Origin of the sequence: Borrelia sp. RT5S (genome assembly GCF_021165755.1) — a bacterium.
Lineage (GTDB): Bacteria > Spirochaetota > Spirochaetia > Borreliales > Borreliaceae > Borrelia.
Window position 1 is genome coordinate 692057 of the sequence record NZ_CP088936.1, and the last position, 115343, is coordinate 807399.

The window sequence follows — 115343 nt, forward strand, 5'->3', positions numbered from 1 at the left end:
CGAATATTGGACTTAAATATATACCTTCTAATTTATTGGTAGCAGGTATATTTTTAATATGCCTTTTCCTCTCTACTTCAACTGGTAGTTTTATGGGTACTGTTGTAGCTATTACTCCAATCGGGCTTGAGATAGCAAATAAAAGCGGAATTCCTTTGCCAATGGTTGCAGGGGCTGTGCTTGGAGGAGGTGCTTTTGGAGACAGTATGTCTTTAATATCAGATACAACCATTATCGCCAGCCGTACTCAAGGAGTTAAGATCAGGGATGTTTTTAATAGTGGAGCTTGGTTTGCAATACCTGCTGCTGCAATGGCGACCGTAGCGTTTGCTATTGTAGGTTCGTCTGTTTCAAATGTCAATTTTGTAGTTGATCTTGCGGATATTAATTATTTGAAAGTTCTTCCTTACCTTTTTGTTATAGCTTTTGCGTTCCTAGGAGTAAATGTGTTTTTGGTTTTATTTCTTGGGATATTGATCGCTGGTGGTATTGGTATTTTGTGCGGCGATTTAACTTTGCTTTCAATGTCTAAAAATATTAATAGAGGTTTATTGGATTTAAGTGACATGATTATTCTTGTTATTTTTACAGGAGGAGTGTCTTACATGACTATTAAACATGGAGGATTTGAGTGGGTTTTAAGCAAGGTGAGATTTTTGGCTAAGTGTAGGAGAAGTGCTGAATTTACGATTACTTTTTTGATAATTATGGTGACAGGTTTTCTTGCAAATAGCGGGCTTGCGATTTTAGTTAATGGAACTGTAACCAGGGGAATATCTGAGGATAATTCGATATGTCCTAAGCGATGTGCGGCCTTGCTTTCTGTTTCTTCTTGTGCTTTAATAGGCACTCTACCATACGGCATGCACATGATAAGTGTAATAAATCTTGCAAAGGGGGCCATATCTCCAGTTGATATCATCTCATTTTTGTTCTATCAAGCTTTTCTAGGTATCATCATCATTTCTTCTATAATTGGTGTTAGTTTAAAAAAGCATATTTTGCGTTTTGCTAGAATCTAGGAAACAACCTTTAGAAAGGTTGTTTCCCTTTAGATAATTTTCAGGAAGCTAATTCTACATATATTTTTAGTTGTTCTTCTTTTACTTCTCTAGGTACTGTTTTAAATACTTCCAGTTTTGAAAAATCTTTTGGAAGAAATTTTTCTTCTAAGTATAATTTCATTTCAGGATTTTGCTCTGCCTCATCTTTTAAACGACTCAGCACATTTTTGTTTGGGGAATTATATCTTGTCTCTTGAAAGTTTGCGTAAGATGCTTCATTCTCATAAAGAAAGTTTATGAATTTGTAAGCAAGTTCTTTGTGAGGGGCGTCTGATGGAATAGCCATTACGTCAATCCAGAGATTTGTGTCTTCAGGAGCATAAAAATCTAGATTTGCGTCTTTCATCATCGCGTCTTGAGCCTCTCCGCTCCATGTTAACTGAATAGACGCCTCTCCATTAAGTATTAGTGATTTTGCAGCAATATCTGAGAAATAGCCTACCAGCAAAGGGTTTTGTTTTTTTAATACTTCCCCGGCTTCTTTTATTCTTGATATGTCGTGCTCATTAAATAAATAACCAAGTTGTTTAAGTGCAACTCCAATATTTTCTTTTGGAGAATCCAGCATTGCAATTTCTTTGCTATATTTTTCGTTAAATAGGATATCAAACCCATTCATGTCTTTTGCGTCAATCTTTGTTTTATTGTAAAGTATTCCCATTACCCCCCAAAACATAGGTATAGAGTAAGCATTTCCAGGGTCATACTCTAGGTCCTTAAGTTCTTCTAAAATATTTTCTCTTACAGTTGGCAATTTTTCGTGGTCTATTTTTTCAATTCTATTTTCACTTGCCAATTCCCCGATTAAATACTCTGAGGGCACTATTATGTCATAATAACCCTTTGTGCTGTTGAACTTTGCCATCATTTCTTCATTATTATTAAAGATTTCATAGTTTATCTTTACATTATTTTCTCTTTCAAATTGAGCCAACAAGTCTTCATCAATGTATTCTGCCCAATTAAGAATATTAAGAGTGTCTTTTTTCTCTCCAGGGTTACAAGATAGAATTATTAAGATTAATATTACTAATATTTTTTTCAAAATTAAACTCCTTTTATCTAAATTTCTGTGTCTGTTGTTAATTTTTTAATTCCTACAAATTTGTTAATAATAAATAAAAGACTAAGTATTACAAAAAATAAGATGGAAGAAATTGCATTTATAATAGGTTTTATTCCTCTCTTTGTTAAAGAATTTATAAGTATTGATAAGTTATTAAAGCCTTGTCCTGTTGTAAAAAAGGATATTAAAAAATCATCAACGGATAATGTAAATGCAATAAGTCCGCCTGTGGCTACGCCTCCAATTATTTCTGGGAATATTATGTTTTTAAATATTTGACTCTCTGAAGCTCCAAGGTCGCGAGCTGCATCAATGATATTTTCTGGAAGTGAATATAGCTTGGGCAAAATTGTTATTACTACATAAGGTGTTGAAAACATTATGTGTGACATTAACATGGTAGAGAATCCTAGCTGTATTTTTATAGCTGAGTAAAATGTCATCAAGCTAATACCTGTTACAATATCAGGATTAATTATCGGTATTTTATTGATCGATAGCAGAATTGTTTTTATTCTTCTATTTTTGGTTTTATAAATGCCATAGGCACCCAGGACACCAATTGCAACAGAAACTAAAGATGATATTATTGCTACGGATAGAGTATTGTATATTACGGTCTTTATTTGCTGTGATTCAAAAACTTCCTTGTACCATTTTAAGCTAAACCCTTGCCAAAAAAAGCCATGATCCCCCGCGTTGAAGGAGTAAACTACTAAAATTATTATGGGAGCGTAAATAAATCCAAATGTAAAGAATAAAAAAGTGTTTTTTAGTACGTTAAGCATATTGATTCCTTATTCCACACTATTTTTTTGCATTAATCTAAGTATTGTGAGGTTAAACATTAATATCACTAACATGACAATAAAAGAAATAGCAGCTCCAGTATGCCAATCTTCTACGAATAAGAATTGTTTTTCAATTAAGTTTCCAATTAAAATTTGTTTAGAGCCACCTAACAAGTCTGAGATGATAAATACCGTAATGGAGGGAATAAATACCATTATTATTCCTGTCGCAAGATAAGATAATGTCAATGGTACCTTTACGTACAGCAAAATTTGCCACATTCTTGCTCCAAGATCCCTTGCACCTTCAATATATTCAGGCTTAATCTTTAAAAGACCTGTGTACACAGGTAGCACCATAAATGGCAGAAAATTGTATACCATGCCGATTGTTACAGCTTGCTCATTGTAGATTAAATCCATGTTGGGAAGTCCTATTGCTTCAAGCAGGTTATTAATAATTCCATTTCTTCCTAATATCCGTATCCAAGCGTAAGTTCTAAGCAGGGTATTAACCCACATGGGAAGTATTATCATTATTATGAGTACGTTTTGAATACTTTTTTTCGATATTGATATGAACCATGCCGTAGGATATCCAATAAGAATACAGAAAATGGTTGCAATGAACGCGAGTTTAGTACTTCTTGAAAAAATCCTTAAGTAACTTGGTTCTAGTAGTCTGTTAAAATTTGCAAATGTAACTTCATTATTTTCATTAAGGAATCCAAGCGTTATGATTATGAGAAGCGGGATTATAACAAAGATTGACAAAAATAGAACATATAGGACCAATGTTATTCTGTTCATCATTATTGTTTTTTACCCATTACATGAATGTCGTTAGGCTCTAGGAATATATCAACTTCTTCCCCGACTCTCGTAAGTTTTGTACTCTGGATTAACCAGTTGGATTTTGCAATCTCTAGTGTCATTTCGTAGTGAACACCCTGAAATATCGCCGAGGTTATAACTCCACTTAAGTGTCCCTTACCCTTGGGAAGTATCTTTACATCTTCTGGTCGTATTACAAGGTCAACTGGTTCCTTATTTTCAAACCCCTTGTCAAGGCATTCAAAATTTTTGCCAAACATACTAACAATAAACTCGTCCTCGTATGTTCCGTCGAAAATATTACTTTCTCCAATAAAATCAGCCACAAATTTTGTATTAGGTTCGTTGTAAATTTCCTCAGGTGTCCCAATTTGAAGAATTACTCCCTCATTCATTACAACTATTCTATCACTCATTGTTAAGGCTTCTTCTTGATCATGAGTAACATAAATAAAAGTGATTCCAAGCTTCCTTTGTATATTTTTAAGCTCTCTTTGCATCTCTTGTCTCATCTTTAAATCAAGTGCAGAGAGTGGTTCATCTAATAGCAAAAGTTTAGGCTCCATAACTATTGCCCTTGCGATTGCAACTCTTTGTTTTTGTCCTCCCGATAATTCATTAATGTTTCTATAAGCGTATTTTTGCATTCCAATCAAAGAAAGAGATGAACTTACTTTTTCCTTGATCAAATTTTTGTTTATTTTCTTCATTCTAAGACCGAATGCAATATTGTCAAAAACATTCATATGTGGAAACAGCGCATAATTTTGAAATACAGTGTTCAGCTCTCTCTTATTAGGGCTAATTTTTGAAATCTCTTTCGACAAAAAGTAGATCTCACCATCCCTTTGACTTAAAAAGCCTCCCAGTATCTTAATAAGAGTGGTCTTCCCACAGCCCGATGGACCAAGTAGTGTAATAAATTCATTTTTTTTAACTTTTAAATTAACTTTATCTAGAGTTTTACTACCGCTATCAGTGTAGCAATGACTTAAGTCCTTAATCTCTAGGATAAGACTATTCAACTAATGGGACCCTCCTTTTTTACGCATGCATCAGTAAATTGCACAGTAGTGAATTATACTTTATATTAATTCTTATGTAAATAATTTTAATTTAATGTTGTTTTGGTATGTTAAGGTCGAGTATTATTTTTCCAAACTTGCCTTCTCTATATTCTTTTATTAGTGTTTTTGATGTTCTCTGCATGTCTATTTTGCATTTTTTATTCATAAACCCCCTTACCTTTGCAAATTCCTCCAAAATTTTAAGTGAATCCGTTGAGGCTATTTTATATCTATTTAACAAATTGTTTTTGTTATTATTGTGCATTTCTTTAAGCAAGTAGAGCGCAAGTTCCGTACTGTCTATTATTTCTTCTCTTATCATGTCTAGTATTGCAAGTTTTTTTGCAATTTTCTGGTCTTCTAAATTGTGCCATAATAAACCGGGAGTATCAAAAATATTAATTTCTTCATTTACTTTAACGATTTGTATATTTTTTGTATGCCCCGGTTTATTTGCAACACTTGCGCTTTTTTTCCCTACCAGTAGGTTCATTATTGATGATTTTCCAACATTTGGAATTCCAATTACTAAGACTTTTATTTTCTCTGTGTAAGTTTTGATTTTTTTCACACTTGCTGTTTTTTTAATTTTGTCTATTATCTGTTTCTTCATTCCTTTTTTGTAAATATTGCTAATTATTACGTGATCACCAAGAGAATCAAAATATGACCTCCATTTTAAAATTTCTCTTTCAATTGTAAGATCTGACTTGTTTAAAAGTATTATTTTTTCCTTTCCTGCATTTTTAATGATTTGTTCGGTTAGTGGATTTTTACTACTAAGTGGCGCCCGCGCGTCAAGGATTTCCAATACGATATTTGTTCTATTAAGATTTTCGTTGATTAATTCCAAGGCCCTTTTCATGTGGCCAGGAAACCAGTTTATTTTGCTTGACATGTTTAGATTATAGTTTAATATAAACATGTCAAGCAAAATTTTTGTATTTTTGTGTTCTTAAATCTATAATGGATTATACTTTTTGAAAAATTGTATAGGTCGCATTGATCATATTTAAATTCTGCAAGAAGTTAGGTTATAGGAGGTTTTAGTATTAATAAGGAGATTAAAAGAGGTTTAATTGTTTCTTGTCAGGCGCTTGAGGATGAGCCATTGCATGGTAGTTTTATTATGTCCAGGATGGCATTAGCAGCAAAGCTGGGGGGAGCAGTTGGAATTAGAGCCAATGGGATTTCAGATATTAGCAGAATAAAATCAGAGGTTAATTTACCGATAATAGGCATTATTAAAAGGGTCTATAACAATTCTCCCGTTTTTATTACACCTACTATTAGGGAGATTGATGAACTATGCGGGGAAGGTGTTGATGTTATTGCTCTTGATGCTACTCTAAGAGAACGTCCGGGTGGAATCTTGCTGTCTGAATTTTTTAATGGAATTAGGAATAAATATCCAGATCAACTTCTAATGGCAGATATTGGTTCTTTGGAAGAAGCTGTTACTGCTGATAAGCTTGGGTTTGATTTTATTGGTACAACTTTGCATGGATATACAAAGGACACTGAGGGGTACAACATTGCAGATGATGATTTTTCCTTTTTAAAGAAGTTGCTCAAGTGTAATTTTAAATCAAAATTAGTAGTTGAGGGCAAGATTGATACACCTCTTAAAGCCAAGAGATGCTTTGAACTGGGAGTTTCTTTTGTTGTTGTAGGGGGGGCTATTACGAGGCCTATGGAAATTACAAAAAGTTTTGTTAAAAAGATAAATGAGGTTGGGGAAATTTAAAAGTATTTATAATGTTTGTTGTGTCTTTTTAAGACAGATAGGAGTTTTTATGGGAAAATTCTTTGAGAATGCTCAAAAATTTGGACGTTCTTTTATGTTGCCTATTGCTATTCTCCCTGCATCGGGATTGTTTTTAGGAATTGGGGGGGCTTTATCCAACCCGGCGACGGTTAGCGCCTATTCTTTTCTAGATATATTTTTCTTGCAGTCAGCCTTTAAAATAATGAGCACGGCGGGTGCTATTATTTTTGTGAATTTAGCTCCGATATTTGCGATTGGAGTTGCTGTTGGGCTTGCAAAATCAGACAAGGGAACTGCAGGGCTTGCAGCTTTTATTGGATATCTTGTTATGAATGCTACTATTGGTATTTTAGTTGATATGTCAGGAAAAGCTGAAGTTCTCTCAAGTGGAGCTGTTGGGCTAATACTTGGGATTAAGACTTTAGAGACGGGTGTTTTTGGGGGTGTGGTTGTTGGGATATTGACTTATTATCTTCACAATAGGTTAAATAAAGTTGAGCTTCCAAGAGTTCTTGGATTTTTTTCAGGTTCTAGGTTTATACCGATAGTTGTTTCTTTTGCAAGCATTCTGCTTGCTGTGTTTATGTTTATTTTTTGGCCGTTTATGCAGTCTGGAATTAGCAAAGTGGGTGGTTTAGTAGATGCAACAGGTTATGTTGGAACTCTAATTTATGGTGTGTTTTTAAGAATGCTTGGACCCTTTGGATTGCATCATATATTTTATTTGCCCTTCTGGACAACTGGTCTTGGTGGGTCTGAGATTGTGGATGGTAAGTTAGTTGAGGGAACTCAGAACATTTTTTTCGCTGAACTTGCTGCTCAGGGTACTGATAGATTTTTTGTTGGAACGAGCCGTTTTATGAGTGGAAGATTTATTACCATGATGTTTGGATTGCCCGGCGCTGCTTTTGCTCTTTACCGACTTGCAAAACCTAGTCAGAAAACAAAAGTTTTTGGTCTTTTGCTATCAGCAGCTTTGACTTCCTTTTTGACAGGAATTACGGAGCCTCTTGAATTTTCTTTCTTGTTTGTAGCACCTTTTCTTTATGTTATGCATGCTGTATTTGATGGTTTTGCATTTATGCTTTCACATATTTTACAAATTACAATAGGGCAGACTTTTTCTGGTGGATTTATTGATTTTATTCTTTTTGGGGTTTTGCAAGGTAATTCCAGAACAAATTGGGTATTAGTACCAATGGTAGGTGTTTTTTGGTTTTTCTTGTATTATCTGAGTTTTTATTTCTTTACATCTAGATTTGACTATAAGACTCCAGGAAGGGAGGATATCCTAGATACTAGTGATTCATCTCTTTCTTTTAGAGAGTCAAAAGAGGGTTCTGTTGCATCTGAGGTGATTGCAGGTCTTGGAGGTGTTGAGAACATTGTTGAGCTTGATTGTTGTGCTACAAGACTTAGAGTTACTGTAAAGGATTCTATTAAGGTTTTGCAAACTACTCTGGATAATACCGGGGCTAAGAAAGTGATTATTAAGAACAATGGAATTCAGGTGGTTTACGGACCTGGGGTCAGCGTACTGAAGAATGAGATAGAAGAAATACTTGGTAATTAAAGTTTGAAAGTGAAAGCAAGTGTTGTATTACTTGCTTTCTATGTTTTTGATAAAGGCAATTGCGTACTTTGTGAAATAAGACGTGTTTTGGGCGCTCCTGTAGCTGTGATTTCCGACTGGAACGTGAGAGTGACGGCCTTCAATAAGGGTAATCGGTATTTCTTTTATACGTCCCCCATATTCGCTTATAAACTGATTTATCTTACTAGTATCTACTGTTGGGTCCTTGGGAGGATAAATTATTATCATAGGGGTCTTTATCTTATCAAATCCATACGAGTTGATTAACTTAACAAGGCCCATCATTGCGATTATTGAATCTACTTGTTGCAATTCTGAATGGAAGGTTTTAACCACTTCGTGCTCTATCTTCTTACTTTCCTTTGTTTCAAATTTATTGTACCCACCTGTTACAAGATATGCAAGTTGGCGGCCCCAGGGATAGTAAATCAAGCTTGTTCTCTTATCTTTAGGATAGACATTAGGAGATATTAGGACAGCAGAGTGTATTTCGTTTGGATAGTTTTCCAGTGCCCAAATAGCGGCAGTTCCACCATTTGAGGTCCCAATAATTATTAATTTTTTTCCTATTAATTTTCCAATTTGAATAGCCTCGTCAATGTCCCTTAACCAATCTTGAGTTTGAATACCTTTAAACGCATCTTTTTCGTCGATGCCGTGACCTTTGAATCTTGTAAAAAAAATATTTGCATTTAAAGCTTTTGCTATGTTATTTGGAACAGGATAGATCCCATTTTTGGATGACGCAAATCCATGAAAATAAACAACAGAGTATTCTGCTTGTTCCTTGTTTCTGTTCCATATGATTTCCTTTTTTGTGTTTTCTTCTAAATTGAATTTAGACTCTCCAATCAATAAGTATTGGTCCAGTTCTTCAAGTTTATTAGGAACTTTAACCTTTATAAATTCGTTCCTAAACTTCACCCTTGGACTGACTAGTACTAGGAGAAGTAGGAATACAAAAATGAAGATAGCATTTTTTATGGTCATAAATTGTTTTCCTTGTAGTTGGAGTCGCAAAGAATGTCTACATTTTCCTTGCTCAATTTTTGGGAGCAGTTGTTGCATGCTCCCGAATAAATAATTTCAATAGATTTAGTTCTCCATTCCTCTCCAAGTTTGTCTTTCAAAATATCTTTAATCTCATTGAGTTGTATCGGATAGACTTGGTTGCATCTATTACATTTAAAGTGAGCTATTGTAGAAGACAAACTTAGGTAAAATCTCGTTTCCTTTTGGTCAGTTGTTTTTATATCTTTTAAAATGTTGCGTTCTTTTAAAATGTTTAGTGTGTTGTACACTGTTGCTTTCGATAAGCTTGGTATTTCTGTTATTAATTTATTATAAATTTCTTTTGCTGTGAAGTATTCCCTTGGGTTTGATGCTATATATAAAATTATCCTATTTCTTGAATGAGAAGCTTTCATTCCCAATTCTGTTGTTAACGCCTTTAACAGGACAGGGTCATTAGTAATTCCTACCTTTTCTAAAGTGGAATGCACTTCCATTATGTCATTATTCATATAATAAACCTTTTATTATTTAAGATTAAGTACTTTAACGTCCTTATGGAATAATTTTATAACGATTTATTGATATTTTACTATTGTCGGTTATTTATTTTCATATTTTTATGGTTGGGTAGAAGAGCAGATTTTTTATTTTTGAATTTATCTTTATTTTGTTATCAAAATTATTATTCATTGGGAGTAATAATAAATTCAGACTCAAAGAATAATTACTCAAATCTTCGGTCTTTACTATATTGTAAGAACCTCCTATGTTTAAAATAAACCATCTCTTATTGCACCGTTTTTCGATTTTGTAATTAATTGTGTATATTATGTATTTTTCGATGTGTAGAAAACTAATAAAAAAATTGCTGCTCTGGTCATTTCCCTTAGAGATTAAAAATTCCGTGCCGTTAATGTACCCCTTAGCGTCTCTTTTTGTTTCAATAATTTTTTCGTAAGTGTCATAGTCATTGTATCTTGCAGTAATCTTTAAGCTTGTTTCTCTGTTAACTTCGAAGATGGGTATCTCTAAACTTGAATATTCAAGTAAATAATTTGTGTCGACTGTTTTTAGAGTTTTACTATCTAATGCTATATCAGAGGGCCATACTATTTTCATAGATATAAAGAAGCCTGCAAGATTTTCATCCAGGAAGAAATCAATTATTGACTTTTCTTTTGTATTGAAATCCAAGTATTGCCTAACACCTAAAATTTTATCATTTGAAAATGAGAATGAGCTTTCAATAGTTGGTTCTATAATGATTTCTTTTTTTGATAAAATTCTAAGATAAGTTCTGCAAGAGTTTAGAAATTCAACTTTTCTCTCCTTGTGTTGTATTTTGCTAAGTTTTCCTTCTTCAAACTTCACGTTATATTTCAAATGGGATAGCGTAAAATTGCCTTCCATGTTGTATTCAAGGTTTTTGCTCGTAACAGACTCTGGGTTGTTTGGGTGTTGTTCAAAATTTTTACTAGTTAAAAATTCTTTTAGAGAATTTTCATTTATTTGATATTCTTTTAGTCTTTTGTTTTGGAATTGTAGAATTATTGCTTGTTCCCTTAGTGAATTGAACTCTGGGATTTCTAAAAAGTCGGCAACTATTTTGGTTCCTTCTAGATTTTGTATCTTAATGCTATAAAGGTTCGTTTCCAGCCCCGTTAGGGAGAGTAGGAAATTTTTCAATTCTTGATTATTGTACACTTCTTTAATTTCATGAAAGTAAAGAAGTGTATTTATATTCTTCTTGTGTATTCCAGGGTCTTGAATTTCGGATAAGAATTGACAATTATTTTTGTAAAAAACTAAATATTTTTTTTTATTTTTTGTGTATCTTACTCCTTCTATGTAGTTAAAATGAAGCTTTCTATATAGTTCAAGCACTTTTTTTCTTAGTTTTTCCATCTTGTACATATAAAATACAGGAGGACTATCTTTGAATAAATCTTTATATCCACTACCGAATGGATTTTTTAAGGACCAATATAGGTCTACATGGATCTCGTCGTGTAGCATGTATTCATGGGGACTGCCGCTGTAGGTGCTTGGTATGTAAATATCTTCATTATTTTTAAGTCTTTTAAAAAACCATTCATTTAATTCTGGATTTAATTTCAGAATTTCAAAAAAGTATGTCGGGAATGTCCAATGTATCTTATATCTTAGTTTTTTATTTTCAATTAAATACCTTGTGTTTGATAAAATGGAACATAATTTGTTTTCAGCAAATGCGGTTATCGAGATAATAACGATGTAGGTACTTGAACCTCTAAATTTTCTAAACAACATAAAAATCTTAATAATAAGTATATATGAGATTAGTAGAAATGGTATTTGTTTACAGTAAATTATTGGTTAGTTTCCGTGATTTGAGTCTTGATTAATAAATAAAAAATTTTATATCCTTATAGTGATATGTATAAGGTTTATGCTAACATTTACGATGTTAGGTTTAAATTTAATTTTGATACTTAAAAGGGGTAAGATTTATGGCAAAGGAAATGCATTTTAATGAAGATGCTAGGAAAAGTTTACTCAGCGGCATTGAAAAATTATCAAATGCTGTAAAGGTGACTCTTGGGCCTAAGGGAAGAAATGTTTTAATTGATAAGAAATTTGGGTCTCCTACGGTTACTAAGGACGGGGTTAGTGTTGCACGTGAGATTGAACTTGAGAACGCATTTGAGAATATGGGGGCCCAGCTTTTAAAAGAGGTTGCTATTAAGACAAACGATGTAGCTGGAGATGGTACTACTACGGCTACTGTGCTTGCTTACGCAATTGCTAGGGAGGGGCTTAAGAATGTTTCTTCTGGCATTAATCCTATTGGAATAAAGAAGGGCATAGATCATGCTGTGTCTTTGGCTGCTGATAAGATTCGTAAGGCTGCAAAGAAAATTACTACTAAGGAAGAAATTACGCAGGTGGCGTCTATTTCTGCGAATAATGATAATTCTATAGGTGAGAAAATTGCTGAAGCGATGGATAGAGTCGGAAAGGATGGAGTTATTACTGTTGAGGAATCAAAGACTTTTGATACTACAATTTCTTATGTTGAGGGTATGCAATTTGATAGAGGATATCTCTCTCCTTACTTTTCCACAAATAAAGAGAATATGAGCGTGAGCTTTGATGATGCTCTTATTTTGATATGCGAAAAGAAGATTAGTACTATTAAGGAACTTTTACCCGTTCTTGAAAAAGTTTTAAATACAAATAAGCCTTTGTTAATTATTGCTGAGGACATTGAGGGGGATGCTCTTGCTGCTCTTGTTTTAAATAGTGTGCGTGGGGCATTGAAGGTTTGTGCAATTAAATCTCCTGGATTTGGAGATAGACGAAAGGCTATGCTTGAAGATATTGCGATACTTACTGGGGGGGTTCTTGTTAGTGAAGAGTTGGGGCTTAGTCTTGAGAGTGTCGAGCTTGAACAACTTGGGCAAGCTAAGTCTGTGAAGGTAGACAAGGATAATACTACTATTATTAATACTGGAAATAAAGAGCAAATAAGGGAGCGTGCGGAGCTTATTAAGAAGCAGATAGAGGAGACCAGCTCTGAGTATGACAGAGAGAAGCTTCAGGAGCGTCTTGCAAAACTTGTTGGCGGTGTTGCTGTTATTAATGTGGGGGCTGTTACTGAGGTAGAGCTTAAGGAGAAAAAACATAGGGTTGAGGACGCTTTGTCTGCTACTCGTGCTGCTGTTGAGGAGGGTGTTGTTCCTGGAGGTGGTGCAACTCTTATTGAGGTCGCTATGTATCTTGACACTGTTGACACAAGTAAGCTTAGCTATGAGGAGAAGCAGGGGTTTGAGATTGTAAAGAGAAGTCTCGAGGAGCCTATGAGACAGATAATTTCTAATGCTGGGTTTGAGGGTTCTATTTATATTCACCAGATTAAGACTGAGAAGAAGGGACTTGGGTTTGATGCAGCTGGATTTAAATGGGTAAATATGATTGATAGTGGGATAATTGATCCTGCTAAGGTTACAAGAAGTGCTCTTCAGAATGCAGCCTCAATTGCGGGACTACTCTTAACAACCGAATGCGCTATTGCTGAAGTTAAGGAAGAAAAGAGTGGTGCTGGTGGTGGGTACCCTATGGATCCTGGAATGGGGATGATGTAGATTGGGCTTAATTTTGTGTTTTTCAATATCATTATTGTGTTAAGGGGCCCTGGATTTGAGTGAAAATGAGTTTGTGTTTTGTATCGGGTATGATGGCGCTAGGGCAATAATAGATAAGGAGCTTTTAAGGCAACATAAAGACAAGGGTGTTAAGGAGCTTTTTGAGCTTGGGCTTTACAGGAGTGCTTTTAGTAAGGCTCTTTGTAAAAATGACACTTTCCTTATTGAGTATTTAATTGAGGGATACAATAAGATTAGTAAGTCTGGTTATAGTAAAGAAGAGGAGCTTAAGCTCCTCTTTGGGGTAGCATATCCAGATGATATTTCGAGGATAAGAGTTGTGTACGTTTAGAGGGTAGGAGATTTTATGTTTATATTACAAGAATTTAGCCATAGCAGTAGTTTTTTTAGGAGTTTATTGGTCTTTGTTCCTGTAGTTGCTATATTTTGGTTTTTAGTAATATCTCCTCAGCGTAGAGAAGAGAAGAAGAAGAAAGAAATGATACAAAACCTTAAAAAGGGCGATAAAGTTTTGACTGTGGGTGGGATTTTTGGCGTTGTTAAGAAGATCGGTGATGCTGAAGTTGTTCTCGAACTGAATTCGGCTTCTGACGTGAGGTTTTTGAAGACTTCAATTGAAAAGGTTATTTCTGAAAAGGTTGAAGATAAAAAATAAGAACGGTAGAGTTGGCAGGTATTACGTGCTCAATTAAGATATAAGGGTGTATTAGGATGAGTAAGCTCTCTAAATTTGTGCTAATAGTAGTTGTAACGTTTTTTTCTTATCTTTTAGTGTCTCCTACCTTAAAGTGGTATTTTTTTACCGGAGAGGAAGATAAGAGGATTAGTTCGTATTCAAAGGAAGCTTTAAAGGATTATTCCAAGAGGGAGGCTTTTGGTGCTCTTGTTAGGCTTAAAGAGTTGTACCAGAAGGACCCAGATGCACAGATTCCGGATGATTTAAAGTATTTAATACCGGTGGCAAGGAAAAATTACAAGGTTTATGGTAGAGTTTTTCCTGGCTCTTTGAGTGTTAAGACTTTGCGAGATGGATTTTTAACAGATTCTGATATTGAAGAACTTAACCTTGAAATTTACAAACATTATGAAAATATAAAGAGAGATAAGAGCAGAATAATACAGCTTGGTCTCGATTTGTCTGGAGGAATGAGCGTTACTATTTCTCTTGATTATTCAGATCTTGAGAAAAAGTTGGGACGAAGTTTGACCTCTTTGGAAAGGGAGGAATCCATTGAGCGTACGATGCAAATATTGAAAGAGAGGGTGGATACCTTTGGGCTTACAGAACCTAAGATTATAAGAGAGGCGGGTGGTAGTAAAATTTTCCTAGATATTCCAGGGGAAAGGGATGAGAATCGCGTTGATTCTCTTTTAAGTGGTAAAGGTAATTTGACCTTTTATGTTGTTGACGATGAGGGCACCTCTATGCTTAATGCTAAAATCTTGGAGGCCGGACCTATTTTTTCTATTTCTGAGATTAAAGATAATATGAGCCTTGGTGAAAATAAGAAAATTTTTCCTTGGTATGTTAAAGATTCTTATGGCGTTGATGATGAATCTAGTGTTCGCTATTATGTTGTGGACTCTAGTGTTGGTAGTTCTTTTGATGGTGTACACATTAGGGATGCTGGGGTTTCAAGTGATCACAGAACCGGTAAGGACATGGTTACATTTAGCTTAGATAGTGAGGGAAGTGAAAAATTTTTTGGATTTACTCAAAAGAACATTGGGAAAGCTTTGGCTGTGGTTATGGAAGGCAAGATTAAGTCGGTGGCGGGCATTAGTTATGCTATTGCTGGTGGTAATGTTTCAATTCAGGGAGATTCTTTTGATAAGAAAGAAGCCAGTGAGCTTGCACTTGTTTTTAAAACAGCGGCTTTTCCAGTTAAAATAAAAATAGATGATCTTAGGGTTATTGGGCCTACTATTGGGGAGAGGACAGTTGAGCTTGGAATAAAGGCATCTCTTCTTGCTCTCGTTTTAATTTTTCTTTTCATGTTGATTTATTACAGGTTCAGTGGCTTTGTGGCAGGATTTTCGCTGGTTGTTTATAATTTGTTTTTAATCTTGGCGATTCTGTCGGCTTTTAATTTTACTTTAACTCTTACAAGTATTGCAGGTCTTGTATTAACTATGGGTATGGCTGTTGATATTAACATAATTATTTATGAGCGAATTAAAGAAGAAATAAGGAATGGTCGTAAGTTTGAAAGAGCTTTCGAAGATGGATTTAAGAAAGCTTTTTGGACAATAATGGATTCAAATGTTACAACTTTCATTGCTGTTCTATTTTTGACTCTTCTTGGGACAGGAGTGATTCAGGGATTTGCATGGTCTTTGTCTGTTGGTATTGTAGCGTCTCTTTTCAGCAGTTTAGTATTTTCAAGGTTCATTTTGGAAGTTATAGTTTCTTGTAATAAAAGTAAGTTTGTAAGTATTTCTTGGAGTTCTCATTATGCAAAAAATGTTTAATTTTTTGAAATACGGCAATAGAGTAATGGTGATTAGCCTTTTTGTGATTTTTTTGGGGCTTGTTTGTACTTTTGTGTATCATAATGGGTATAACTGGGGGATAGATTTTTCTTCTGGAGTTAGTATCAATTTTGCCATAGAGAAATCGGGAATTAAAGATGACGAAGTCAAGAGGATATTGTCTTCAACTTATAAAACATTTGAGGTCAATGAGATTATATTAGGTGATGAATTTAGGAGTCATTTTTTTGTTGTGGTGAAGTCAGATGTTACTGATTATGCTTTTAAGAAAGACATACAAAGCGCTTTGATTGAAAAATTAGAGGCAGAATATCAGGCTAATGTTGAAATTCTTGATTCTTATTTTATTGATTCAAGTTTTTCCTCTACTTTAAGGACAAAGGCAACGTTATTGGTTTGTTTGACGTTTGCACTTGTTTTAGTTTATGTGGCACTAAGATTTAGGTTAAGCTATGCTATTGCATCAATATTTGCAACGATACATGATATACTCTTTGTGATTTCCTTTTTAGGAGTGTTTAGGATAGAGATAAACAGTTCAATAATTGTTTCAATATTGACTATTATTGGATATTCTTTAAATGACACTATAATCATCTTTGACAGAATTAGGGAGAATTCTAGGAGTCTTACTGGTACTTCATTTTTAAGTGTTTTAAACATAAGTATTGGGCAAACTTTATCAAGGACTATTTTGACTTCTGTTACTACATTCGTTGCTGTATTGTCTATTTATATATTTACCGAGGGTGCCATAAAGGATTTTTCTTTAATATTTATGGTGGGTGTGGTTGTTGGTACTTATTCTTCGATTTTTATAGCGTCTCCTGTTCTTTTAAGTCTTTATAAAAAGATTAAATAACGTTTTTGTTATAATATGATGATATGAAGTTTTTTGATTTTGGCTCTTTGGGGTTCTATCGATTTTTCGATTTTCAAAAACATCTCAATTTTAGTATTTTCAGGTACAGTTTAATAAACTATTACTCTTATAAGGAACAGTCAGGTCTTATTAATGATGCTAACTTACTTAAAGATAAGATTGTATTTTTGGATAAGATCTATAAAGATATTATTAGGGTTATTAATAATGCTTCAAAGTTAGATTTTAATAAGGAAATTTTTTATGATGCTTTAAGCATTGTTAAGAGTTTGATAAAAAAATATTACCCAGAATCAGAGCTTTTGGAACTAGAGGGAGAGGCGCTTTTAAGTGATGAAGATATTTTTAATAAATTTTTAGATAAGCTCAGATATTTGAATTTTAGGGTAGATATTAGACAAAAAATTGAAGAATTTGACAAGATAAGCAAGACCCCATGTTCTTGCATCAAGATAGCTACTTTTTTTATTCAGCAAGAATTTTTAGAAAGGCTTTCAAGTACGCTTGATTTCTTTTCTAATGAGGCTAATAATAACAATTTAAATTTAATTAACAAAGAAATTGGTGATTACTATGAAAAGGTGGAGCAGATCAAGGTAAGCGAGAATATTAAGGAAACACACAAAAAATTCATTATAGAGCATACTAAAGAAAAAATATCGAAAATTATGAAGGAACATAGTCTTGATATATCTAAGTTGCTTGTTAAGGTTTCTCTACTAGATAGTACTATTCAGTGTTTTGAAGCTTATTATTTAAATTTATTGGAAACACTTCACATACTCTTGTCAATAAATAATATTATTGAAATTGGTTTAGATGAGTTGCCAGATGCCATTTTTAATGAGTGGAATGAGTTTATTTATTTGCATAGGAAGGAATTTCAAAAACTTGTTTTAATCTCAGATTATGTTTTTCAAAAAAGGATAATATCTACAATAAATGCGGGAGGATGGAAATTTACATTTTTTACTCTTGCGCCTCGACAAGGCGATATTGTTCAGTGCTCAATAGATATTAATAAAAATTTTACTAACCTTGAGGAGGGCATTAGAGAATATGAACTTAAAATAAGCAAATTGGAGAATTTTAAGCTTGAATGTGAAAAAAATTTGAAAAAATTTGAGCATTTATTCGGATAGCCTTTTTAAGGCTATATTTCTTTAAGCTTTATATGGTAGTTAACTTTTTACCTTTAAGTGAGTTAAGTATTTATGTTGATCTTGCCGGTTGCTATGAGTCTTCGCACTTTGTTAAGGTATTGCGTGAGCTGGATTGTTATTTGGAAAACTTGGGGCACCCAAAAATTAAGACGTTTTACTTTAAATATAAGGCTGCTACAACCAAGGTTTATACCTATTTGGAGTCTTTTTTGATTTCTTTATTCGAGAGTCTTAATTTTATTGAATTGGATGAATTTACATTTGAAGTTGGGCCTGAAGATATTACGCCTTCTCTTTTAAGAATTTTAAATGATTTTTCTGTTAGTAGAATTAGTCTTGATGTTAAAAGTTTTTCTTCAAAATTTTTAGGGATCATGGGAGTTGCCAATATGTCCTTTAAGAAGGTGGCTATGGCAATTGATAGTGTTCGTAAATTTAACTTTGATTTGAATGTTGATTTAAACATCAATATTCCTTATCAAGAAAAAAAACATCTCAAGCTTGATTTAATCAGATTAGTGGGATTTGCGCCCGAGCATATATGCCTTTCAGAAATTTCGTTTTATGAGAGTAGTCTTATTGCAACTATTTTTAACAAGACTAGTTGTGATAACAATAGAGATAAAGCTGAAGATTTCTGGTTTTATTCTCTTGATTTTTTAGAAACTAATGGTTACATAAATTATGAAATTTCAAATTTTGCTTTAAAGGGGTGTGAGAGTAAGCATAATTTAAGGTATTGGGAACTTAAGCCATATTTAGGTCTTGGGGTGAGTTCTGTGAGTTTACTCATTGGTATTTATGAGAATGAACTTAAGGCCATAATAAGGAAGGATGATGATTTTTTAAGAAGAGAAGACTCTTCTGCAACTTTTGAGGTATTAAGTGATTTAGATTTTTTCATTTGTCATTTCATGACAAATTTTGGTACTAAAAGGGGGCTTAATATCTCTCTTTTAGAGAGTAGGTTTAGATATGAAAATGAAGATTTTGTTCAGTTTGTTGACTATCTTTTAAAGTTAAATAAAGCAGTTGTTTTTAGTAATAATACCCTTTATTTAGATGGCGAGGAAAGGTTTAAGCTGGGTTTTTATCTTAGGTTGATTAGAGAATATTTAATTGATAATTCTTTTAAGGTGAAGCTCAAACTTCTTTAATTTGTCCATTTTGATAGTATACAACTTTGGTATTTTTATGATTAAAAATACCGATTTCAAGTACCCCTGGGAATAGTTTGAAATATTTTTCAACACCTTCGGGATTTTCAATATTCATTTCCACATCGAGGATGTAGTTATTGTTATCAGTTATTATTGGTCCTGCTTTAAGCTTACAAGTTCTCAGTACAGGATTGAAGTTCATTTTTTCCAGTCTTGCCACAATAAATTCAGTAGAATCTGGAGCCACTTCAATTGGTACGGAAGTTTTTTTACCTAAAGATGTTACAATTTTCGTTTCATCTGCAATAATTAATAACTCTTCAGAATTATAAGCTACCACCTTCTCCATTAAATGAGCCGCCCCACCACCTTTTATTAAAGCTTTTTTCTCCAATAATACCTCATCAGCTCCATCAATCGTGATATCTATATTTTCTCTAAATTTAGTAAACTTAGATACATACGAAAGGCCTTCTCTTGCAAGTAAATATTTAGTGTTGCTGCTTGTCGGATAAAGTGTTAAATCTTTTAAAGACCCAGATTTTATTTTTTCGCTCAAATATTTAATTGCGTAAAAAACAGTTGTTCCTGTTCCAATACCCAGATGCATACCACTTACTATATAATTCTCAACAGCATATTTTGCAAGCAATTCTTTTTGCTCTTCGATTTCCATTACAAATTATCCTTAACAATACGATGTTGATTATAGCACTTATTCTAGTAGCATTGTCTAGTATTTCATGCAGCATGTGTAATGGTTAGTACATCTTACTATTAACATTAGTTTCATTTTGTGCTACTTTGTATTTTAAGGCTTTGTTAAAAATAAAAACGTTTCTTAGGAGATTTTATGTATAAATTGGTTTTGGTTCGGCATGGTGAGAGTGAATGGAACAAAGAGAATCTTTTCACAGGCTGGACGGATGTTAAGCTTTCTGAAAAGGGTATTGCTGAGGCTTTGGACGGTGGTAAAGTCCTTAAACAAGAAGGCTACTTTTTCGATATTGCTTTTAGTTCGGTATTAGTAAGAGCAAATGATACTTTAAATATTATTTTGAGTGAATTAGGGCAATCTTATATTGATGTGGAGAAATCTTGGAGACTTAATGAGAGGCACTATGGAGCTTTACAGGGATTAAATAAAGCTGAAACGGCTGCTAAATATGGAGAAGATAAGGTGCTGGTTTGGAGGCGTAGCTATGATGTTCCTCCCATGCCTTTGGAGCATGCTGATAAGCGGCATCCAATTCATGACTTAAGATACAAGGGGATTCCTAGAAATGAACTTCCTTCAACAGAGTGTCTAAAGGATACTGTTGCAAGGGTTATCCCTTATTGGACAGACAAGATTGCTAGGGCTGTTCTTGAGGGGAGAAGGGTTATTATTGCTGCTCATGGCAATTCTTTAAGGGCTCTTGTGAAATACCTTGACAATATGGGTGAGAATGAGATTTTAAAGCTTAATATTCCCACTGGTATTCCTTTGGTTTATGAACTTGATAAGGATTTAAAACCCATTAAGCATTATTACTTGGGTGATGAAGCCAAGATCAGAGCTGCTATGGAATCTGTGGCCAATCAGGGTAAGGCAAAGTAGAGAACCTATTTTGGAAATACCGACGCAAGGGGGAGGCTACCTGCCTCTTGTGTTTCGATGTAAAATTAAATTTGAGTGAACTGTTTTACAATTTCTTCGAACTTCGTGAGACCGATTATTTTAATGAATCCTGCCAGCTTTGGTCCTTTGTCTTTGTCAATTAGTACGTTGTAGATTTGTTTGAATAACAAAGGGGGCTCAATGTTGTTGCTTCGTGCAATATTGTAAATTTCGTCCTGAATGTCTTTTTCAGCTATGTTCTCGAAATCATTTTTCAAAAATTCTAGCAACTGTTTTATGGCTTTTTTGCAATCTTGCTTTAGAGGTTCGATATTGTCAAAATTAGACCTTAGTGAAAATTTAAAATCCTCAGGAGCGTAGGTTTTTATCCAGTTAAACGCACAGTCAATTTTATTAATAAGTTTTTCTTTCTGGGACTCCTTTACATCGTTTAGATATTTTAAAATTTTGTCCTTACTACCTTCAAAAATCTGACAAAGAACACTTAAATGTCTGAAGCCAATTTGATATGGGATTTCCTTGTCTGGTAGTTTGGGCTGAGACAGTTCGTAAATTCTTTTAAAAGCTTCTCGCTTGCTCTCCTTAATAGTCTCAATTCCGTAATATACTCTTTCAAATTTATCGTAATCTTCATATATTTTTATTACATCAAGGTCAAATGATATTGAAAACTCTATGTTAGGTTTTGTTGATGCAAATAAAAATCTTGTTATCTCAGGAGTATATATTTCCAGTACATCTTTTAAGGACACAACATCACCAGAAGATGAAGATATTTTCCCCCCCCGACCTTTGATTGATATGAAATCATATTGAAATGTTATAGGAGCAGATCCTCCAAAGATTTTTACAATCTCTATTGAAGTATCAAAACTGCCTCCACTACTATGATGATCCTTCCCAGCAGGTTCAAAGTCAACATTTTCGTATTTCCACCGCATCGGCCAGTCAATCCTCCATGGAAGCTTTACAGCCCATGTTTTCCTTAAATCAAGAGATTCCTTATTGCCGCATTCGCAGTAATATTTAATAGAGTAGCAGTAATCATAACTTACTACGTTCGTAGTATCTCTGTTACACTTAGTGCAAAAGACACTAACAGGATACCAATTGGCTTCGAGATTTGTTGTTCTATGTTCATTTAAAGCCTTTGCTATTTGATCTTTATGATCTAGTGCAAACTTAATCTGATCCGAATAACTGCTTGACATATACCTTAAAGACTGGTCTATAAATTCTGGATTAATGCCTACTAAGGGCAAGTAACGCGCAAATTCAACTTCGTTCGCTTTTGCATAGCTTGATTCATTAGTTTTTGTATCAGGAACCCTCGTTATGGCCTGTCTTAGATAAGATGCAAGTAATTCTTGATTCGGCATATTCTTAGGTACTTTTCTAAATACGTCATAATTATCCCAAGAATAGATAAATCTCACATTTCGGCCCGCATCTTTCAATGCTCTTGCCACAAGATCAACAGAAATCACTTCCCTAAAGTTTCCAATATGTACAGTTCCTGAAGGAGTAATACCGGACGCAACTGTATATTTATCTTTTTCTCCTTTCTCTTCTATGATTCTTTTCGCATAAAAATCCGCCCAGTGAGCCGTTTTCATAATATTACTCCCATTAAAACACTAATTCTATCATTCTGTTTTTTTTGTTTCAAGGTTTTAAAAATAGTATCTTTTCAGTTTATTATTCTTTGAATTAGTTTGGTTTCCTTATTCCAGTTTTTCTTTAGTTTAACTTGCAAGAAGAGATTACATCTTCTTTCAAATATTTCTGATATTTTTGCTCTGGCCTCTTCACCGATTGTTTTTATCCCCCTACCTTGCTTACCAACTATTATTCCCTTTTGACTTTCGCCTGCTACAACAATATTTGCTCTGATGAAAAGATTTCGCCTTCTTTCTTCTAAAGTATCAATGTCTACATATAAAGAGTACGGTAACTCTTCTTTAAGATTTTTAATTGTCACTCCTCTAATTATCTCACTAATTCTTAAATTCATTTCTTGATCTGTGTAATATTCTTCTGGATAGTAAAGAGGGCCTTCTTTGAAATTTTCATAAATCTTACTTTTTAGCTCTTCAATATTAATTTTTTTCTCCGCGGATATTTTGATAATATTTTCTCTTTTAATACCTTCTTTTTCCAGAAATAGCATTATTTCTTCTATTTTTGTTTTCTTAATGTCAATTTTATTTATTACCACTAAAAAATTGACTTTGGAATTGATAATTATTTTCAATATCTCATTTTCTTCATCAGCAGGATTGTCTTGAATGTCAATTACGTAAAGGATTAATTCCGCCTCTGTAATTGAAGAATGTACATTATTCATCAAAGCTATATTAAATTTTTTTTTGCTTAAGTGAAACCCTGGAGTGTCTATGAAGACAATTTGACCTCTCTTGTCTGTAAATATTCCTTTTATTTTATTTCTAGTAGTTTGTGGTTTAGGTGAGATAATCGATATTTGGTGTTCACATATTGAATTTAAAAGAGTAGATTTTCCTGTCGAGGGTCTACCTATTATTGCTACAAATCCTGATTTCATTTTAATCTTCCTACTTATAAATACAATAATATATTTTTTATTACAATTAATGTATACTTATTCTTAAGTCACTTTGTTTTAAGACTTCATTTTAAAGGATTATCGTTTGAAGAAGGGCAGTTTTGAGGTTTTTTGTGAACAATGCGGAGAAAAGGTTGGGCTTAATAAATCTGAATGCCCTAGTTGTCGGTCTAAGTTGGGGGATATTGAGTGTCCGAATTGTGGATATGTTGGGGTTGTTTCTGAGTTTGGAGAGGGCTGCCCGAGGTGTGATTATAGTCCTTTTGAAGAACTTAAAGAGACTCCCTTTAAAAGGAAGCAGAGGGTAAGAACTAGGCGTTCTTGGAATAACGTTGTACTTTTTAAGCCAATATTTAATTTTGGGCTTACGGTTAATGTTATGCTTTATTTGTTCTCGAGTTTTTTAATAGTTTTGTTTTTTATGTATGTTTTCTTTTGTTAAGGGATAACTTAATATGGGAATTACAATTTTTTATTTGTTTTCTATTTTTTTGTCCTTTAAGCTGGGAGATAGTGTTGCGTCTGTGGAGGATAATGTACGCCAAAACTCTATTTTTTATTACGATGTTGAGGAGGTTGAATTTTCTTACGCTAAAACGCAAACTTTGAAATTTGAGGGTAAGACCCATATAAGATATGCCTACTTTAATTTTGATGCAGACAAACTTTATTCGTATACTTTCGTTTTTGATAAAAAATTAATTTCTCAATATGCTATTTTCCTTAGTATTAAAGAAAAATTTGGAGATGCCAGTGTTGTGACTCCTTTTAATTATTTTTGGGATGTTGGTGATTTTGTTATTGCCTTAAATGGTAATATCTTGAGGATGACTCTTAAAACTTATGTGAGTGGAGACAATAAACCCTGAGAGCTTTTTGCATATTTTTTGTCTTAATTTTTTGTATATCCTGTGTAGAGCATGTTTACGATAAAGAAATCGTCATTGGCGATATTAAGTTTTGTGTTAAGCTTGCTTTTGATGATTCTAGTAGAGCTAAGGGGTATATGGGGACTAGGTTTGTAGATAAAAACAATGGTATCCTTTTTATGTTTAATGAAGAGAAGAATTTATCTTTTTGGATGAGAAACACCCCTGTGCCACTTGAGATTGCTTATATTAATACTGGAGGCATTATTAAAGAAATTCACAGTCTGGTTCCGTTTTCAGAGAAGAGTGTGAGATCTACGTACAAGGTCAAATATGCTCTTGAGGTACCAGAGGGTTCTTTCTCTAGATTCAATATCAAAATAGGAGACAGGGTTAAATTCAATTTTGATATTAATTCTGTAAGGGTAGAATAGCTACTTGGCCTCTATTTTTTGAAGCTCTTCCTCAACAGTGTCGCTCTTTGTGCTGTCTTTTTTTGTCTCTTCTTGTGAGTCATTAACAGGGTCGCTAGATTCATCTTTGATGTTGCTAGTGTTTGAATTGTCAGATTTTATTACCTTTTTAAAAATAGATACTGTTGCCGCGACTTCTTCAAACACATCAAGTAAAAAAAATTCTTTGGCGTTTTCGTCGGCTTTCACAATGTATACCAGAGAGTTATTTCCTCTCTCAGAGTCGTTAATAATTTCCCATGATCCAAAAATTCGGTTATTATGGCTATCACTCATCAAAGATTCCGATATTTCATTAATTCTGTTTGAATTCACATCAAATGTTTCAACAATTCCAAATATTTCTCTTATTTTTGAATTCTGATACGAATTCAATTTTGACCTAATGATTATCTCTACTGTTGTATTACCCAGAGGCTTTAATATAACAAAATCACCTTCCTTATCTATTCTGTACTCGATCTTGTTATTATCAAGCATTTTTTTTATTCTCTTATCATACATTATGTTCTTATCCTTGCAACTCATAAGTATTAAAATAACAAAAATTATGGTATATTTTAGGACATCGATGCTTGAGATGCTTGTTTTGAACATTCTAATGATTTTCATGTGATTATTATAGTTTAATTGTAAGGATTATTGAAGTAGATCTTATGTATTTTAAAAGTAGTGACTATTCTTATACGGTTGTTCGATCTAGGAGTAATTATGTGCAAAGGTCTACTTTTGGCATCTCTTTTGTGATTTTAAATAGAGGTACAAAAATCTTTAGGGAGGATTTATTTGAATTCCTCTCTAATTTTGATTTCATAAGAGAGATTATTTCTATTGAAAGGCAGAGTAACAGAGTTTCCCTCCAGTTTATTTCAGATACTTACGACAAATTGAAGTTTATCTTGCTTTCTGATGATTTAAATGCAGGAGAAAAGGTTAACTTAGCAATGAAGGAGTCCATTTGTAGTTTTGTTTTTGTTTTACAAAGTGACATGTATTTGTTAAACCCTTTTTGGATTCCTAATATATTCAACGAGATAGTTAAAAAGAATGTACTTCTTGTTGGCGGGGAATTTTTCGATAAGGAAGAAGAGGTTGTTCCCTCAGTTTTTCTTCCCACTATTGATGAACATCGAAAATTAAAGGTGATTTTAGTAAATTCTGAGAAAGATTATGAGAAGACTTTAATTACTATGGACTACTGCGGTCTTTACTCTAGGGAAAAGTTTATCCAGCTTGGAGGATTTGATAGTAGAATTAAGAATGAATATTTTCAAAGACTAGATTTTGGACTTAGAACTGTTTATTTCGGAGAAAGTATTTTTATTTACAGAAAGCTTAGGATACAGTATACTGCTCTTAATTTTCCAGAAGATTTAACAAAGAATAGAAGTTTTTTAATTTTTTTGCTTAAAAATCACGTACCAATTTTTATTGGAAATGGGATTAAGTTTTCGTTTTTAAGATTTTTTGCGGTTTGTTTAAGATATGGCATTAATCCTTTGAAGTTTAGCAGGGAATTTAAAGAGATAAGGAATGAAACCATTAAAAACAGCCTAAGGTTTAAAGGTGACTTAAAGAGTGCAATTGAACTTTGGGAAAATAATATTATTTGCTAACTTGATTTTTGTCTGTGTGCTTGTAGAGGCGCAAGAATTTGTTTACACCAACATACTGGATGCACTTGATGAGAGAGTCTTCAGGTTCAGTTTTAATGCCGAAAGTGATATTTTGACTGTTAAGCATGAGAAGGGATATCTTAAATTTAAAGTAGGATTTGAATATTGCCTTTCGTCCACTGGTTACTATATTTATGTTGATCCCGTACTTTTAAGGAAAGGAGAGATTTTAATAACTAAAAGGGCTTTAAGGCAGATTGAAAATTATTTTAAGGCCCTGAAAAGTTATGGTAAGCCAAGAATAACATCGATAGTGATTGACCCTGGTCATGGCGGACATGACAAAGGGGCTGTTGTCACACATAAGATAGATGGAAATGATGTTACTCTTTCAGAGAAGGACTTTGCATTAATTTATTCTATGCATCTGTATAAGATTTTAAGCAATTATTTTCTAGACAGGAATATTTTGTTAACTCGTGTTGATGACGTTTTTATACCACTAAAGGATAGGGCTGAATTTGCAAATGCAATTAAACCAGATTTTCCAAATAACGTAATCTTTTTGTCAATGCATGCAAATAATGCTCCAAATCCTGTGGCTAGGGGGATTGAGTTTTGGTATCTTCCTGAGAATTCAAAAAGAGAAGTTGTGAAAAATTTTAAAGGATATGATATTAAAGATAATAGGCACTTGAGAGAACTTAATGATATACTGGATGTCAAGTACAAATATGAGTCAAAAAAATTAGCTGAGATTTTGTATGAAACCTTTGTTGATGCTGTGGATGAAACTAAGGTGCGATCAATTAGGGAAGAGCAGTGGTTTGTTATAAAAAATAGTAGTATGCCTGCTGTGTTAATTGAGATTGGATTTTTGTCTAATATTTCTGACGCGGGTTTAATTTTGGATTACAATTACATGAGTAAGGTGAATATGCTGGTACTTAAGTCTTTAGTTAAGTTTATTAAATTTTATGAGAAGTAGCATATTGGGTATGTTTTCAAAATATAGGTCCTTTTGTTTAAGACATCTTGTTCCTAGGGGGAAGGAATATCCGATTTGTTTGCTGTGTGTGCTTTTGTTTTTAAGTTTTTTTTATTCTTCATGTGTGATTTTTTTAAATTATGATAATATCTTTTCTAGGAAGGTTTTTTATTTTTATTCCGAGCGTGAGTTGGTTTATGACTTAAGATATTTAAAGGTAAGGCAGACTCTTAAAGAGAATTTGGATTTATTGGTTAAAGATTTTCTGTTAGGCAATAGTAAAGGTTTTTCTTTGCTATTAGACACAAGGAATGCTAAGTTTTTATACTCTTTCATGAGTAATGGTATATATTTTGTAAATATATCGAAAGAGTTTTATGGTTCTTTGGGTAACGGTGGTCATTATGGCTCTGGTGGGCTTGGGGTGATTTTATTTATTAAATCTTTAGAAGAAACAATTAATTTTAACTACCCTGGTTGTGTGAGGGAGCTTGTCGTTTTTGTTGAAGGGTCTGTTTTAGGTGATGAGAGCGATGGTTTTTCAGGCAATGGGCATTTTGTTAAGAGATAAATTAAAAAAGATGAATTTAAGTACTTTTTAGGGAAGGAGTTGTGTGTATATGACAAAATTAAAAGTTGTTTTTGTTTTATTGTTTTTTGTGTTGATTGGTCCTGTTTTTGGTCAGGAAGCTGCTGGTGAGGCGGGTGGCCGCCAGAAGAGCGAGCTTGGTGTTTTGGTTCTTGATTTTACAGAACTTGAAAAAGATCCAAGCTCAACTAAGCTAGATCTTGCAGGCTATGTTGATTATGTTTATTCTGGGGCTTCAGGCATTGTTAAGCCGGAGGATATGGTTGTAGACCTTGGAATAAGTAATTGGAGCGTGCTTTTGACCCCTTCAGCAAGAATGCAGGCTTATGTAAGGAATTCTCTTGTAGCGCCAGCTGTTGTTAAGAGTGATTCTAGGAGATATTCAGGTGACACAGTGTTGGGGGTAAGGGTATTATTTCCTAGCCATTCTCAGTCTTCTGCCATGGTTTTACCTCCATTTAAGATTCCCTTTTATTCTGGGGAAGATGGAAACCAATTTTTGGGTAAGGGTGTTATTGACAATGTCAAGACTATGAAAGAAGTTAAGGTAACTGTATATAGCTTGGGTTATGAAGTAGATCTTGAGGTTTTATTTGAAGATATGAATGGTATGGAATATGCCTATCCTTTGGGGACCTTGAAATTTAAGGGTTGGGCTGATTTGGTGTGGTCAAATCCTACTTATCTTCCAAGTATGAACTCTAGAGTAGTTAAAGATGATATTCCCAATTATCCTATTGCCTCAAGTAAAATGAGGTTTAAGGCCTTTAGAGTATCAAAATCACATAGCTCAAAGAATCAGAATTTTATTTTTTATGTTAAAGATGTAAGAGTTCTTTATGATAAGTTGAACGTTTCTCTAGACTCTGATATTGATAATGAATCTGTATTTAAGGTTTATGAGGATCAGGGGACGGACTCTCTTCGAAAGTTAAAAGCACAGGAAACTTTTAAAAGAGTTTTAAGAATCAGGGAGAATATCTCAATGCCAGAGGGTTCTTTTCAAGATTTTTTAGAGAAAGACAATAAAAAGGACGAGTCAGGCGCTCGAGCAAAGTAGATTTTATTAGGGGCTAATCCTAAAGATTAGTCCCTAATCTTTAGGATAGGGAAAATAGGTCGATGCTGGATGCAGAAAACGAAGAGCTTTTGGGGATTTTTTTTGAAGAAGCTCAAAATCTCGTAGATACCCTTGAAGAGAATATTATGTCATTAGAGGATGATCCTAATAATGCAGGGACTATTGACGAGATATTTAGGGCAGCTCATACCCTTAAGGGTAGTTCGGCTTCGGTTGACATGATGGAACTCTCGGAGTTCACTCATGTTGTTGAGGATGTATTTGATGCTATTAGAGGTAATGGATTAAGAATTTGTCGTGAGCTTGTTGATTTGCTTTTAAATTCACTTGATGTTGTAAAGAGTATGTTGGACGCACGTCTTAATGGGAGCGTTTATTTAGAGGATGTAAGTGAGCTTAAAGGGAAATTAGTGGGGTTTTTGGGTAAAAGTGACCAGAGGGAATCTATGGTTTCTTTAGGAGGAGCTAGTGATGATAGATTTTTGCTTTCATCTTTTGACCTTCACAACATACGTGAAAGCTTGGGGCTTGGCCAGAAAGTTTTAAGGGTTAGTATTAATTTTAATAAAGATAATCCTATGGCGACGATTTCTGGAATACAGATGTTTCAAGCTTTAAAAGATTTGTCTCCAATTCTTCATACTGTTCCTAGTTATGAGCAAATTATTGCTGATGAATATTTACCTAGAGTAGATTATTACTTAATATGTTCAGATATTGATAATGTAGAGAAAAAAATAAATATATCCGATGTCGTTTCGAATTATGCAATTGAGGAACTTGATATTGAGGGTGAACTGGGGGAATCAGAGGCAAGAGAGAGAGGCGTTATTAAGTCTAACCTCGTATATGGGGATGAAGTTCAGCTTTCTAGTGTTGAGCTTTTAAGCTTAAGGGATCGTATTGGGGATGCTAAATTATTTGAAGTGAAGTTAAATTTTAACAGGGATAATCCCATGGCAACAATTTCTGGGATGCAGATGATGCGAGCGTTAGAAAGCTTGGGAGAGGTTTATAAGTCTATTCCTGATAATGTTGCTTTATTAGCAGATAAGTTTTTTGATGTCGTTGTATATTATTTAATATCGGATACTTCAACAGATAGCATTGCTAGAAAGATAAATTTAGAGGATGTTGTTGTTAGTTTTGAGATTAAAGAGGTCAACCTAGAGAATGTTAAGGACTTGAGTTTAGATGCCGAGACTGATGAAGCATCTGCTAAGCATTTTAAGAAGGGGGCTCCTTTAAATGTCAATTTAATTAGAATTGATAGTAAAAGAATAGATTCTATATTAAATCTTGTAAGTGAAGCTGTTATAAATAAATCAGCTTATAATCAAATAAATTCCGATATGGCATCTTTGCTTTATAGTTTTAATTATTTTTATGATTATCAAGAGAGTTTCCAGAGGAACTTTTTGGTAGATTTGAAAGTTGTCTTTAAAGATATGGGGTTGGAATTGGAAAATGCTGTTGAAACTCAAATAAAAAATTTAATGAATCATAAAATAGAGAGAACTTTACATGATATGGGAGAACTACGAGATTCTTTCTTAAAAATTCTTCAAGATTCAAAATTTGCCTCTGGTAGACTTTCAAGAATAATTACTGATTTGCATGAGAGTGTTTTAAGAACAAGAATGTTGCCGGTTTCTGGTATTTTTTTGAGATTTACAAGAGTTGTAAGGGATTTGTCAAGGAAATTGGGCAAGGTTGTAGAACTTGATACGGAAGGGGGCGATACGGAAATCGATAAGTCTGTTATAGATGATCTTGTAGAACCTTTGATGCATTGTGTTAGGAATTCCATGGATCATGGACTTGAAACTTCTGAAGAAAGACTTAGAAAGGGTAAGGATAGAGTTGGTCATATACTTTTGCGTGCTAGAAATGAGGGCAATATAATATCAATAGATATTGCAGATGATGGCAGGGGGATAGATCCGAATATTATTAGACAAAAATCGATTGAAAAGGGAATAATTAAAAAAGATGACAAGTTTCTTCCCGATAGTGATGTCCTTAACTTGATTTTTTCTCCTGGATTTTCAACAGCAAGTCAGATTACAGATGTTTCTGGGAGAGGGGTGGGTCTTGATGTTGTAAAAAAGAGTATTGAGAAGTTAAATGGGACCATTTTAATAGATTCAAAGATTGATGTTGGTACTACTTTTAAAATCAAGTTACCTTTAACATTGGTAATTGTTCAGGGGCTTCTTGTGAAATCGGGAAGTGAACTTTATGTTGTTCCTTTAAATAGCGTTCTTGAAACGCATAGGATTAGCGAAGAAAACGTTAAGCTGATTGAAAATGAGCATGAGGTGTATAACTTAAGGGAAGAAATTGTATCTGTGCTTAGACTTGATAGGCTTTTTAACATAGAGAGATATGAAAACTTATCTGAGAAATTTTTAATAGTTATTAATGTTGATGATAAGAAAGCAGGAATAGTTGTAGATCTTATTCTTGGAGAAGAAGATTTTGTTGTAAAGCCTATTAAGGATAAGTATGCTTCAAGTCCTGGGATTGTTGGAGCTACTACACTTGGGGATGGTAAGGTTGTTTTAATTATTGATGTGTTTAAGCTTTTTGAGTTAAGGGATATGAAGGAATAGGCTTATGATGGACATAAAAGAGATTCATTTAGGAGACGATGAGTTAAGTGGGCATAGGGTTAGAGAATCTAGCTTTGTGAATTTGGACTTCAAAGTAGTGTCTTTCAATATTGGTGATGATAATTATTTAATAGATATCATGAAAGTTAAAGAAATTAGAAAATCTAGCAATTTTACATATGTTCCAAATGCTAGGAGGTATGTGGTTGGTCTTGACAATTTAAGAGGAGAGATAATATCTATCATTGATTTAAGGATAATGTTTAATTTAAAGACCAGCGAAAAGGACCTTGAGGATATCATGGTCCTCAGAAATGAAGATTTATTAATTGGTATTATTGTTGACAGGGTTAATAATGTTTTCTCGATTGATTCTTCTCTAATACAAGATCCTCATCCTGTTTTATCTCAAGATGCGCTTATAAAGTACATAAAGGGAGTAGTTGAACATGAGGGCAAGTTGTATATACTCCTTGATATAGATAAAGTTTTCAATTATGATGAGGAAGATGAAGGCTTATTGGCAGGTGAGACAAGTGCTGCTTTGCCTATAGAAGAAAATCTAATTGAACTTACTGAGCCCTCTAATGATTTTATAGATGATTTAGAGGTTATGAGGGATAATCTTTTTCAATATTCTTTCAATACATCTTTGGTAAATAGCGAGTTTTTAAGAGAAGTTGGAATAAAATTAGGTATGACCAGTGTTAGTGATGAATCTTATGGTCGATTTTTGGGTGAGTTTTATTCAAAGTCGACAGGATGCTTGTGGGATGGTAGTTATTTAAGGGAATTTCAGGACGAGATTGTTGCCAGGCATATGAGTGGTATTGGCGGTGTTGGTTCTGTTTTAAATATTTTTGAAGTTGGGTGTGGAGATGGGAAGGAGACAATATCTTTTGTGAATGCTTTGTGTGAATCTTATAAAAAACTTTTTAGAGTAACGGCTATTGATAATGATTTGACCAGGGTGATTGGTACTTCTAATTTAGTTTTCTCAGAAGCTGAAATTGGTTTGAGCGAGATTTACAGAAAGAATTCCTTTGAACAGAGCCCAGGACTTTATAAGTTTAAGGCAGAGATTATGGATAATATTTTGTTTGAATATTCGGATGCCATTTTATCGGAGTTTCCTGAGGATTTGGGAATTATTTTCTTAAGGGATGTTTTGTGTTTCTTAAATGATGAGGAGCAAGCTTTGATTTTAGGTACAATTGCAAAGAAGACTGTTAGCGGAGCTCTTTTGATTTTGGGAGATAATGAGAAGCTTAAAGATAGTGATATTTTTGTAAAGGAAAGATCTGTGGAACATTTTAACTTGTATAAAAAGGTCTAAAGGAGAAACGAATGAGAATAGATTACATAGAACCATTTTTGGATGCTGCTTCTTCGGTTTTAAGGGATATGTTGCTTGTTGAAGATATTAAAATGGGAAACCCGGGGCTTAAGTCGACAAATCAGAAAATAAAAGGAGTTTCTGTAATTGTGGGGCTTGCAGGTTCTGTTGAGGGTAGTATTGTTATTGATATGGACATTGATACAGCTCTTTTTATTGCTTCTAAGTTGAATTTTGAAGATTATGTTGATTTTGAGGACGAGGAGACTAAGGAGATGGTTGCTGCTACTCTTACTGAGGTTGGCAATATTATTGCGGGTAATTTTGTTACCACTTTACATGCCAAGGGATTTATATTTGATATAACTCCACCGGCTTTTATTTATGGAGAGAATATGAAGATAAGTAATAAGGGTTCAGAGGCCTTGATTGTGCCATTTACCTTGCCAGATGGTAAGATTATAGAAGTTAATATTGCAATAAGGGAGAGGGTTTGATATGATTATGGAGTTAGATTTACTTATTATTAGAAGAGAGGGTTTGATATGATCCAAAAGACTACTATTGCGATGGATTCTTCAGTTAAACCAAAGGGTATTAACTATGAGACGGGGGTTCCTTTTAATGTTTTGATTGTCGATGATTCGGTTTTTACTGTGAAGCAACTTACTCAAATTTTTACTTCTGAGGGATTTAATGTTATTGATACTGCTGCTGATGGTGAGGAGGCTGTGATTAAGTATAAGAATCATTATCCTAATATTGATATTGTTACTCTTGATATTACTATGCCTAAGATGGATGGGATAACTTGTCTTTCTAACATTATGGAATTTGATAAGAATGCTAGAGTTATAATGATTTCTGCATTGGGAAAGGAGCAGCTGGTTAAGGATTGTTTGATTAAGGGCGCTAAGACATTTATTGTGAAGCCTCTTGACAGGACTAAGGTGCTTCAGAGAGTTATGTCTGTGTTTGTTAAATGATCTGTTTAGCTTTGGGGGTGAAAGTTTTAGTTTCTGTAAAAGATCATTTCGTTCTTTATTTCGCTCATGGCTTTAGTGAAGTATGTCATGTTTAGATTAAAAATTTCTGGTACGTTCTTCTTGTTATTTCCTATGTACAGTTCTAACTTGTAAAATCCTTTTTTAGTGTAAAGCAGTGCTGTGCTTTTAAAAACTGTATCTATGGGTTTAACTTTAAATATTTTGTGTTTGTAGAAACTTCTGTCAATGATTTCACTTTTAAGTAAATATTTATTGATCTCCCTGTAGGTTGGAGTTACTGCAGTATAGTCAACTTTGTTTTTTATGATGCTTTTTGCAAAAATTTCTGTTAGTTCATACACCTGCATTTCATTCTGGCTTTTAGGGTATCTAGTGTAGTATTCTTCTTCCAGTATTAGATTGAAAGTGTAGTATTCTTTCATTTCCTCAGATGCCCGCATTTCAATTGAGGTTGTTATTAGTCGTGCATTAATTATTGATGTATTGACAAACAATAAGAGAAGTATCCTTCTTATCATGTTTGTTCCCTATTAATATTTATTATTTTTTTAACTTTCTCGATTTCTAAGGGTATTCTGGTCCTTCTTTTTGTATTGAGTTTTTCTTTTAACAGAATGTTGTTAAATTTTTTTGCCATTTCGTATATTTTTTCTTCACTAAATAAAAACGGGATTTGAATTTTCCTATATTCAATTGGATCTTGTAGTACTTTTTGCATCAGTATGATTGGATTTAGGAAGCTTACCTTAAAAAATTTGTAAAAGTTCATTAAAAAAACGGTAAAAGAAATGAAGAGAGAGAATAAAAACATCCCGAGAATGGAATCATTTTTTCTTTGTAAATATTTATCTATATAAAATTTCGTTTGATCTATTTCAATAACTTTGTATTCACTGGGGCTATAGTAAAGAAATGTGTCACTAGACTTAGCATATATTGTACTTCCCATATCTTTAATCATTAGTATAAAAGGATATTTTTCTTTTATGTAATTTTTTTCAGTTGTTATTGAGATGTTCTTTATGATATTAAATTCTTGTTTTTCTGGAATTGTATTTGCAAGGCTTAGACTTGAAAATATTATAAAAAATATGAATGGGACCAGAAGGCTTATCGAGAATGTTCTAGCAAAGGCAATGAGTATTAGATTTTTCTCCTGCTCATTGTAATAAATTTCAATCATTAAATCATTGAATCTAAGAAGTCTTAGGAATCTTAGTTTAAAAAGAGAAAGTATGATTGGACTTAAGATAGCCTCATGAGGATCAATTATATTTTTAATTTGGTTAGAACTGTAAAATATAAGAGGAATTAAGCAATGTAATATATCAAAGAATAAATTATTTCTTACATAGACTTGTAGTTGTTGTGCAAAGTAAGCTTTTGAAATTTTACATAAAAAAATTAAGATAAAAATTAAATCAAACAAGAACCCAATAGATATAAGACCAAATCGGACCTTATAAGGGAGGAAAAGTATTATTGACAATTCCTCTATTAAGAATGCAAGCAGTGAGACGATTAAAGTAGCTTTTAAAACATTTGAAAATATCTTCACCATTTATTTTTCCTAGCTATTTCCAGAAGCTCTTTAATAACTCTTGGATCATAATCTTTTGAGCTTGATTGTTTTATTGAAAACCAGCTTTCATCATATCCTAAAAAGCCTTTCGTTTTATTATTTTTAATATTCGGAATTCTTGCTCTATTTGAAAAAATAGATATCAAAGTTGCAACGGGTGACATGTTATTTAAGTTTTCATACTTAAATAGACTTTGGGTTACTAGGTCAACTGTATTTTGATCTAAAAAATCTATTTCTGCGCTGACTAGTTCTACTATATCCTTGATGTTTTGTGAATTCAAATTTATCTCTTTTTCAAAGCAGATTTTAATTATCAGAGCTCTCAATAGCAGCAAAATTTTTATGTAGTTCTTTATAATTTTTGAAGAAGTAAAAAGATTATTTTCTTTCTTAATCAGATACACTGTGTAAGAATTTTTATCTTCAAAAAGTTTATTTATGTAAAATGTAATAAGACCGCTACTTATTGCATTAAAGTTGTACAAAAATTCTTTTCTAAGACAAGAACTGGTTTTAATGCAGTGGAATATTGATTCTAGATTATTTTTGTTAAATTCTTTCCTAAATAGTTCTCTTATAATGTTGAAATCAATAGAATCAATGCTTGACAAAACTAATGGAGTAACTATCGTATCTGTTTTTTCCTTAACGTATTGAATGAGCGAGTTAATATCAGATTTAAAATCTTCATCTATGAATGTTGAAATAGTTCTATTATTTTCCTTCAAATATTTAATTATCTCGATTTCTTTTTCAAAAACTGACAAGCTCTTTATTTGTTCATGATTGAATAGATAATGATACAAGTGGGGAAAGTATGCTTTTGTATTCATTTTATTATGTCCAGAAGTTCAGAAGGCCTGTTTATAATGTATTTTGCTCCATTTTCTTTCAATTCTTCTATTGATCTAAACCCCCATGAAACTCCAATTGGCAAAAAACCAGCATTTCTAGCAGTTATCATGTCAATATCACTGTCTCCTATGTATGCAATCTCTTCAGGTTTAACATTGAGCTCTATTATCATATCAAGAGCGTTTGCAGGGTCTGGTTTTGCTTCAAATCTTGAGGAGTAGCCTCTGACTTCAAAAAAATCTATGTCTTTAAACATATTCTTTGTTACTGCCAAAAGTTCTTCGTGGTTTTTGTTGCTTAAAATTCCAACAGGAATCTTAAGCTTATTAAGTTCAGCCAGAAGACCTTGTATTCCATCGTATGCCCTTGTTTGAGAAGTAAGGTTTTGATTATATTCTTTTACAAATTCTTCATAAAGGTTGTACTTAATACTTTTATCATTAAAGTTCATACTGAGATATTCTAAGGTTTTTTCTACAAATTTATCAAATCCTCTTCCAACAAAGCTATTAAATTTGTCTGTTCCAATTTCTTTGTATCCTAAATTTTTTAATGCAGAATTCATTGAAGATGCAATGTCTGTGATGCTGTTTATTAAAGTCCCGTCCATGTCAAAAATGCAAGCTTTTATTTTCATGATTTAATTCCTTCAGAAGTAGAGATGTGTCGTGCACTCATTTTACCATTATTTTCTGTCTTTCACTAAAGTTTATTTCATGATTTGAAATATTTGAAGTTGTCTTTAATTTTTTCTCAAGGACCTTGCCAACATTCCCATTTAAGTTTTATTATATTTTGTAAGAGTTATGAATAAACGGCATTTTCCTTTTGTATATCTTCAGGTCGGGTTTTAATTCGTGCAGGATGTACTGGTTCTGGATAGAGTAACAAAGCAGTATGGGAATTTTGTAGCCAATGATGAAGTCTCTATCAGCTTTAGAAGGGGAGAGATACATGCAATTCTTGGTGAAAATGGTGCTGGTAAAACCACTTTAATGAAAACTATTTACGGGGTGCATAAGCCTACGAGCGGGCGCCTTTTTTTAAGGGGTAAGGAATTACACCTTAAAGATTCAAGCGAATCCATTCGTAATGGTATTGGGATGGTTTTTCAACACTTCATGTTAATTCCAAATTTCACGGCTGTACAAAACATTATATTGGGCTATGAAGATTCGGGGTTTGGGTTTATTAATTATGGGGAAGCGCTAAAAAAAATACTCAATATTTCTAGGAAGTATGGACTAGAAATAGATACTGATAGGCAGGTTCAAGACTTGGGCGTTGGAATGGGACAGAAGATAGAGATAATTAAAGTTCTATATCGGAATGCAGATATCATTATTTTTGACGAGCCTACCGCAGTACTTGCCCCGAGTGAAATTGATGAATTTATGAAGATTTTAAAAATGTTGGCTTCAGAGGGGCATACTGTAATACTTATTACACATAAGATAAAGGAAATAAAGACTGTAGCACAAAAGTGTACAATTATGAGGCTTGGGAAGGTTGTGGGGACTTTTGATGTTTCCGAAGTTGATGAGAGAATTCTTACCAAGTTAATGATAGGCAAGGAAACAGCTCTTGATGCATCTAGGAGACAATTTGTTGACAATACGAATGTTCTTGAAGTTAAGGACTTAAATGTTAAGGATGAGAGGGGCGTACTTAAAGTTAAAAATGTTAGTTTTAATGTCAGAAGTAGTGAAATTTTGGGGATAGCTGGAATTGAAGGGAGTGGACAGGAGGAATTAGTTGAAGCTATTCTTGGTATAAGAGCAGCAGTCAGTGGAGAGATATTTAAGAAGACTGGAGATGAGTTTGAATCTATAAAGGGGTTTAGTGTAAAACAAATAATAGATAGAAAGATAGGCAACATCCCATCTGATAGGCAAAAGCACGGTCTTATTCTAGATTTCAGTGTTTTACAGAATATTGGGATTAAGAGCTTTGATGATGTTAGGTACCTAGATATTAGGGAAAAAAATAAGATTAACAAATTAAGTTTTAAGACATTAGATAACATTAAAAAGCAGTTTGTTGGGTTTAATTTAAGCTTTCTTAAAAAGGTAAGTAGACAACTTACAAATTCATTTGATATTAGACCAAGAGACATTTTGTGTAAGGTTAAGAATTTATCTGGAGGTAATCAGCAAAAGGTAATTGTTGCCCGTGAGCTCAATTTGGAACCTGAGGTTCTCCTAGCAGTGCAGCCCACAAGAGGACTCGATATCGGTGCTGTTGAAAATATTTATAAGAAAATACTTGAACAAAGAGATTTGGGGACAGCCATTCTTCTTGTATCTCTTGAGCTTGAAGAGCTTATGAGTGTTTGTGATAGAATAGCCGTGATGTACGACGGACAAATTGTAGGTATTCTGGAGGATAATTTTGATGTTAATATTATTGGTAAAATGATGACGGGTGGTGTGGGTTAGATGAATGCTGGTAGTTGTAGGTATAAAGAGATAACACTGAAGTTTTTAAATACACCAGTGTTTGTTAACTTTTTTGCATTGTGTTTGGGATTTTTAGTTGTTGGCTTGGTGGTATCTCTGCTTGGTTATTCGCCCTTTAGGATGTATTACATAATAATAGAAATTATGTTTTCTTCTCCTAAGCATTTAGGTTACATTTTAAGTTATGCAACTCCATTGATTTTTACAGGGCTTTCAGTGGGTATTGCTTTAAAAGCAGGTCTTTTTAACATTGGAGTTGAAGGCCAGTTTATACTTGGATCAATTACAGCTTTAATGGTTGGGATTTTTTTAGAATTGCCCCCCTTTTTGCATGTGATTTGTGTTTTTTTTGTGACTTTTATTGTGTCAGGAAGTCTTGGGATTTTAATTGGATACTTAAAGGTTAAATTTAATATAAATGAAGTAATTGCGGGGATCATGTTTAATTGGATTTTGTTCCATATAAATAACATAATTCTGGACATATCTCTCATTAAGAAGGAAAATAGTGACTTGTCTAGGCCAATCAGAGAAAGTGCTTTTATTGATTTTTTTGGTTCTTGGAAATTATCGCCTGAGGGGCTTGCCTATAGGGCTGAAAACCCATTTATTAATGATTTTCTAAAGGCTCCCCTTAACTTTGGAATAATCATTGGAATTTTTTTTGCCGTTTTAATATGGGTTTTGTTAAGCAGGACAATACTCGGATTTAAGATTAGCTCTATAGGACACAACATAGAGGCTTCTTATCGTATGGGGATTGACATTAAAAAAGTTTTGTTATTTGCTATGTTCCTTTCGGGAGCCCTTGCGGGGCTTGCAGGAGCCGTACAAGTTATGGGAGTTAATAAGGCAATATTTAAGCTTTCCTATATGGAAGGAACTGGCCTTAACGGTATAGCTGTGGCCTTAATCGCAAATAATTCACCAATCGGAATAATATTTTCAAGTATTTTATTCTCGATTCTGCTCTACGGGAGTGGTAGGGTTCAGAGTTTGATGGGGCTATCCTCTTCGATCGTATCTTTGATGATAGGCATAGTGGTACTTGTAATTTCTGCTAGTCATTTTTTAAATAAGATGATTTTAGGGGGTATAAAGGGTGTTAGGCGAAATAGTATTTCTAATTAGTGAGACTTTAGTGAATTCTCAAACTTTAATTCTAGCGGGTTTAGGAGGGCTTATAAGTGAGAAGAGCGGAATAATAAACATTGGTCTTGAGGGAACAATGGCTCTTGGCGCGTTTGTTGGCGCTGCATTTGCGTATTTTTATGGCTACCCATTATTTGCAATTTTTGTTGGAGGTTTTTCAGGAGTTATTCTTTCAAGTCTTCATGCGATTTTTACTATTTTCCTTAAATCAGACCAGATAATAACTGGAATGGCTATTAATTTTTTGGGACCAGCCATTGCTATGTTGTTTGGTATTTTCATTTTTGGCTCTTCCTCAACCCCCCCAATAGATGTTAAGTTGCCTGTGCTTTTTGATGGTGTTTTGGATAAAAAATCTCTTATATTTCAAATTTTTGGAAAAAGATATTCACTCTATATGGCAATAATATGTGTTATTATTGCTCATATCGTATTTAGACATACTAAAATTGGGCTTAGAATTAAAGCTAGTGGTGAAGACCCGGAGGTTTTAGAATCTCTTGGGGTCAATGTTGTTATGATTAGGTTTTTTTGTGTGCTTTTGAGTGGTCTTTTTGCAGGAGTGGCGGGGGCAATTATTTCTACTGTAATCACTTCAAGCTATATGCAAGGAATTATCGGGGGGCAGGGTTTTATCGCTATTGTTATGTTAATTTTTGGGAAATGGCAACCTTTTGGAATCTTAATAGGCAGCTTTTTATTCTCTTTTGTAAGAACTTTAGTTGTTGTAATGTCTCAAGTCCCTTTTTTTTCCTCAATGGTATCTCCTAAATTATTGATCATATTGCCTTACGTTGTTGTAATCCTAAGTCTTATGTTTTTTTCAAAAAAGAGCTATGGCCCTAAGGCTCTAGGTTTACCTTATAAACAAGATTAATTTCGTTCCTTATGTTGATAAAATTCTTTTTTAAACGCTATTGAAATTATTTAATGTTTATTTGGGAATTATATTTTTTGATCTAGAGTTGTAAATGGTGTCTGTTGATCTTGAGTTTGTTAACGTTATTAAATAACTGGTTGTTTTACGAGGTAGTTTTATGTTGAAGATTAAATACAAGTTTGTGGGGTTTTTGTTCGTATTTTTGGTTGTGATTATACTGTTTTTTTCTTGGGTTTTTAAGTCTGTTTTGGGTAGTTATGTGGAAAGCTATTATAAGCAGCTTACAAGGGGGCAAGTGAGGAGAGCTTCTTTTGCTATTCAATCTTTGTTGGACACGTTTTACATCATTATGGACGGCACAGGGTCCACTATAGCTCTTGACACCCTTTATGAATATTCTTTTTTAAAAAATGGTGGTCGACGTGCCTTTTCGGGAGCTGAAATAAGCAAAATGAGAGAGAATTCTAAGGTTATACTTGATACGGTTAAGACAAGCAAGAGGTATCGCGAACGAGTATACAGGACGTTGGCAGATTTGAAAATAGATACCGTTTACGAGGAATTTGCGTTTCTTGACTTTGAAGGCAAGGTAATTGTCACTACAAGACATGAGAACAATATGGATTTTGGGCAATCTGAGTCAGGGACAAGATATTTTAAAAGGACCTTGGAGGGTTATAAGAGAGATAAGCTAAATTTTGTTGGTTGGCATATGGGACTTACCGAGGGGATAGCAGGAGAGGTGGCGGTGAGGTCTCGTCAAAAGGAAAAGAGAGCCTTTGCAATAGCGGTGCCTGTGTACTCAGCAGAAGATAAAGTGGTTCTTGGTTATTTGGTTGGCTATCTGGTCAATGATGTTGTGAGCAATATCCTAGATAGGTCTAGGTTTGGATTTTACAATAGGGGGAATTTGCTTTACCTTGATCCAAGTAATCATGCTGCTAATCCTTTGGTAGAGTACAATGAGGGTGCAAAGATGGGCTCAAAGTTTATCGGCCTTTTAAAGAGTGCTTTGTCTAAACCCCCAAGGCCGGCTGTTGTAGCAACTGAGGCTCCAGTTTATCAGATTGAGAGAGCTTACTTTCCAGAGATGGGATTGGACAATTATTATGCTATGCTACCGATTAGCAGTAAGCTCGGAGAGGATAGTGGGCTTTTGCTTGCAAGAATTCCTTACGAAGATATTTATGGTGTTATTGAAAGTTTGGCTTTGAAGTTTGTTATAGCTTCTATCTTGGGGGTTGTTGCAATAGTAGTTATCCTAGCGATGAGGATAGATGTAATTATTAGTCATAGGCTAGATTTGATTAGAAGTTTAGTAGGTGAGATAGTTCAGGGGAACCTAGATAAGGAGCATAGTCTTGATGATAAATGTTCTGATGAGTTGCATTCTTTGGGTATGCAAATTATTAGAATGCGAGATAATATCGCAAGTGCTATTAGGAGTGTTCTTCGAAACATCAGTTACGTTAATAAGGCGAGTGTTGAGGTTGCTAATTCAAGTCAGAACTTGAGTTCTGGTGCATTACAGCAAGCTTCGACTCTCGAGGAGATGTCAGCAAACATTGAGCAGATATCAGCTGGGGTTAGAATGAGTGCCAATAATTCTCGGCAGACAGAACAAATTGCACTAAAGACTAATGAAAATTCACAGATAGGAGGCAAAGCAGTTGAGGAGTCTGTTATGGCTATGCAGGCTATCGTTGAAAAGGTTAGCGTTATTGAAGAAATAGCTAGAAAGACTAATTTGCTTGCTTTAAATGCGGCCATTGAAGCCGCAAGAGCTGGGGATGAGGGTAAAGGATTTGCTGTTGTGGCGAGTGAGATTAGAAAGCTTGCCGATCTTAGTAAGATTTCTGCACTTGAGATTGGAGAGCTGGTTGAAGAAAATTCTAGAGTTGCAACGGAGGCGGGTTTAATATTTAAGGATATGTTACCCGAAATAGAGGAAACTACTAATCTTGTTAAGAAAATTTCTGATGAGAGCTCCAATCAGGATGAGCAGATTACTCAGTTTAAAATGGCACTTGATCAGGTTGGAGAGGTTGTCCAGGCTTCAGCAGCAAGTAGCGAGGAACTTTCAAGTATGGCTGAGAAGATGCTTGAGAAGTCCAAAGAGCTCAAGAGCGCAGTGTCTTTTTTCAAAATCAAGGATGTGGGAGATGTTACTGATTCTGACGGCTATTTTAGTCCTGATGAGGATGGAACCGGTTCTGTACCTGGTGGTATTAGTTCTTTGAATAAGGATAATGGTCTATCTTTAGGCGATAGAGAGGATGATGTTTATGGTAATTCAAATGTAGGTGTTGATTCTATTAATAAAAGGGTAGATCCTAATAAGGCTATTGATATCGTTGGTAAGAAATTGAATTTTGATGAAGATTTTTCAGATTTTTAGAATTATTTTTGTAGTAGGTGGTAATGTATGAAACTGAGAGCTAGGATATTGCTTCTTGTTAGTGTTCTTATATCGATTTTTATTTCTGTGTTGTTTTTCATATTTGGGATGCTGATTAATAATAATTTGACAGATCAACAATTAGATCTGATGAAGAATTTGATTAGAAATGTTAGAAACTCCTTGACAATTTATGTTTCTTCAATGGAGGAGAGGGTAAAGATTAATTCAATGTATTTAAACTCTGCTTCTAAGTTTGAATCAATTGCTACTGTTAAGTCTAGAAGAATGGAATTTATTATGGAGCAGACTGAAATGCTTGTTAAGACGGGTAGTAACATGTTGATAGCCGATAAAAACGGGGACATAGTGTTTACTACTGCTGTTAAGGACAATAGTGATTATGGCATATCGATTGCTGATAGGGATTACTTCCTTAAGTTAAGAGAGTCCAGTTCTGTTTATAATTCTTCTGTTCTCTTAGCGGAGCCTGGTTCTATTGAAGAGGGTTTAGTTAAGGGTATCTCCAAGATAAGGAATAAGGCAGGTCAGATCCCTTATTTGTTAATAGGGATTCCTTTAAGGGATTATGAGACTAGTGATATTCTTGGTTACTTTATGCTCTTTTACTCAACAGATTATGTTTATAATTCGTTTAAGGGTATTAGTTTTGGGGCATTGGGAACCGGAAGGGCTATGGTATACGACAGGTCGGGTGTGTTTCTTATGCATCACACTTGGTTACCAGGCGATAATTTGTCTTCCATTAATCCTTATTACAGCAATGTGGTTAAGAACACATCTGAAGATTTGATTCAAAAAGGTAAAGAGCTTGTTGTTATGCATTATTTTGATCCTACAAACAACGGAAAGCCATTTGTAGGTCTTGCTCAAAAGTTAAGAGGACGGCTGTCTAATTTGCCCTTTATAATATTTTTACGGGTTACTGCAGATGATTTTTATTACATGAGTAGGTTGACTACTTTTATTTTAGGTATAGGTTTTGTTGTTACTTTATTTGCACTTGGCTTGGTGACTGTTTACCTTGTATCTAGGCTTGGTTCTTCTTTGAATGGGATTTTGAACTATTCCGAAAGGTTGGCTTCTGGAGATTTTACTGTTACAGATAATCCTTTAAAGTGGGAGACCTTGGAGTTATACAGGCTATATGAGAATTTAGAGCTTTTAAGGACTAATTTTTCATCCATAGCGAGGGGGGTCATTGAGAACCTTGATTACCTTTATGAGAATGCAATTCAGATAGCAAATGCGAGTCAGAATTTAAGTTCTGGGGCGGTAGAGCAGGCTTCTACTTTGGAAGAGATGACAGCAAATATTGAGCAGATATCCCAGGGTGTTTCTGAGAATACTGAGAGCGCATCTACTACAGAGAGCATTGCTGTTAATACGAATGAGAGGACTAAGGGAGGGCATAAATCTGTTGTAAAGGCTATTAAAGCAATGGAAGTTATTACAGACAAGATAGGTATTATTGATGAGATAACAAGGCAAACCAATTTGCTTGCTTTAAATGCTTCTATTGAGGCCGCTAGAGTAGGAGATAAGGGTAAAGGGTTTGAGGTTGTCGCTGCAGAGGTTAGAAAGCTTGCCGATCAGAGCAAGGATTCTGCTAGAGAAATCATTGATATAGCACATAAGAGTTTAACTATTGCAAGCAGGGCAGGTAATAACTTTGAGCAAATTGTACCTGGTATGGAGGAGACAGCTAGACTTGTTAAGAATATTACTAGGGAGAGTTCTAACCAGAGTAATCAGATAGGACAATTTAAAAATGCGATCGAACAAGTTAGCCAGTTAGTGCAAACAACAGCTTCAAGCAGCGAAGAGTTGTCAGCGATGTCTGAAAAGATGCTAGAGAGTGTTAAAGACTTAAAGGAATCAGTTGACTACTTTAAGGTTGATAAGTAAGAGGTGGTTTTGCTCTAGGGGATATGCGATTTGCTAGGCCAATACTTTAAGGATTTTAGCACCCCCTAGGCATTCATCGTTTTGGTAGAATATGCAGAATTGCCCCGGAGAGATCCCGTAGTCTTCTTTTTGTAGAGAGACTTGTATGATATTGCGTTCTAGCATTTCTATCATGCATTGTGTTTTTTTCTCACCGTGTCTTATTTTGACGCTCAGGCTCCCACGGCTTGGTGGTTCATTTATCCAGTTCATCTTGTGAACTAAAAATTTTTGTCTTCCTTGTTTCAGGTAATTTTTGCTGTTAGAGATATAAATGACGTTGTTTTCAATATCTTTTTCTACCACAAACCATGGGCCATTGCTAAGTTTAATCCCTTTTCTTTGTCCAATTGTAAAAAACCAATAACCATTATGAGTCCCAACTATTTTTCCTGTCTCTTTTTCAACTATGTTGCCCTTAAGTTCTCCTAAATGATATCTGACAAATTCATCGTATTTTATTTTTCCTAAAAAACAAATCCCCTGGCTATCCTTTCTGTTTTTATTAGGTAAATCTATTTCCTGTGCTATCTCTCTCACTTCGACTTTCAGTAGATTTCCTAGAGGAAAATGTAATTTTGACAGCTGTTTCCCGGAGAGGTTGGACAAAAAGTAACTTTGATCCTTGACTCTATCCTTAGCCTGTTTAAGTATGTAATGACTATTTCTATTCTCAATTTTAGCATAATGACCTGTTACAATTAGATCATAGCTCTCATTGATTTTATCAAAGAATGCCCCAAATTTTATCCTCGTGTTACAAAATATATCTGGACTTGGGGTGTTTCCAATTTTTAATTCTTCAATAGCATAAGCCACCACTCTTTTGTAATATTCATCCTGTAGATTGATAGTTGCGTATGGTACGTTAAATTTTTTGCAGACGGCTTCTACGCATTCAATGTCTTCACGCCAAGGACACTCTCCAATATAGGAAAGTTCATCCTCAAGCCAAATTTTCAGATAATAGCATTTTATATGCTTGCACCCTCTCTTTATCATTTCATAAAGAGCCACGGAGCTGTCTACTCCTCCAGACAAAAGTACCGCTATTCTCATAATCTGTTTCTTACTGAATTATAGCATACTCAATTTTGATGTTTTTTATAATCTATAGTATAATTTGTGCAAATTCTTCGTTAGGGGGAAGTGATGCGGGTGGGTATAAGTGATATTAGAGTTTTTTTACCTCTAAATTATTTGGATTTTTCTGTTCTTTTAGAGAATTCTTCATATAGATCCGATGAGCATTTTTTTAAAAAGTTCAATAAAGCAATAGATTCAACTCTCCAGAGAGGATTTAGATTTACAAGCCCCAATGAAGATAGCGTTACCATGGCTAGTTCTGCTGTTAAGCTTCTTTTTGACAACAATGATCTTGATTTAGAAAAGGTAAGGGTGTTTTTAGGTGGAACGGAAACAGGAGTGGATTATTCAAAATCAATTTCTTCCTACGTCTACGGAGCTCTTGGGATAGCTGGTATTTATTTGAGAAATAATTTTTTGAGTTATCAAGTACAGCACGCGTGTGCGGGCGCTGCGCTCTCTGTGCACAGTGCTGCAAGTATTATAAGCCATCTAGACGAGTCTGAATATGGGGTGGTATTTTCTAGTGATATTGCGCATTACAGTCCCCTAACTACAGCCGAGATTACTCAGGGAGCAGGAGCTGTGGCTGTTCTTATTGAGCAGAATCCTAAAATATTGTCTATTAATTTGTCTGAATTTGGAGTTTATACTGATGATGTTGATGATTTTTTTAGGCCGTTTGGAAGCCTTGAAGCTAGGGTAAGGGGACGCTATTCCATCGAGTGCTACAACAGAGCAAACGAGGAAGCCTTGGTAAATTTTGCGCATAAGAAAAGTATGAGCGTTAAAGACTTATTTTTTAAATACAGGTTTGTTTTGCATGTACCTTTTGCAAAAATGCCCATAGACTCAATGCATTACATTTTGAAGAAATATTACAGTGAAGATGAGTCTGTTTGCAATTCTTATTTAGAGTCAATAGATTTTTATGATTCTATTGAGGCTTCTAGGGAAGTGGGGAATTTGTATACAGGTTCAATATTTTTATCTTTGATGACTTATTTAAAGAGAGTATTTTCAAAGAAGGATATTAGTGGAGAAAAGATACTTCTTTGCTCTTATGGATCTGGCAATATTATGGTTATTTACGAACTTTTGGTTGAAAAGGGTGCATATTCTGTTGTCAAGACTTGGAATATCGATAGCGTTTTGTCTGAAAGGCACAATGCAAATTTTGATGAATATAGGAATTTTTTTGAGAATAAGATAGTCCCAGGCGAATCTGATGGATTTTATTTAAAAGAAATTAGGGAAGACGGATATCGAATTTATGGGTATCGAGCCTAATATATTGGAGAATAAGAGAAGGCACATTGAGATTTGTTTAAATAAATCGGATGTTAGTAAGAGTGATAGCCTTTTGGGTTTCGTTAATTTAAAGCATGATGCACTCAGTGAGCTTAATTTTGATGAGATAGATACGAGTGAAATTATATTTGGATACAAGGTCGCGATGCCCGTTTTTGTGTCATCAATGACAGGAGGCATTGGGGATGGGAGTAGGCTAAATAGATCGCTTGTTAAGGTTGCAAATGGTTTAAGGATTCCAATGGGTTTGGGTTCTTTTAAGCTCTTGTTTAAATATCCTGAATATATTGATGAATTTTCTTTAAGAAAATATGCTGATAGTATTCCTTTATTTTCCAATATTGGTGCTATTCAGCTGGGCGAGTTGGGAGTTTTAAAAATAATTGAAATGAATAAGAGACTTGAGGTTGATGCTGTGATTGTCCACCTAAATGCGGGACAAGAATTAATGAATTCTAGGGGGGAGAGAAGTTTTAAAGGAATAAGGGATTTTGTTGCAAGGCTGTGTTCTTCGTCAAGTTTACCGGTAATTGTTAAAGAGACGGGTTTTGGAATGTCACCCGAGACAGTTGTTAACTTGTTGGATCTTGGGGTATCTTATGTCGATCTTGCAGGTAGCGGCGGAACTAATTGGGTTTTGGTTGAAGGAATTAAGGAGGGAAATTTAGAAGTTGCTTCCTGTTTCTCTGAATGGGGCATATCTTCAGTTTTAACGTTGATAAGTATTAGCGATGTTCATAAGGATAAAGTTTTTGCCTCAGGTGGGTATGAGACTGGAATGGATATTGCTAAGGGGATTGCTCTTGGTGCTAAATTAATAGGCGTCGCAGCACCCATTCTTAGGGCTTTTTGTAATGGAGGTGAGGATAGCTTATATAAGCTTTTAAGAGACTATGAGTATGTTTTAAAGATGTCTATGCTTTTAAGTAACAGCAAAGACGTATCAGAGCTTAGGATAAATAAATATTATTTAAGTTATCCGTTGTTATTGAATTTAAAACAATTTAAAGATTCTTATGAGACTTAGTGAAAATTTTAGAAGTAAGAGTACTGCAGAAAAAAGAGAAGAAATAAAAAGCCTTTTAAAGGATGTAGGTAATTTTTTTTATGATTCTGCTGATGAAAATTTTCTTTTTAGTATGGTCGAAAATTATATCGGCTATTTGTCCTTGCCCATCGGTATTGTTAAGGATTTAAAGATAAATGGTAGATATTATGCTATACCTATTGCCACAGAAGAACCTTCGGTTATAGCCGCGCTAAATGGGGCAGCTAAAGTGTTAAGAAATGCTAATTTGGAGTATTCTGTGGGTGAGATATTAGGTATCGCTCAAATTTATATCAAGACAGATAAAGAGTTAAGCAATACAATGCTTGCCCTTTTTGATAAAGTTGAGATTTGGACTAGTCCTCTTTTATGTAGCATGAAGGAGAGAGGTGGAGGATTTAGAAGGCTTTCAACTAAGTTTATTGAGGAAATTGGAATTCAAAAGTTAAATATCTATATTGACGTTTGTGATAGTATGGGTTCAAATTTGCTTAACTCGGTGGCCGAGAAAGTTGCGTATCATCTTACTTTGGAGTTTGGCTATGAGTGCGTTTTAAAAGTTTTAAGCAATGATTTAAATGAGTTTATCGCGAAGGCTAGTTTTAAGTTAAATATTACTGAGTTGATTAAAGATAGGGAAAAATCTTTAATGTTGGCTCAAAATATTGCTCTTATTTCAAAGATAGGCTTTTTTGAAGAAGAGCGTGCTGTTACTAACAATAAGGGTATCATGAATGGCATTACGGGTTTGTGTGTTGCAACACTTAATGATACAAGAGCCCTTGAGGCGTGCATACATAAGTTTGCATCAAAGAATGGCAAGTATCTACCCCTTAGTAGGTTTTATACTTCAGATGACAATTTAGTTGGCGAGATTGAGCTTCCTTTGCAAGTTGGGGTTAAGGGAGGGGCTGTAAGTACTCATGAAGCAGGAATACTAAGCTTTAAGATTATGGGAATAGATTGTAAAAAAGAATTTATGGGTGTTCTCTCTTGTGTAGGGCTTGCAAGTAATTTCTCTGCCTTAAAGGCACTTGCTCTTGATGGAATTCAGAAGGGACATATGAGATTACATGTTAATAAAATTTTATATATGCTTGAAAGGGATTATAATATTTCTAAAGATGAGCGAGAGGAAATATTATTGAAGATGAGACGTAGTGAAGTCTATTCTCTTGGGTTTGGTCTTAAGATTTTAAAGGAACTAAGGGCAATATGAAGGTTGGTTGCAAGGTCAATGCTAGCTTAGCATTGATTAAATATTGGGGGAAGAGAGACAGCTCTTTAAATATTCCGGCTACCTCTAGCATTGCAGTAAGTGTTGATGAATTTTATTCAACAAGCGAGCTTGAGGTTTCAAATAAGGATGAGATAACTTTAAATTCAAAGGTTGTTGTCTTGCGGGAAAGAGAGAAAAAATTTTTCAATTATGCAAGAAAAATTTTAAATGAACCGAATATTGGTTTTAAAGTTAGTAGTGAAAATAATTTTCCAACGGCTGCGGGGCTTGCAAGTTCAAGTTCTGGTTTTGCGTCTATTGCTGCTTGTATTTTAAAATATTTTAACCAGTATTCTCATCAAAAGGCGTCAGAACTCGCAAGAATAGGATCAGCTTCAGGAGCAAGAGCTATTTATGGTGGATTTACACTTTTAAGGGAGGGCGCTAGGAGTGCATTCCATATAAGGAGCGCAAATCATTTCAATGATTTGCGCATAATATTTGCTGTAGTTGATAGGGGTGAAAAGGAGATTTCTTCAAGAGATGCCATGAAACTTTGCATGCAAAACAAATTTTATTGGGAAGCTTGGGTTAAGGCTAGTCGAGCAATATTTAAGGAAGCTTTATATTTCTTTTTAAGAGGCGATTTTTATAGTCTAGGGTTCAATATTGTGAAAAGTTATCAAGATATGTTTGCTTTAATGTTTTCATCTTCTATCATCTATTTTCAAAGTAGTACCATAGAGCTAATAAAATATGTTACTGCTCTCAGGAATAGTGGCATTCCTGTTTTTGAGACAATGGATGCTGGTCCTCAGGTCAAGATGTTTTGCTTGAAGAAAGACTTAGATCTAATTTTAGATGGACTTAATAGGAATTTTAGGAATGTTAATTTTATTGTTTCAAGGGTCGGTCGTGGTTTGGAATGGATTTAATTAGTTTTTCTGTACCTGGTAATTTACTATTAATGGGCGAGTATTCTATTTTGGAAGAGGGTGGACTTGGGCTCTCAGTTGCAATTAGTGAAAGAGCTTATTTTACTTTCAAAAGGAGTGATAAGTGGCGTTTCTTTAGCAAAAGAACCAAAATTGAGAGTTTTTCTTTGATAGAAAATGAAGATGATTTCGTGTTTCAAATGTTTAGATATTTGAAGCGAGAATGTTATTTTAGCTTAGAAGATTTTCCTTGCGATGTTTATATCGATACGGGTGCTTTTTTTTTAAATAACGGTGTGAAGAAGGGATTTGGATCTAGTGCAGTTGTTGCTGTTGGGGTTGTTTGTGGTATTTTTTTGCTTTCCGAAGCCACTTATCATTTCAAGAGAGATGAGATTTTTAAGTGTTGTCTAGATGCTTATAGGCATGCTCAAGGGGGTATGGGTAGTGGATATGATATTGCAACTAGTATCTTTGGTGGTGTTGTTCAATTTACGGGAGGAAATATTCCCACATATGAATTTTTAGAGAAAATAGACTTTAGTGATTTTTATTTAATGCAGGGTAGCCGAGAAGTGAAAACCACCAGTTCAATTATTAAATACAATGAACATCGATCCTCTTTGATTGATTTTATAGAGAATATGAATATTTTGATGAGGAAAATTGTTCTGAGATCTAGTAATTCTTATTCTTGTTTTTTGTCTGGTCTAAGGGAGGCAAAGAATGTGGGATTAGAAATCGGGGAAAAGATAGGAATTTTGGCCGATTTACCCTTAAATCTTACTTATCTTGAAAATGAGTGTGCTTTAATTAAGGCTTTGGGAGCCGGGAATGAAACTTTTTTAGTTTATAAACCAAATTTCGAAGTTTTTAAGCAGTACGATCTTAGCTTGATAAATCTAGATTTAGATGGTGTAAGACTTTAAAAGTGGATGTTTGTAATAAAAAAACCTTCTAAGATATTATTCCTAGGAGAGCATAGTGCTATTTATGGGTTTCCAGTTATTGGTGCAACAATCCCTCTTTATATGCATTTAGTATACGCCTTTTCTATTTCTTGGAAGTATTTGGGAGTTACTTCCTTAAAAATAGATCAGGTGGTGCATTTTATTAGAAATAGATTTAGTAAAGTTAGACCCATTGAATTTTTAATATTTTCAGAGATTCCAGTTGGAATAGGTCTTGGGTCTTCTGCTAGTCTTAGTTTGTGCTTTGCAGAGTATATTGTGACGCATAACGAGTATGAGAAGTTCGATAAGGTTTCGCTGGCACGTGAAATTGAAAATATTTTTCACGGCAGATCTTCTGGCATGGATATTTTACTAATCGATTTGAATGGAATTTTTTATTTAGAAAATAAGGGCGATGTTTTGCTTGCTCAAAAAATGGAGTCTTGTAATTTTTATTTCTTAATAGGAGCAGTAAGAAGGGAGATTGAAACGAGTAAAATAATATCTAATTTAAATCATAGAATATCCCTTAATAACAAATTATTTGAGATTATTGAAGAATTAGGATCCATTACTAAGAGTTCTTATTCTGCTTTTTGTAAGCGAGATTTTTCTTCACTGGTAGATAATATAGATCTTGCAAATAGTTGTTTAAATTCTTTAAATTTATCCTCGGGTACTCTTGATTACATAATCAAAAAAGGGAAAGAATTTAAAGCCCTTGCTGGTAAATTAAGTGGGGCTGGTCGAGGTGGAGCTTTTATTTTGGCTTTCAAAGACGAACATGATGCCATGATAGCCCTGGAAAGGCTGGACGAGGACTTAAAGAAAAACAACATTAACCTGCTTTTAAAGCTCAGGGTTTTCAAGGTCTAGACCTCTTCTTAAAGACAGACCAGACACAGACGTCCCTGCACTCACTGTCAGGCATAACTTACAAACAAGATCCGGTCTTGGCTGAATTCTTAGGTAAAATCCGAGACACTCATCCCAAAAAATCCTCTTTTATAACGAAACAAGGCACATAGACTCCTTGGGATTTCTACAGCATCCATCCACAGAAAGCACGGTAACATAAGCACGAAGGCACAAGCTAAACGGATAAAGCAAAACACAAGAACCCAATCCAAAAACTGGGTCCAGAGGGAGTCGAACCCCCGACATCCTGCTTGTAAGGCAGGCGCTCTGACCAACTGAGCTATGAACCCTTTTATACTAGTAGACATTATATAGGATAAGATTTATTCCTGTCAATTTGTTTGAAATTTTTCTCCAAAGATGATTATGAATATATTTCGGTTATTCTGTGTTCTTACAATGTGACCACCCATTCTACTTGTATCTTTATTTAAAAGAGCTTCTTTGTGGTGTGGGCTTTCAAGCCAAGCGTCCATTATATCTTTAACACCCATACCCGTTGCTAGGATTTCTTTTATTCTACAAAAATATTTGTCGTATTTTTTAACTCTTTGCATTGGAGTTGTACCAAAAAGAGTGTGAGTTAGTACATTATGTTTACTAAGGGAGGTTGCATATTCTTTTGCAACCATTTCAAGAGTATTGTCTATTTTTAATTTTTTCAGATTAAGACCATCTCTTAATTGATAAATTGAGGAGTATAAAAATTTTAGGGTTTGATCTGCGCTTAAGGGTATAAATTGAGCTGTAAGAATTAAAATGATAGAAATAATTTTCCTTTGCATAATTATCCTACCTATAATAAAATGATACTATCATACCATATATCTAATTGATCTTAATAGGGGGACAGTATGTTAAATCATTTAGATTATTTAAAAAAAGACCACTCAGATAAGATAAATCTAAAGCTTCAAGAGTTGTTGTCAGGATTTCATGTTTTCTATTCTAATTTAAGAGGCATTCATTGGAATATAAAGAGTGTTAATTTTTTTGTGATTCATAAAAGAACACAAAAACTTTATGAATATATTTCAGAGGTTATTGATGTTTTAGCTGAGAGATCTAGAGCGTTGGGTTATGAATCTGAGTTTAGATATTCTGAATTTTCGAAAAATTCTTTTGTTAAAGAGCTTAGTATGGAGTCAACTTCAAGTTTTTCTCTCTCAGTAAGTGGGATTGTTCGTGACCTTGGTATCATTCTTAAAAATATCTTTGAGACAAGAGGTATTGTAGAAGATGCATCTGATTATGGAACGGCTAATGTTTTAGATGATATTATGGTCTCGCTTGAGAAATATTTATGGATGTATAGATCTTTGATGGGTCATTGCGAATGTTCATGCTGTAAAGAGAAATGCTGTAAAGAGAAGTGTTGTGAAGGTAAAACCTGTGAAGAGAAGTGCTGTGAAGGTAAAGCCTGTGAAGAGTAGTATTAACCTTGCGATAGGCGTTAATCTTGTGGTATGATGCGGAGGTAAGTTTAAAAAAATTATTTTATGTGTGTTGATTAATAATACGATTGTATTTGATTTATATAAAGCTATAGTAAGTCTATAGCTTTAATCTTGTGTTTGAGGACGTTATGGAAATTAGGAATATTGGGATTATGGCACATATTGATGCTGGGAAAACTACTACCACGGAAAGGATAATATATTACACTGGAAAAACTCATAAAATAGGAAATGTTGATTCTGGAAATACCATTACTGACTGGATGGCACAAGAGCAAGATAGGGGTATTACGATTAGCTCTGCTGCTATTACTTGTTATTGGCGGGAGCATCAGATAAATATTATTGATACTCCTGGGCATGTTGATTTTACGGCTGAGGTAGAGAGATCTCTTCGTGTTCTTGATGGAGGGATTGTTATCTTTAGTGCTGTTGATGGGGTGCAGGCACAAACGGAAACAGTGTGGAAGCAAGCGTCAAAATATGGCATTCCAAGACTTGCTTATATTAATAAAATGGATAGAGTAGGTGCTGATTTTTTAAAAGTCGTTGAGGATATAAAAAATAAGTTTAATATTGTCCCGATAGTTTTGCAGATTCCAGTTGGGAGTGAAAATAATTTTGAAGGAATAGTAGATATCATTCGAAATAGGGAATTGCGTTTTGAGTTTGAAGAAGGCAAGCCTTTTGTAGTCGAGAGCAAGGTACGCGAAGAGCTTACAGAAGATGTTAGAATTTTTAAAGAAAGGTTAATAGATTCTCTTGGTAATTTTAGTGAGAGGATTACTGAACTTTTTCTTGAAAATTGTGAGATTGACGAATCTGTTATAGTAGAAGAGATTAGAAGGAATACTATTAGTGGTGCCGTTATTCCTGTTTTCATGGGAACTAGTCTTAGAAATATTGGAATAGAGCCTTTAATGGATGCTGTTGTGGACTATCTTCCAAGTCCTTTTGAGAAAAGTTTTAATGCATATTCTATAAAGGAAGAGAAAGATATACTAATTGATCCTAGCCATGAGGAAAGGTTATCGGCACTTGTCTTTAAAGTTCAGTATTTTAGTGCAATTGCTTCACATCTTTATTTTATTAGGGTGTATTCAGGAGAAATTAATTCTTCGAAAAATGTTATTAACGTTGTTAAGAATAAGGTTGAAAGGTTTACAAGAATTTTTAGGGTTTTTTCAAATAAAAACGAGCAGATTAATGAGGTTAGGGCAGGAGATATTGGAGCAGTTATTGGACTTAAACATTCTGTAACGGGAGATACCCTTGTAGAGAAAGGGAATGAAATTTTGCTTGAGCCTCTAATATTTCCAGAGCCAGTTGTATTGATATCTATTGAACCAGAAAGGACATCTGATGATTCTAGGCTTAAAGAAGTTCTTGAAATAATAGCTAGGGAGGATCCCACTTTTAGCTACAGTGAGAGTAAGGAAACAGGGCAATTACTTATTTCTGGCATGGGTGAGCTACATCTCGATATCATTATTACAAGAATTAGGGATGAATTTAAACTCAATGTTTATACGGGAAAACCCCAGGTAAGTTATAGGGAAAGTTTGAGTTTAAGCGTTGATGATGTGTTTGAATTTAGTAATATTTTTGCAGGTAAGGAGCTGAATTTAAAAATTGGCATGATTATTGCTCCTCTAGATAGGGGCGTGGGCAATAAGATTGATTTTGAATGTGATGTTGAGCCTTTGCCTAGAGCTGCAATAATTAAAGGGATTACATCCTCCTTCTTAAGTGGCGTTATTGGGTATCCCATTATAGATACGGGGGTTAAGATTACTTCATTAACTTATGATAAAGGTAAGATTAGTGAATTTGCTATTGAATCAATATCAGGGCTTGCATTTCATGAACTTTTTAAAAAAGCTAGTCCTGTTAAGCTAGAGCCGATAATGACTCTGGAAATTAGAATTCCCGTTGAATATACAGGAGAGGTGGTTTCTACGTTAAATTATGTTGGTGGGATTATTCAGTCCATTAATAGTGTTGAGGATTGTGAGGTAATAAAGGCCGAGGCAGCTTTTGAAAAACTTTTTGGGTATACTTCTACTCTCAGAAGCTCTACTAAGGGAAGGGGAACCTTTACTATGGAATTTTCTTACTTTAGGGAGAAGTGGGATTGATTATTGTTGAAAATGTTGTATCTATTAGTGTAAACATTTTATTTTTTATTAAAAATAATCAATTAAGGAGCGTTTTAGTATGTCAAGTAAATCATATTTTGATGGGGGCGTTTACGAGTCAATTTGTGTATATGTGGGTGCAGCCGTTATGACTTGTTTTACCTTTGGATTTTGTTTTCCTTGGGCTTATTGCATGGTGTGCAAGTTTCATGTTGATCATACTGTTGTTGAAGGTCGTCGTTTAAAGTTTGAAGGAGATGGTGCGAATCTTTTGGGGCATTGGATTACTTGGTGGGTTTTTTGCGTTATTACTCTTGGAATTTATGCTTTGTGGATAGGGGTTAAGGTTGAAAAATGGAAAGTTGAGCATACACGTTTTGCAGATTAATTTTGAATGGCAAAAATGTAGGTTTAATTTTCCGGTTTTAGTTTTAGGTTTTATTGTTTAAGGTGTGTTCTGCGTGCCGAAATCGATGTGCGAGGTGCATGCTTGTTCTGTGTATCTGCTCTCTATTTCTTGGAGCGCTAAGACTTTGTGTTTGAGTTTGTTGGCTTTGGCGTTAATGTGTTTTGCCGTCGTGTTAATGGTTGATTAGAATATAATTTTGTTCTTTAAAAAAGAGATTTTTTGTCTTTTAGGTTCTACTAGAATATTGGGGTGGTTTTTTGATATCATGTCTTATTATTAATATTTTTTTATTTTAAAAATAAGGGAGGTTATGTTATGCAAGGTGAGAACATGGTTTCAATCAGAGGTGGGAATAGGAAAAAAATACTCCTTAGCTTGAAGAATATGCAATATTCAAGAACAGATTTAGCCCGTAGATTATCATTAACTAATGCTGCTGTTACAATTCTTACTAATCAGATGATTAAGGAAAATATTTTAGTTGAAGTTGGGTCAAAGGAAACGGATATTAAGAAACATGGTCGGAAAGAGATACTTCTTGATATCAATAAAGATTTTGCATATTCAATGGGAGTAATTATCTCGAGTAATTATTTTCAAATAGGAATTGCGAATCTTAAATGTGAGGTTTTAATAAGTGAGATTTATTCTTTTGAACCTCCAGTTAGTGCTTATGAAATTTTGGAAAAAATTAAGGATCACATGATCGAGATTATATGGAAGCATAATTTTTCAAGGGATAAGTTTATAGGATTAGGATTTAGTATTACTGGAATAATTAAGGATAAGGAATCTGGGATTGTTAATGATAGCCATGGAGCATGGGTTGAGAGAGATGTTCCTGTTAAGGCTATACTGGAGGAATATTTTTCACTTACTGTATATCTTGAGAGCTATGTTAAAAATCTTTCTCTTGCTGAATTTATGGGTAAGAATGTGGATAATATCATGTTTTTTGATTACACAGATACTGCCGAGCTTTCCATTTGGTCTGAGGGTAATGTTTATTCTGGATTTAACAATAAATCTGGCATGGTTAGTCACATGGTTATTGATTATGGAGGTGAGAAAAATTGTCCTACTTGTGGAAATAAGGGGTGTGTTAATATGCTAATATCCAATTTTGCTCTCCAGCGTTTAATATCGAAGGAGTTTATGAATGGGGAGATTCCTGAGCTTTATGACAAGTATGAAGGTAGACTTAAGAAGGTTACCATATATGATATTTTTTCTCTTCATGAAAAATATGGATTTGTGAGAAAAATAATGGAGGATACAATAAAGTGCTTAGCAATAGTTATAATTAATATACAAAGAATTCTTGACTTTAATTATTTGGTGCTTTATGGGCAAAGTTTTAAGCTTAAGAGTTTTTTTGATTTATTAAAAGAGGAGATAAAGAAGTTAAATAAAGAGAGTATTGTGCTAAAGCTTAGTTCTCTTGACACGGAAGTGTCCGTTATAGGACCCGCATCTAGTGTTATTTTTAATAAGTTTTATTTAACGGGAGGAGATATTGATTAATGTTTTCTTTTTTTGTATTGTATACTCTGTAATATTTTACGAGTGAGGATAGTTTTTGGTGTTTGGTGAGCTAGAGGCGGGTTTTAGGAATTTTGTAGCGTGTATCTCTGGAAAGTCTGTAATAAGTGAGAAGAATATTGAAGAGGCAGTGTGCATCATTAAGGATGCTTTAGTCGATGCTGATGTTAATTTGAGAGTTGTGAGGCGTTTTGTTAATGCTGTTGTGGAGGAGGCTAGGGGGGTTAAGGTTTTAAGGGGGGTCGATCCTGGATCTTATTTTATTAAGATTGTCAACGACAAGCTCGTAAGTTTTTTAGGTGATAGGCACGCTGGGCTTGTTTTAAACCCTGTTAACAAGCAGTCTTATATTTTGATGGTTGGGCTTCAGGGGTCTGGAAAGACTACGACTTGTGTAAAACTTGCTATGCGCCTTAAAAGAGAGGGTAGGAAGGTCCTTCTTGTTGCTGGGGATACTTTTAGGGCTGCCGCAATTAGTCAGTTAAGGATCTTGGGTAATCAAATTGGTGTTTCTGTTTTTGCACTTGAGGGTGAAGCAGACCCTGTTGGGGTTGTTAGAGAAGCTGTTAAGTATGCTAAAGCGGAACTTTTCGACACTGTTGTAGTAGATACTAGAGGGCGTCTTGAGGTTGAGGAGTTATTGTTAAGAGAGATAAAAGAAATTAAAGAGATTCTACTTCCTGTGGAAACGATGTTGGTGGCAGATGCTATGACGGGTCAGGTTGCTGCAAATATTGCCAAGGAATTTAATGATAGGGTTGGGATTACGGGTGTAATTTTTACGAAGTTTGACTCTGATGCTAGGGGTGGGGCAGTTATGTCGATTAAAACTATCTGTGGGATCCCTATTAAATTTGTGGGTGTTGGAGAAAAGCCGGAAGATATTGATATTTTTTATCCAGATAGAGTTGCTTCGCGAATTCTTGGCATGGGAGATGTTGTTAGTCTTGTTGAGAAAGCTCAAACTGTTATAGACAAGGAAGAAGCTTTAAAACTTGAAGAAAAGATTAGAAAGGATGGGTTTAATTTTGAAGACTATTTAAATCAATTTAAATACATGCGAGATATGGGTGGTATTTCCAGTTTGATGGGAATGCTTCCGAGCGTTTCTTCCGAAATGTTGAGCTCTAGGGTTAATGAAAGGGAGCTTAAAAGAGATGAGGCGATTATTTATTCTATGACCAGGAAAGAGAGGTTGAATCCTGTTTTTTTAAATAATCCTTCGAGAAAGAGGAGAATCGCCTTGGGGAGCGGAACAACAATTTTTGAGGTAAACAAGCTTATTAAAAAATTTAGTCAGACAATGTTGGCGATGAAAAAAATGAAAAATAAAAGCTTTCAAAATAAGATAGCATCTCTTTTGGGAGGAAAAGGAGGAATGATAAATTGAGTGTTAGGATAAGATTGAAAAGGATGGGAGCAAAAAAAAGGCCTTATTATCGAATTGTGGTGATGGATTCTGCGTCGCCCAGGGATGGACGATCTATTGAAGAGCTTGGGTACTATCATCCTGTTGAGAAGCAAGACCAGGTTAAAATAAACGAGGATAGATTTGAAGATTGGGTAAGTAAGGGGGCTATTCCAAGTGATACAGTGAAGAGGCTTTTGAATAAAAATAGATTTAAGGCGGAGAGTTAGGAGGGCTTAATGAAAGAGTACGGTAATGAAATAGAACTTATCGAATTTGTGGTGAAATCTCTTGTGGATAAACGGGATGAGGTTAAGTTGAATGTGGTTGAGGGGGAGAAGTCAACTATTTTGGAGTTGAGAGTTTCTACAAGTGATGTTGGAAAAATAATAGGAAGGAGGGGCCGCATTGCAAGAGCTATTAGGACATTGCTTAGTGCTTGCGCTGCAAAGACGAATAGGAGAGTTCAGTTAGAAATTTTGGACTAATTTATGTTTGTAAAAGGCGTAGTGATGTCGTCTTATGGGGTTAATGGGTATGCTAAGGTTAGGAGCGTGTCCAATAATTTTGAGGGATTTTTAGGATTAAAGGGAAATAAGCTGGTTTTGAGGAAGGAATTTTGTTCTTCAGTAGAGGTTAAGGTTGAAGACGTATCCTTGGTTAATGGTGTGTTGTTATTAAAGTTTGAGGAATTTAATTCTCCTGAGAGTATTAGGGATTTGGTTGGTTTTGAATTGTGGGTAAGTGGTGAGCTTGCGACTCAGTTGGAAGAGGGTGAGTATTATTTTAGAGATTTGATTGGTTATTCCATTGTTGACAATGGGGAGAGGTTGGGAGTTGTTGTTTCTTTTTTAGAGTGCGGGAATTGTGTTCTTCTTGAAGTTAAAGTTGGGGATAGATTATTTTTTATCCCCTTTTTAGAGGTTTATCTTGGTGAAATTGATACGGAGTTGCGGACTATTGAGCTTAAAATGTTAGAGCTTTTAAGATGAGGATTACTATCCTTTCTTTGTTTCCATCTATAATTGCTCCATTTTTTGAGAATTCAATAATGAAAAAGGTTGTGGATAGGGGTATTGTAAGCTACGAGCTTGTTTCTATTCGTGATTTTTCTAACGATAAACATAGAAGATGTGATGATGTCTCTTATGGCGGTGGGGCGGGGATGATTTTAAAGGCTCAGCCTGTATCAGATGCGCTTGATTATGTGAATTCAAAAGAAAAAACTACAATATTCTTGACTCCTTCTGGAGTAAGGTATGACCAGAAATTAGCTTATGACTTGTCAAGAGAAAGGGAACTTGTTATAATCTGTGGAAGGTACGAGGGTCTTGATCAGCGTGTGGTTGATTTGTATGTTGATCTTGAGATTTCAGTTGGAGATTATGTGCTTTCTTCAGGCGAAGTCGCTGCTCTTGTTTTAATAGATAGTATATATAGATTATTGGATGGCGTGATAAAACCAGAGTCCTTACTTGAGGAATCTTTTAGCGGTAGGTGTGGTTTGCTTGAGTATCCTCATTACACTAGGCCTTGTGAATTTAGGGGGCTTAGGGTGCCTGATGTGCTCCTTTCGGGACATCATGGGGAAGTGAGGAAGTGGAGGTTTGAAAAAGCTGTTGAGAGAACGAGGAAGAATCGGTATGATTTGTACCTTAAGTATTTAGAAATTAAGGGAGAAGATGATGGGCTTAATAGAGCAGATTGAAGCTAGGGGAAAGAGAACAGAAGTTTTTGACTTTAGGGTAGGGGATACTGTGCGTGTTAGTTATAGGGTTATTGAAGGAAGCAGTGAGAGAGCACAAAATTTTGAGGGGCTTGTAATTTCTATTCAAAATAAAGGCATTGGGCAAACTTTTTTAGTTAGAAAGATTTCTGCGGGAATTGGGGTTGAGAAGGTGTTTCCAATGCATTCTCCTGTTTTGGATAAGGTTCAAGTTTTAAAGCGGGGAGAGGTAAGGAGAGCTAAGCTTTATTATATGAGGGGTAGAATTGGTAAGGCTGCTATGAAGGTTAAGGAACGTATTCGTGTTAAGAGTACGAATAATACGAGCACCTTTCAAAATTAGTAAATTAGATACGGTTAGTTTTGAGGATGGGGTATGTTGAAGGCTTTAGAGGATTGGGGCGTTTAAGTAATGAAGATGGGTGTTTATTTTACTGTTATGGTTTAGGAGATAATGATTGAGATCTGAACAAGGCAAGGGAAATGGAGTTGATGCTCAGAAGACTAGTGGAGTTCCTTACTGGAAGAGGAGGAAGGCGGGGTCTGATTTTAAGAAACAAAGAGATGGTTCTTTTGCTTCCGGTTGTAAGTCTGCCAGTCCTCATCGTCTTAACAGGGTGGGAGGACATAAGGTTAGTAAACCAAAGGAATGCGGGAAAGAGTTGGGTCCAAGGATAGTTGATAGAAGGATTTGTCCTGTGTGTGGAAAGCAAATTAAAGACATTGCTTCTTGCATGTCTTTGAAGCTTGATAATGAAGATAAGCCTATACATTTTGATTGTGCTGTTAATAAGGCAAGGCTGGATAATAATCTTTTAAAGGATGAAGATTTGGTGTACAGGGGAATTGGTAAATTTTTTGTTGTAAACAGGCTTACTAGGGGTAATAATTTATCTTTTAAAATAATTAGAGAAATTGATTTTGAGAACTCGGAAGGACGTCCTGTTTGGAGAAAGAAAATTCTTGAGGGCATAAATAGGGGATTTAGATTTTATTGATTATGAGGATAGCAGTTTTTCCTGGTTCATTTGACCCTATTACTTGGGGACATATTGATTTAGTCAAGCGGGCATCTTCTATTTTTGATAAGGTTATTGTTCTTGTTGCTAAAAATAGTAGTAAGAGTTATTTTCTGAGCGATGTTGAGAGATATGAGATTGCCTGTGAGGTTATAAGGTCTTTATCTCTTGCAAGGGTGTCTGTGGATAGACACGATGGATTAGTTGTTGATTATGCTTTAAGGCATAACGTTGGCTTTATTGTGAGAGGTATGAGAGCTTTTCATGATTTTGAGTGTGAATTTGAGAGGTATGTTGTCAATAGTGAACTTAGTTCTGCAGTGGATACAGTTTTTTTACCAAGTAGTGCAAAGTATTTATTTGTAAGGTCGGATTTTGTTAAAGAATTAATGAAGAATAAGAATTTTGATCTTAGGGGTTTTGTTCCCGAATTAGTACAGAATAAGTTAAAATCTAAGTTTATTGACAAATTGTCTTGATAATATATATATTATTAGGATGACTTTGTTGTTTGTAAGGAGACAAGGAAATGGCTGTTCCTAAGTTTAAGCCTTCGAAGTCCAGGAGTAGGACGAGGCGTAGTATAAATATGAGAAAAAAAGTGCCACAGCTGCAAGAATGTTCAAACTGTGGTAGCCTTGGGGTGAGGCATAGGCTTTGCTCGAAGTGTGGTTATTACAGAAATAAGCAGTACTTAGAGTTGGGCTTGTAGTCAGGGCGAGGGTTATACATTTATGGAACAAAGTGAAATTTTTAAAAAGATCAGATCTATTATATCTGAACAGCTTGATAAGAGGGAAGACGAGGTTACCATGGAGTCCAGGTTTGTTGAAGATCTTGGTGCAGATAGTCTTGATATTTATGAACTTTTGTATTTATTGGAAGAAGCATTTGATGATAAGATTCCAGAAAATGAAGCTAGTGAATTTGAGACGGTAGGCGATGTCGTTACCTTTATTGAGAAGAGGAAAGATTGATATAAAGGGGTTCTGTTAAGATGAATTTTGAGGAGGGGCGGAAGGAGCAGTTAGATAAATTTCTGATGAGTTTACATATTGGTTTTGGTGATTTCGGTCTGTTGAATACGGCTCTGAGTCATTCGTCGTATGCTAATGAATTAGACCAGAAGTCCATCAATAACGAGAGGTTGGAGTTTTTAGGAGATTCTGTTCTCAATCTTATTATTACAGATTATTTGTATAGATTGTATCCTGACAAGAGTGAAGGGGAGCTCAGTAAGGCTAGGTCTTATATTGTTAGTGAGGATTCTCTTTCCAGTATTGCAAGAGAGCTTGATCTTGGAAGTTATCTTTTGCTTGGTAGGGGAGAGGAGAGTAATGATGGGCGCAATAAGAAGGGCATTCTTGCTGATGCTATTGAAGCTTTTGTTGGCGCTCTTTATCTTGATGGTGGATTTTTAAAAGCTTCGGTTTTTGTGATAGAGCTTTTTGATGTTCATATAAGGCTGATGTTTAATCGCGGGGATTTTAAAGACTACAAGAGTCTTCTTCAGGAATATGTTCAAAAGAAATATAAAATTTCACCAAGTTATAAATTAGCCAAGGAGATAGGCCCGGACCATAATAAGGTTTTTTGCGTGGAACTCTATGTCGATGACAAGTTTATATCAAATGGTAGAGGAAAATCAAAAAAGGAAGCTGAGATGAGAGCCGCGGAGATGGCACTTAAGAATGTTGATAGTATTGATCTTTAATTTTTTTTACGTGTTCTATTAGAATTTCTTTTTTATTTAATTTAGGATTTTTTAATACCTTGTTTAGTAGATTGGCTAGGATTTTTCCGATTTTTTTATCTTCCATTATGTTAAGTTTTTTAATGTCCCAGCCATTTATTGCCAATTCTTTAAAAGATAGCGGGTTATTTATTAATTTTTTGCTTTTCATTTTGTTTAATATGAGTTTAAGTTTATGATCTTTCCCTCTAATAGCTTTGTATATATCAAATATTTCTTTGTAGCTCTCTTTGGTGATCTTGCTTAACAGTGTTCTAATATCTGCTAGTGTTTTGATTTGGAGGGCGTGAAGTTTATTAAAACTGTATTTGTAGAATAGGATTAACTTTATATCCTTGTTTGAAAATTTAAGCAATCTTAAAGTTTCCTTTAAAGGAAAGATATCTTTTTTGATTGTAAGTACAACAATTGCTTTTAGATAAAATTTTTTTTTATCCAAAAGAGCAATTTTGTTTTTTAACTTTTTATTTATTTCCATATTGAAGAAGTAGGTAAAAAAATTTACCTTTTGCAGGTAATTAATTCCCTTTATTGGGTTTTTTCCTTCTAAAAGTTTAATAAATTCGTTATTTATTCTTTCCTTTGATAAGGATAAAATATTTTCCTTTTTGTATTTCATAGATATTGATGTTTGTTTATCTATTGTAAAATCAAGAACAGATGCAAATCTTGATGCTCTTAATATCCTAAGAGCATCTTCTTCAAACCTTTTGTTGGCATTGCCTATGCATTTGATTATTTTTTTGTTAAGATCCCCTCGTCCATTGTAATGATCTATTATTCTATGATTTAGTATGTTCATTGCAATTGAGTTTATTGTAAAATCTCTTCTTTTTAAGTCTTCTTTTAGGTTTTTTGTGAATTCTATTTCTCTGGGAAATCTTTTATTTTCATATTCTTTGTCTATTCTATAGGTGGTAACTTCAAAAATTTTTTTATTAAAAATAATGCTTATTGTTCCATGCTTGATACCGGTTTGTATATTATTTGGAAATAGTTTCATTATCTCTTCTGGGGTTGCATTAGTTGTAAAGTCAAAATCACAAGGTGTCTTTTTAAGAAGTAAATCTCTTAAGGCTCCTCCTACTAGGAAAAATTCATAGTTGTTGTCGTGAAAGATTTTACCAATTCTTATTATGTCTCTGCTATTAGGGCCTAAATGCATACCAAAGTGTACCATACTGAAATACTGCTTTTAGAAAACCAGACATAATTTTAATTTATCCTGAAATTTACAAGAAGTATTTATTAGATTTTGATTTAATTTTTATACATGAGGTTTTATGAGCAAGATTGAGATTAGCATACATGATTCTATTGAAAAGCTTTCAAAAGAAACAAAGATGAGGTTGATAAAAGAGATTAAGAAAAATCTAAGCTTAAATTCTTCTGGATTGTCTGTGGATGAAGCTGATCGTTTGGATTCAGAATCTGAGTCGCAAATTGAAAATTTTCTATCAGATCATTTAGTTAAGGAGTCTCTTTTAGTAAGGGCATGGGTATATATTTTAACTTTTTTCCAAAGGGATATTTCTAGGGGAGATATCTACAAAAATTATTTTCTGAAAAACTTAGAAAATAATATTAATAAAAATTACAAAAAACCTGTAATAGACTTTAAAAAAGGGGTTCTGCACATAGGGTTTGTAGAAATGTTTTTTGAGTTCTATTACTATTCTGTGAAACTTAAAAAGTTTTTTAAGATTTTAGATGATAAAAATGTTGTTGAGCAGGCGATGTTTGAAGTTATTAATAGTAAAATTCCTGATTTTAAGCACAAAATTGAAGACTTTTTAAGTGAAGAGGAATACGAGGGATATCTAAAAAAAGGTAATAGTCTGAATGATTTAGAGGAGGATCTTAAAACGAAAATTAGTGTTTATCTTAACTCAATACCCTTGCAAACGTACAAAACAGTAGAAGATATATTTGAGTTTTTTTATGTGCTAAATAGTGTTGCGTTTTTCCCTTACAAATCTTTTTTCTCTTTCTTCAATATAGAATTTTTGGATGATGCAACTCTAGATATTGTCAAATTTAGTGGGTTAGGTAGTGCTAGTTTTGAGAGTGTTGATAAGTATTTTAATTGTTTTTTTGACCTTTTGCATACGGTAGGATTTATTGAGGTAAATGAGGAAATTTTGAAGATTATTGTTAGGAGTTATTTTCTAGTAATAGGCTCCAATGAAGCTGAAATTTTTAATGAGGAAGGGTTTTTGGAGGAGGGATTTTCGAAGCTTGACATAATATATAAAAATGTTTTAAACATTATGTTAAAGATTATTAGTTTGGTAAAGACATTGCCCTATTTGGAGATTTTTAGACTTTATTATAAAAATCCAGTTTTACAACCTAGGCGATGTGGTACGTCTTTAGATCTGAGAGGTTTTTATGAAAATATTTTGTTCTTAAATGTTAGTGGGCAGATTGTTAGAAATCATGATACGGATGTAAAACTGCTTGCTAATAAAGAAATTAAGAATTTAATTAAGAACTACAGCGTAATTACGGATCTAAATAGTATTATTTTCACAGGCCTTGAAATTGGGTATTCTAATCTTAAGAAGCTTTACTTTCTTAACGAGTTTTTTAGGACTGTTTATGATGTAAGAATGATGGAAGTGTTAAAAGCTGTAAACAATGTGGTGCTTGTAACTAATATTGAGATAAGAAATACTTATGTTGCTCTTGAAAAAAGTGTTAATGCTTTAAGGAAGGAGGTTTATGACTTTTGTTTCAAGATTAATGACAAAAATGAGGAATACGAAAGATGTATTCAAGAGAGTAATGACTATCCTTGTAGGGATAAGATTTTGGAATGGTGTTTGAATGAGAATTGTTTTATTGAAAAGTTGGTGCTCAATTTTGCAGATTGTTTTGCTGATCTTAGGAGAAAATATTTTGTTCTCTTGGAGAATAATAATGCTTTTATACAAAGTGCTTTAAATGTTTCCTATAAGTTATCTACAGGAGATAATGAAAAAATTAGCTTAGCTTGTGTTATCAGTAATGTGATATCGCTCATAGATCAGACTCTTTTTGTGCTTAAGAATTTATAGGTTATTATGAAGTCTTTTAGGGTAAATAAATTCAGATTATTGTCAGTTTTTATTAAGGGGTTGGTAATAATATTATTTCTCAACTCCTTGCTCAGTTTATTTATGTTTTTAGCGGGTGCCTATAATACTTTTATGTATTCTTTTCAGCAATTTTCTCTTGATTTTGCGATTGTATTAAGCTCTTTTTCTTTTGGGCTAGAGGCCACTAGGTTAATGTTTTTTTATTTGCTTATGAAGAGAAAGATTAAGTATTACATAATTTTGGTTTCCAGTTTTCTGGTTTGTTTTATCGCTTTTTTTATAAAAGGTTTTCTTTCTGTTGGCTTTTAGGTTGTTGATTTTTAAAGTTTGTGCTTGACTAATATCCTTCATTTATTATAGACTAGCGGTTAGTGCTGTGCCGACTTAGCTCAGCTGGCCAGAGCAGCGGTCTTGTAAACCGCAGGTCGTCGGTTCGAATCCGACAGTCGGCTTTGGGGCGGTACCGAAGCGGTTAACCGGGGCAGACTGTAAATCTGTTGGCATTGCCTACGTGGGTTCGAATCCCACCCTCCCCAGTAGAGGGTCTTGTTGGTTTGGGGTTTGCTTGTGTTGTTATCTTTAGGGTTTTGGTGGTCGTTTTAACGTAGCGGGCCGGTTGGTGTTGTTTCGGGGATGTTTTCGGAATTTTAGGCGGGGGGGGGCTTGCAGAGTGTTACTCTCTTTTGGAGAGATTCTATTTTTATGAAGAAGATTTTTATTCCCTCTTTTGTTTTTGCCGCAGTACTCTTATTCGTATTATTGTTTTTCTTGTATTTTTTAAATTCTTCTCCTTTTGAATCTGGGTTGTTATGTGAGTTTGAAGTCCAGAAAGGGTGGGGGGTTAAGAAGATAGCTAGAGAGCTTAAAAAGCAAGGCTTTATTAGATCTGAGGAACTTTTGATAGCTATTTCCTATATTTTTGGTAGTGATAAAAATTTTAGAGAAGGTAAATATTCAATCGATGGGAGTTTTTCAACTTTTGATGTTTACAAAGAGCTCTTGAGAGGAAGCCCTGTTCTTGACATTAGCGTTACTATACCGGAAGGTTATACAACAAGAAGGATAGCTTTAAGACTTAGTAAATTTGGTATTATTGATGATGTTCAGGGTTTTATTGATTTGGTAAATAATTCTAAGTTTATTAGTGGCCTTGGGCTTGATTATCATTCTCTTGAAGGGTTTTTATTTCCAGATACTTACAACTTCTATGCAGATATGGATATGAAAGAAATAATTCGGATATTTGTTGGTAATTTTTTTAGCAGGCTTATTTCTATGGGGATAGATTATAAATCTTATTCTAGTGAAGATCTTTATAACAAAGTAACCGTTGCTTCTATTGTGGAGAGAGAGTATAGGATTAAGAGCGAAGCGGCAGCAATGGCATCTGTTTTCTATAACAGGATAAAATCTAATATGGCGTTGCAGTCTTGTGCTACGATAGAGTATATTGTTACTGAAGAATTGAAGAAACCTCATCCTAGGAGGATCTATTTCTCAGACTTAGAGATTAAGTCCCCTTATAATACTTATATCAATAAGGGTTATCCTCCAACTCCGATTTCTAATGCTGGTTCTGTTGCTTTGCGGGCAGCCTTTTTGCCGGATAGTACAAATTATTTATTTTTTGTTTTAAAAAATCCCAAGACAGGGGCCCATAAATTTTCCTCAGATTATAGTGATCATCTTTTATCTGCAAATAGTTATATTTACAATTTTATTACTAAGGGTTGAAGAATATGGAACATGCTAAAGTTATAGATTTAATTAGGAGCAGAGTAGATATTGTTGATTTTATAGGTGAGCGTGTTAGGTTGGTTAAATCAGGTTCATCTTACAAGGGGCTTTGTCCCTTTCATGCTGAGAAGACAGCTTCTTTTTTTGTGAATCCTTCTCAAGGGTTTTTTTATTGTTTCGGATGTAAAAAAGGCGGGGATGTCATAAAATTTTTGATGGATATTGAAAAATTCAGTTATGATAGCGCTGTCAAGTTTTTATGTAGTAGAATGGGGGTCCTGTATGAAGACGTTAAGAGACCTACTGGATTTAAGGGTGGAGTTGGAAACAGAGAAATAGTTTCGCGAATATACAGCTTGAATGCTAAATTGGTTAGATTTTTTTTGTCTTCTTTTTGTAATAATAAGGAAGCTTTGGATTACATTCTTAAAGAGAGAAATATATCAGATGAAGTTGTTAATGAGTTCAGTATTGGGTATTTGCGATGTGATGTGGCGGGGGGCTTTAGTTTTTATAATTTTTTAATTTCAAAAGGATATTCTGCTGAAGCATTAAGTAAGAGTGGCTTATTTTCAAGAAAGAGACAAAATTTTTCAATTTTATCTGGTAGGTTGATTTTCCCAATAAAGGATTTTAAGGGAAATGTAGTGGGATTTGGGGGTCGAAGTTTGGGTGTGGGAAGTGGCCCCAAATATATTAATTTGAGCGAGACAGATCTTTTTAAGAAGAGGGAGTTGCTTTATGGGTTTTATGAAGGGTTTTCTGTCATTAAGGAAAATAAGTCAGTAATATTGACTGAAGGATATATGGATGTTCTTTCTTTTTTTACAGCTGGCGTAAGGATTGCGGTGTCTACACTTGGCACATCCTTTTCAAGGGAGCATCTTGCTTTGATTAGAAGACATGCGGATAAAATAACAATATGTTTTGATGGCGATGATGCTGGGCTTCTAGCTACTTTTAAGGCATATCAAATTTGTTTGCCTTTTGATATTGATGTAAATGTGATTAAGATGGAGTGTGGATTTGACCCTGCAGATGTTTTAAAGAGTAGAGGGGTATCCTGTCTTGGGGATTTGGTTGGTAGTGAGTGTGATGCGTTTGAATATCTTTTGGAAAGATATTCTGCTAAATATGACTTAAGTAAAACTTCGAGTTTGAATACTATGATTGGTATTTTTGTTAAGTTAATAAGCTTATCGGGTACTAATGCACAAAGAGATATTCTTTTAGAAAAACTAGAAGGTAGGGTTGGTATTAGATTGGAAACCTTAAGGCAAGATTACTATAATGTTAGAGAAAGAAATGCAATTGAAAATTCTAGGAGAAACTCATCTTCTTATCAACCAAATACATATGAGAGATATTTAGTGGTCGCCTTGTTGAAAGACTTTAGTTATTTTAATATAATAAGGCGTAATATTAATGATGGTGACTTACATGACGTTGATGTAAGGAGGGTTTTTTTGTGCTTTGAAGACTTATTTGACAATAGTGAGATTTTTTCATTGCTTAATTTGAAAGAGTTTTTAAGAGATAGGTATGGTGTTAGTGAAGTTTTTTTTGAAGACATGTTGAGGGTAGAATTTGAGGTAGATGATGAGATGGTTATGCAAATTTTATTTGCAATTAAGAAAAGGAAATTGGAAGATCGTGTTTTGGCTTTTAAGGAGATAACCGAGAATAATTCTTTAGTGGATGCTAGGACTCAAATAAGGGAATTAATGTTTTTAAATATGCAAAGAGAGAGTTTGAGGGTATATTTAAATGGATAGTATGGAAAGTAAAGAATTGCAGTGTTTTAGGAAAAAGAATTCAAAAGTAATAAAGTCGATATTGGAATATTTAAGGGACAGGAAAGAGGTTGCGTTTTCGGATTTATCTACTTTGCTCTCAGGGGATATGTTGGAGCCTGAGAACATTGATTTTATTTGTGGAATACTTGAAGATGAGGGAATAAACTTGATTGGTAAAGGAGTAGAGTCTGTAAATGCTGGTATGGATGGTTCTGAATTAGAAGAAGTAAGTAAGATTGACAGTCAGTTTATGGGCTTAAGTGATGGTGACGATGAGGTTGATGATAAGTTAGAAGAGTTTGACGATGATATCTTGGAAAAGGAAGATTTTTCAGCGTGTATTAAGAGCGGATTATTAAAAGATAGCAATACTGAAGATCCAATAAGACTTTATTTGAAAGAAATAGGAAAGGAATTTTTATTAACCGGAAATCAGGAAGTTGAACTTGCAAAGCAAATGGACTCTGGAGAGTCTATCATTGAAAACATTCTTAAGAGTGAAGGGCTTGTTATAGAGAATTATTATAATTTGGTTAACGCTATTTATTCAAGAGGAGATAGGGAAGAATTTTTTAAAAGGGAGAAGGAAAGAGAAAAGGATAACAATGCGGACTACTATAACAAAAAAAAAAGAATTACATCTTTCTATAAGGCCGCATTAAAACCGTTTCAGGAGCGATTAGTAAGTTATATTGAAAATAAGCATAAATTATATGAGCTTGGGGAGGATATTTTTGAAGAAAGTATTAATAAGGAAAGGCTTGATGTAAAAGAAATGCTTAAATCTGTTCCTTTATGTCAGGATGAATTAAGAATTTTTTCAGATGATTATATTGACTCTGCTAGTAAGATAAGGGATTTAAAGAGACAGCAGAAGTCCATATTGGATCGATTAAAGGTGTACAAGATTAGGAATCTTAGGGATCTTGGTAGGGATTTAGCGATACCTGAAAAGCGAGAGAGGATAGAAAAATTTTTAAATATGCGAGAAGATCTTATTAAGGAACAAATTACAGAAGCTCAACTTACACAAAAGGAGCTTGAAAGAATTGAGATGTACTATGAGTACCCAATAGACAGAATAATAAGGATGTCGGAAGAGATTATTAAGGGTAAACAGATGATGCAACATGCTAAAGATCAATTAATTAAGGCTAATTTGAGACTGGTTGTGAGTATTGCTAAGAAGTATGCTAATAGGGGACTTCATTTTTTTGATCTTGTTCAGGAGGGTAATATTGGTTTAATTAAAGCTGTTGAAAAATTTGAATATAAGAGAGGATTTAAATTTTCTACTTATGCTACATGGTGGATTAGGCAAGCGATAACAAGGTCGATCTCGGATCAGGCTCGCACTATACGTGTTCCTGTGCATATGATTGAGCAAATAAATAGATTAAATAGAGAGACAAGATATTTGGTGCAGGTTTTGGGCAAGGATCCAACCGATGAAGAGCTTGCAGGTAGACTTGGTTGGGAACTGAAGAAGGTTAAGACTGTTAAGAATGTTTCAAGGGAGCCTGTATCACTTGAAACTCCAATTGGGGAAGAGGAAGACTCTGTTCTTAGTGATTTTATTGAGGACAAGGCAATAAAAAACCCAGCAAAGCATACCTCTTTTGTAGTTTTGCAAGATCAAATAAGATCAATTCTTGGCACACTTCCAGAGCGAGAACAGGAGGTCGTTAAGATGAGGTTTGGTCTTGAAGATGGTTATTCTTTAACCCTTGAAGAAGTTGGGCTTCATTTTAATGTTACAAGGGAAAGGATTAGGCAGATTGAATCTAAGGCTTTAAGGAGACTTAAGAATCCTAAGAAGACTCAGAAGCTTAAAGATTATTTAGAAGATTTAAATTAATGGGGGGTTTGTGGAAAGTAACATTGATATATTGAAAAACCTTGAAGGCATCTATAAGACTAGGTTTGAACTTGAGGAGAGACAAAAAAGTATTCCTAAATATTTGCAAGTTAAGAAATCTCAAATTGATGAGCTTATTGAGGTGCTTGATGGGTTACAGGTTAAGTTTAAAGAGTGTCAAAAAGAAGATTCTTCTTTGAAATTGGGTATTCAAGACATTAATGTGAGAAAAACTAAAGCAGAAGAAAAAATAGATAGTATTAAAACGCAAAGAGAATACGAGGCTCTTGAGAAAGAGTTGCAGACTATTATTGATGATGAAGTTGCTATTAGGAAGAAAATGACACATATTACTGGCCTTAAGACAAGGGTGGATAGAGAAATAACAGAATTAAAGGGTAAGCTTGAGGGGGAGCAGAGTATTTATGCTGCTGAGAGTGCTGAGCTTGAGGATGAGCTTTTAGGTATTAAACAAAAGCTTCTTGATATTACAAATGAGGAGGGGAAATATGCTTTTCGTATGGATGAGGATTTTTTGTTTAAATTTCAGAGGATTATTAGAAATAAATCCAATGGAGTTGTGCCTTTGGTTGAAAATGTTTGTAAGGGGTGTAATATGATACTTCCTGTTGAGTTCGCAAATAAGGTAAGACGTGAGCCTGATGAGGTTAAGTTTTGCCCTTATTGTAGTAGAATACTTTATTATCAGGAAGGATTTGAAGTTGGTTTAGGAATGATTCCTGGGAGTTTGGCGGATCTTGTTGAATAAGAATTTAGCATTAAGTTAATATCCAGTCATCGCTTAATTTACTTTGAAGTATTTTAGGAGGAAAGTCCGAGCTCCGATAAGAGCGTAATGCTAGGTAATGCCTAGGGGTCCTAGACTTAAGAAAGTGTCACAGAAAATTACCGCCTTAGGGTAAGGGTGAAAAGGTGAGGTAAGAGCTCACCGCTTATTTAGTGATAAATAAGGTCAAGACAAACCTCATTAGGAGCAAAATCAAGTATGCAAGTTTTTCTTGCTCTTGGGAACTTGCGGGTGGATTGCATGATTTTTCCAGTGATGGAAAGACAAGATAGATGATGACGTAATACAGAACTCGGCTTATGGGTATTAACTTAATTTTTATAGAGGGTTTTATGGGTATAAGGTACATAAGGCATGCTTTTTACTTGTTTGTTGTTCTGTTGCTTTTTTTCTTTATTTTTCATGTTCTGTCTTATTTTAAGGCGTTTTCCAATTCTTATTTAAAAGCCGGGCCTACTGAAGTAAATTTGCTTGTTCTTTGGGAGAATAAAGAATATAAGGAAATAATAGATTACGCTGAGAGTGGCCTTAAGACAAACAAATTTGATTTTAATTTAAATTTACTCCTTGGATTCTCTTATTTTTATTACTCCTTAATGCTGAACGACAGTTCTTTGAAAACCCATTTTTTGGATAATTCAATAGAACGACTAAGGTTTTTAATGGCAATCAACGATGATATCCCTATGAGTTCGCTTTATTATATTTTAGGTAAAGCTTATTCTCATAAGGGGGAGTACTACAGTGACCTCTCTGTTAAGTATTTAAATAAAGCCCTACATTCGAATAATTTTGATTTTATGAGTATAAAGGAAGATATTTTTGAATATTTGGGATATTCCTATCAACTATTAAGGGACTATAAATCCAGTTTAACTTTTTTCATGAAAGCTTATAGGGAAAATAAGTCAGATCTTGTTCTTTGGAGTTTAGCGTATATTAATTATAAGGTAGGGGATATTGATAGGAGTATTGAATATATAAATAAGTTTATAGAAGAAGAAAATGAATCATTTAGTAGTTCAAAGAGCGATGATAATTTAATGCAGAAGGTGTATTTACTATATGGAGATATATATCTAGATCAGGGTGATTATGGGTATGCCTTTAGTTGTTATGATAAAGTCTTGAAAATTAATAGTTTAAATCCTAATGTTTATGTTAGAATAGGAGACATATATAGAAAGAGAGATAAAGATTACCCTAAGGCCCGAAAATACTGGAGAGAGGCGTTAAGCATTAATCCTTATTTAGAGGAAGCAAGGGAAAGGCTTGGGATTAGCTTAGAAGATTTTTAGGGGGCTTGATTTGAATTTATTTAAGTCTTTTTTGATAGACATTGGCATTGATCTTGGTACGTGTAACACTTTGGTCTACATCAAGGATTATGGTGTGGTTATGAGTGAGCCTTCAGTTGTAGCTATTGATGTTACTAAGGGAAATAGGGTCGTTGCTGTTGGGCGAAATGCGAAGAAGATGCTTTGGAAAACTCCAGAGAATATTAAAGCGGTGAGGCCTCTTCGAGATGGTGTTATTGCCGACATTGAAAATACAGAAAAAATGATCAAGTATTTCATAAATTATATTTTCTCTCGGAAAAAATTGTTTTTCAAGCCTAGAATGGTGATAGGCGTTCCTACTTGCATTACTGAGGTTGAAAGGAGAGCTGTTAAGGAAAGTGCGATGAATGCTGGTGCTCGTGAGGTTAAGGTTATTGAGGAATCTTTGGCTGCTGCAATTGGGTCTGATATTCCTATTTTTGAACCAACAGGTCATATGGTATGTGATATTGGGGGGGGAACCACTGAGATATCTGTTATTTCCCTTGGTGGTATGGTTGTAAGTAGGGCTATTAGAACTGGTGGGGATGAGTTTGACGAGAGTATAATAAAGTATATGAGAAATGCTCATAACATCATTATTGGGCAGCAGACGGCAGAAAGGTTAAAGATTAAGATAGGCAATGTTTATCCAGATACGCACAATTTGAAGGTTGAGACAATAGACATTAAGGGAACAGATGCTGTTACGGGACTTCCCAGGAAGCAAATTGTTGATTCCATGGAAGTAAGGGAATCTTTAAGGGAGCCTATTAGTACTGTTGTTGACGAGGTTAAGAGGACGCTTGGAGCTACTCCTCCAGAGCTTGCTACAGACATTGTTGAACGTGGGATTATATTAACAGGAGGTGGGGCCCTTCTTAAGGGACTTAATAGACTTTTATCGAAAGAAACAGGGGTTCCGGTTTATGTTGCAGATAACCCTCTTCTTTCTGTAGCTGTTGGGGCTGGCTTATTTTATGATTATGCTAATAGGATAGATATTAGTAAGAATATATATAGTTTTATTAATGAATAAATTATGAAGTTTCTTGTTAGGTTCAAGAATTTTATTAAGATACTGAGCATATTAATAATTGCCGTTCTTCTTATGGTGTATGATTCGGGGGGGTATAGGAATAAGAAGGAGGATGATTTTTTTGTTTTTACTCTAAACTCGTATGTTCAGGACAGCATGCACGGGTTTTTTAGCTTTATTGCTAGTGCTTTTAAGGCAATAAATGAGTATAAGGATTACGGTGAGAAAATAGATGAATATAGGAAGAGAATACAGCAGCTTGAGATAGTTACTCAAAACGTACAGATGTTAAGACAGGAAAATTCTAGGCTTAAGGAACAGCTTGGGTTTTATTCATCGAATTCTAGTGAATTTATTTCAGCTGAAATAATTTATTTAAATTATTCAAATATTTCCTCTTTAATGGCGATTAACAAGGGCTATAATGACGGTGTCCAAAAAGATATGGTGGCTGTTGCTTATCAAGATGGATTTAGTGGTTTGGTTGGGAAGGTTGTTAAGGTGTATGCACATACTGCTAGGGTTTTGCCCTTGACTAGTTATGAAAATTTTGTTTCTGCAAGAATTCAGAATAGCAAGTTTATTGGTCTTGTAGAAGGCAAGGGGCATGGAGAGTCTCTTGAGATGAATTATGTTAGTAGATTGGCTGAGAATGATTTAAAGGTAGGGGATGCTGTAGTTACTGCGGGGTTTAGTGATGATCCTGGGGGGATTTATATAGGCAGGATTGTCAATTTCAATATTCTTGAATACAATTCGCTTTTAAGTATTAAAATAGAACCTGTGGTAGTCCTGGACAAATTGGAGTACGTTTTCTTGGTTAAAGGAGGAGGGGGGAGGGTACAAGATTGATATCTTTTATTTTGTACTACACCATTAGCGTATTTTTGGGTCAAGTTTTTCAGTATTATTTTGCGATTAATTTTTCTTTTTCTATAGATATATTTTTAATAATTTTAATTTTTAATTCTCTGAATTTTATTTTTAACGTTGGTCTAATCTCGGGTGTATTGCATGGATTTATTATGGATTATTTTACTGGATTACCGCTTGGGTTTTTTGTCTTTAGTTATGTTTTAGTATTTTATGTCCTTGGAAAGATGAAGCTTTTAGTTCCTAAAAGCATGCTTAGCATGACACTGTTTTTTGTTTTTGCGAAATTCATGATTTGGTTTGTTGCAATGGCTTTGTCAGATTTTGTGGATCTTAAGGGATTTAATTATGAGATATTTAATCTTAATCTTGTTGTAAATATAGTATTTATAAATTTTCTGTACCCGATTTTAAGTTATTTTACTCGAAATCTTTATGCTTTCAGGGAGGAATATTAAGTGAGGGTTATCTTGAAAGAAAGATATAGGTTTGGACTATTGTTTGTATCTTTAGTGCTTTTTATGTATCTTTTTACTTTATTTAAGATGCAAATTGGGAAGCACTTATTTTACGATAGAGAAGCAATAGTACTTTTATCTAGAGTTGAAAAAATCAACGCTTCAAGAGGTGAGATTTTGGATTCAAATTTAAATGTTATTGCAAATAACCTTACGGCATTTGTTTTAAAAATTAGCTTGGAGCAATATTATGAAATGCCTCTGGAAGATAGAGAGGAGATGTTAAATTTTTTAGCAAGGACTTTAAAGGTAGATCGGAAATTTATTCTTGCTAAGATTGAAGCTCCTAGGGGGTATCTTAAAGATGTGGAGATAGTTGAACTTAGTCCAGAAATATTGTTTAGGATATCTGAGAAAAGGAATTATTATCCTGCTCTTTTATGGTCATACTCTTTTAAAAGGAATTATTTAGTGGATGATTCCTATTCTCATCCTATTGGGTATGTTGGTAGGATTAACCAAAGGGAGCTTCGTTCATTTTATAATGTTAAAGGATATGATAATAATTCTACAATAGGAAAATCGGGTATTGAGCAAATTTACGATAGCTATATTAGAGGGAAGGAAGGTTTAATTAAATACAGGGTAGATTCCAAGGAGAGGAAGATAGATAATGGTTCCACTATAGAGAATATGACTCCTGGGAGTAATATCGTTTTAAATATTATTCAGGATATCCAAATGCTTGCCAAAAATACTTTAGGAGAGAGGTATGGGACTGTGGTGGTAATAAAGCCTTCAACAGGAGGTGTATTGGCTCTTCACAATTATCCTTATTATTCAATGAAAGATGTTTATAATAAACATTCTAGGGAAGATTATTCTTTTCTAAATAGGGCAGTTCAATCAGTCTACCCTCCGGCCTCTATTTTCAAATTGGTCATGGCTACTGCTTTATTGGAAGAAAAAGTTTTAGATAAAGACAGAAGGATACATTGTCCGGGATATTTTAAGGTGGGTAATAGGATTTTTCATTGCTGGCAGCGTGGTGGGCATGGTTATGTCAACTTAGAAGAGGCTATAGCGCATTCATGTAATGTTTATTTTTATACATTGGGGCTTAAATATCTTGGAGCCGAAAAGATTTTTAAGTATGCAAGAGAATATGGATTTGGAGAGAAAACAGGTATTGATTTGCCAAATGAGGTATCGGGGCTCTTGCCAAGCCCAAAGTGGAAGGAAAAAATTTTTAAACAGCCTTGGGTGGGTGGGGATACTGTAAATTTTTCAATAGGACAAGGATTTTTAAATGCCACTCCTATTCAGGTTGCTAATATGATAGCTATGATTTCAAATGAAGGTGTTGTGTACAAACCAAGAGTTGTTAACAAAATTTTGGATGGAAATACTAATGAGATTATTCTTGAGAATTCTCCAGAGATTCTCAGAAAGACTAATCTTATTAGTAAGAGCACTTTTAAGCTTTTAAAAAAATATATGAGAAGTGTTATAACTTATGGAACTGCAAGAAATTCAGTTCTTACTAAGGTAGTGGAAGTTGGAGGGAAGACGGGGACGGGGCAGACTGGTGTTGTTGGTTTTGATAATAGTTCTTTTGTAGGACTTGCTCCTTATAATGGTAATTCGGGAGAGCAAGTTATTGTTTTTAGTTTGGTTGAGGGAAGGAGCAATGCTGATATGTGGCCTGCTAAAGCTGTGGATTTAATCATGCAGGGTATTTTTGCTAAGCAAAGTTATGATGATATCCTTAAAGGATACAGACCATGGTACATTAGGTAGATTGAAGTGGCGGTTTTTAGGAAAGGGTATGATTTTTGGGTATTAATTAGTTTGGCTATTATATCTTTTGTTGGGATTTTGCTTATATATTCTAGTGATTATGCTTCTAATGGTTCTTTGGTTAAAATTGAGTATTTTAAGCAAGCCATGTGGGTTCTTATTGGCTTTTTTTTAATTTTTATAATGGGAAGGTATGATCTTAAGATTATACAGAGGATGGTTTATCCTTTATATTTTTTATTGGTAGTTTCTTTAATTTTTACTGCTCTTTTTGGTGTTACTGTTAACGGGGCAAGATCTTGGATTGGGATTTGGAAGTTGGGGGGGCAGCCTTCAGAGTTTGGTAAAATTGCTAGTATTTTGGCTCTTGCTAAATTTTACAGTGGTAGGAGAGATGATAGTAGCATTTTTGTTTTTATTTTCGCTTTTATTTTGGTTTTGCCTGTTATTGTGCTTGTATTTTTACAGCCTGATTTTGGGACGGCTGTTGTTTATTTGAGCATATTTGTGTTTATTTCCTTTTTTGCTGGTGTGGATGTGCACTACATTTTGTATTTCACTTTAGTAGGCTTTCTTTCATTTCTCTTCGTAGTGATGCCTGTTTGGTATGAATACAAGGCAGATATGGGAAACATAGTATATTTAATTTTTTCAAATAATTTTTATTTTCACATAGCTTCTTTGGTTTTAATGCTGGTACTTTTGTCTTCTGTTATAGGGTTTTTTATTTCAAAGTACAATCTAAACATTAGGCTTGCTTATCTTTATATTATGTTTGTAAGTTCAATTTTACTAATTTCTGCTTTTGCGTCTAGGTTTCTCTCTAAAATGATGAAACCCTACCAAATTAAGAGATTTTTAGTCTTCTTGGATCCAAATATTGATCTTAAGGGAGCCGGCTGGAATTTAAATCAGGTAAAGATTGCCATTGGTTCTGGTGGTGTTTTTGGTAAGGGATTTTTAAAGGGGCCCTATACGCACGCGAATTATGTACCATCTCAAAGCACAGATTTTATTTTTTCAATTCTTGCTGAGGAGTTTGGATTTTTGGGAGTTGGTGCAGTTTTAATATTGTTTTTCTTTATTTTTTTCAAGATTTTAATAATAATGAATAAGAGCAGGGATAGGTATATGTCTTTGGTTTTATCAGGTGTGTTGGGTCTTTTATTTTTCCATACGTCTTTTAATGTTGGGATGTGTTTGGGTCTATTGCCAATTACAGGAATACCTTTGCCTTTCCTATCTTACGGGGGTTCCTCTAGTATTACCTTCTTTTTGGCTATGGCTTTTTATTTTAATATTGAGTCTATAGTGACCGTAGATTAAATGCTTTATTGGTGTCTGTTTTTTTAGTAAGTTTTTTTGTATATTTTATTTGGGGTTTTTGTGCTTTTTTTGATATTGGAAGGGTAGGCTTTAAAAGGTGTTTTTATGGGTAAAGAGTTAGACAGAGATGGTATTTTGTATAAAAAAAGGCATTCAGTTGCTCATGTTATGGCAGAAGCAGTGCTTGATCTATTTCCAAGTACTAAGATTGCAATAGGTCCCCCAATTAAAGATGGATTTTATTATGATTTTGAGTTTGAAACTCATATTACAGAAAATGTTCTTTTGTTAATAGAGAACAAGATGCGAGATATTTTAAAGACGGGTAGTCCTTTTGTAAAGGAGGTAATTACTAAAGAGCATGCTTTGGACTTGTTTAAAGAGCAGCCCTACAAAATAGATTTAATCAATAACTTTGGCCTTGAAGAGGAGATCTCGATATATAGGAGTCATAATTTCATTGATCTTTGCAAGGGACCTCATGTTGATGATATGCGTAAAATTGACCCAAAAGCTTTTAAGTTGACCAGTATTGCCGGTGCTTATTGGCGTGGTAATGAAAAAAATAAAATGCTTACTCGCATCTACGGAACTTTGTGGAATAATGAGAGAGAGCTTAAGGCATATCTTAACTTAAGAGAAGAGATAAAAAGAAGGGATCACAGGAAACTTGGGCGAGAGCTTAATTTATTTTCCATTCATGAAGAGATAGGGCCAGGACTTATATTTTTTCACCCTAATGGTGCTAGAATAAGGGCTTTGGTAGAAGATTTTTGGAGAGAAGAACATTTTAAAAATGGGTATGATATTCTTTTTACACCTCATGTGGGTAAATCTTGGCTTTGGGAAACATCTGGACACCTAGATTTTTATAAGGAGAGCATGTTTGAGAAAATTGAGATGGATAAGAGTAGTTATTATGTTAAGCCTATGAATTGTCCGTTTCATATTGCGATTTATAATGAGGGGAAGCATTCTTATAAGGATTTACCTTTCAGATGGGCTGAGCTTGGCACAGTGTATCGCTATGAGAAAATAGGTGCGCTTCATGGTTCTATGCGTGTTAGAGGATTTACGCAAGATGATGCGCACATCATATGTACCTATGAGCAAGTTAAGTCAGAGGTTAAGGAAGTTTTAAGATTTGCACTTTATATGTGGGATAAATTTGGGTTTACAAACTTAAAAGCGTATCTTTCTACAAGGCCGGATAAATCTGTAGGAAGTGGTGAAGACTGGGATATGGCTGTAAGAGTATTAGAGGAAGCTTTAATTGATTTTAATATTTCTTACGATGTTGATGATGGCGGTGGAGCCTTTTATGGCCCTAAGATTGATCTTAAAATAATAGATTCTCTTGAAAGAGAATGGCAGATGAGTACAATTCAATTTGATTTTAATTTACCTGAAAGATTTAAAATGACTTATACTACGGAAGAAGGTAAGGATAAGAGACCTTTTATGATTCATCGTGCTCTTCTTGGTTCTATTGAAAGATTTTTTGGAATTTTGGTTGAACATTACGGAGGAGCGTTCCCTGTATGGCTTGCGCCTCTTCAAGTTGTCATTATTCCTGTGAATAATATTGTAGAGCAATATGCACTAAAAATTTTATCCTTATTTAAAGAGGGAGGTATTAGGATAAAGCTTGATAATAATTGTAATACAAGAATGAATGCGAAGATTAGAGGATATCAGGCTAAAAAAGTTCCTTATATGTTTATAATAGGAGAGAGAGAGTTAGAGACAGATAGGGTTTCTATTAGAACTAGAACTAATGAGCAGATTGATGGGCTCGGACTTGAAGAAGCTTTTGAATTTGTGAAATTAAAAATAAAGCATAAGGAGATTTTATAAATTGAGGTATGCGGGAATAATTAGTCCAAACAAAGTGACTTTTTTTAGGATTATATTGTCTTTCGGTATATTGCTTATATTCTTCCTTGAAAATTTTTGGAATCCTTATCTGTTTTTAATCTCGATTTGGTTTTTAATTATTTTAAATGAATTAACAGATGTTGTCGATGGGTATGTTGCTAGAAAATATGGTTTGGTTAGCAATATAGGAAAAGTTTTAGATCCTTATGCAGATGTTCTGCAACACCTGACATATTTCGTTTTTTTCTTCTATAAGGGTATTACTCCGTATTATTTTTTTGTGGTATTTGTGTACCGTGAGATTTCCGTCGGTTTTATTCGAAATTTAATTATTCAATTTAACATAGTTCAACAGGCTAAAATTTCGGGTAAGTTAAAATCATTATTTTATGCTGTTGCAACATTTGCCAGTCTTTTTCTTTATAGTTTGGATAAATTGAAAATTACTATGCTGTTTGAGAAATATGTAGGGTCTGTTTTAAACGTAAATTTTAATTTTTCTTTTATCATCGGAATAATATATGCTATATCTACCTTTTTAGTTATTGTATCTTTTATCGATTATTTATTGGTGTTTTTGGAACTTAAAAAGTATGAAACTTAAAGTATTATTGGTTTTGTTATTAATTGTTACTTATTCTCACGCTCAAGAGAAGCAGATATTAACGGAGATAACTCCTTTAAGTATTTCAAGTAAGAGCGGGAAGGGAAGCGTTTATCTAAGAGTTAGTAAGTCTTCTAATTACATCTTGACTTTTGATAGTTCCTTAAAGTTAGATTTTGTTTATATGGTTTATGACGTTGTAAAGAAGAAATATATAACAGATAAGATAAAAAAGAGAGATGTTAGAATTAAATTAGATAAGGATGTTCTTTATGCTGTAATTTATATTGCATCTGAGAATGCAAACATTAATTTTGCGCTTACGGACCTAGATCTGTCGATAATAAGCGATAATTCTTTAAGAGCTAAGCTTTCCCATATAAAAACACAAGATAAGACTTTTCTATTAAGGGAATTGCCAGTCTTTGGGCTGGACTTGGAGATTAAAAAATATATTTTAAGAATATATAAAAACAATATTTACATTGCTTATCAGATTAAAACAGGCGATGACAACATTAAAGTGTCTGCATTTATTGAAAATATTGGTTGGTTTGATATAACATCTGCCGTTAATGAGAATATTACTGGTGTTTCATGTTTTGATTTTGCAATCAATTCCAGAGGTGAGTTGTATGTTGCCTTTACTACTAGGGAAACAGATAATTTTTCTAGGGAACTTATAGTTAAAAAATTTAATAGCAGAAAGTGGATTGATATTAGTCCTAAATTTAGAGAGAGTATCGGGTCTTTGGTAAATATTAGTATTGACAGAAGAGACAATTTGTATTTGGTTTATTTGAAGGAAATTGGGGAAGAATATAAAATAAATTGTGTTGCAAATAAAGGATACGGGCGCATTTGGAGCGGTGTTGGAGGTTCTTATGTTTTTAAAGGAAGTGCTAATGTTGACGTTTCAAACATTGGCATCATTTCTGAGCCTTTCTTGGGGATTTTTTATAATTATCAAATAGATGGTTATATGAAGTCTGAGTTTGTTATTAATAAGGGAAAGACTTGGACTAATACAAATGCTCAGTCTGCTATTATGGCAAATTCTGTAAAGATTCTTTCCAATTCTCAGTCTGACCAGGTTGTTTTAAGTTATGTAACAAAGGGCAGGCCTATTATTAGTATATCTGCCTTGGAATGGGATAAGTGGCATAATATAAGTCCAAATATTGAAGCTGAGGGCGACATAAGAAGCGACATTATAGAGTATAGAAATAATTTGTTCCTAGTTTATGAAGAAGGTAATGATGTTAGACTTATTTATCTTGACAATAATGATTGGTATTTTGTGAATGAATCTGAGGTTTTTCAGAAAGCTGCTCTTAAACCTCAAATCAAACAGTACGGGAGAGAAGGATTTATAATGTCGTATTTGAGTTCCGATTCTAAGACCTTACATTTCAAATTAATTACTTAGTAGTTCAAAATATGATTTTTTTTCAATATTGGTTTTTAACTGCAAATCTTCCATTATTTCATAGATTTCTGTTTTGGCCAGTGCTAATTCGCTTTTGTCTTTAATGATTTTTTCCACTTCTAGAAAGAATCCAAGATTTTCGATTTCATTTATTTCTATGGTTAAGTCTTCCTTTCTGTAAATCAAACTTTTTTTGTTTTTTTTATATAAAAGTTTGAATTTCATTTCTTCTAGAAGTAGTATGAAAGCATTTGCATTATCTATTCCAAATTCAATTTCTTTATTGATTTCTATATCGCTATCTAATAGTTTGTTCTTAAATGTTACAATGTCCGTTGAGGAGTTAAACTTTCTTATTCTAATTGTTTGTTTTGTGTTGCAATAATACACATCTTCTTTGAGTTCTTCTCTTATGAATTTGAATTTTCGATTGGCTAGTTTTAAGATCTTTTTAATTTCCCCTTTTGGAATGAAGGCTTTGGATTCGATTTCTAACATGTATTAAAAATAATAAAATTGTGATAGTATTTCAATGTTTGCAGTGAAATACAAGTATCTTTTTGTGTCTTTGTTGTTTTATGTTAAGATTTGGGTTTAGTGATAGGTTTTTTCTTTTCAGTTATTTTATCTTGGTTATCTTCTTCGGGTTTATCTTGTTGTCTTTTCCTATTTCTTGGAAGGGCGAAGAAAAACTGAAATACATAGATGCTTTGTTTACATCTGTGTCCGCTGTTAGTATTACAGGACTTACTACTGTTAAGATAGAAAATTTTTCTACTTTTGGGTTTGTGGTTATAATGTTGTTGATCCAATTTGGTGGTCTTGGATTTATCACTATTACTACCTTTTATTTACTCATCCCTAAGCGTAAGTTGAAAATGACAGATGCCAGGATTATTAAACAATATTCTCTTTCAAATATTGAATATAATCCCATTAAAATTTTGAAAAGTATACTTCTTGTAACTTTTTTAATTGAACTGATTGGACTAATATTGGTAGTAGTTTGTTTTAAATTTCGAGGTGTCAAGGTATCCTTGTTTGAGGTTTTGTTTACTGTGATTTCAGCCTTTTGCAACGCGGGGTTTTCCATGCATTCTGAGAGCATTTATGCATGGCGGGATGTGCCTGAAGCAGTAGTTGTTATTGCCATTTTGATTATTTGTGGGGGTCTTGGATTCATGGTGTATCGTGATGTTACCAACACTATTAGAGACAAGAAAAAGCTGTCTCTTCATGCTAAGGTTGTCTTTAGTTTTAGTTTCTTTTTGATTGTTTTTGGAGCGGTTGTGTTTTTTTTGTCTGAAATTCGTAAACTCAATGAAGGTTATTCGCTTGGAACTTTAATATTAAATTCAATATTCTATTCAATAAGTACACGAACGGCAGGGTTTAATTATCTTGAAAATTCCGTTATTACAAGCAGGACTCAGATGATTACTTTGCCCTTCATGTTTATTGGAGGTGCGCCTGGATCAACTGCCGGTGGGATTAAGATAACCACGTTTTTTTTAATTATTCTTGCTGTAATAAAGAACCAAGATGGTAATGGTTATATTATAGGATCTTATAAAGTATCAATTGATAGCATAAGGTTTGCTCTTTTATTTTTTGCAAGAGCTATTTTTATTCTGTGTTTTTCATTTTTCATGCTTCTTGCTGCTGAGGGTGGGGGTAATTGGAAAGTGATTGACTTGGGGTATGAAGTTTTTTCTGCTTTTGGTACTGTTGGCCTTTCGGTAGGTGTTACTCAAAAATTGTCATACCTGGGTAAAATAATTATAATCTTTACTATGTTTGCGGGTAGAATAGGCCTTTTTTCGATGGCGATTTTTGTTTCACGGAGATCCCGTTTTGAAGAATTTACAAGACCAAGACAAGATATTTTGGTAGGTTAGATAAAGAGTGAAGACGTTTGTTATTATTGGTCTGAGTAATTTGGGTGTGCATCTTCTTGAGGACTTGAGTAAGCTTGATTGTCAGATTATTATTGTTGATACATCAAAAGAGTTGATTGAAGAATATGATGTTATTGCTACGGAAAGTTTTATTCTTGATCAATTTACTAAAAATGCTTTAAAGAAAGTAATTCCTGTGGATACGGACGCTGTCGTTATTGATTTTGATGATGATCTTGGTAAGAGTGCTCTTGTTACTCATTATTGTAATCTTTTAGGTGTAAGAGAGATATGTGTTAAAACTGAGGATAGGGATGATGCTGAAATATTGAAAACCCTTGGAGCTACAAAAATTATATTTCCAAGTAAAGATGCGGCAAGGAGATTGACTCCACTTTTAGTTTCTCCCAATCTTTCAACATACAATATTATTGGGTATGATATTATTGTTGCTGAGACTGTTATTCCTAAAGAGTATGTAGGCAAGACTCTTCTTGAGGCTGATTTGAGGAGAGAGAAGGGCATTACGGTGATTGCTGTTAGAAATTTAAGTAATTCTAGATATGAGTTTGTGGATGGAGATTATTTCTTTTTAAAAGACGATAAGGTTGTGATTTGTGGAAAACCAGATAGTATTGAAAATTTTACAAATAATAAGGACCTGATTAAGGACTTAATTGCGGCTTCTAAAGAAGACGAAGCTTCATTTAAGGAAGAAAATAAGAAGTTGAGTTTTTTAAGATTTTTTGATTTCATGAAAAAGTTTAATAAAGATAATAAGAGGGATTAAAGGATTTAGGATGACTAAGATTATTCCTGTTGCAAGCGGAAAAGGTGGTGTTGGTAAGACCTCTTTTGTTGCTAATATTGGCTATAAACTCTCAAGTTTGGGAAAGACTGTAATACTAGTCGATCTTGACCTTGGAGGTTCTAATCTACATACATGTTTAGGGGTTAAGAATACTGGTATTGGAATAGGTTCTTTTATTAATAAGCGTGAAAAAAATTTTTCAAATTTAATTGTTGAAACGCCTTACAGTAAGCTTTATTTAATACCAGGAGATGCCCTTTATGCAGGAACGGCCAATCTTCCCTTTCCCATAAAGAAGAAGATAATTGATGCAATTCAAAGGGATCTTGTTGCAGATTTTGTTTTCATAGATTTAGGCTCGGGTACATCTTATAATACTGTAGATTTTTATTTAGTTGCTTACAGCGGGATTGTGGTCACTGTCCCGGAGACTCCTTCCATACTTAATGCGTATTCATTTTTAAAAAATGCACTTTATCGTCTTTTGTACCTAGGATTCCCCCCAAAGAGTGATGAGCGTGAGTATATTAGTAATTTCTTTAAAGAAAAAATAGAAGGGTCAAATGTTAAATTTAAGGATTTAGTTACAGGAATTGAGCTTATATCTTTAAGTTCATCTCTTAAGGTTAAGAAGATGATGAATAATTTTTATCCTAGGGTTGTGCTTAATAGGATAGAATCTAGCGAAGAGATAGGTATGTGTGAAAATTTGATCAATGTTGTTAAGAACAATATTAATGTACCAGTAGAATTTATTGGATTTGTTCCATTTGCTAAGAGTTTTAGGGAATCTGTTAATAGCAGGATTCCATTTATTGATTTTGATAAAAATTCAAAACTCAATAAATATTTCGAGTTTATTTCGCATAATTTGATTAAATCTCCTCTTGAAGGCTCTCCTTATATTTACGATGATATATACGATATGATTAAGGATCAAAGTCAGTTTATTAGAAACTAGTTGGTTTATAATGAGTTATGTGGAGGAGTGGTGTAGTGTATAGGATTAAAGATAAAAAACTAGACTTCAGGATAGAAAGTCTGGGGGAATGTAAGCAGAATAATCCTTTAATTGATTTTTATGCTAGTGAGAGCCATGTGCATTTTACTAGCGAGGCTAATAAAATTAGATTTAGTGTTTATAAGAATGAAAAAAGTTGTGATAAGTATGAAGATATCCTTTTAGAGAAAGCTGGACCTAGAGATAAGATATATTTTATTCCAAAGCATGTTAAAGCGGCGATTACTACTTGTGGAGGGCTTTGTCCCGGATTTAATGATGTTATTCGTTCAATTGTAAGAACCTTATGGAAAGTATACGGAGTTCGTAATATTTATGGTGTTAAGTTTGGGTATCAGGGCCTTTTGCCGGATTCTAATTCTCCTTTTGTTCAACTTAATCCGGATATAGTGGATGATATTAACCAATTTGGCGGTACAGTGCTTGGCTCCTCAAGGGGAGGAATTAAACCTGTTGAAATAGTTGATACTTTGGAGAGAATGAATATTAATATGCTCTTTAATATAGGTGGAGATGGAACCCAGAAGGGATCTATTTTAATTGCTGAGGAAATAGCTAGGAGAAATTTAAAAATAGCTGTTGTGGGAATTCCTAAGACAGTTGATAATGATTTTATGTTTGTTCAAAAATCTTTTGGATTTGAAACAGCAGTTGAACAGGCAGTTGCTGCAGTTGCTGGAGCACATTTTGAGGCAAACAGTGCTTATAATGGGATTGGTCTTGTTAAGGTAATGGGTAGGGATTCTGGATTTATTGCTGCCTATACTGCTTTATCATCTAATGATGTTAACTTTTGTTTAATACCAGAGTTAGACTTTGACATTGAAGGACCTAATGGTTTTCTTGCACACCTTGAGAAGAGGCTTTTATCAAAAGAGAGTTTGGATGAAATTCCTCATGCAGTAATATTAATAGCAGAGGGGGCGGGGCAGAAATATTTTGATCCTAGTAGCCGCAGAAGGGATGATTCTGGTAATTTGTTATATGAGGATATTGGACTTTATCTTAAAGATAAGATTACAGAGTATTTTAATGTTAAGAATATTCCAATTACGCTTAAGTATATTGATCCTAGTTACATTATTAGAAGTTCACCGGCTAATGCGAGTGATTCTCTTTATTGTGCCCGTCTTGGTTCAAATGCGGTTCATGCTGCTATGTCAGGTAAGACAAATTTATTGGTTAGCTTGTGGAGTACAAAGTTCGTGCACATTCCAATAGAAATGGCAGTAATTGACAGAAATAAGGTAAATATAAATGGTTCCTTTTGGAGAGATGTTCTTGCAAGCACTGGACAACCATTTAGTATGAAGAATTAGAATACAAAATTTAACATGTCTGAAGGTAGTCCTCTAGCATTGTAAAAAAGGAAAGGGGCCTTGACCTTCTAAGCCCCTTTCTGTTACTTGCTATTTAAAAAAAGACTATTTCTCTTTGTTATGGCGTCATGGCTGGCTGGGTCCGTGTAGGTCTTCTGTAACGTTAAAAGAGCCACCGTTTGCGACGCGCTCAACTTGTATGGATTCTCCTTGATCTTCCTCTTCTTGTTTATCTTCGTTAGGATCTATCTCAAAATCACCAATTGAAAGTTCATCCTCGTCATCTGCTGGGTCATCGTCTTCATCAGCTGTACCTAAAACACTAGGAGCTGCGTTTGAATTGCTCACAGATCCTCCTTGTTTATTCCCTGTTGTCGAATTTTGAAGTGCTTTGATCTTATCAGCTGCTACATCAGCTTTCTTATTTGCGCCTAAGACTTTCTTACCTGTTACTGCACTATCTTTCCTGTTTGTTTTCCCTTCCTTTTTGTCTGATTCCCCATTCTCTTTAACTGATGTTGCACTCTCAGACACACCCGACCCGACCTGGTTTAAAAGATCACAAGACAGGACTGCAAAAGTTAGCAAAGCTAACACACCATTAACCATTTTATTCATTAAAATTCTCCTTTATGTCTCCTTTAACGCAGCAACCCAACTTTTATTGTAACCACAACAGTTGCCGCATCAATCGACATAACTTAACTATAGCACAATTCCTCTAGAATTCTTTTTCTGTATTGACGGTGGAGTTGTTTAGTTGGATCTACTTTGCTGCATTGCCTGCAATATTTAAGGCGTCCCAAGTCTTTGAAAAGGGCGGAGAATATGCGAAATCAAGCATTCCAAGCTCCCTTGTTTTAAGCTTCGAATAAACTGCAAGAGATAGTGCATGCATCCTTAGTGCTGCTCCATCCTTTCCGATTATCTGAGCTCCAATAATTTCTTCTGTTGATTTGTTGTAAATTAATTTGATGTATAAGTCTTCCTGAGTTGGGTAGTAATTTGTGTGATTTTTATCCTTTATAAACACCGATTTACATTCTATCCCCAGCCTTGAAGCACTTTCCTCCGTCAGACCAGTTCTTGCTGCCTCAAGAGATAAAACCTTAATGGATGCAGACCCCAGCGTTCCCCTAAAAGGAACGCGCTGTCCTGCTAAATTTTCACCTACTATTTTTCCCAGTTTACTAGCCGTTGTAGCAAGGGGAATATAATCATTCTGCTTACTTACAATATTGTATACCGTAGCACAATCACCCGCTGAATAGACACCCCCCACGCTAGTCTCACCGTACTCGTTAATAACGATAGCACCGTTTTTTAAAGTTTCAAGTTGTCCTTCTACAAATTCAGTAGAGGGACGTATGCCTGTAGAAAGAATTACAAGGTCAGCTTTATATGCTCCTTTATTTGTAATGATTCCTTCAATCTTTTCCTTTCCTACTAAACTTTTTGCAAATTCATTTGTATGAAGCAAAACATTGTTTTTAATTAACTCTGCTTCCATTATATCGGTGATCTCCTTGTCAAATGATTCAGTAAGTATTCGCTTGTCTAGTTGGATGACTCTTACATTTTTTCCTCGGGCCCTAGCAGCTTCTACCATTTCAACTCCAATATAACCAGCTCCGATAATTACTATGTCGTTTATTTCTTTTTCATCAAAAAGTTTTCTTATTTCTGTTCCGTCTTGCATGCTTCTGAGAGTATAAAAATTATTCAGTTGAATGTTTTCAATAGGAGGAATAATAGGATTCCCTCCTGTGGCAATCACTAACTTATCATACGTATCACTAAACACTTCTTCCGTTTTTAGATTTTTCACTTTAAGAGTACTACTTTTAGTGTCCACCTTAATAACCTCATGTTCGGTCCGAACAGATATTCCACTTCGTTCAAATTCATCAGGTGTTCTGGCTATCATTTTGTTTACATCATTAAAAAACCCTCCAATGAAGTATGGCAGTCCACAAGCACCAAAAGACGTGGTATTTGTTTTTTCATAAATGGTAATGTTTAATTCTTTGTTTATTCTTTTTGCTTTAGCAGCAGCACTGGTACCCGCAGCTGTGCCTCCGATAATTATTATTTTCATTTAAGCAAATTCCTTATTCTCTACCTTACTTTTATTGTTGTAAATATTTATATCTAACTGGTTAAGCCTTTTAGCAGTAATTATCCCTGCAACCATTGAATCGCTTACATTAGCAGATGTTCTTCCCATATCAATCAGAGGTTCAATAGATATTAATAGTCCAACTAGTTCTACAGGCAGGTTCATTGACGAGAGAACCATTAAAGATGCCATCGTTGCTCCCCCACCGGCTCCAGCTACTCCAAATGAGGTTATTATTATTACTCCTATGAGTTGGATTATAAATGAAGGATCTGTCGGGTTGATTCCTTGAGTAGGGGCAATCATTATTGCCAACATAGCAGGATGGAGAGCAGCACAACCATTTTGCCCAATTGAAGCTCCAAACGAGCTAGATATATTAGCAATACCCTCGCTAACCCCTAATTGCTCAGTTTGCACTTCTACATTAACAGGTATTGTTGCTGAGCTAGAACGAGACACAAACGCAAATGTTAGGACAGGAAATGCTTTTTGGATAAAAGTGATTGGATTTAGTCTATTAAGAGCAATTAAGACCATGTGCATTAAAATTGTAATGCCAATGGCAACATAAGAAGCAAGTACAAATTTTCCAAGCTTTAATATGCTTGAAGTGTCGCTTGTAGCTGATATTTTTGTAATCATTGCTAATATGGCATAAGGTGTTAACTTTAAAATCAAAATTAGCATTCCCGAGGTTAAATCTTGCGCTGTTGCCATTATCTTTTTGAAAAATTCTATTGACTCTGGTTTCTTTCTTGAGACTTTAAGAGCAGCTATTCCTACCAGGGCTGCAAATATTACTACTCCAATTGTTGAGCTCGGTCTCATACCGGCCATATCTTCAAATATATTCTCAGGGATGAGTTCAGCCAGTCTTTGTGTGATTGGAGTGTGGTGTAGACGGTCAAGCCCTTGGTTTGAATTACTTTCATATGTAATTCCATTTTCACTAGATTGAAGTGTCTCTGCTGTTAAATTAAAGAATAAAGAGGTATAAATTCCGATTATTGATGCAATCCCTGCTGTAAATACAAGAACCAATATTACATACAAGCTCATTTTCCAAACATCTTCGGTATGCGTTAATTTTACTATTGCGGATATTATCGAGACAAGTATGAGAGGTATTACGATCAACTTAAGAAACCTTATGTAGCCCGCACCTAAAATATTAATCCACTTAACACTTTCCTCTATGATTAAAGGCTCTGATTCATAAAAATATTTCATAGACACACCAAACACTATCCCTAACCCTAGTGCCGCAAAAATTCTTTTCGTAAATGAAATATGTTTTTTATGAAAAAAATACAATAGCCCTACCAGCCCAAACATAATCGCTATGTTTGATAATGTATACATTACCGTTATCTCCATACCACCTCTCACATTGAAACTCAAATAATTGTTTAATTATTATGATATTACCACATTTTTAAAATCTTTCTAAATTTTTGTCATTGCAGCAACTCTTCATAAGATTTTATTATTTCGTTCTTGATGTCCTCTTTCTTTAAGATTTGAGTTGCAATTACTTTTCCAAGCTGAACTCCTTCTTGGTCAAATGAATTTATGTTAAGTAAAAATCCTTCAAACATTACTTTGTTTTCATAGTGAGCTAGTATTGCGCCTACTACATAGGGTGTAAGTTCTTTTGAATATATTAATGATGAAGGTCTGTTGCCTTCAAAGTTTTTATTTTTGTTCTTGTCTTCTTTACCCTGAGAGAATGCAATAATTTGGGCTATTAAATTTGCCCTTAACTTGTCGCTGTTTGATGTCTCCTCTGTTATTACATCTTGCTTCAGTTGAGATTCACGAAATCCAATTAAATCCATCGGTACTGTTTCTGTTCCTTGGTGAAGCATTTGGAAGAATGAATGTTGCGCGTCTGTCCCAATTCCCCCCCAAATTATCCTTACCGTTTTGTAGCTTATTTCCTCTCCAAATCGGTTTACACTCTTTCCATTACTTTCCATTTCAAGCTGTTGTAGGTGAAGATAAAAATTTTCCATTGCTTTCGAATATGCTATAATACAGTTACTACTGTAATTTAGTACATTGCTTTCATATATACTAATTAAGGCTGCCAGAAGAGGGGCGTTATCTCTTACATTTTTGTTTAATGCTCTCCTATCAACTTCGTGAGCTCCTTTCAGTATTTCTTTTGTAACATGTTCTGTAAAGCAAAGGGTAATAAGGGCAAGGCCAACAGCAGATGTCGGTGAAAATCTTCCACCAATTGAATCGTGCATAAAGAAGTATTCAAGATATCCCTTTTCAAGCGTTAGTATGCTTCCCTTTGAGGTGATGATTATCATTTGTTTTCGGTATTCTTCAATCCCGCTATCTTTTAATTTTTTAATTAAAAATTGCATATTAGATGCGGTCTCTAGTGTAGATCCGCTTTTTGATACTACAATAAACAGAGTCTCAGCAAGATCTATGTTACTTAAAACTTCTTCAGCTTCGTCTGGATCAACATTTGAAATAAAATAAGCCTTCATCAGATGTAAATTTTTCTGTCTAGCATAATTTTTAATCGCAGTGTACAATGCTTTTGGTCCAAGACTTGAACCACCAATGCCAACTTGTACCACATTTTTAAATGGCTTGCCTCTCACGCTTTTAATTGATGCATTTTGAACCTGTTTTGCAAATTCGAAAATTCTTTTAAGCTCTCCTTCGAAAAATTCTCTCATATTTTCATTAAGTTCTGTTACTTCTGCATCCAAAAGACCTCTTGTTAAATGGTGTAAAACTTTCCTGTTCTCACTGATATTAACGTTGTTTCCATTAACTATTTCTCTATATTTTTCTATTAGTTCTGCTTCATCGCTTAAGTTTTGAAATATTTCCAGATGAGTTTCATTAATTTGTTTTGTAGCATAGTTGTAATTTACAAAGTTGTCGTCTACTGTGATATCGTATTTCTTTATTCTATCTGAAGTTAAAGCCTTACTTAGTATTTCGGGTTTGATTTTTGATAACTCCTGAAAATTTTTAAGCCTGTTAAGATTTTGATAATTGAGCACAATGTTTCCTCCGATAAATGTTATATAACTTAAATTTTAACGTGTTTTTACTCTTTTAAAAAATTTTTTTAGCTTTAAAATAATAAATTTTAAAGCTTTTATTATTATATTCTTTTCTAAGTAAACTCTCAGGTACTCTTCTCCAACATTTGCCTCACTTCTTGTCAATGCTTTTCTAGTATTATTTTCATCGAGTTCAATTTCAAGCAGAACTCTTTTATCTTCTGTGGGTATTACCCTAACCTCAACTTCTTTATAACCAAGCTCTTTTAAAACTTGATATCTCCTAAACCCCGCTACTAAATTTTTGTTCTTGTCTATTATTATTGGATAAAGCAAGCCATGTTTCTTTATGCTTTCTTTAAGAGCTGTTGTATCCCCTCCCGTACCTTGCCGGATCCTACTTTTTATCTTTATTTGTTCTAAATCTATTAACATTGTTACTAATCCAATTGAATATTTTCCCCATTTACATCTTTGTTTTCATTTTCGAAAGGAATAGAATCTTCTTCCTTCCCATCGTTTTCTTTAACATCCGAGTCGTGTTTTTCTTCTAGCTCATTTATATCAACCCCACCATTTGTTGTTGTGTCCTGTGTCTCTCGAGAATCCATTTTGTTATCATGATTATTATTGTCTTTACTTAAGTTGCTTTGATTTTTATTGTCTGTTTCATTAAGCTTATCAAAATCGTAGTTTATATACTCAAATTCGTGTGTTTCAATATTTAAGTCATCATTGCTGTCAATATTATCGATTCCATACACATTAAACTCCATCTTGTTTAAAAAATCAGATTGGTTTTCGTAATATTTTGATTTCTTAAATGGTTGAGTCCCTTCTATGAATATTTCATTTATTATTTTTTCGTTTGGTACCCCTTCCGGCAATAAACCTGTTTCTGCTTGTACAGCAACATTTATTATTCCTGTGGGTCTTGTGAAAACTTTCTTAGGCAAATTTTTATGGTACTCTGCCATAAATTTGCCCCAGCTAGGGCCAGCAAGACCTGTTCCCGTACCGGCAGTGCCCAGTGAATATCCCTTCTTATCAAAACCAACCCAAAGGGCCGCTGTTATATAAGGAGAGTAACCTATCGCCCATCCGTCCGCCCAGTTTTGTGTGGTTCCCGATTTTCCTGCAATATCAGAATTGAAATCTTTAAGGTTTGTATATCTTTGGTTTGCTAAAGTTCCGTATTGAATTGTTGATTTCATCATGTCTGTCATGATATACGCGGCTTGAGGAGATACTATTTGTGCATTAGCTCCCTTGTTTTTTATTTCGGTTAAGATATCGGATTCTACATTTGCCACTATTTTGCCATTCCTATCTTCAATGTGCCTTATTCCGTACGGCTCCACTTCCCTGCCATTGTTGCCCAAAATTGCGAATGCTCTTGTCATTTGTATTGGAGATGTTGAGATAACACCAAGCGCAAGAGGATAAACTTTGGGAAATGTTTTATTAATTTCGGTTTGATCTTTTATTCCAAGTAATTTGGCAGAGTAACTAATCGCATCATCAAATCCTAATGTATCTAGTATCCTAAGAGATGGGATGTTTAGAGATAGAGCTAGTACTTTACGTGTTAATACGCTTCCTCTCCATTTCCCTCCGTAATTTTCAGGAGCATAAACGTCTCCCGTTTCATTAAAAAAAGCTACAGGAGAATCTGAGAACATTGTAGCAGGTGTAATCTTTTTAAGATCAATGGCAGCTGAAAAGTACAAAGATTTAAATGCGCTTCCGGGTTGTATTTTTGCTTGGGTTGCTCTATTAAATTCGCTTCCCTTGCTATATCCGCTTCCCCCAACCATTGCCTTTATCGCCCCTGTTGTGGTGTCTATCGCTATGAATGCACCTTCTGGCTGCACGACAGAGTTTGGGTTTACTCTATTTCTCATTGTGTATTCTTTTGTTGCTTTGTCTACTAAATCAGCGCCCAAGACCGCCGCAAAGCTTGCAATTAAATCAATATTGTCTTCATAAAATTTTTTTGTTCTGAGCTTTTTGTATTGCCTACCATTTACTCTCGTACTTGCTATACCAAGCAAATCAGATATTGTGTCAATTACAGGAACTATTTCTGAGTTAATTGTTAATGTCTCAGACAATTTGGTAGAGTTGTACATTTTGCGAGCTTTCAAAATCATACCATGGGTGACCTCATCTGCACACTTTTGTGCATCAAGATCAAGCGTTGTATAAATTGAGTACCCATCTTTATATATGTTTGCCCCAGCTGGAAGATGTTTAACGATTCTTTGCCTTATGTATTCTGAAAAATAGGGGGCGTTGTCCTCCTTGTACGATACAGCAGATGTATCTGCCATACGAGTCCAATCGTAGTTTTCCCAATACTCATTAAACTCTTCTTCGGCTATCTCAGGACTAATTATTCCATTGGCTACAACCTGATTTAATACTGCCTTTTGTATTTTTTTAGAGAATTCCGGATTGTAGAATGGAGAATAGAGTTTTGCATTTGGTAACTGTATAAGCATTAAAACAGCTTCTGCAGTATTAATATCTTTAACACTTTTGTTAAAGAAGAAAGAAGCAGCTGCTACTACTCCGTAATTTCCGTTTCCAAAATAGACTTTATTTAAATATCTCTCAAGTATTTCGTATTTTGATAGTTTTTTCTCAAGTTGTATAGCCCACCAAATTTCATTTAGTTTTCTTAAAACAGATCTCCTTGCTTGATTAGTATAGAGAAGTTTTGCTAACTGTTGTGTTAGGGTGCTTCCTCCTGAGAAATATCTACCAAGTGCAATATTGAAAGCAGCTCTCAGAATTCCCACCAAGGAAAACCCTCTGTGAGAGTAAAATTCAGTGTCTTCACGTATTAACAAAGTGTTTATTAAATTGTCAGGCATTTCCTTTAAAGAAAGTAGTTCCCTGTTCTCATCGGATATAAATTGTGTGATTATTCTGCCGTTAGCGTCAAAAAGCTTTGAAGGTATAGCAGGGTTTGAGTCTCCGAAGTGCTTGTCTTTCTGTATATTAATGGTCCCAGTTATTGCAATTGAGAGCATAATAATAGAAAAGCTAGTAATAAAGTATGTTAAATAAAGGAGCATTTTTCCCTTGTTATTTAAATTAAGACCTTTCAAGCTACATCCTCGTGTGCAATTATACTATAAATGAAATAGAATTAATAATGGTTTTCTTTGGTTGTGATAACACGAAAATGTTGCTATACTTTTTCTTCATATGTGTTATGTGTATTCTTTGATGCGAATTAGCAATGAATGAAAGTATGGATCTTAAGAGTACTTGTTCGTTATTTTTGTTCAGTGCAATCAAGTTCTTATGGGGAAGTTTTATTTCTGAATTTATTGTAGTAACTTGTAAGAGGCTGATTGTGTCTGGTGTTTTGAAATGGAATTATTTTAAATGCCCTGTGAACAGTCTGAAGGTTTTAGATTTCGTTCCAGTGGTTCCCTAAGTGTCGGTTTCGGGTTGTTCTGTGTTTTTGTTGTTTGTTAGATTAGAAGGAGAAGTTTATGCTTTTGTCTAGGAAAATAAAAGATTATGAGTCTAAGTATAGAGGCAAAGAAATTAAAATGAGTACCGAGATAAGCAGTTTTCTTAATATTAGAAATACTGTTGAGATGAGGGTCGGTAGCTATGTAGTGTATGGGGTTATTTATTCTGTTTCTATGAATAGTATTAAGATTATTTTTCAGGAAGATACAGTGTTGCCGACTTTAGGTAAAAACAAAAACACAGGGAATATTCAACTTAAAAGGTTTGATGATTTTGAAGATAATTCTTTTTTTATTCCACCTTTATCTGTCAGATTGGCAAATACATCTGATTATCCTTCGCAAGAGAGGCATTACAATTTACTAACTTTAGATTTTCTATCTCCTATGCCAGAGGAGTTTGCTATTAAGGTTGGTAAGCTTCTAGATTTAAAGGTTGGGCAGAATCAAAGAATACATGAGCGTATTGTTGTTGATAAGGATTCACTTAGAAAACTTAAGCTTAACTCGGATAGGACTTTTATTGAATTTAACGGGATGAAGCATAAGTGCCTAATTAAAGACTTATCCTATGGAGGGGCGTTATTGATTTCTTATTTTGATTATGAGGAAGTGGAGGAGAAGGAAATTGACTTGGTCTTGAATTTTGACATTGAAGATAAGGAGGTGCTTATTAAGGGAAAAGCAAGGAATTTAAGTGTTATTCAGACTCCCAATGGCAAAGTTTTGGCTTTAGGTGTTGCCTTTTACGAGGAGGAAATTCCTCTTGAGTATACTATGCTAATCCATGATTATTTTAATTAAAAATTTGTGTTTGCAAAGACTAGGCGTGTTTCACACAATAGCATGCTATAGTGAGTGATGAACTCATCCCCTTGCTGGCTTTAGTGAGTTTGTTGTTGATTGAATAGCTAAGGGCGCGCGATCCCCGATTTCCTTGCTACTTATGCTTTGCAAGTATTTGTTTATGCGTCTTTTCAGAGTCTAAAAACTTCTTTTACATATCCTAAGCCTATTTTGCCGTACTTGTTCTCTATGTTGCTAGCTTCATAGGGACAATGAGGAGGGTTTGCAAGAAGAAGAACTTTACTTAAGGTTTGATTTTTGCTACGTTTTATCACCAAGACTTTACTCTTAGAATTTAGTTTTTTGTTGTCCTTGTTCCTAACTTGTTTATTGTTTGTTATGAAGTACCTTTAAATAGACAGGAGAGGTGTGTTTTTCTATGGGAATAAGAGTAATAAGTATTTTACTATTGATGTTGTTTATTGGTAGCTGTAAGTGGTGGTTTGAAGCTGAAACTGAAGGTGAGGTTTTAGTTAAACCTCTAGAGGACATTAAGGTTGTAGCTACACGGGCTGTTGAGGAGGTTAGCAAGGCTACTGGTAGGTCTGCTGCTGAGGTTAAGGCTTTAAGTAAAGAGGATCTTGACAAGTTTGCTCTTGACGCTAAGAGTAGTGCTGATGCGACCTTCGAGATCACCAAGGATAGCAAGAATAATAAGAAGAAATCTGAGTTTATTGATGAGATTAAGAAGTCAGCTGGTAAGCTTGATCTAGCTTTCAAGTCATTAGTTGGTGCTGGTTATACTGGTCCGATTGCGGGTCCTGTTATAAGCAATATTGAGAGTGCTTTAAAGAATTTGGAGTTAGCAAAAAAGCTAGCTGAAATGGCTGAGAGCGGTAATCCTAATACGCTTGAGGATGCTAAGAAAGCAGTGCAGGCGCTTGGTGGTAATACGGGGTCTTGTGTAAGCAACCTTAGTTCTAAGAATGGTTATTCAGAACCGGTAAAGAACGGCCTTAACGATTGTGTTAAAAACCTTATGGACCGTGTAAACTCAAATTTTGAGAGGGGTGTTCGTGATCAGCTATACAATGATAATTTGAAAGACGTGCCTCCTAAGTTTAAGGACGCCTTTGATACCCTACGGGTTGCGGCTCACTCTATGAGTCAGGCTGCATCTAAGGTTCAGTTTAAGTAGTTAGTTAAGTTTTTGATTTCATCGCTGACGCTAGGTTTAGCGTTTAGTTCCTTGCTATTGCTTATTGTTTGCTATGAAGTACGTTTAAAGAAAGGGAGAGGTGTCGTGTCATGCAAGTAAGAGTGGTGGGTATTTTGCTATTGATGTTGTTTTTTGGCAGTTGTAAGTGGTGGAGTAAAGCTGAGACAGTAGATAAGGATGGGGCCGAGGTCGTTCAAGATGACCCTGAGGTCGTAGCAGAAAGGGCGGCTGAGGAAGTAAGCAAGGCTACTGGCAAGTCTGTAGCTGAGGTTAAGTCTTTAGGTAAGGATGATCTTGATAAGATTGCTGCAGCAGCTAAGGATAGTGCTGAGGCGACCGCTAAAAGTGCTGAGAGTAATAATAAGAAGAAATCTGAGTTTATTGAGGAGATTAAGCAGTCAGCTAGTAAGCTTGATTTAGCTTTCAAGTCTTTAGTTGCTGCTGGCCACCGCAGTGGTGCTGTGAATCCTGTGATAGGTAATATGAAGATTGTTTTTAAGAGGTTGGAGTTAGCTGATAAGCTGGCTGGTATGCTAGAGAATGGTAGTGGCAATACAGTAGGAGAGGTTGGGAAGGAAGTAGAAGCCGTTGGTGCTGCTGCCTTTTGTATGAGTGCTATTAAAGAGGAGCAGGGTAGTAATAAAGAAACAAAAGTAACGGAAGATAGACTTAAGGAATGTTTTAATAATCTTGTTGGTAGTATAGGCAATCTATTAGTTGAGGGCGTTCAAAAGCCGTTACAGCCTGCTATAGAAGGTGCACCTGAAAAGTTTAAAGATGCCTTGAGGAACCTATGGATTGCAGCCCTCATGTTTCAAAGAGCATTAATAAAGGTTAAAGCTAGGTAATACTGATTTTTCTTGTTCAGTTAAATAGAAACGAATTTGTGCAGGCTAGCTTTGGAAAGTCTATTATTAATTGAGTAGCCAAGCCCATGGTTGTGTGTGTACTCTGCAATTATTTGTTTGTAGGCTCTCTCAGAAGCGACAAATTCTTTGTACAAGTTAGCAGCATACTCATCCAGTGTGTCATAGACGCACATGTTTTCTACAAGCCTAAACTTGTTAAACCAATATGAATTAAGTGTGTCTTTTGTAATAAGTATTTTTGTGGCCCTGTCTAGAAAATATTTCCTTATGTTATCTTGCCTCCTAAATAAATAAACAGGTATACGTGGTCTGTAGTGCTCTAGTAAATTACCAGGAGACGCGGCCGTCTCTTCTGCTGCAGCATAATCTACACTAAACTCGTACCCAAGAGCCCCCTGTATTGCCTCTCTTGTAATAAAACCTGGACGCAATATTAGTACATCCCCAGTGTTGGTGAAGCTTACAACAGTTGATTCTATTCCAATGCTTGAGCACCCCCCATGCTTAATTATTCCTCTAACTAGTCCATTAAGCTCTTTGCTTGCCATAGAAAAATTGGTAGTGCTGGGGCGTCTTGACAGATTGGCAGAAGGGGCTGCTATTGGAACACCACTTGTCCTAATTAAGCTTAATGCTACAGGATGGCTTGGTATCCTTACTGCAATGCTGCTAAGGCCACCGCATACAAATCTAGACACCCGCCCTGCATTCTTAAGTACAAATGTCATGGGGCCTGGAGTAAATCTTTGCATCAAGCGCTCTGCACTCCGAGGAACATAGGCTGCAAGCTCTCTTATCCTCTCTATTGAGTCAACATGCACTATTAATGGGTTGGTAATGGGGCGCATCTTGACTGCAAAGATCATACTAACAGCAGCACCATTGTATGCATTAGCTCCAAGCCCATACACTGTTTCCGTTGGAAACACCACCAGCTCACCTTCTTTTATAAGTCGTGCTGCTCTTTCTATATCATCACATTCTATTAACTCGGTCTTCATTGTCTCAGCTTCATGCCCTCTGCTCTTTTGTAAAATCCTTAATCTGTTGCTCATTAAGTCACTTTTCATTGAAGCAAAAAATTTGCAAATAAGCAATTTGTGGTTAGCGTTCAGCCTAATTTTTCTATTGAAAATCTTACATTTTATATTATAATGAGCATTATGAGAAATTTTCTTAATCTTGGCAACTTTACCTTTGTTTTTTCTCTATTGTTTTTTGTAGCTGTTAAGTTGGATAGTGCTACTGTTGGGCTTGCTTCTTGGTATGGGGAGGCTTTCCATGGCAAGACTACTGCTAATGGCGAAAAATTTGATATGACATCTCTTACCGCTGCGCATAAGGAGCTTCCGTTTAATACTGTTGTGAGAGTAACCAATTTGTTAAATAATAGAACTGTTGTTGTAAGGATTAATGATAGGGGACCGTTTAGGAAGGATAGGATAATTGATTTATCGAAATCGGCTGCTGAGAAACTAGACTTTTTAGGGATAGGTGTTGCTCCCGTGAAAATTGAGGTGGTGGAAAAACTGGATGAAGGGAAACGTGCAGCGGAAAATAAAAATGATGATAAAACTCTTGGCAAGCTAGATTCTACTAAAGAAGGTGCTTCTAGTGCTATTTTAAGATCGGATAAAGATGTTCTTGTGGAAAAAAAGGAGAATGTTATTGCTGAGAAGCTTTTAGATGGATCTGACGCGGTGCCAGATTTTTATATACAGGTTGGTTCCTATAAAATGAAGAATTATGCCGAGAGGGCTTACAAGACACTGAGAAAGGTTGGTTTGAATGTTTTAATAAATGCGCATGGGCCTTTTTTTACAGTTTTTATACCTACTGTTGCTGATGATGTACATAAAAACGTTGAACTTATTAAATCTACAGGATACAGGGATGTTTTGGTAAGAAAGACCAGGATTCCAGGGGAAAGTTTAACTATAGATTGAGATTTTGTTCTATTTTTTTAAAAAATGTATCTATTTTAAGTTTTACGTTTTCAAGCTTTGAGTAGTGTACTTCGATATCGGGTAGGGATTGCAGGAAAAGTTTCCCATAGATTTTCCCGAAGATTCTTTTGTCGAAGCAAACTATGATTCCATAGTCTGCTTCGTCTCTGATTAGTCTTCCAAATCCCTGCTTGAATTTCATTATTGCTTGCGGTAACGTTTCTTTTGTGAAAAAATTTTCTCCTGTTTTGATAGCCAGTTCGTTCTTTGCTATTAAAATAGGATCTGAAGGGGTTTGAAATGGAAGTTTAGGCATTATTACCATTGTCAGTTTGTCTCCTTTAATGTCGATTCCCTCCCAGAAATTCTTAATACCTATGAGCACGCTTTTTTTTTGTGATTTTTTAAAGGAATCTATTAGTTCATGTTTTGGTAAATCTCCCTGTATGAAAAGATTTATATTATTTTTAAGTAAAAAGTCTTTAATTGTTTTTTCTGCATATTTTAAGCTCTTAAATGATGTTAAAAGAATTAAAGCTCCGCCCTTGTTTATTAGTACAAGTTCTTTAATGCATTTCATTGATTGATCTAAAAATTTTTCTTCATTATCGGGAGTTTCAATGTCAGATATAACTGTCAACATTGATCTTTCTTTGTAAGAGAAAGAATAAGGCAACTTTTCTATTTGTATGTCTTTATCACTCAAATTTAATCCCGTTTGGTTTAAAAAATACGAAAATGATTGATTTATAAGCAAAGTAGCTGAGGTGAAAATTACTCTTCTGGCTCTTTTATGCATAATTTTATTCAGCCCAGGACCCAAATTAATCTCTGATGTTTTGAATGTGATTATATTCTTTTTATTTTCTATCCAAAAACAAAGATTGTCATATTTAGTTTTGGATAGAAAATTTTTAACCAATGTCTCTTTTCCTTCTATATTTTTAGTTAACCTTTCAAGTTCAATTTTTGCTGTTTTATTTTCAAGTTCTTGTATTATCGACATCATAGCTGTTCGATAATTTTCTAGATTATAAACGATGTCCTTTAAATGCGTTTTAATTCGTACGTAAAAGTCGGATTCATGTGTATCGTTAGTTATTCTGTAAACAGAAGGAAAATTTTCTTTTGTTCTTATTATATAATCTATGTTTTCAAAACTTAGCATTGTTGCAGTTTCAAAATTTTTCTTGCGCAGCACACCCCTTATGTTTTGCTTTCTAATTATTTTATCTATTTTTGAAAAAAGTTGTTTTATCAAAACTTTTGAAAAATATTGACTAAATAGGGATCTGGCAGCCTCTTCTAAATAATGGGCCTCATCAATTATTATGTTTTTTATATTGGGCAAGATTAAGTTAAGCTCTTCTTCTGATTCTTCTTTCTCAGAAACATCTTCAAAATTTTCCCTTTCTATTAATATTTCGTTTCTTATGTAAAGATCATTTAGGAGTAAATGGTGGTTGGTGATGATAATATCACATTCTAATGCTTTCCTCCTTGCTTTTTTGAAAAAACATTTATTCTCATCAGGGCAAGTCATGCCTGAACATGTTTCAGTGCTAGCTGATACTTCTTCCCATATTTTCTCATCAATAAAGTTGAGTTCATCTTTATCACCAGTTTTTGTATTTTTTGCCCAATAAAATAGTGATTCTAAATTTTTTTTGTTAACCGTGTATGTTAATAGACTTCTTTCAAATTCTTCAAGCCGACGAATACATAAATAGTTTCTCATTCCTTTAATGAGTCCAAACTTTATTTTGAAAGGAATTATTTTCTCTAAGGATTTGATGTCTTTCTTAATTAGTTGTTCTTGAAGATTAATGGAGGCTGTTGAGATTATGACCTTTTCTTGTGTCTTTTGAATGAAATCGATGGCAGAGATTAGATAAGCGAGGCTTTTGCCAGTTCCCGTTGGTGCTTCAATAACCAGAAAGTTTTCATTCGCAAAGGCCCTACTTACTTTCTCTATCATTTTAAGTTGTGGTTCTCTTTTTGAAAATCCTTTGATATTTAGTTCAATTTTTTTTAGTATGTAATCAATTAGATCCAATTTTATTAATTATTCCTCTTAATAATTTTTCGAATTCCTTAGACACTTTTCCTGAGTTTAATTTAACCTCCTCGTGATTTAAAGGGTCCTTTTGCATGCCCGATGCTAGGTTTGTGACATTTGAAATTGCTACCGTATTCAGTTTAAGATATGCTGCAATAATTATTTCAGGGATGGTTGACATTCCAACTAGATCTGCGCCTATTGTTTTAAAAAAATTTATTTCGGCTGTTGTTTCATAGCAAGGACCTGAGACAGCAAGATAAACACCTTCTTTAATATCTTCTTTGAAAATACTCTTATAAACACTTCTTGTCAATTCCATTAAATTTGAATTACTGTAAATTGAGTTCAATTCTTGAAATCTCGCACCCAAGTTATCGTCATTTTCTCCTACTAGGGGATTGGTCCCCATAAGGTTTATGTGATTATTGATTAAAATAAGATCATTTATTTTAAATTGACTATTGATTGCCCCAGAGGAATTTGTGATGATTAAATTCTGAGCTCCAATTTTTTTTGCAAGCAGTATGGGCATTATTACTTCTTTAGGGTGATACCCTTCATAATAGTGAAATCTTCCAGAAAAAATAGCTGTATCTTTGTTTATGTTTAATGTTCCCTTATGGCCGTCTACGGTTGATATTGGAAATTCTTTTATATCCTTATAAGGGATTTCAATTCCATCTTCACATATTGTACTTAAGTTGCTAAGCCCAGAACCAAGTATTATTGCTGTTTTGGGTTTAAATGCTGATATTTCTTTAAGCGAAGAATATGCTCTATTTATTCTCTCATCAACTTCTCTGAAATTCATTTCATATCCTTATTTACCATAATTTTTTCTTATTATATATTTATTTTATGAATTTTTTAAACAATATTAGTCGTCCAATTATGATATTGGCTCCAATGGAGGATGTAACAGATACTGTTTTTAGGAATTTGATTCATCTAATAGGAAACGGAAAGGATGAGCCTGATATTTACTTTACTGAATTTATCTCTGCCTTGGGACTTGTAAGTGGTTCTAGACAAGCAATGCAACATGTTTTAACAAAAGAAGATGAACTCAGTAGGCCCTTGATTGCTCAAATTTGGGGCAAGAATCCTGATGACTTTTTTAATGCAATAAAAATACTAAATGAGTTAGGATTTTGGGGAATTGACCTTAATATGGGTTGCCCTAGGAAGAAGATAACTAAAAAGGGAGTATGTTCTGCTTTAATTGAGAATAAAACTCTAGCTTATGAAATAGTTATGGCTAGTAAGGAGGCGTGTTTGAAATTTGGGTTGCCTCTTAGTGTAAAGACGAGACATGGATTTTTTTGTTCTGAAGTTGAGGATTGGTTAGGATTTTTACTGAAATTGGGGATTGATATGTTGACAGTGCACCCAAGGCTTGCTATTAATCAAAGTGATGGGGGCATAGATATTGATGTGTTTGGTGAGGTAGTTGCATTAAGAGATAAAATTAATCCTTCCACATTAATTATTGGAAATGGAGATGTCTTAAGTTTAGAACAAGCAGGTCAAATTGTAAGAGATTATTCTATTGACGGAGTAATGTATGGACGTGGAATTTTTAAGAATTTAAATTTATTTAAAAAATGTTCTCCTAACTTTTTGAGTAACAATTTGGATTTTAGGTTAAATATATTAAAATTTCATGTGAAAGATTTTCATTCTACTTGGGGTCTTACTAAGGATTTTAATAAACTTAAGAAATACTTCAAGATTTATTTTAATGAGGTTGAGAGGAATAGTGAATATTTTCATAATATCATAAGTTCAGCTAATTATGAGGAGCTTTTTGAAAATCTAGATCGAGTTGCTTTTAGGGAGATTATGTTAAGTAATGAGTAGTAATTTTTCAAAGAAATATGATTTTAATATTTTTGAAGATAAGGTTTATAAGAAATGGGTAGAAAATGAGATATTTAAACCCAATGGTAGCCTTAATCCCAAATTTAGCATGGTAGCTCCTCCGCCAAACGTTACAGGTGTTCTTCATATGGGCCATGCGCTTAATTTTATCTTGCAGGATATTCTTATTCGCTATAAAAGGATGAAGGGCAATGATACCCTCTGGCTTTTTGGAACAGATCATGCTGGAATTGCGACTCAATCAGTTTTTGAAAGACAGCTTAAAGATCTTGGAAAGAATAAAAATGATTTTACTCGTGAAGAGTTTATTGATGAAATTTTTAAGCTAAAGAATAAGCATAGACAAATAATTGTTAGCCAGATAGAGAGACTTGGAGTTTCCTATGATCATTCCAGGGAAAGGTTCACTCTTGACGATGGGTTTTGTAGTGCTGTTAATAAAGCTTTTATGGATTTATATAATAAAGGGTTGATTTATAAGGGAGAATATCTTGTAAATCTTGATCCTGGTTCTGGAAGCGTTGTTAGTGATGAAGAGGTTGAATATAGAGAGATTGTTGGGAAAATTTATTTCATTAAGTATTTGCTAGATGATAATAGTTTTATTGAGATTGCAACCACTAGGCCTGAGACTATGTTTGCAGATGTGGCTATTGCCGTTAATCCTGCTGATAGTAGATATAAAGCCCTAATTGGTAGAGATGTTAGAATTCCTATTGTAAATAGAAGAGTTAAGATAATAGGGGATATCTATGTTGATATGGAATTTGGCAGTGGTGCTTTAAAGATAACTCCTGCGCATGATCCTAATGATTTTGAAATTGCGAAAGGACATGATCTTCCCAGAATAAACATTTTAACTGAGAAAGGCAAACTCAATGAAAATGTTCCTATTGAATATCAGGGGTTAAGCGTAGGTGATGCAAGAGATAGGATAGAAAAAGATTTAAGAGATAAAGGGCTATTAGTAGATGTTAGGAGTCATAAACACCAAGTTGGGCATTGTCATAGATCTGGGGAGGTAATTGAGCCTTATTTATCAAACCAGTGGTTTGTTAAAATGAAACCTCTGGCAGATAATGCTTTAAAGGCATTAGAAAAGGGTGAAATTAGATTTTATCCTAAAAGGTGGGAAAATACATATAAGCATTGGTTGTTAAATATTAGGGATTGGTGTATTTCTAGGCAGTTAGTTTGGGGTCATAGAATCCCTGCTTGGTATGATTGTAAGACAGGGGAGGTTGTTGTCAGCGAACTTGATCCAGCATTAAGCGAAGAGTATAAAGATAGGAACTTTACCAGAGAAACAGATGTATTAGATACTTGGTTTTCTTCATGGTTGTGGCCATTTGCTTCGCTTGGATGGCCTGAGCCTAGCCTTGATTTTAAGAATTATTATCCCACAGACACTTTAATTACTGCTTATGACATAATATTTTTTTGGGTTGCAAGGATGATTATGGCAGGGCTTGAGTTTACAGGTCAAGTTCCCTTTAAAGATATATATATAACGCCTCTTTTAAGAGACAAACAGGGCAGAAAGATGTCAAAATCTTTGGGTAATGGAATAGATCCTCTTGAAATTATCAATGAATACGGGAGTGATGCTTTGCGTTTTACCATTTCATTCTTATCTGTGCAAGGCCAGGATTTAAATATTGATACTAAAGATTTTATGTTTGGTGCTAGATTTGTAAATAAATTGTTTAACGCATCTAGATTCATTTTATCAAATTTAGATAGAAGGGTTATGCCAGGCAAATTAGAATTAAATGATGTTGATAAGTGGCTGCTTGCAAGTTTAAATTCCACTATTGTTTCTCTAGAAGGGGCACTTAAAAATTATAAGTATAATGAGGCCACTAGGGCGGTATATGAATTCTTTTGGAGTGATTTTTGTGATTGGTATATTGAAATTAGTAAAATTAATTTAAACAGTGGGGATAGTGATATTCAAAATATGACTGTTCTTAAGTTGATTTTTTTCCTTGAAAAATCTTTACTTTTAATGCATCCCTTCCTGCCTTTTATTACTGAGGAAATTTATTCCAAACTGCCACCTTCAAAGGGTACATTAGCTTTAGCAAATTATCCAGAGGCTGTAAGTCAGGAAAATTTTAGAGAGGATTTTGAAAGTTTTAATTCATTTAAGGATTTCATTATATCTATTAGAACTCTTAGAAGTGAATTTAATATAGTACCAAATATTAAGATGAATGTTGCCTTAAGGTTTGATAATACTTTCAAATATGAGAGATATTTTAAGAGACATGAGTATATCGCAAAGAAGCTTATTAATTTTGATTTAATTTTTTACAACGAGAATTATGAAAATATGATAGGTGTAGCTAATGTTGGCTTTGAAAGTTTTGCAGACATTAAGGGTTTAATAGATATCGATAAAGAACTTTTAAGGCTTTCTAAGCAATTGGATAAGTACGAGAAGCTTAAGGCTTCAACTTTAGCGAAGCTTGAAAATCAAAATTTCTTATCAAATGCACCCATCGAGATTGTTGATATTGAAAAATTAAAATTGGAAGAATTTGATTTTTTTACTTCAAAAATTAGTAATTATATTAACAACTTGGGTAAGTAGTGAAACGTACTGGGGGAGCGGCTTTGCTATGTGACGAAACGTGCGCAGATACTCAAGGATTTATATAGCACAGGGCATTGAATAAGATTTAATTAAATCTTACCCCACTTCTTTTCCTTTTTTTGTGCCTTTATCATATGTCTTTTATTATTAAATCCCTTTACTTTAGAATAATCAAAATCTGCAAATTTTAAACCATCTTTTACAATTCTAGCTGAAGAGAATGTCGAAAGTTTTGTTCCAATTTTGCTTTTTTGTGAAATTAAAGTGAATATTTCCCTATTCCACATTTTTGGGTTTTTGTTTGGGCTAAATCCGTCCAAGAACCAGTAGTCTACACCACAAGGAATTTCTTTAAGTCTCTCACTAGCGTCTCCAACCAGTATCTTCAAACTAACATTGTCCGTTACTTTTACCTTTATATTCCTTTTAGGCAGATCCGGATATTTTTTGAGTAACACCCTAAAATAATCTAACTCCTTACCAAAGAATTTAGATACTTGCTCAATTTTCTCCTTCTTTAGCGGAAACTTTTCGACCGAATAGTAATTAATTCTTGCCTTTATTGAATTTTCCCTTAAGAACTTTAAAAGCGCTATGAAATTAAGTCCCGTCCCAAAACCCAACTCCCCAATATTTGCAGCCTCTAAACCCACGAGCTCCTTGTCCAAGCCACAACCCTTGATGAACACATGAACGCTCTCCTCAAGACCGCACTGAGGATGATAATAAACGTCATCAAACCTACTCGAATACAGGGTCTGACCTCTAAAAATCAACCCAGTCATATAAGCTAACCAACTCCCGATACCGCAAACCCAAAAAGCACTGTCACTCTTAAAGACCGGACAACAACTCGACATTGTCCAGGTCGATTTGTTTGATTAGAATAATATGAATCAACCCCACCTAATCTAGCTTTGCTACATCCGTACAAAGAAACTAAGACAAAAACTTAGTTTCTCCGTTTACTCCTCTATAATAGCCACAACCTCTTTTGCCTTTAGAATCAGATGTTCCCTGTCCTCAATCTTCACAGCAGCTCCAGCGTACTTCTCATAAAGCACAACATCACCAACCTTAACAGTAATCTCCTCTTTATTAGAACCAACAGCCATAACAGTCCCAACATTTGTCTTCTCTTTCGCATTCTCCGGTATGTATAACCCCGAAATCGTCTTACTCTCAGCTTCCTTTATCTTGATCAACACTCTATCAGCCAAAGGTTTAATATTTTTCATCTAAAACATCTCCCTAATTTGATACTATAATACTACGAGAAAATGAGGTATTAAGTCAATATGTTTGGACTATGCTTGAAACTTCTTCTGATTTTAAAGATAATTCTTTTAATAAAAAATACAAATTGAGGTGGGGAAATAGTTTGATAACGGTAAGTAATTTAGAAGTTGCGTTTGGGGAGAGGATTTTATTTAAAGATGTAAATATTAAATTTTCTCCTGGGAATTGTTACGGAATAATTGGAGCTAATGGGGCAGGAAAGAGTACTTTTTTGAAAGTTTTAGGGGGAGATATTGAGGCTAATAAGGGTGATATTTTTATCCCTAGGGGCCAAAGAATGGCTGTTCTCGAGCAAAATCAGTTTTCATATGATGATTTTAAGGTAATCGATACTGTGATTATGGGACACAAGAAGCTCTATGATGTTCAAAAGGAGAAGGATGAGATATATGAAAAGGCTGATTTTAGCGAAGAGGATGGCATTAGGGCAGGGGAACTTGAGGCCGAATTTGCTGAGCTTGGTGGTTATGAGGCTGAATCTGAGGCGGCGGTTCTCCTTAAGGGATTGGGTATAGACGAAGCAGTTCATGGTAGCTCAATGAGAGATATTGAGGGAGCAGTAAAAGTGAGGGTGCTCTTAGCGCAAGCTCTTTTTGGAGATCCTGACATATTGCTTCTTGATGAGCCTACTAATAATCTTGATATTCAGTCGATTAAGTGGTTAGAAGAGTTTTTAATCAACTTTGAAAATACTGTCATTGTTGTATCGCATGATAGGCATTTTTTAAATCAGGTATGTACTCATATTGTTGATATTGATTATGGAAAAATTCAAGTTTATCTTGGTAATTATGATTTTTGGTATGAGACTAGTCAAATTTTGAATAAACAATTAAAAGATGCTAAGAAAAGGTCTGAGGAAAAAATTGCGGAGCTTAAAACTTTTATTCAGAGATTTTCAAGTAATGCGTCGAAGTCTAGGCAAGCGACTTCAAGAAAAAAGTTAATTGAGAAGATTAAAATCGAAGATTTAAAACCCTCTTCTAGAAAATTTCCTTATGTTAATTTTAAAAGTGAGAGGGAACTTGGGAAAAATGTTCTTGCAATTAAAAATTTGACTAGAGAATTTGAAGGGCGACATATTCTAGATAAGTTTAATATTGTGGTGGAACCTGGGCAAAAGGTTGTGTTTTTGGGTAATCCAATTTCGGCAAGTTTTCTTTTTGACATAATTAGTAATGAAGATGGAGATTATAAGGGTCATTACGAATGGGGTTCTACAGTTAAACTTGCCTATTTTAATAAGGACAATGAGAAATATTTTAAACTGGATTTAAGTCTGGTTGATTGGCTGAGGCAGTATTCAAGGGAACAGGATGAAACCTACATTAGGGGATTTTTAGGAAGAATGCTTTTCAGTCAAGATGAAGCTTTGAAAAAAGTTAGTGTACTCTCAGGAGGCGAAAAGGTTAGATGTATGCTTTCAAAAATAATGCTTAGTGGGGCTAATGTATTATTGCTAGATCAACCAACTAATCATTTAGATCTTGAAGCTATTACATCTTTGAATACGGGACTCCAAGAATTTAGGGGAGTTGTATTGTTTACGTCACATGACCATCAGTTTATTGACACTATTGCTAATAGGATTATTGAATTTACGCCAAATGGAATAATTGATCGGCACATGACCTTTGCAGAATACGTTGATGACTCTAATGTTAAAGAATTGAGAAATAAGCTTTGCGAAGGGCAGGCTAGTTTAAAACTTTAATTGGGGTTAAGTGTTTTAGGAAATTTATAAGCTTGAATAAGAGTTTTTGTGTCTTTGCTTTTTTTGTCTCTTGCTTTCCTCTCTTAGCGGATGTTGATCTTTATTTTCAGAGAGCTCTAACAGGGAAAGTGGTGGCAAGCCCTATCTTGGATGAGAAGCGTAATGCGATTACGGTATTGACCAAAGACAAGTGGTTAATTACTTACAGCATGTCCTTGAAAAAAAAGTATTCTTACAGGGTAGACAGAACTCCTTATCCCTTTCTTTTAAAGGATTTTGATAATGGGTATTATGTTATTACATTACGTAATGAAGTTCAAAAGATCAGAAGGGGTAGGCTTGTTTGGAAACACAGACTAAGTGCTCGTCCTATAAAAGCTCCCTCAATTGGGAATGGCTATATTTTAATTCCTCAAGGTGATTCAAAGGTTGTTGCTCTAGGACTTGGAGATGGTCGGAAAGTTTTTGAAATCAATACAGAAGGGAAAGCATCAACTCCAGCTGTTGCTCTTGAGAATGGTAATTTCTACATTGCAAATGAAAATTGCATGATGTTTGCTTTCAATTCTCTGGGGGAGATCATTTGGAGTGTTCCTCTTAAATCCTATCCCAATGTATTTATGATAAATACTAATGATGAGATTATTGTGGGACATCAATCTGGTGATGTTGTGCTTTATGGTAGTAATGCTGGAGCGGTTTTAGGTACTCTCAATTTAGGTCATCCTATTGATTTTTTGTTTGAAAAATTTAATGGAGAATATGTTGCAGTATCTAATGTTGGGGTTTTGTTTAATTTAACTAGAGCTCTTGGGCTTAGATTCACTAAAAATTTAAGCTTTAGTATTAAGGAAGCTGTCCTTTATAATAATCGGAACCTTTTTATTGCTGTGAGTCCGAATGGAGTTGTATCACTTGATGAGCATTTCAGGCCAGTAGATAGATATGATAATATTGGAGAGGTGTCAGGACTTAGTGCTAATTTTGGAGTAATTGCTGCAGGTGGGCTTAATTGGGTATTGACTACTTATTATTATGAATATAAGGATGAACTTGATGTTAGTGTTTGGAATCATCCATTGGGGAATAGATATCATCAAAATAGAATAGCATTCAAAGTGAGATCTTTAGCGGACGATGATGAGGTTTATTTATCTCTTAACGAAATGCTAAATGTTGAATACAGCAGGAGTGCTTATAATAAGTTTATCAATACTCTAGACTTTCTGGCAGGCAGGCATGGTGGTTTTCCAAAAAAATATTTAGATTTGTACAGGAAAGCCTTTAATAAATGGCTTTCTCCCAAGGGTGGGGTCGATAGGATAGCACAAAGGGGAGAACTTTATAGGTATTTTATCTATGTTAACGATGAATCTTCAATTAAGAGTCTTATAAATACAGCGATTGAAGAGAAGGATATTAACAACATAATTGAAGTGCTTAAAAGTATTTCTAAATTTGAATACTATCATGAGCAGTATTCACTTATATACAATTATTTGCAATATGTTATATTAAATTACCAGGGAAGCTTGGATATAGCATATGTTGTTCTTTTGAATTTGAGAAAGATAATTTTAAACTCTACAGAGGATGACCTTAAAATTTATAGGGATAGGTGTTTGATCTTGTTGAAGTTTATAAAACGGCAGAATTTTTCTGGGAAGATTAATAAATACATTAACGAGATTATGGGAGCTCTTTGACCTATCTTTACTAAGTTTTAGTGGTGTTGTTGTGTTAGAATTTAGGTTTGAATTTATTCTGATTTAGTCGATAATAGAAATACAATTAACTAATAGGAGAATTTTTGTTATGAAAAGAATATGGGTAATATTTGTTTCTTTTTTTGTTTTCTTAAATTTTTTTGCTCTTCATGCTAGAGAGGTCGATAGGCAGAGATTAAAGGACTTTGTTGATATGGATCTTGAATTTGTGAATTATCGAGGTTCTTATGACAGCACGGATACATACGAACAGATTGTAGGGATTGGTGAGTTTTTAGCTAGAAATTTAATTAATGATAAATCTAACTATTATAACAAGTATTATGTTAATAGGTATGTTGACGAAGGGGATGAGAGGAGTAGTTCTGATGTTTTTCTTATTGGTGATAGATCTGCTCTTGATAGTGTGCTAAACCTTAGAAGAGTACTTATGGGATATTTAATGGGAGCTTTTAGTTACAGCCGAGATAGTGCAGAATTATTGGCTAAAGCTATTACGATATACAATGCTGTTTATCGAGGGGATCTGGATTATTATGGTGATTCTTATGTACAGCCTGCACTTAAAGATGCAACTAAAGATAATGTAGGGCTTTCAAGAGTTTATAGTCAATGGGCTGGAAAGACTCGTATTTTTATTCCCCTTAGAAGGGATATTTTGTCCGGAAATGTTGGATCAGAGGTTGATCTTGACAGGATAGTTACAGAAAGGGTAATAGCGTCTCTTTTAAATGAAAATGAGAGTGGCGGGACAGATTTTGCAAGGGATATTACTGATATTCAGGATGAAATTCGGGATATAGATCAAGAAAGGGTTGATATTGAGTCTGAGTCCTTAAAGAGCATTGAGGAAGAATTGAATGAAACTATAGAAGATTTAAGGGAGCAGTTAGAGAAGGCTACCAGTGAGGATGAGAAGGGTAGGATACAGGAGCAGATTAAAGATAAGAGAAATGAGAGAGATGCTTTGGAGAAGAGAGGGAGTGGGCTTAAGGATTCTCAGGAGAAATTAGATGAAGGACAAGATAAGTTGGATGCGCAGCGAGATACGGTGAAGGAGAGATTACAGGAGGATATTGATGATGAGAATAAGGATAAGGATTTACCAAAGCCAGGAGATATAGGCTCCCCTAAGGTGGATGAGAAGGAAGAATTGAATGAAACTATAGAAGATTTAAGGGAGCAGTTAGAGAAGGCTACCAGTGAGGATGAGAAGGGTAGGATACAGGAGCAGATTAAAGATAAGAGAAATGAGAGAGATGCTTTGGAGAAGAGAGGGAGTGGGCTTAAGGATTCTCAGGAGAAATTAGATGAAGGACAAGATAAGTTGGATGCGCAGCGAGATACGGTGAAGGAGAGATTACAGGAGGATATTGATGATGAGAATAAGGATAAGGATTTACCAAAGCCAGGAGATATAGGCTCCCCTAAGGTGGATGAGAAGGATAACGAACTGAAAGAGGAGGCTAGGGGTAGTAGTAGGGAGAATGGTAGTG

Annotated in this window: 107 protein-coding genes, 3 tRNA genes and 1 other RNA gene (2 of these 111 running past the window's edge); 79 read left to right on the plus strand and 32 right to left on the minus strand. The window is 34.4% G+C overall.

Translation table 11 applies throughout. The features are described 5' to 3' along the window. Nucleotides 1-1022 carry the 3' portion of a Na+/H+ antiporter NhaC family protein gene (locus LSO06_RS03315; RefSeq protein WP_231760634.1) on the plus strand. 319 nt of this gene lie to the left of the window's left edge, so only the last 1022 of its 1341 coding nucleotides appear in the window; its start codon lies beyond the left edge, outside the window; its stop codon occupies nucleotides 1020-1022. Nucleotides 1023-1062: 40 nt separating this feature from the next. Here LSO06_RS03315 and LSO06_RS03320 read toward each other — a convergent pair whose 3' ends face one another. The 5 genes from LSO06_RS03320 to ylqF form a co-directional block, all read right to left on the minus strand. Next, nucleotides 1063-2109 (minus strand): ABC transporter substrate-binding protein, encoded by a 1047-nt coding sequence (locus LSO06_RS03320; RefSeq protein WP_231760635.1) that lies wholly within the window; start codon nucleotides 2107-2109, stop codon nucleotides 1063-1065. A gap of 17 nt (nucleotides 2110-2126) precedes the next feature. Beyond that, nucleotides 2127-2918 (minus strand): ABC transporter permease, encoded by a 792-nt coding sequence (locus LSO06_RS03325; RefSeq protein ID WP_231760636.1) that lies wholly within the window; start codon nucleotides 2916-2918, stop codon nucleotides 2127-2129. A gap of 9 nt (nucleotides 2919-2927) precedes the next feature. Then, nucleotides 2928-3731, minus strand: coding sequence for an ABC transporter permease (locus tag LSO06_RS03330; protein WP_231760888.1), 804 nt, complete (start codon nucleotides 3729-3731; stop codon nucleotides 2928-2930). 2 nt (nucleotides 3732-3733) lie between these two features. Further along, on the minus strand, nucleotides 3734-4780 hold the full coding sequence (locus tag LSO06_RS03335) for an ABC transporter ATP-binding protein (protein ID WP_231760637.1): 1047 nt from the start codon (nucleotides 4778-4780) through the stop codon (nucleotides 3734-3736). Between the two features lie 91 nt (nucleotides 4781-4871). Then, on the minus strand, nucleotides 4872-5720 hold the full coding sequence (gene ylqF, locus LSO06_RS03340) for a ribosome biogenesis GTPase YlqF (RefSeq protein ID WP_231760889.1): 849 nt from the start codon (nucleotides 5718-5720) through the stop codon (nucleotides 4872-4874). 153 nt (nucleotides 5721-5873) lie between these two features. Here ylqF and LSO06_RS03345 point away from each other — a divergent pair, with 153 nt between their 5' ends. Next, nucleotides 5874-6569: an N-acetylmannosamine-6-phosphate 2-epimerase gene (locus LSO06_RS03345; protein WP_255673281.1), complete on the plus strand. Its 696-nt coding sequence runs from the start codon at nucleotides 5874-5876 to the stop codon at nucleotides 6567-6569. Between the two features lie 49 nt (nucleotides 6570-6618). Then, entirely contained in the window at nucleotides 6619-8163 is a 1545-nt protein-coding gene (locus LSO06_RS03350; protein ID WP_231760639.1) for a PTS transporter subunit EIIC, read from the plus strand. Nucleotides 8164-8190: 27 nt separating this feature from the next. Here LSO06_RS03350 and LSO06_RS03355 read toward each other — a convergent pair whose 3' ends face one another. From LSO06_RS03355 to LSO06_RS03365, 3 genes are all read right to left on the minus strand, one after another. Then, a complete protein-coding gene (locus LSO06_RS03355; protein ID WP_231760640.1) occupies nucleotides 8191-9174 on the minus strand; it encodes an alpha/beta hydrolase in 984 nt (327 codons plus the stop codon). Then, the gene (locus LSO06_RS03360; protein WP_231760641.1) at nucleotides 9171-9707 is read right to left on the minus strand and encodes a ferric uptake regulation protein; all 537 of its coding nucleotides are present in this window, start codon (nucleotides 9705-9707) and stop codon (nucleotides 9171-9173) included. Before LSO06_RS03360 ends, LSO06_RS03355 begins: the two co-directional genes overlap by 4 nt. Nucleotides 9708-9807: 100 nt before the next feature. Then, nucleotides 9808-11487, minus strand: coding sequence for a histidine kinase (locus LSO06_RS03365; RefSeq protein WP_231760642.1), 1680 nt, complete (start codon nucleotides 11485-11487; stop codon nucleotides 9808-9810). 200 nt (nucleotides 11488-11687) lie between these two features. Here LSO06_RS03365 and groL point away from each other — a divergent pair, with 200 nt between their 5' ends. The 7 genes from groL to psgB are packed head-to-tail and all read left to right on the plus strand — an operon-like array spanning nucleotide 11688 to nucleotide 19039. Continuing rightward, the gene (gene groL / locus LSO06_RS03370; RefSeq protein ID WP_231760643.1) at nucleotides 11688-13322 is read left to right on the plus strand and encodes a chaperonin GroEL; all 1635 of its coding nucleotides are present in this window, start codon (nucleotides 11688-11690) and stop codon (nucleotides 13320-13322) included. A gap of 55 nt (nucleotides 13323-13377) precedes the next feature. Beyond that, nucleotides 13378-13674, plus strand: coding sequence for a hypothetical protein (locus tag LSO06_RS03375; RefSeq protein WP_231760644.1), 297 nt, complete (start codon nucleotides 13378-13380; stop codon nucleotides 13672-13674). A 15-nt stretch (nucleotides 13675-13689) separates the two neighbouring features. Continuing rightward, complete coding sequence (yajC, locus tag LSO06_RS03380) at nucleotides 13690-13998, plus strand: preprotein translocase subunit YajC (protein ID WP_231760645.1); 309 nt, start codon at nucleotides 13690-13692, stop codon at nucleotides 13996-13998. A gap of 56 nt (nucleotides 13999-14054) precedes the next feature. Beyond that, a complete protein-coding gene (gene secD, locus LSO06_RS03385) occupies nucleotides 14055-15815 on the plus strand; it encodes a protein translocase subunit SecD (protein ID WP_231760646.1) in 1761 nt (586 codons plus the stop codon). Beyond that, nucleotides 15799-16698, plus strand: a complete 900-nt coding sequence (gene secF, locus LSO06_RS03390; protein WP_231760647.1) for a protein translocase subunit SecF — start codon at nucleotides 15799-15801, stop codon at nucleotides 16696-16698. The genes secD and secF overlap by 17 nt, the downstream gene beginning before the upstream one ends. Nucleotides 16699-16721: 23 nt before the next feature. Beyond that, nucleotides 16722-17861 (plus strand): hypothetical protein, encoded by a 1140-nt coding sequence (locus LSO06_RS03395; protein WP_231760648.1) that lies wholly within the window; start codon nucleotides 16722-16724, stop codon nucleotides 17859-17861. Between the two features lie 32 nt (nucleotides 17862-17893). After that, on the plus strand, nucleotides 17894-19039 hold the full coding sequence (gene psgB / locus LSO06_RS03400; RefSeq protein WP_231760649.1) for a HemN-related non-iron pseudo-SAM protein PsgB: 1146 nt from the start codon (nucleotides 17894-17896) through the stop codon (nucleotides 19037-19039). On the opposite strand, the gene rpiA is transcribed toward psgB, so the two are convergent. Next, nucleotides 19026-19712 (minus strand): ribose 5-phosphate isomerase A, encoded by a 687-nt coding sequence (gene rpiA, locus LSO06_RS03405; protein ID WP_231760890.1) that lies wholly within the window; start codon nucleotides 19710-19712, stop codon nucleotides 19026-19028. The two genes, psgB and rpiA, sit on opposite strands and share 14 nt — an antisense overlap. Before the next feature lie 183 nt (nucleotides 19713-19895). On the opposite strand from rpiA, the gene gpmA reads away from it, so the two are divergent. Beyond that, nucleotides 19896-20642 (plus strand): 2,3-diphosphoglycerate-dependent phosphoglycerate mutase, encoded by a 747-nt coding sequence (gene gpmA, locus LSO06_RS03410; protein WP_231760650.1) that lies wholly within the window; start codon nucleotides 19896-19898, stop codon nucleotides 20640-20642. Between the two features lie 65 nt (nucleotides 20643-20707). Here gpmA and lysS read toward each other — a convergent pair whose 3' ends face one another. Both lysS and era read right to left on the minus strand, forming a co-directional pair. Then, on the minus strand, nucleotides 20708-22279 hold the full coding sequence (lysS, locus tag LSO06_RS03415; RefSeq protein ID WP_231760651.1) for a lysine--tRNA ligase: 1572 nt from the start codon (nucleotides 22277-22279) through the stop codon (nucleotides 20708-20710). 74 nt (nucleotides 22280-22353) lie between these two features. Continuing rightward, nucleotides 22354-23226 (minus strand): GTPase Era, encoded by an 873-nt coding sequence (gene era / locus LSO06_RS03420; protein WP_231760652.1) that lies wholly within the window; start codon nucleotides 23224-23226, stop codon nucleotides 22354-22356. 106 nt (nucleotides 23227-23332) lie between these two features. Here era and LSO06_RS03425 point away from each other — a divergent pair, with 106 nt between their 5' ends. Genes LSO06_RS03425 through LSO06_RS03435 form a run of 3 tightly spaced genes read left to right on the plus strand, consistent with a single transcriptional unit; the run spans nucleotide 23333 to nucleotide 24550 of the window. Then, the gene (locus LSO06_RS03425) at nucleotides 23333-23689 is read left to right on the plus strand and encodes a hypothetical protein (protein WP_231760653.1); all 357 of its coding nucleotides are present in this window, start codon (nucleotides 23333-23335) and stop codon (nucleotides 23687-23689) included. A 13-nt stretch (nucleotides 23690-23702) separates the two neighbouring features. Beyond that, nucleotides 23703-24116 (plus strand): hypothetical protein, encoded by a 414-nt coding sequence (locus tag LSO06_RS03430; protein WP_231760654.1) that lies wholly within the window; start codon nucleotides 23703-23705, stop codon nucleotides 24114-24116. Beyond that, entirely contained in the window at nucleotides 24113-24550 is a 438-nt protein-coding gene (locus LSO06_RS03435; RefSeq protein ID WP_370639799.1) for a DUF192 domain-containing protein, read from the plus strand. Before LSO06_RS03430 ends, LSO06_RS03435 begins: the two co-directional genes overlap by 4 nt. Here LSO06_RS03435 and LSO06_RS03440 read toward each other — a convergent pair whose 3' ends face one another. Further along, the gene (locus LSO06_RS03440; protein WP_370639800.1) at nucleotides 24551-25186 is read right to left on the minus strand and encodes a hypothetical protein; all 636 of its coding nucleotides are present in this window, start codon (nucleotides 25184-25186) and stop codon (nucleotides 24551-24553) included. A gap of 59 nt (nucleotides 25187-25245) precedes the next feature. Here LSO06_RS03440 and LSO06_RS03445 point away from each other — a divergent pair, with 59 nt between their 5' ends. From LSO06_RS03445 to LSO06_RS03480, 8 genes are all read left to right on the plus strand, one after another. Further along, entirely contained in the window at nucleotides 25246-26205 is a 960-nt protein-coding gene (locus tag LSO06_RS03445; RefSeq protein ID WP_231760656.1) for a hypothetical protein, read from the plus strand. Nucleotide 26206: 1 nt separating this feature from the next. Continuing rightward, nucleotides 26207-27193, plus strand: a complete 987-nt coding sequence (locus LSO06_RS03450; protein ID WP_370639801.1) for an N-acetylmuramoyl-L-alanine amidase family protein — start codon at nucleotides 26207-26209, stop codon at nucleotides 27191-27193. Beyond that, on the plus strand, nucleotides 27183-27764 hold the full coding sequence (locus LSO06_RS03455; RefSeq protein WP_231760658.1) for a flagellar filament outsheath protein: 582 nt from the start codon (nucleotides 27183-27185) through the stop codon (nucleotides 27762-27764). Before LSO06_RS03450 ends, LSO06_RS03455 begins: the two co-directional genes overlap by 11 nt. Nucleotides 27765-27813: 49 nt before the next feature. Continuing rightward, nucleotides 27814-28842: a flagellar filament outer layer protein FlaA gene (locus LSO06_RS03460; RefSeq protein WP_231760659.1), complete on the plus strand. Its 1029-nt coding sequence runs from the start codon at nucleotides 27814-27816 to the stop codon at nucleotides 28840-28842. Between the two features lie 62 nt (nucleotides 28843-28904). Next, the gene (locus tag LSO06_RS03465; RefSeq protein ID WP_231760660.1) at nucleotides 28905-31478 is read left to right on the plus strand and encodes a chemotaxis protein CheA; all 2574 of its coding nucleotides are present in this window, start codon (nucleotides 28905-28907) and stop codon (nucleotides 31476-31478) included. A 7-nt stretch (nucleotides 31479-31485) separates the two neighbouring features. Continuing rightward, a complete protein-coding gene (locus tag LSO06_RS03470; RefSeq protein ID WP_231760892.1) occupies nucleotides 31486-32814 on the plus strand; it encodes a CheR family methyltransferase in 1329 nt (442 codons plus the stop codon). A gap of 11 nt (nucleotides 32815-32825) precedes the next feature. Further along, entirely contained in the window at nucleotides 32826-33311 is a 486-nt protein-coding gene (locus LSO06_RS03475; RefSeq protein WP_231760661.1) for a chemotaxis protein CheX, read from the plus strand. A gap of 48 nt (nucleotides 33312-33359) precedes the next feature. Beyond that, nucleotides 33360-33800, plus strand: coding sequence for a response regulator (locus LSO06_RS03480; protein WP_231760662.1), 441 nt, complete (start codon nucleotides 33360-33362; stop codon nucleotides 33798-33800). A 26-nt stretch (nucleotides 33801-33826) separates the two neighbouring features. On the opposite strand, the gene LSO06_RS03485 is transcribed toward LSO06_RS03480, so the two are convergent. Genes LSO06_RS03485 through LSO06_RS03500 form a run of 4 tightly spaced genes read right to left on the minus strand, consistent with a single transcriptional unit; the run spans nucleotide 33827 to nucleotide 36898 of the window. Beyond that, a complete protein-coding gene (locus LSO06_RS03485; protein WP_231760663.1) occupies nucleotides 33827-34339 on the minus strand; it encodes a hypothetical protein in 513 nt (170 codons plus the stop codon). Continuing rightward, nucleotides 34336-35382, minus strand: a complete 1047-nt coding sequence (locus tag LSO06_RS03490) for a hypothetical protein (RefSeq protein WP_231760664.1) — start codon at nucleotides 35380-35382, stop codon at nucleotides 34336-34338. The genes LSO06_RS03485 and LSO06_RS03490 overlap by 4 nt, the downstream gene beginning before the upstream one ends. Further along, on the minus strand, nucleotides 35376-36239 hold the full coding sequence (locus LSO06_RS03495; protein ID WP_231760665.1) for a hypothetical protein: 864 nt from the start codon (nucleotides 36237-36239) through the stop codon (nucleotides 35376-35378). Before LSO06_RS03495 ends, LSO06_RS03490 begins: the two co-directional genes overlap by 7 nt. Next, nucleotides 36236-36898 (minus strand): HAD family hydrolase, encoded by a 663-nt coding sequence (locus LSO06_RS03500; RefSeq protein ID WP_231760666.1) that lies wholly within the window; start codon nucleotides 36896-36898, stop codon nucleotides 36236-36238. The genes LSO06_RS03495 and LSO06_RS03500 overlap by 4 nt, the downstream gene beginning before the upstream one ends. 220 nt (nucleotides 36899-37118) lie before the next feature. Between LSO06_RS03500 and LSO06_RS03505 the strand changes: the two genes are divergently transcribed. The 5 genes from LSO06_RS03505 (at nucleotide 37119) to LSO06_RS03525 (ending at nucleotide 45079) form a co-directional block, all read left to right on the plus strand. Next, a complete protein-coding gene (locus LSO06_RS03505; RefSeq protein ID WP_231760667.1) occupies nucleotides 37119-38699 on the plus strand; it encodes an ABC transporter ATP-binding protein in 1581 nt (526 codons plus the stop codon). Further along, complete coding sequence (locus LSO06_RS03510; RefSeq protein WP_231760668.1) at nucleotides 38700-39851, plus strand: ABC transporter permease; 1152 nt, start codon at nucleotides 38700-38702, stop codon at nucleotides 39849-39851. After that, nucleotides 39823-40749 carry an ABC transporter permease gene (locus LSO06_RS03515; RefSeq protein WP_231760669.1) on the plus strand — a complete coding sequence of 309 codons (927 nt, stop codon included), beginning with the start codon at nucleotides 39823-39825 and terminating at the stop codon, nucleotides 40747-40749. The genes LSO06_RS03510 and LSO06_RS03515 overlap by 29 nt, the downstream gene beginning before the upstream one ends. Nucleotides 40750-40909: 160 nt before the next feature. Next, the gene (locus tag LSO06_RS03520) at nucleotides 40910-43150 is read left to right on the plus strand and encodes a methyl-accepting chemotaxis protein (RefSeq protein ID WP_231760670.1); all 2241 of its coding nucleotides are present in this window, start codon (nucleotides 40910-40912) and stop codon (nucleotides 43148-43150) included. Between the two features lie 27 nt (nucleotides 43151-43177). Further along, nucleotides 43178-45079 carry a methyl-accepting chemotaxis protein gene (locus LSO06_RS03525; protein ID WP_231760671.1) on the plus strand — a complete coding sequence of 634 codons (1902 nt, stop codon included), beginning with the start codon at nucleotides 43178-43180 and terminating at the stop codon, nucleotides 45077-45079. A gap of 33 nt (nucleotides 45080-45112) precedes the next feature. Here LSO06_RS03525 and mnmA read toward each other — a convergent pair whose 3' ends face one another. Beyond that, the gene (gene mnmA, locus LSO06_RS03530; protein WP_231760672.1) at nucleotides 45113-46177 is read right to left on the minus strand and encodes a tRNA 2-thiouridine(34) synthase MnmA; all 1065 of its coding nucleotides are present in this window, start codon (nucleotides 46175-46177) and stop codon (nucleotides 45113-45115) included. A 93-nt stretch (nucleotides 46178-46270) separates the two neighbouring features. Between mnmA and LSO06_RS03535 the strand changes: the two genes are divergently transcribed. The 6 genes from LSO06_RS03535 to mvk are packed head-to-tail and all read left to right on the plus strand — an operon-like array spanning nucleotide 46271 to nucleotide 52546. Further along, a complete protein-coding gene (locus tag LSO06_RS03535; RefSeq protein ID WP_231760673.1) occupies nucleotides 46271-47494 on the plus strand; it encodes a hydroxymethylglutaryl-CoA synthase in 1224 nt (407 codons plus the stop codon). After that, nucleotides 47478-48542: a type 2 isopentenyl-diphosphate Delta-isomerase gene (fni, locus tag LSO06_RS03540; RefSeq protein ID WP_231760674.1), complete on the plus strand. Its 1065-nt coding sequence runs from the start codon at nucleotides 47478-47480 to the stop codon at nucleotides 48540-48542. The genes LSO06_RS03535 and fni overlap by 17 nt, the downstream gene beginning before the upstream one ends. After that, entirely contained in the window at nucleotides 48532-49782 is a 1251-nt protein-coding gene (locus LSO06_RS03545; protein ID WP_231760675.1) for a hydroxymethylglutaryl-CoA reductase, degradative, read from the plus strand. Before fni ends, LSO06_RS03545 begins: the two co-directional genes overlap by 11 nt. Then, nucleotides 49779-50717, plus strand: coding sequence for a diphosphomevalonate decarboxylase (gene mvaD / locus LSO06_RS03550; protein ID WP_231760676.1), 939 nt, complete (start codon nucleotides 49779-49781; stop codon nucleotides 50715-50717). Before LSO06_RS03545 ends, mvaD begins: the two co-directional genes overlap by 4 nt. Then, complete coding sequence (locus LSO06_RS03555) at nucleotides 50708-51646, plus strand: GHMP family kinase ATP-binding protein (protein WP_231760677.1); 939 nt, start codon at nucleotides 50708-50710, stop codon at nucleotides 51644-51646. The genes mvaD and LSO06_RS03555 overlap by 10 nt, the downstream gene beginning before the upstream one ends. Before the next feature lie 6 nt (nucleotides 51647-51652). Next, a complete protein-coding gene (gene mvk / locus LSO06_RS03560; protein WP_231760678.1) occupies nucleotides 51653-52546 on the plus strand; it encodes a mevalonate kinase in 894 nt (297 codons plus the stop codon). 258 nt (nucleotides 52547-52804) lie between these two features. Here mvk and LSO06_RS03565 read toward each other — a convergent pair. Together LSO06_RS03565 and LSO06_RS03570 are read right to left on the minus strand one after the other, a co-directional pair. Continuing rightward, nucleotides 52805-52878: transfer RNA gene (locus LSO06_RS03565), tRNA-Val, on the minus strand. A 42-nt stretch (nucleotides 52879-52920) separates the two neighbouring features. Continuing rightward, on the minus strand, nucleotides 52921-53373 hold the full coding sequence (locus LSO06_RS03570; RefSeq protein ID WP_231760679.1) for a CAP domain-containing protein: 453 nt from the start codon (nucleotides 53371-53373) through the stop codon (nucleotides 52921-52923). A 69-nt stretch (nucleotides 53374-53442) separates the two neighbouring features. Here LSO06_RS03570 and LSO06_RS03575 point away from each other — a divergent pair, with 69 nt between their 5' ends. The 15 genes from LSO06_RS03575 to rnc all read left to right on the plus strand — a co-directional run bounded on the left by LSO06_RS03575 (nucleotide 53443) and on the right by rnc (nucleotide 64001). Next, on the plus strand, nucleotides 53443-54021 hold the full coding sequence (locus tag LSO06_RS03575) for a Dps family protein (protein WP_231760680.1): 579 nt from the start codon (nucleotides 53443-53445) through the stop codon (nucleotides 54019-54021). Between the two features lie 152 nt (nucleotides 54022-54173). Beyond that, on the plus strand, nucleotides 54174-56183 hold the full coding sequence (gene fusA, locus LSO06_RS03580) for an elongation factor G (RefSeq protein WP_231760681.1): 2010 nt from the start codon (nucleotides 54174-54176) through the stop codon (nucleotides 56181-56183). Between the two features lie 79 nt (nucleotides 56184-56262). Beyond that, a complete protein-coding gene (locus LSO06_RS03585; protein WP_231760682.1) occupies nucleotides 56263-56571 on the plus strand; it encodes a DUF898 domain-containing protein in 309 nt (102 codons plus the stop codon). 336 nt (nucleotides 56572-56907) lie between these two features. Continuing rightward, the gene (badR, locus tag LSO06_RS03590; protein WP_231760683.1) at nucleotides 56908-58116 is read left to right on the plus strand and encodes a host adaptation transcriptional regulator BadR; all 1209 of its coding nucleotides are present in this window, start codon (nucleotides 56908-56910) and stop codon (nucleotides 58114-58116) included. A gap of 58 nt (nucleotides 58117-58174) precedes the next feature. Further along, nucleotides 58175-59524, plus strand: coding sequence for a signal recognition particle protein (gene ffh / locus LSO06_RS03595; RefSeq protein WP_231760684.1), 1350 nt, complete (start codon nucleotides 58175-58177; stop codon nucleotides 59522-59524). Continuing rightward, nucleotides 59521-59772: a 30S ribosomal protein S16 gene (rpsP, locus tag LSO06_RS03600; protein ID WP_231760685.1), complete on the plus strand. Its 252-nt coding sequence runs from the start codon at nucleotides 59521-59523 to the stop codon at nucleotides 59770-59772. Before ffh ends, rpsP begins: the two co-directional genes overlap by 4 nt. Before the next feature lie 9 nt (nucleotides 59773-59781). Next, complete coding sequence (locus tag LSO06_RS03605; protein WP_120104466.1) at nucleotides 59782-60030, plus strand: KH domain-containing protein; 249 nt, start codon at nucleotides 59782-59784, stop codon at nucleotides 60028-60030. 3 nt (nucleotides 60031-60033) lie between these two features. Beyond that, nucleotides 60034-60534, plus strand: a complete 501-nt coding sequence (gene rimM / locus LSO06_RS03610) for a ribosome maturation factor RimM (protein ID WP_231760686.1) — start codon at nucleotides 60034-60036, stop codon at nucleotides 60532-60534. Then, nucleotides 60531-61250 (plus strand): tRNA (guanosine(37)-N1)-methyltransferase TrmD, encoded by a 720-nt coding sequence (gene trmD, locus LSO06_RS03615; RefSeq protein WP_231760687.1) that lies wholly within the window; start codon nucleotides 60531-60533, stop codon nucleotides 61248-61250. The genes rimM and trmD overlap by 4 nt, the downstream gene beginning before the upstream one ends. Then, nucleotides 61228-61611 carry a 50S ribosomal protein L19 gene (gene rplS / locus LSO06_RS03620; protein WP_231760893.1) on the plus strand — a complete coding sequence of 128 codons (384 nt, stop codon included), beginning with the start codon at nucleotides 61228-61230 and terminating at the stop codon, nucleotides 61609-61611. The genes trmD and rplS overlap by 23 nt, the downstream gene beginning before the upstream one ends. Before the next feature lie 115 nt (nucleotides 61612-61726). Further along, entirely contained in the window at nucleotides 61727-62266 is a 540-nt protein-coding gene (locus LSO06_RS03625; RefSeq protein ID WP_231760688.1) for a hypothetical protein, read from the plus strand. Between the two features lie 2 nt (nucleotides 62267-62268). Next, complete coding sequence (coaD, locus tag LSO06_RS03630; protein WP_231760689.1) at nucleotides 62269-62766, plus strand: pantetheine-phosphate adenylyltransferase; 498 nt, start codon at nucleotides 62269-62271, stop codon at nucleotides 62764-62766. 50 nt (nucleotides 62767-62816) lie between these two features. Then, nucleotides 62817-62999 carry a 50S ribosomal protein L32 gene (rpmF, locus tag LSO06_RS03635; protein WP_231760690.1) on the plus strand — a complete coding sequence of 61 codons (183 nt, stop codon included), beginning with the start codon at nucleotides 62817-62819 and terminating at the stop codon, nucleotides 62997-62999. A gap of 22 nt (nucleotides 63000-63021) precedes the next feature. Then, nucleotides 63022-63264, plus strand: a complete 243-nt coding sequence (acpP, locus tag LSO06_RS03640; RefSeq protein ID WP_231760691.1) for an acyl carrier protein — start codon at nucleotides 63022-63024, stop codon at nucleotides 63262-63264. Between the two features lie 20 nt (nucleotides 63265-63284). Beyond that, nucleotides 63285-64001 carry a ribonuclease III gene (gene rnc, locus LSO06_RS03645; protein WP_231760692.1) on the plus strand — a complete coding sequence of 239 codons (717 nt, stop codon included), beginning with the start codon at nucleotides 63285-63287 and terminating at the stop codon, nucleotides 63999-64001. Here the strand turns inward: rnc and LSO06_RS03650 are convergent. After that, nucleotides 63973-65205: a CCA tRNA nucleotidyltransferase gene (locus LSO06_RS03650; RefSeq protein ID WP_231760693.1), complete on the minus strand. Its 1233-nt coding sequence runs from the start codon at nucleotides 65203-65205 to the stop codon at nucleotides 63973-63975. The two genes, rnc and LSO06_RS03650, sit on opposite strands and share 29 nt — an antisense overlap. 118 nt (nucleotides 65206-65323) lie before the next feature. Between LSO06_RS03650 and LSO06_RS03655 the strand changes: the two genes are divergently transcribed. The 18 genes from LSO06_RS03655 to LSO06_RS03740 all read left to right on the plus strand — a co-directional run bounded on the left by LSO06_RS03655 (nucleotide 65324) and on the right by LSO06_RS03740 (nucleotide 84045). Further along, on the plus strand, nucleotides 65324-67099 hold the full coding sequence (locus tag LSO06_RS03655; RefSeq protein ID WP_231760694.1) for a DUF5312 domain-containing protein: 1776 nt from the start codon (nucleotides 65324-65326) through the stop codon (nucleotides 67097-67099). Between the two features lie 6 nt (nucleotides 67100-67105). Next, nucleotides 67106-67429 (plus strand): hypothetical protein, encoded by a 324-nt coding sequence (locus LSO06_RS03660; protein ID WP_231760695.1) that lies wholly within the window; start codon nucleotides 67106-67108, stop codon nucleotides 67427-67429. Nucleotides 67430-67498: 69 nt separating this feature from the next. After that, nucleotides 67499-67572, plus strand: a tRNA-Thr gene (locus LSO06_RS03665). 2 nt (nucleotides 67573-67574) lie between these two features. Continuing rightward, nucleotides 67575-67656 (plus strand) — tRNA-Tyr (locus tag LSO06_RS03670). A 166-nt stretch (nucleotides 67657-67822) separates the two neighbouring features. Then, nucleotides 67823-68854 carry an endolytic transglycosylase MltG gene (gene mltG, locus LSO06_RS03675; RefSeq protein ID WP_231760696.1) on the plus strand — a complete coding sequence of 344 codons (1032 nt, stop codon included), beginning with the start codon at nucleotides 67823-67825 and terminating at the stop codon, nucleotides 68852-68854. A 5-nt stretch (nucleotides 68855-68859) separates the two neighbouring features. Beyond that, entirely contained in the window at nucleotides 68860-70632 is a 1773-nt protein-coding gene (gene dnaG / locus LSO06_RS03680; RefSeq protein ID WP_231760697.1) for a DNA primase, read from the plus strand. Beyond that, the gene (gene rpoD, locus LSO06_RS03685) at nucleotides 70625-72511 is read left to right on the plus strand and encodes an RNA polymerase sigma factor RpoD (RefSeq protein WP_231760698.1); all 1887 of its coding nucleotides are present in this window, start codon (nucleotides 70625-70627) and stop codon (nucleotides 72509-72511) included. Before dnaG ends, rpoD begins: the two co-directional genes overlap by 8 nt. A 10-nt stretch (nucleotides 72512-72521) precedes the next feature. Further along, complete coding sequence (locus LSO06_RS03690) at nucleotides 72522-73280, plus strand: zinc ribbon domain-containing protein (RefSeq protein ID WP_231760699.1); 759 nt, start codon at nucleotides 72522-72524, stop codon at nucleotides 73278-73280. Nucleotides 73281-73293: 13 nt separating this feature from the next. Then, an RNA gene (rnpB, locus tag LSO06_RS03695) (RNase P RNA component class A) lies at nucleotides 73294-73635 on the plus strand. Between the two features lie 16 nt (nucleotides 73636-73651). Then, nucleotides 73652-74617: a tetratricopeptide repeat protein gene (locus LSO06_RS03700; RefSeq protein WP_231760700.1), complete on the plus strand. Its 966-nt coding sequence runs from the start codon at nucleotides 73652-73654 to the stop codon at nucleotides 74615-74617. A gap of 10 nt (nucleotides 74618-74627) precedes the next feature. Beyond that, nucleotides 74628-75677: a rod shape-determining protein gene (locus LSO06_RS03705; protein ID WP_231760701.1), complete on the plus strand. Its 1050-nt coding sequence runs from the start codon at nucleotides 74628-74630 to the stop codon at nucleotides 75675-75677. Nucleotides 75678-75680: 3 nt separating this feature from the next. Further along, nucleotides 75681-76529 (plus strand): rod shape-determining protein MreC, encoded by an 849-nt coding sequence (mreC, locus tag LSO06_RS03710; protein ID WP_231760702.1) that lies wholly within the window; start codon nucleotides 75681-75683, stop codon nucleotides 76527-76529. Next, complete coding sequence (locus LSO06_RS03715; RefSeq protein WP_231760703.1) at nucleotides 76526-77008, plus strand: rod shape-determining protein MreD; 483 nt, start codon at nucleotides 76526-76528, stop codon at nucleotides 77006-77008. The genes mreC and LSO06_RS03715 overlap by 4 nt, the downstream gene beginning before the upstream one ends. After that, on the plus strand, nucleotides 77009-78808 hold the full coding sequence (gene mrdA, locus LSO06_RS03720; RefSeq protein WP_255673279.1) for a penicillin-binding protein 2: 1800 nt from the start codon (nucleotides 77009-77011) through the stop codon (nucleotides 78806-78808). It begins immediately after the preceding gene. A 6-nt stretch (nucleotides 78809-78814) separates the two neighbouring features. Then, nucleotides 78815-80134 (plus strand): rod shape-determining protein RodA, encoded by a 1320-nt coding sequence (rodA, locus tag LSO06_RS03725; protein ID WP_231760704.1) that lies wholly within the window; start codon nucleotides 78815-78817, stop codon nucleotides 80132-80134. A 105-nt stretch (nucleotides 80135-80239) separates the two neighbouring features. Then, a complete protein-coding gene (gene thrS, locus LSO06_RS03730) occupies nucleotides 80240-81991 on the plus strand; it encodes a threonine--tRNA ligase (protein WP_231760705.1) in 1752 nt (583 codons plus the stop codon). A 1-nt stretch (nucleotide 81992) separates the two neighbouring features. Beyond that, complete coding sequence (gene pgsA, locus LSO06_RS03735) at nucleotides 81993-82616, plus strand: CDP-diacylglycerol--glycerol-3-phosphate 3-phosphatidyltransferase (protein ID WP_231760706.1); 624 nt, start codon at nucleotides 81993-81995, stop codon at nucleotides 82614-82616. After that, a complete protein-coding gene (locus tag LSO06_RS03740; protein WP_231760707.1) occupies nucleotides 82606-84045 on the plus strand; it encodes a hypothetical protein in 1440 nt (479 codons plus the stop codon). The genes pgsA and LSO06_RS03740 overlap by 11 nt, the downstream gene beginning before the upstream one ends. Here the strand turns inward: LSO06_RS03740 and cyaB are convergent. Continuing rightward, nucleotides 84034-84543: a class IV adenylate cyclase gene (cyaB, locus tag LSO06_RS03745; protein WP_231760708.1), complete on the minus strand. Its 510-nt coding sequence runs from the start codon at nucleotides 84541-84543 to the stop codon at nucleotides 84034-84036. The two genes, LSO06_RS03740 and cyaB, sit on opposite strands and share 12 nt — an antisense overlap. Nucleotides 84544-84623: 80 nt before the next feature. Between cyaB and LSO06_RS03750 the strand changes: the two genes are divergently transcribed. The 4 genes from LSO06_RS03750 to LSO06_RS03765 are packed head-to-tail and all read left to right on the plus strand — an operon-like array spanning nucleotide 84624 to nucleotide 89094. Next, nucleotides 84624-85943 carry a TrkH family potassium uptake protein gene (locus tag LSO06_RS03750; protein ID WP_231760709.1) on the plus strand — a complete coding sequence of 440 codons (1320 nt, stop codon included), beginning with the start codon at nucleotides 84624-84626 and terminating at the stop codon, nucleotides 85941-85943. Between the two features lie 7 nt (nucleotides 85944-85950). Continuing rightward, nucleotides 85951-86733, plus strand: coding sequence for a potassium channel family protein (locus LSO06_RS03755; protein WP_231760710.1), 783 nt, complete (start codon nucleotides 85951-85953; stop codon nucleotides 86731-86733). Between the two features lie 10 nt (nucleotides 86734-86743). Next, nucleotides 86744-87715: a nucleotide-binding protein gene (locus LSO06_RS03760; RefSeq protein WP_231760711.1), complete on the plus strand. Its 972-nt coding sequence runs from the start codon at nucleotides 86744-86746 to the stop codon at nucleotides 87713-87715. Between the two features lie 35 nt (nucleotides 87716-87750). Beyond that, entirely contained in the window at nucleotides 87751-89094 is a 1344-nt protein-coding gene (locus LSO06_RS03765) for an ATP-dependent 6-phosphofructokinase (RefSeq protein WP_231760712.1), read from the plus strand. A 126-nt stretch (nucleotides 89095-89220) separates the two neighbouring features. Here LSO06_RS03765 and LSO06_RS03770 read toward each other — a convergent pair whose 3' ends face one another. The 6 genes from LSO06_RS03770 to LSO06_RS03795 form a co-directional block, all read right to left on the minus strand. Then, the gene (locus LSO06_RS03770) at nucleotides 89221-89712 is read right to left on the minus strand and encodes a hypothetical protein (protein WP_231760713.1); all 492 of its coding nucleotides are present in this window, start codon (nucleotides 89710-89712) and stop codon (nucleotides 89221-89223) included. 148 nt (nucleotides 89713-89860) lie between these two features. Then, complete coding sequence (locus LSO06_RS03775; RefSeq protein ID WP_231760714.1) at nucleotides 89861-91192, minus strand: CoA-disulfide reductase; 1332 nt, start codon at nucleotides 91190-91192, stop codon at nucleotides 89861-89863. Continuing rightward, nucleotides 91193-92593 carry an L-cystine transporter gene (locus LSO06_RS03780; protein ID WP_231760715.1) on the minus strand — a complete coding sequence of 467 codons (1401 nt, stop codon included), beginning with the start codon at nucleotides 92591-92593 and terminating at the stop codon, nucleotides 91193-91195. It abuts the gene before it with no gap. Between the two features lie 80 nt (nucleotides 92594-92673). Further along, entirely contained in the window at nucleotides 92674-94251 is a 1578-nt protein-coding gene (locus LSO06_RS03785) for a glucose-6-phosphate isomerase (RefSeq protein ID WP_231760716.1), read from the minus strand. 36 nt (nucleotides 94252-94287) lie between these two features. After that, nucleotides 94288-94689: a ParB N-terminal domain-containing protein gene (locus tag LSO06_RS03790; RefSeq protein WP_231760717.1), complete on the minus strand. Its 402-nt coding sequence runs from the start codon at nucleotides 94687-94689 to the stop codon at nucleotides 94288-94290. 5 nt (nucleotides 94690-94694) lie between these two features. Next, nucleotides 94695-97337 (minus strand): penicillin-binding protein 1A, encoded by a 2643-nt coding sequence (locus tag LSO06_RS03795; RefSeq protein ID WP_231760895.1) that lies wholly within the window; start codon nucleotides 97335-97337, stop codon nucleotides 94695-94697. Between the two features lie 426 nt (nucleotides 97338-97763). On the opposite strand from LSO06_RS03795, the gene plzA reads away from it, so the two are divergent. From plzA to LSO06_RS03810, 3 genes are all read left to right on the plus strand, one after another. Next, entirely contained in the window at nucleotides 97764-98549 is a 786-nt protein-coding gene (gene plzA / locus LSO06_RS03800) for a c-di-GMP-binding receptor PlzA (protein ID WP_231760718.1), read from the plus strand. Between the two features lie 421 nt (nucleotides 98550-98970). Further along, a complete protein-coding gene (locus tag LSO06_RS03805) occupies nucleotides 98971-99729 on the plus strand; it encodes a hypothetical protein (protein WP_231760719.1) in 759 nt (252 codons plus the stop codon). Nucleotides 99730-99839: 110 nt separating this feature from the next. Beyond that, entirely contained in the window at nucleotides 99840-100598 is a 759-nt protein-coding gene (locus tag LSO06_RS03810; protein ID WP_231760720.1) for a hypothetical protein, read from the plus strand. A 20-nt stretch (nucleotides 100599-100618) separates the two neighbouring features. On the opposite strand, the gene LSO06_RS03815 is transcribed toward LSO06_RS03810, so the two are convergent. Next, complete coding sequence (locus LSO06_RS03815; protein WP_370639787.1) at nucleotides 100619-101674, minus strand: L-threonylcarbamoyladenylate synthase; 1056 nt, start codon at nucleotides 101672-101674, stop codon at nucleotides 100619-100621. 108 nt (nucleotides 101675-101782) lie between these two features. Here LSO06_RS03815 and LSO06_RS03820 point away from each other — a divergent pair, with 108 nt between their 5' ends. Continuing rightward, on the plus strand, nucleotides 101783-102565 hold the full coding sequence (locus LSO06_RS03820) for a septal ring lytic transglycosylase RlpA family protein (protein WP_231760721.1): 783 nt from the start codon (nucleotides 101783-101785) through the stop codon (nucleotides 102563-102565). Here the strand turns inward: LSO06_RS03820 and LSO06_RS03825 are convergent. Both LSO06_RS03825 and LSO06_RS03830 read right to left on the minus strand, forming a co-directional pair. Further along, a complete protein-coding gene (locus LSO06_RS03825; RefSeq protein WP_231760722.1) occupies nucleotides 102555-104621 on the minus strand; it encodes an ATP-dependent DNA helicase in 2067 nt (688 codons plus the stop codon). The two genes, LSO06_RS03820 and LSO06_RS03825, sit on opposite strands and share 11 nt — an antisense overlap. Next, complete coding sequence (locus LSO06_RS03830; protein WP_231760723.1) at nucleotides 104608-105438, minus strand: purine-nucleoside phosphorylase; 831 nt, start codon at nucleotides 105436-105438, stop codon at nucleotides 104608-104610. The genes LSO06_RS03825 and LSO06_RS03830 overlap by 14 nt, the downstream gene beginning before the upstream one ends. Before the next feature lie 47 nt (nucleotides 105439-105485). Between LSO06_RS03830 and LSO06_RS03835 the strand changes: the two genes are divergently transcribed. Then, on the plus strand, nucleotides 105486-106487 hold the full coding sequence (locus LSO06_RS03835) for a tRNA dihydrouridine synthase (RefSeq protein WP_231760724.1): 1002 nt from the start codon (nucleotides 105486-105488) through the stop codon (nucleotides 106485-106487). Next, nucleotides 106480-109104, plus strand: coding sequence for a valine--tRNA ligase (gene valS, locus LSO06_RS03840; RefSeq protein ID WP_231760725.1), 2625 nt, complete (start codon nucleotides 106480-106482; stop codon nucleotides 109102-109104). The genes LSO06_RS03835 and valS overlap by 8 nt, the downstream gene beginning before the upstream one ends. 92 nt (nucleotides 109105-109196) lie before the next feature. On the opposite strand, the gene mnmC2 is transcribed toward valS, so the two are convergent. Together mnmC2 and groES are read right to left on the minus strand one after the other, a co-directional pair. Then, the gene (gene mnmC2, locus LSO06_RS03845) at nucleotides 109197-109892 is read right to left on the minus strand and encodes a tRNA (5-methylaminomethyl-2-thiouridine)(34)-methyltransferase MnmC2 (protein WP_231760726.1); all 696 of its coding nucleotides are present in this window, start codon (nucleotides 109890-109892) and stop codon (nucleotides 109197-109199) included. A 180-nt stretch (nucleotides 109893-110072) separates the two neighbouring features. Next, on the minus strand, nucleotides 110073-110345 hold the full coding sequence (gene groES / locus LSO06_RS03850) for a co-chaperone GroES (protein WP_231760727.1): 273 nt from the start codon (nucleotides 110343-110345) through the stop codon (nucleotides 110073-110075). Nucleotides 110346-110488: 143 nt separating this feature from the next. On the opposite strand from groES, the gene LSO06_RS03855 reads away from it, so the two are divergent. From LSO06_RS03855 to LSO06_RS03865, 3 genes are all read left to right on the plus strand, one after another. Continuing rightward, complete coding sequence (locus LSO06_RS03855) at nucleotides 110489-112120, plus strand: ABC-F family ATP-binding cassette domain-containing protein (RefSeq protein ID WP_231760897.1); 1632 nt, start codon at nucleotides 110489-110491, stop codon at nucleotides 112118-112120. Between the two features lie 32 nt (nucleotides 112121-112152). Continuing rightward, nucleotides 112153-113826, plus strand: a complete 1674-nt coding sequence (locus LSO06_RS03860) for an outer membrane protein assembly factor BamB family protein (protein ID WP_231760728.1) — start codon at nucleotides 112153-112155, stop codon at nucleotides 113824-113826. 109 nt (nucleotides 113827-113935) lie between these two features. Next, nucleotides 113936-115343: the 5' portion of a P83/100 family protein gene (locus tag LSO06_RS03865; RefSeq protein WP_231760729.1), read on the plus strand. Its footprint extends 566 nt past the window's final position; 1408 of the gene's 1974 nt are visible here — the first part of the coding sequence; it begins with the start codon at nucleotides 113936-113938; its stop codon lies off the right edge, out of view.

What these genes read in the sequence shown, in the direction of transcription:
- secD (WP_231760646.1), top strand. Translation starts at nt 14,055, where the DNA reads ATGAGTAAGCTCTCTAAATTTGTGCTAATAGTAGTTGTAACGTTTTTT.
- LSO06_RS03510 (WP_231760668.1), top strand. Translation starts at nt 38,700, where the DNA reads ATGAATGCTGGTAGTTGTAGGTATAAAGAGATAACACTGAAGTTTTTA.
- mvaD (WP_231760676.1), top strand. Translation starts at nt 49,779, where the DNA reads ATGAAGGTTGGTTGCAAGGTCAATGCTAGCTTAGCATTGATTAAATAT.
- rplS (WP_231760893.1), top strand. Translation starts at nt 61,228, where the DNA reads ATGGGCTTAATAGAGCAGATTGAAGCTAGGGGAAAGAGAACAGAAGTT.
- dnaG (WP_231760697.1), top strand. Translation starts at nt 68,860, where the DNA reads ATGGAACATGCTAAAGTTATAGATTTAATTAGGAGCAGAGTAGATATT.
- LSO06_RS03760 (WP_231760711.1), top strand. Translation starts at nt 86,744, where the DNA reads ATGACTAAGATTATTCCTGTTGCAAGCGGAAAAGGTGGTGTTGGTAAG.
- LSO06_RS03535 (WP_231760673.1), top strand. Translation starts at nt 46,271, where the DNA reads ATGCGGGTGGGTATAAGTGATATTAGAGTTTTTTTACCTCTAAATTAT.
- LSO06_RS03770 (WP_231760713.1), bottom strand. Translation starts at nt 89,712, where the DNA reads ATGAATAAAATGGTTAATGGTGTGTTAGCTTTGCTAACTTTTGCAGTC.
- LSO06_RS03470 (WP_231760892.1), top strand. Translation starts at nt 31,486, where the DNA reads ATGGACATAAAAGAGATTCATTTAGGAGACGATGAGTTAAGTGGGCAT.
- LSO06_RS03795 (WP_231760895.1), bottom strand. Translation starts at nt 97,337, where the DNA reads ATGCTCCTTTATTTAACATACTTTATTACTAGCTTTTCTATTATTATG.
- fusA (WP_231760681.1), top strand. Translation starts at nt 54,174, where the DNA reads ATGGAAATTAGGAATATTGGGATTATGGCACATATTGATGCTGGGAAA.
- groES (WP_231760727.1), bottom strand. Translation starts at nt 110,345, where the DNA reads ATGAAAAATATTAAACCTTTGGCTGATAGAGTGTTGATCAAGATAAAG.
- LSO06_RS03700 (WP_231760700.1), top strand. Translation starts at nt 73,652, where the DNA reads ATGGGTATAAGGTACATAAGGCATGCTTTTTACTTGTTTGTTGTTCTG.
- LSO06_RS03585 (WP_231760682.1), top strand. Translation starts at nt 56,263, where the DNA reads ATGTCAAGTAAATCATATTTTGATGGGGGCGTTTACGAGTCAATTTGT.
- LSO06_RS03445 (WP_231760656.1), top strand. Translation starts at nt 25,246, where the DNA reads ATGTATTTTAAAAGTAGTGACTATTCTTATACGGTTGTTCGATCTAGG.
- LSO06_RS03650 (WP_231760693.1), bottom strand. Translation starts at nt 65,205, where the DNA reads ATGCATTTAGGCCCTAATAGCAGAGACATAATAAGAATTGGTAAAATC.
- LSO06_RS03525 (WP_231760671.1), top strand. Translation starts at nt 43,178, where the DNA reads ATGAAACTGAGAGCTAGGATATTGCTTCTTGTTAGTGTTCTTATATCG.
- LSO06_RS03465 (WP_231760660.1), top strand. Translation starts at nt 28,905, where the DNA reads ATGCTGGATGCAGAAAACGAAGAGCTTTTGGGGATTTTTTTTGAAGAA.
- LSO06_RS03835 (WP_231760724.1), top strand. Translation starts at nt 105,486, where the DNA reads ATGAATTTTTTAAACAATATTAGTCGTCCAATTATGATATTGGCTCCA.
- LSO06_RS03485 (WP_231760663.1), bottom strand. Translation starts at nt 34,339, where the DNA reads ATGATAAGAAGGATACTTCTCTTATTGTTTGTCAATACATCAATAATT.
- LSO06_RS03395 (WP_231760648.1), top strand. Translation starts at nt 16,722, where the DNA reads ATGAAGTTTTTTGATTTTGGCTCTTTGGGGTTCTATCGATTTTTCGAT.
- era (WP_231760652.1), bottom strand. Translation starts at nt 23,226, where the DNA reads ATGAAATCAGGATTTGTAGCAATAATAGGTAGACCCTCGACAGGAAAA.
- mltG (WP_231760696.1), top strand. Translation starts at nt 67,823, where the DNA reads ATGAAGAAGATTTTTATTCCCTCTTTTGTTTTTGCCGCAGTACTCTTA.
- LSO06_RS03750 (WP_231760709.1), top strand. Translation starts at nt 84,624, where the DNA reads ATGTTAAGATTTGGGTTTAGTGATAGGTTTTTTCTTTTCAGTTATTTT.
- gpmA (WP_231760650.1), top strand. Translation starts at nt 19,896, where the DNA reads ATGTATAAATTGGTTTTGGTTCGGCATGGTGAGAGTGAATGGAACAAA.
- yajC (WP_231760645.1), top strand. Translation starts at nt 13,690, where the DNA reads ATGTTTATATTACAAGAATTTAGCCATAGCAGTAGTTTTTTTAGGAGT.
- mreC (WP_231760702.1), top strand. Translation starts at nt 75,681, where the DNA reads ATGAAGTTTCTTGTTAGGTTCAAGAATTTTATTAAGATACTGAGCATA.
- LSO06_RS03805 (WP_231760719.1), top strand. Translation starts at nt 98,971, where the DNA reads ATGGGAATAAGAGTAATAAGTATTTTACTATTGATGTTGTTTATTGGT.
- LSO06_RS03655 (WP_231760694.1), top strand. Translation starts at nt 65,324, where the DNA reads ATGAGCAAGATTGAGATTAGCATACATGATTCTATTGAAAAGCTTTCA.
- LSO06_RS03790 (WP_231760717.1), bottom strand. Translation starts at nt 94,689, where the DNA reads ATGTTAATAGATTTAGAACAAATAAAGATAAAAAGTAGGATCCGGCAA.
- mvk (WP_231760678.1), top strand. Translation starts at nt 51,653, where the DNA reads ATGTTTGTAATAAAAAAACCTTCTAAGATATTATTCCTAGGAGAGCAT.
- LSO06_RS03500 (WP_231760666.1), bottom strand. Translation starts at nt 36,898, where the DNA reads ATGAAAATAAAAGCTTGCATTTTTGACATGGACGGGACTTTAATAAAC.
- rpmF (WP_231760690.1), top strand. Translation starts at nt 62,817, where the DNA reads ATGGCTGTTCCTAAGTTTAAGCCTTCGAAGTCCAGGAGTAGGACGAGG.
- LSO06_RS03555 (WP_231760677.1), top strand. Translation starts at nt 50,708, where the DNA reads ATGGATTTAATTAGTTTTTCTGTACCTGGTAATTTACTATTAATGGGC.
- LSO06_RS03520 (WP_231760670.1), top strand. Translation starts at nt 40,910, where the DNA reads ATGTTGAAGATTAAATACAAGTTTGTGGGGTTTTTGTTCGTATTTTTG.
- LSO06_RS03495 (WP_231760665.1), bottom strand. Translation starts at nt 36,239, where the DNA reads ATGAATACAAAAGCATACTTTCCCCACTTGTATCATTATCTATTCAAT.
- LSO06_RS03545 (WP_231760675.1), top strand. Translation starts at nt 48,532, where the DNA reads ATGAGACTTAGTGAAAATTTTAGAAGTAAGAGTACTGCAGAAAAAAGA.
- badR (WP_231760683.1), top strand. Translation starts at nt 56,908, where the DNA reads ATGCAAGGTGAGAACATGGTTTCAATCAGAGGTGGGAATAGGAAAAAA.
- LSO06_RS03775 (WP_231760714.1), bottom strand. Translation starts at nt 91,192, where the DNA reads ATGAAAATAATAATTATCGGAGGCACAGCTGCGGGTACCAGTGCTGCT.
- LSO06_RS03325 (WP_231760636.1), bottom strand. Translation starts at nt 2,918, where the DNA reads ATGCTTAACGTACTAAAAAACACTTTTTTATTCTTTACATTTGGATTT.
- LSO06_RS03740 (WP_231760707.1), top strand. Translation starts at nt 82,606, where the DNA reads ATGAAACTTAAAGTATTATTGGTTTTGTTATTAATTGTTACTTATTCT.
- LSO06_RS03575 (WP_231760680.1), top strand. Translation starts at nt 53,443, where the DNA reads ATGTTAAATCATTTAGATTATTTAAAAAAAGACCACTCAGATAAGATA.
- LSO06_RS03490 (WP_231760664.1), bottom strand. Translation starts at nt 35,382, where the DNA reads ATGGTGAAGATATTTTCAAATGTTTTAAAAGCTACTTTAATCGTCTCA.
- LSO06_RS03365 (WP_231760642.1), bottom strand. Translation starts at nt 11,487, where the DNA reads ATGTTGTTTAGAAAATTTAGAGGTTCAAGTACCTACATCGTTATTATC.
- rnc (WP_231760692.1), top strand. Translation starts at nt 63,285, where the DNA reads ATGAATTTTGAGGAGGGGCGGAAGGAGCAGTTAGATAAATTTCTGATG.
- LSO06_RS03660 (WP_231760695.1), top strand. Translation starts at nt 67,106, where the DNA reads ATGAAGTCTTTTAGGGTAAATAAATTCAGATTATTGTCAGTTTTTATT.
- acpP (WP_231760691.1), top strand. Translation starts at nt 63,022, where the DNA reads ATGGAACAAAGTGAAATTTTTAAAAAGATCAGATCTATTATATCTGAA.
- LSO06_RS03480 (WP_231760662.1), top strand. Translation starts at nt 33,360, where the DNA reads ATGATCCAAAAGACTACTATTGCGATGGATTCTTCAGTTAAACCAAAG.
- LSO06_RS03330 (WP_231760888.1), bottom strand. Translation starts at nt 3,731, where the DNA reads ATGAACAGAATAACATTGGTCCTATATGTTCTATTTTTGTCAATCTTT.
- ylqF (WP_231760889.1), bottom strand. Translation starts at nt 5,720, where the DNA reads ATGTCAAGCAAAATAAACTGGTTTCCTGGCCACATGAAAAGGGCCTTG.
- LSO06_RS03780 (WP_231760715.1), bottom strand. Translation starts at nt 92,593, where the DNA reads ATGGAGATAACGGTAATGTATACATTATCAAACATAGCGATTATGTTT.
- trmD (WP_231760687.1), top strand. Translation starts at nt 60,531, where the DNA reads ATGAGGATTACTATCCTTTCTTTGTTTCCATCTATAATTGCTCCATTT.
- psgB (WP_231760649.1), top strand. Translation starts at nt 17,894, where the DNA reads ATGGTAGTTAACTTTTTACCTTTAAGTGAGTTAAGTATTTATGTTGAT.
- LSO06_RS03440 (WP_370639800.1), bottom strand. Translation starts at nt 25,186, where the DNA reads ATGTTCAAAACAAGCATCTCAAGCATCGATGTCCTAAAATATACCATA.
- secF (WP_231760647.1), top strand. Translation starts at nt 15,799, where the DNA reads ATGCAAAAAATGTTTAATTTTTTGAAATACGGCAATAGAGTAATGGTG.
- LSO06_RS03810 (WP_231760720.1), top strand. Translation starts at nt 99,840, where the DNA reads ATGCAAGTAAGAGTGGTGGGTATTTTGCTATTGATGTTGTTTTTTGGC.
- LSO06_RS03475 (WP_231760661.1), top strand. Translation starts at nt 32,826, where the DNA reads ATGAGAATAGATTACATAGAACCATTTTTGGATGCTGCTTCTTCGGTT.
- mnmC2 (WP_231760726.1), bottom strand. Translation starts at nt 109,892, where the DNA reads ATGACTGGGTTGATTTTTAGAGGTCAGACCCTGTATTCGAGTAGGTTT.
- plzA (WP_231760718.1), top strand. Translation starts at nt 97,764, where the DNA reads ATGCTTTTGTCTAGGAAAATAAAAGATTATGAGTCTAAGTATAGAGGC.
- LSO06_RS03355 (WP_231760640.1), bottom strand. Translation starts at nt 9,174, where the DNA reads ATGACCATAAAAAATGCTATCTTCATTTTTGTATTCCTACTTCTCCTA.
- cyaB (WP_231760708.1), bottom strand. Translation starts at nt 84,543, where the DNA reads ATGTTAGAAATCGAATCCAAAGCCTTCATTCCAAAAGGGGAAATTAAA.
- lysS (WP_231760651.1), bottom strand. Translation starts at nt 22,279, where the DNA reads ATGAAAACGGCTCACTGGGCGGATTTTTATGCGAAAAGAATCATAGAA.
- fni (WP_231760674.1), top strand. Translation starts at nt 47,478, where the DNA reads ATGGGTATCGAGCCTAATATATTGGAGAATAAGAGAAGGCACATTGAG.
- coaD (WP_231760689.1), top strand. Translation starts at nt 62,269, where the DNA reads ATGAGGATAGCAGTTTTTCCTGGTTCATTTGACCCTATTACTTGGGGA.
- LSO06_RS03455 (WP_231760658.1), top strand. Translation starts at nt 27,183, where the DNA reads ATGAGAAGTAGCATATTGGGTATGTTTTCAAAATATAGGTCCTTTTGT.
- mnmA (WP_231760672.1), bottom strand. Translation starts at nt 46,177, where the DNA reads ATGAGAATAGCGGTACTTTTGTCTGGAGGAGTAGACAGCTCCGTGGCT.
- LSO06_RS03570 (WP_231760679.1), bottom strand. Translation starts at nt 53,373, where the DNA reads ATGCAAAGGAAAATTATTTCTATCATTTTAATTCTTACAGCTCAATTT.
- LSO06_RS03820 (WP_231760721.1), top strand. Translation starts at nt 101,783, where the DNA reads ATGAGAAATTTTCTTAATCTTGGCAACTTTACCTTTGTTTTTTCTCTA.
- LSO06_RS03605 (WP_120104466.1), top strand. Translation starts at nt 59,782, where the DNA reads ATGAAAGAGTACGGTAATGAAATAGAACTTATCGAATTTGTGGTGAAA.
- LSO06_RS03815 (WP_370639787.1), bottom strand. Translation starts at nt 101,674, where the DNA reads ATGAGCAACAGATTAAGGATTTTACAAAAGAGCAGAGGGCATGAAGCT.
- LSO06_RS03430 (WP_231760654.1), top strand. Translation starts at nt 23,703, where the DNA reads ATGGGAATTACAATTTTTTATTTGTTTTCTATTTTTTTGTCCTTTAAG.
- thrS (WP_231760705.1), top strand. Translation starts at nt 80,240, where the DNA reads ATGGGTAAAGAGTTAGACAGAGATGGTATTTTGTATAAAAAAAGGCAT.
- LSO06_RS03360 (WP_231760641.1), bottom strand. Translation starts at nt 9,707, where the DNA reads ATGAATAATGACATAATGGAAGTGCATTCCACTTTAGAAAAGGTAGGA.
- rimM (WP_231760686.1), top strand. Translation starts at nt 60,034, where the DNA reads ATGTTTGTAAAAGGCGTAGTGATGTCGTCTTATGGGGTTAATGGGTAT.
- LSO06_RS03460 (WP_231760659.1), top strand. Translation starts at nt 27,814, where the DNA reads ATGACAAAATTAAAAGTTGTTTTTGTTTTATTGTTTTTTGTGTTGATT.
- rpoD (WP_231760698.1), top strand. Translation starts at nt 70,625, where the DNA reads ATGGATAGTATGGAAAGTAAAGAATTGCAGTGTTTTAGGAAAAAGAAT.
- groL (WP_231760643.1), top strand. Translation starts at nt 11,688, where the DNA reads ATGGCAAAGGAAATGCATTTTAATGAAGATGCTAGGAAAAGTTTACTC.
- LSO06_RS03830 (WP_231760723.1), bottom strand. Translation starts at nt 105,438, where the DNA reads ATGAATTTCAGAGAAGTTGATGAGAGAATAAATAGAGCATATTCTTCG.
- valS (WP_231760725.1), top strand. Translation starts at nt 106,480, where the DNA reads ATGAGTAGTAATTTTTCAAAGAAATATGATTTTAATATTTTTGAAGAT.
- LSO06_RS03350 (WP_231760639.1), top strand. Translation starts at nt 6,619, where the DNA reads ATGGGAAAATTCTTTGAGAATGCTCAAAAATTTGGACGTTCTTTTATG.